Source organism: Cupriavidus pauculus, assembly GCF_008801835.1.
In the GTDB taxonomy this organism is placed as follows: Bacteria; Pseudomonadota; Gammaproteobacteria; order Burkholderiales; family Burkholderiaceae; genus Cupriavidus; species Cupriavidus pauculus.
The window spans coordinates 1-88349 of the sequence record NZ_VZOW01000022.1; the positions used below are offsets into that span (position 1 = coordinate 1).

At 65.9% G+C, this 88349-nt stretch carries 71 protein-coding genes and 1 pseudogene; 31 read left to right on the top strand and 41 right to left on the bottom strand.

Annotated elements, in window-relative coordinates:
* Positions 1-861 (bottom strand): annotated as a pseudogene (locus F7R19_RS20125) (hypothetical protein); the annotation flags it as partial.
* Positions 862-1553: 692 nt separating this feature from the next.
* Here F7R19_RS20125 and F7R19_RS20130 point away from each other — a divergent pair.
* The 4 genes from F7R19_RS20130 (at position 1554) to F7R19_RS20145 (ending at position 5404) form a co-directional block, all read left to right on the top strand.
* Complete coding sequence (locus F7R19_RS20130; RefSeq protein WP_061955562.1) at positions 1554-2336, top strand: GntR family transcriptional regulator; 783 nt, start codon at positions 1554-1556, stop codon at positions 2334-2336.
* A gap of 199 nt (positions 2337-2535) precedes the next feature.
* A complete protein-coding gene (locus F7R19_RS20135; RefSeq protein ID WP_150981771.1) occupies positions 2536-3567 on the top strand; it encodes a tripartite tricarboxylate transporter substrate binding protein in 1032 nt (343 codons plus the stop codon).
* A complete protein-coding gene (locus tag F7R19_RS20140; protein ID WP_150981772.1) occupies positions 3564-4883 on the top strand; it encodes a 3-isopropylmalate dehydratase large subunit in 1320 nt (439 codons plus the stop codon). The genes F7R19_RS20135 and F7R19_RS20140 overlap by 4 nt, the downstream gene beginning before the upstream one ends.
* The gene (locus tag F7R19_RS20145) at positions 4880-5404 is read left to right on the top strand and encodes a LeuD/DmdB family oxidoreductase small subunit (RefSeq protein ID WP_061955568.1); all 525 of its coding nucleotides are present in this window, start codon (positions 4880-4882) and stop codon (positions 5402-5404) included. Before F7R19_RS20140 ends, F7R19_RS20145 begins: the two co-directional genes overlap by 4 nt.
* A gap of 19 nt (positions 5405-5423) precedes the next feature.
* Here F7R19_RS20145 and F7R19_RS20150 read toward each other — a convergent pair whose 3' ends face one another.
* Complete coding sequence (locus F7R19_RS20150; protein WP_150981773.1) at positions 5424-6179, bottom strand: phosphoribosyltransferase; 756 nt, start codon at positions 6177-6179, stop codon at positions 5424-5426.
* 380 nt (positions 6180-6559) lie between these two features.
* Between F7R19_RS20150 and F7R19_RS29825 the strand changes: the two genes are divergently transcribed.
* A complete protein-coding gene (locus F7R19_RS29825) occupies positions 6560-6724 on the top strand; it encodes a hypothetical protein (RefSeq protein ID WP_167585438.1) in 165 nt (54 codons plus the stop codon).
* 176 nt (positions 6725-6900) lie between these two features.
* Here F7R19_RS29825 and cynS read toward each other — a convergent pair whose 3' ends face one another.
* Positions 6901-7344: a cyanase gene (gene cynS, locus F7R19_RS20155; RefSeq protein WP_061955573.1), complete on the bottom strand. Its 444-nt coding sequence runs from the start codon at positions 7342-7344 to the stop codon at positions 6901-6903.
* Between the two features lie 69 nt (positions 7345-7413).
* Positions 7414-7557 (bottom strand): hypothetical protein, encoded by a 144-nt coding sequence (locus F7R19_RS29830; protein WP_157779484.1) that lies wholly within the window; start codon positions 7555-7557, stop codon positions 7414-7416.
* Positions 7558-8265: 708 nt separating this feature from the next.
* Here F7R19_RS29830 and F7R19_RS20160 point away from each other — a divergent pair.
* The 5 genes from F7R19_RS20160 (at position 8266) to F7R19_RS20180 (ending at position 14261) form a co-directional block, all read left to right on the top strand.
* Positions 8266-8568 carry a YXWGXW repeat-containing protein gene (locus tag F7R19_RS20160; RefSeq protein WP_061955575.1) on the top strand — a complete coding sequence of 101 codons (303 nt, stop codon included), beginning with the start codon at positions 8266-8268 and terminating at the stop codon, positions 8566-8568.
* An 882-nt stretch (positions 8569-9450) separates the two neighbouring features.
* Positions 9451-10386, top strand: coding sequence for a helix-turn-helix transcriptional regulator (locus F7R19_RS20165; protein WP_150981774.1), 936 nt, complete (start codon positions 9451-9453; stop codon positions 10384-10386).
* 403 nt (positions 10387-10789) lie between these two features.
* Positions 10790-11980, top strand: coding sequence for a GDP-mannose 4,6-dehydratase (gene gmd / locus F7R19_RS20170; protein WP_150981775.1), 1191 nt, complete (start codon positions 10790-10792; stop codon positions 11978-11980).
* Positions 11973-12956 (top strand): GDP-L-fucose synthase family protein, encoded by a 984-nt coding sequence (locus tag F7R19_RS20175; RefSeq protein ID WP_150981776.1) that lies wholly within the window; start codon positions 11973-11975, stop codon positions 12954-12956. Before gmd ends, F7R19_RS20175 begins: the two co-directional genes overlap by 8 nt.
* A 30-nt stretch (positions 12957-12986) precedes the next feature.
* Complete coding sequence (locus F7R19_RS20180; RefSeq protein WP_150981777.1) at positions 12987-14261, top strand: WcaI family glycosyltransferase; 1275 nt, start codon at positions 12987-12989, stop codon at positions 14259-14261.
* Between the two features lie 27 nt (positions 14262-14288).
* Here the strand turns inward: F7R19_RS20180 and F7R19_RS20185 are convergent, their stop codons facing one another.
* Both F7R19_RS20185 and F7R19_RS20190 read right to left on the bottom strand, forming a co-directional pair.
* A complete protein-coding gene (locus F7R19_RS20185) occupies positions 14289-15116 on the bottom strand; it encodes a class I SAM-dependent methyltransferase (RefSeq protein ID WP_150981778.1) in 828 nt (275 codons plus the stop codon).
* Positions 15117-15322: 206 nt separating this feature from the next.
* Positions 15323-16507, bottom strand: a complete 1185-nt coding sequence (locus tag F7R19_RS20190) for a glycosyltransferase (protein WP_150981779.1) — start codon at positions 16505-16507, stop codon at positions 15323-15325.
* A 253-nt stretch (positions 16508-16760) separates the two neighbouring features.
* Between F7R19_RS20190 and F7R19_RS20195 the strand changes: the two genes are divergently transcribed.
* Complete coding sequence (locus F7R19_RS20195) at positions 16761-18410, top strand: hypothetical protein (RefSeq protein ID WP_150981780.1); 1650 nt, start codon at positions 16761-16763, stop codon at positions 18408-18410.
* A gap of 3 nt (positions 18411-18413) precedes the next feature.
* A complete protein-coding gene (locus F7R19_RS20200) occupies positions 18414-19541 on the top strand; it encodes a CgeB family protein (protein WP_150981781.1) in 1128 nt (375 codons plus the stop codon).
* 110 nt (positions 19542-19651) lie between these two features.
* Here F7R19_RS20200 and F7R19_RS20205 read toward each other — a convergent pair whose 3' ends face one another.
* The gene (locus tag F7R19_RS20205; protein ID WP_150981782.1) at positions 19652-20812 is read right to left on the bottom strand and encodes a glycosyltransferase; all 1161 of its coding nucleotides are present in this window, start codon (positions 20810-20812) and stop codon (positions 19652-19654) included.
* Positions 20813-21063: 251 nt separating this feature from the next.
* Between F7R19_RS20205 and F7R19_RS20210 the strand changes: the two genes are divergently transcribed.
* Genes F7R19_RS20210 through F7R19_RS20225 form a run of 4 tightly spaced genes read left to right on the top strand, consistent with a single transcriptional unit; the run spans position 21064 to position 25849 of the window.
* Entirely contained in the window at positions 21064-22212 is a 1149-nt protein-coding gene (locus F7R19_RS20210) for a polysaccharide biosynthesis/export family protein (RefSeq protein ID WP_084003921.1), read from the top strand.
* Between the two features lie 8 nt (positions 22213-22220).
* Positions 22221-22691 carry a low molecular weight protein-tyrosine-phosphatase gene (locus F7R19_RS20215; protein ID WP_282959939.1) on the top strand — a complete coding sequence of 157 codons (471 nt, stop codon included), beginning with the start codon at positions 22221-22223 and terminating at the stop codon, positions 22689-22691.
* Positions 22688-24931 (top strand): polysaccharide biosynthesis tyrosine autokinase, encoded by a 2244-nt coding sequence (locus tag F7R19_RS20220; protein WP_061955590.1) that lies wholly within the window; start codon positions 22688-22690, stop codon positions 24929-24931. The genes F7R19_RS20215 and F7R19_RS20220 overlap by 4 nt, the downstream gene beginning before the upstream one ends.
* 54 nt (positions 24932-24985) lie before the next feature.
* Entirely contained in the window at positions 24986-25849 is an 864-nt protein-coding gene (locus tag F7R19_RS20225) for a glycosyltransferase family 2 protein (RefSeq protein ID WP_061955592.1), read from the top strand.
* A 113-nt stretch (positions 25850-25962) separates the two neighbouring features.
* On the opposite strand, the gene F7R19_RS20230 is transcribed toward F7R19_RS20225, so the two are convergent.
* From F7R19_RS20230 to F7R19_RS20240, 3 genes are read right to left on the bottom strand one after another with little or no spacing between them, the layout of a single operon-like run.
* Positions 25963-26535: an LbetaH domain-containing protein gene (locus tag F7R19_RS20230; protein ID WP_061955594.1), complete on the bottom strand. Its 573-nt coding sequence runs from the start codon at positions 26533-26535 to the stop codon at positions 25963-25965.
* 3 nt (positions 26536-26538) lie between these two features.
* Positions 26539-27747: a glycosyltransferase family 4 protein gene (locus tag F7R19_RS20235; protein ID WP_150981784.1), complete on the bottom strand. Its 1209-nt coding sequence runs from the start codon at positions 27745-27747 to the stop codon at positions 26539-26541.
* Positions 27719-29041, bottom strand: a complete 1323-nt coding sequence (locus F7R19_RS20240) for a lipopolysaccharide biosynthesis protein (RefSeq protein ID WP_150981785.1) — start codon at positions 29039-29041, stop codon at positions 27719-27721. Before F7R19_RS20240 ends, F7R19_RS20235 begins: the two co-directional genes overlap by 29 nt.
* 155 nt (positions 29042-29196) lie before the next feature.
* Here F7R19_RS20240 and F7R19_RS20245 point away from each other — a divergent pair, with 155 nt between their 5' ends.
* Positions 29197-30357, top strand: coding sequence for an FkbM family methyltransferase (locus F7R19_RS20245; protein ID WP_211922767.1), 1161 nt, complete (start codon positions 29197-29199; stop codon positions 30355-30357).
* Positions 30358-30372: 15 nt separating this feature from the next.
* Here the strand turns inward: F7R19_RS20245 and F7R19_RS20250 are convergent, their stop codons facing one another.
* The 3 genes from F7R19_RS20250 to F7R19_RS20260 all read right to left on the bottom strand — a co-directional run bounded on the left by F7R19_RS20250 (position 30373) and on the right by F7R19_RS20260 (position 36451).
* Positions 30373-32229 carry a serine aminopeptidase domain-containing protein gene (locus F7R19_RS20250; protein WP_223505994.1) on the bottom strand — a complete coding sequence of 619 codons (1857 nt, stop codon included), beginning with the start codon at positions 32227-32229 and terminating at the stop codon, positions 30373-30375.
* Positions 32230-32439: 210 nt separating this feature from the next.
* Positions 32440-34851, bottom strand: a complete 2412-nt coding sequence (locus F7R19_RS20255) for a polysaccharide biosynthesis tyrosine autokinase (protein ID WP_150981807.1) — start codon at positions 34849-34851, stop codon at positions 32440-32442.
* 127 nt (positions 34852-34978) lie between these two features.
* A complete protein-coding gene (locus F7R19_RS20260; protein WP_170292623.1) occupies positions 34979-36451 on the bottom strand; it encodes a mannose-1-phosphate guanylyltransferase/mannose-6-phosphate isomerase in 1473 nt (490 codons plus the stop codon).
* Positions 36452-36840: 389 nt separating this feature from the next.
* On the opposite strand from F7R19_RS20260, the gene F7R19_RS20265 reads away from it, so the two are divergent.
* Positions 36841-37893, top strand: a complete 1053-nt coding sequence (locus F7R19_RS20265; RefSeq protein WP_150981788.1) for a DUF1839 family protein — start codon at positions 36841-36843, stop codon at positions 37891-37893.
* A 141-nt stretch (positions 37894-38034) separates the two neighbouring features.
* Here F7R19_RS20265 and F7R19_RS20270 read toward each other — a convergent pair whose 3' ends face one another.
* From F7R19_RS20270 to F7R19_RS20360, 19 genes are all read right to left on the bottom strand, one after another.
* Positions 38035-38763 carry a Crp/Fnr family transcriptional regulator gene (locus F7R19_RS20270; protein ID WP_061955603.1) on the bottom strand — a complete coding sequence of 243 codons (729 nt, stop codon included), beginning with the start codon at positions 38761-38763 and terminating at the stop codon, positions 38035-38037.
* 410 nt (positions 38764-39173) lie between these two features.
* Positions 39174-41756, bottom strand: a complete 2583-nt coding sequence (locus F7R19_RS20275; protein ID WP_150981789.1) for a glycosyl hydrolase 2 galactose-binding domain-containing protein — start codon at positions 41754-41756, stop codon at positions 39174-39176.
* On the bottom strand, positions 41753-42739 hold the full coding sequence (locus tag F7R19_RS20280; protein ID WP_061955607.1) for a DUF1839 family protein: 987 nt from the start codon (positions 42737-42739) through the stop codon (positions 41753-41755). Before F7R19_RS20280 ends, F7R19_RS20275 begins: the two co-directional genes overlap by 4 nt.
* Entirely contained in the window at positions 42740-43708 is a 969-nt protein-coding gene (locus tag F7R19_RS20285; protein WP_150981790.1) for an amino acid--[acyl-carrier-protein] ligase, read from the bottom strand.
* 10 nt (positions 43709-43718) lie between these two features.
* Positions 43719-44909: an acyl-CoA dehydrogenase family protein gene (locus tag F7R19_RS20290; RefSeq protein ID WP_150981791.1), complete on the bottom strand. Its 1191-nt coding sequence runs from the start codon at positions 44907-44909 to the stop codon at positions 43719-43721.
* Complete coding sequence (locus F7R19_RS20295; RefSeq protein ID WP_061955613.1) at positions 44906-45157, bottom strand: acyl carrier protein; 252 nt, start codon at positions 45155-45157, stop codon at positions 44906-44908. Before F7R19_RS20295 ends, F7R19_RS20290 begins: the two co-directional genes overlap by 4 nt.
* Before the next feature lie 108 nt (positions 45158-45265).
* Positions 45266-46669, bottom strand: coding sequence for an undecaprenyl-phosphate glucose phosphotransferase (locus tag F7R19_RS20300; RefSeq protein ID WP_150981792.1), 1404 nt, complete (start codon positions 46667-46669; stop codon positions 45266-45268).
* A 103-nt stretch (positions 46670-46772) separates the two neighbouring features.
* Complete coding sequence (locus F7R19_RS20305) at positions 46773-47489, bottom strand: phosphatase PAP2 family protein (RefSeq protein WP_150981793.1); 717 nt, start codon at positions 47487-47489, stop codon at positions 46773-46775.
* Positions 47490-47958: 469 nt separating this feature from the next.
* The gene (locus tag F7R19_RS20310) at positions 47959-48219 is read right to left on the bottom strand and encodes a hypothetical protein (RefSeq protein ID WP_061955617.1); all 261 of its coding nucleotides are present in this window, start codon (positions 48217-48219) and stop codon (positions 47959-47961) included.
* Between the two features lie 95 nt (positions 48220-48314).
* Positions 48315-48842 carry a response regulator transcription factor gene (locus F7R19_RS20315; RefSeq protein ID WP_150981794.1) on the bottom strand — a complete coding sequence of 176 codons (528 nt, stop codon included), beginning with the start codon at positions 48840-48842 and terminating at the stop codon, positions 48315-48317.
* A 262-nt stretch (positions 48843-49104) separates the two neighbouring features.
* Positions 49105-49920, bottom strand: a complete 816-nt coding sequence (locus F7R19_RS20320) for a response regulator transcription factor (RefSeq protein WP_150981795.1) — start codon at positions 49918-49920, stop codon at positions 49105-49107.
* A 538-nt stretch (positions 49921-50458) separates the two neighbouring features.
* Entirely contained in the window at positions 50459-51547 is a 1089-nt protein-coding gene (locus tag F7R19_RS20325; RefSeq protein ID WP_061955623.1) for a porin, read from the bottom strand.
* A 19-nt stretch (positions 51548-51566) separates the two neighbouring features.
* The gene (locus F7R19_RS20330) at positions 51567-51842 is read right to left on the bottom strand and encodes a XapX domain-containing protein (protein ID WP_061955625.1); all 276 of its coding nucleotides are present in this window, start codon (positions 51840-51842) and stop codon (positions 51567-51569) included.
* A gap of 73 nt (positions 51843-51915) precedes the next feature.
* Entirely contained in the window at positions 51916-53532 is a 1617-nt protein-coding gene (locus tag F7R19_RS20335) for an MFS transporter (protein WP_150981796.1), read from the bottom strand.
* Positions 53529-53957: a DoxX family protein gene (locus tag F7R19_RS20340; RefSeq protein ID WP_061955629.1), complete on the bottom strand. Its 429-nt coding sequence runs from the start codon at positions 53955-53957 to the stop codon at positions 53529-53531. The genes F7R19_RS20335 and F7R19_RS20340 overlap by 4 nt, the downstream gene beginning before the upstream one ends.
* 79 nt (positions 53958-54036) lie before the next feature.
* Positions 54037-55908 (bottom strand): amidohydrolase, encoded by a 1872-nt coding sequence (locus F7R19_RS20345; RefSeq protein WP_150981797.1) that lies wholly within the window; start codon positions 55906-55908, stop codon positions 54037-54039.
* Between the two features lie 89 nt (positions 55909-55997).
* Complete coding sequence (locus F7R19_RS20350; protein WP_150981798.1) at positions 55998-57002, bottom strand: alpha/beta fold hydrolase; 1005 nt, start codon at positions 57000-57002, stop codon at positions 55998-56000.
* Positions 57003-57333: 331 nt separating this feature from the next.
* Positions 57334-58020: a hydrolase gene (locus tag F7R19_RS20355; RefSeq protein ID WP_061955634.1), complete on the bottom strand. Its 687-nt coding sequence runs from the start codon at positions 58018-58020 to the stop codon at positions 57334-57336.
* A gap of 549 nt (positions 58021-58569) precedes the next feature.
* Positions 58570-59247 carry a response regulator transcription factor gene (locus F7R19_RS20360; RefSeq protein WP_407648941.1) on the bottom strand — a complete coding sequence of 226 codons (678 nt, stop codon included), beginning with the start codon at positions 59245-59247 and terminating at the stop codon, positions 58570-58572.
* Positions 59248-60813: 1566 nt separating this feature from the next.
* Between F7R19_RS20360 and F7R19_RS20365 the strand changes: the two genes are divergently transcribed.
* Complete coding sequence (locus F7R19_RS20365; protein ID WP_150981799.1) at positions 60814-62481, top strand: phage integrase family protein; 1668 nt, start codon at positions 60814-60816, stop codon at positions 62479-62481.
* Between the two features lie 17 nt (positions 62482-62498).
* On the opposite strand, the gene F7R19_RS20370 is transcribed toward F7R19_RS20365, so the two are convergent.
* Both F7R19_RS20370 and F7R19_RS20375 read right to left on the bottom strand, forming a co-directional pair.
* Positions 62499-63515, bottom strand: coding sequence for a ParB/RepB/Spo0J family partition protein (locus F7R19_RS20370; RefSeq protein ID WP_150981800.1), 1017 nt, complete (start codon positions 63513-63515; stop codon positions 62499-62501).
* A gap of 5 nt (positions 63516-63520) precedes the next feature.
* Positions 63521-64177, bottom strand: coding sequence for an AAA family ATPase (locus tag F7R19_RS20375; RefSeq protein ID WP_061955640.1), 657 nt, complete (start codon positions 64175-64177; stop codon positions 63521-63523).
* A gap of 398 nt (positions 64178-64575) precedes the next feature.
* On the opposite strand from F7R19_RS20375, the gene F7R19_RS20380 reads away from it, so the two are divergent.
* A complete protein-coding gene (locus tag F7R19_RS20380; protein ID WP_006159056.1) occupies positions 64576-64779 on the top strand; it encodes a cold-shock protein in 204 nt (67 codons plus the stop codon).
* A gap of 115 nt (positions 64780-64894) precedes the next feature.
* Here the strand turns inward: F7R19_RS20380 and F7R19_RS20385 are convergent, their stop codons facing one another.
* Both F7R19_RS20385 and F7R19_RS20390 read right to left on the bottom strand, forming a co-directional pair.
* Entirely contained in the window at positions 64895-65989 is a 1095-nt protein-coding gene (locus tag F7R19_RS20385; protein ID WP_061955642.1) for a replication protein RepA, read from the bottom strand.
* A 1723-nt stretch (positions 65990-67712) separates the two neighbouring features.
* Positions 67713-67916: a cold-shock protein gene (locus F7R19_RS20390; protein WP_061955744.1), complete on the bottom strand. Its 204-nt coding sequence runs from the start codon at positions 67914-67916 to the stop codon at positions 67713-67715.
* Between the two features lie 322 nt (positions 67917-68238).
* Between F7R19_RS20390 and F7R19_RS20395 the strand changes: the two genes are divergently transcribed.
* The gene (locus tag F7R19_RS20395) at positions 68239-69612 is read left to right on the top strand and encodes an NCS2 family permease (protein WP_150981801.1); all 1374 of its coding nucleotides are present in this window, start codon (positions 68239-68241) and stop codon (positions 69610-69612) included.
* Positions 69613-69950: 338 nt separating this feature from the next.
* On the opposite strand, the gene F7R19_RS20400 is transcribed toward F7R19_RS20395, so the two are convergent.
* Positions 69951-70244 carry a hypothetical protein gene (locus F7R19_RS20400; protein WP_150981802.1) on the bottom strand — a complete coding sequence of 98 codons (294 nt, stop codon included), beginning with the start codon at positions 70242-70244 and terminating at the stop codon, positions 69951-69953.
* Positions 70245-70257: 13 nt separating this feature from the next.
* Here F7R19_RS20400 and F7R19_RS20405 point away from each other — a divergent pair, with 13 nt between their 5' ends.
* Complete coding sequence (locus tag F7R19_RS20405; protein ID WP_061955649.1) at positions 70258-70719, top strand: hypothetical protein; 462 nt, start codon at positions 70258-70260, stop codon at positions 70717-70719.
* 128 nt (positions 70720-70847) lie between these two features.
* On the top strand, positions 70848-72224 hold the full coding sequence (locus F7R19_RS20410) for a sigma-54 dependent transcriptional regulator (RefSeq protein WP_150981803.1): 1377 nt from the start codon (positions 70848-70850) through the stop codon (positions 72222-72224).
* Positions 72225-72568: 344 nt separating this feature from the next.
* On the opposite strand, the gene F7R19_RS20415 is transcribed toward F7R19_RS20410, so the two are convergent.
* Complete coding sequence (locus F7R19_RS20415; protein ID WP_061955653.1) at positions 72569-72910, bottom strand: hypothetical protein; 342 nt, start codon at positions 72908-72910, stop codon at positions 72569-72571.
* 995 nt (positions 72911-73905) lie between these two features.
* Positions 73906-74103: a hypothetical protein gene (locus tag F7R19_RS20420; RefSeq protein ID WP_061955655.1), complete on the bottom strand. Its 198-nt coding sequence runs from the start codon at positions 74101-74103 to the stop codon at positions 73906-73908.
* Between the two features lie 242 nt (positions 74104-74345).
* On the opposite strand from F7R19_RS20420, the gene F7R19_RS20425 reads away from it, so the two are divergent.
* Complete coding sequence (locus F7R19_RS20425) at positions 74346-75341, top strand: YihY/virulence factor BrkB family protein (protein WP_150981804.1); 996 nt, start codon at positions 74346-74348, stop codon at positions 75339-75341.
* A 128-nt stretch (positions 75342-75469) separates the two neighbouring features.
* Entirely contained in the window at positions 75470-77062 is a 1593-nt protein-coding gene (locus F7R19_RS20430) for a peptide chain release factor 3 (protein ID WP_061955659.1), read from the top strand.
* Positions 77063-77158: 96 nt separating this feature from the next.
* On the opposite strand, the gene F7R19_RS20435 is transcribed toward F7R19_RS20430, so the two are convergent.
* Positions 77159-79321 carry a TonB-dependent receptor family protein gene (locus F7R19_RS20435; RefSeq protein WP_200899009.1) on the bottom strand — a complete coding sequence of 721 codons (2163 nt, stop codon included), beginning with the start codon at positions 79319-79321 and terminating at the stop codon, positions 77159-77161.
* Positions 79322-79647: 326 nt separating this feature from the next.
* Here F7R19_RS20435 and F7R19_RS20440 point away from each other — a divergent pair, with 326 nt between their 5' ends.
* The 3 genes from F7R19_RS20440 (at position 79648) to F7R19_RS20450 (ending at position 83196) form a co-directional block, all read left to right on the top strand.
* Positions 79648-80931, top strand: coding sequence for an MFS transporter (locus tag F7R19_RS20440; RefSeq protein ID WP_150981805.1), 1284 nt, complete (start codon positions 79648-79650; stop codon positions 80929-80931).
* A 130-nt stretch (positions 80932-81061) separates the two neighbouring features.
* A complete protein-coding gene (locus tag F7R19_RS20445) occupies positions 81062-82075 on the top strand; it encodes an AraC family transcriptional regulator (protein WP_150981806.1) in 1014 nt (337 codons plus the stop codon).
* A 185-nt stretch (positions 82076-82260) separates the two neighbouring features.
* Positions 82261-83196 carry a mechanosensitive ion channel family protein gene (locus tag F7R19_RS20450; protein ID WP_084003929.1) on the top strand — a complete coding sequence of 312 codons (936 nt, stop codon included), beginning with the start codon at positions 82261-82263 and terminating at the stop codon, positions 83194-83196.
* A gap of 196 nt (positions 83197-83392) precedes the next feature.
* Here the strand turns inward: F7R19_RS20450 and edd are convergent, their stop codons facing one another.
* A complete protein-coding gene (gene edd, locus F7R19_RS20455; protein ID WP_061955664.1) occupies positions 83393-85219 on the bottom strand; it encodes a phosphogluconate dehydratase in 1827 nt (608 codons plus the stop codon).
* Between the two features lie 398 nt (positions 85220-85617).
* Here edd and zwf point away from each other — a divergent pair, with 398 nt between their 5' ends.
* The 3 genes from zwf to F7R19_RS20470 all read left to right on the top strand — a co-directional run.
* A complete protein-coding gene (gene zwf / locus F7R19_RS20460) occupies positions 85618-87066 on the top strand; it encodes a glucose-6-phosphate dehydrogenase (protein WP_150981809.1) in 1449 nt (482 codons plus the stop codon).
* A gap of 136 nt (positions 87067-87202) precedes the next feature.
* Complete coding sequence (pgl, locus tag F7R19_RS20465; RefSeq protein ID WP_061955668.1) at positions 87203-87883, top strand: 6-phosphogluconolactonase; 681 nt, start codon at positions 87203-87205, stop codon at positions 87881-87883.
* Between the two features lie 6 nt (positions 87884-87889).
* The coding region (locus F7R19_RS20470) for a glucokinase (RefSeq protein WP_211922768.1) at positions 87890-88349 on the top strand (460 nt) is incomplete at its 3' end.

An 88349-nucleotide genomic window follows, 5' to 3' on the forward strand; every position in this document is an offset into this window, starting at 1 on the left:
GCCCAGGCCAGCGCCCAGGCCCGAACCGCCGCTGCCGCGTGCCCAGCCGCCGTCGCCGCCCGAACCGCCGCGTCCCGACGAGCCAGCGCTGCCACCTGCGCCAAGCGACGAGCCGCCGCGACCGCCAGCGCCCAGGCTTGCCGACAGCGCGCTGCCGCCGGAGCCGCGAGCATCGCCGCCATCGCCGCTGTAGCCGGAAGCGTTGCCGCCGCGGCCACCATTGCCGGCTTGGGCGCCATCGTTATAGGCCGAGCCGGAGGTAGCGCTGCCATTGGTCGCCGAGCCACCCGAGCCGCCCGATCCGCCATTGCCGCTGTTGCCGCCATTGCCGCCATTGCCGCCCGATCCGCCCTGGCCGGTGCCGCCATAACCCGTGCCGCCACGGCCGCCGGCCGCGCCATTGGCGTTGCCGTTGTTGGTGGCGTAGTTGCCGATGTTATGGATCGCGTTGCCCGATACCGTGCCGCTCAGCTTGCTGATCGCCAGCGCCTTGCTGCTGTTGAACGAGTTACTGAACGCCGCGGTGGCCGTGCTGCCATTGGCCGCCGAAGCATTGCCATAGCCGCTCATGTCCTGGTCGGTGGTATTGCGCGAGTTGGTGTCCGTGGTGGTCCTCGTGGACGTCCGGGTCGACGTCCGGTTGGATGTGAAGGTGCTGGTCCGCGTGGAAGTCGCGGTGCTGTTGTCCTGGTAGGCCTTCGAATTTTCATTGGCCGAAGCGCCAGACCCTTGTGTCGACGTTGCAGTCGCTGTGTTGGTATTGTTGCCGTTACCCTCATTCGTGTTGGTCGGATTCGCCATTGCCTGACCGGCGAAGCCGAGGGCAATGCCTACCGCCGACGCGAGTAAAGTCTTTTTCATACGAAGCTCCCAGGAAGTTTGTGCTACGGCTCAGCCTCCGGCAGGTGCTCTCGAGAACATCCGCTGGAGGATCAGGTCCAGCGAGGTGCCAGACCGGACCACCCTGGCGCATATTCAGTGCCAGCGCACGACGCCGGTGCACGTAATCCGTTGAAATACAACGGCTGCAGGGGTGTTACGCGGGAACTTTCCGGCCGATTTTGCTGCCGCTCTGCAGCATCGAGCTGTGCTTGGCAGTAGACATGTCACAGCGCTGTGACAGCGATTTGGGACGCTTGTCGAACATGCGTCTCATGGCGCCAAAAATCCGGTATGCATTCAAGGAGTTAGCACACACCCCCAGTGCAGCCCGCAAGGCGGCGCGGCGTAACGGGCATGAAACAAGGACAGGCCGGGGTGCGTCGCGGCCCGCGCCGCGCACTGAGGGGGCAAGCACCAAACCCGGTCAGATGTCGCAGCGTGCGCGTCGACGATCGGCCGGCGTGCGACCGGCGATTCCCTAGCGCGCACGGGCAATCCAGACGATTCGGACCCGATTCCTGCTCAACTTCGGCACAGTCGACGCCTGACCGCAACAAATTCATGCCCCAACCGCGTAGCCGGCCCCGCTTGCGTGTTTCACGCTAGGCGCTATGTCTGATTTAAAGTACATTAGTAGCATTCAAGACTTGTCAGCATCCGCAAGGGAAACCATGAGTGAAGCCGTCGTTCCCCTGTATCACCAGATTTACGTGGTCCTGCGCCAGCAGATCGTCGAAGGCCGCTTCGGCCAGGGACCGCTGCCCGGCGAAATCGACCTTGCCAAGCAGTTCCACGCCTCGCGCGTGACGATGCGGCGCGTGTTCGATCGTCTGGTGCAGGAAGGCCTCGTGCGCCGGCATCGCGGCCTGGGCACCTTCGTGAATCCGCATCCGGTCAAGCCGCAGGGCAGCGAGGAACGCGCCACCAGCCTGCTCGGCACCATCATCGACATGGGCGAGAAGACCGCGGTCAAGGTCATTTCCATCGACGAAGTCCACGCCACGCCCGAAGTCGCCGAAGCGCTGAAGATCCAGGTGGGCGATCCGGTGATCAAGATCGTGCGGGTGCGCCACTACAAGAATCGCCCGCTGTCGCACATCACCGCGTACTTGCCCGCCGATCTCGGCCGCCCGCTGGCGCGCAAGGATCTGGAAGCCACGCCGATGCTGCGGCTGCTGGAATCGTCCGGCGTGGAGCTGGGCCGCGCCTCGCAGACACTGACGGCGCGCCTTGCCGACGTCGTAGTCGCGCCGCTGCTCGATGTGCCGGTGGGAGGCGCGCTGCTTGCCGTCCGCCGCGTGGTGCTCGACAAGGCCGGACGCCCGGTGCAGTTGCTGATGGGCCAGTATCGTCCGGATCGCTACGAATACCGTATGGAACTGTCGCCGATGGGCGGTGGTGACAGCGCCAATGTCTGGGTGGAAAACGAAACCCGCACCGGCCTGCGCGACTGAGAACGCGGCTCACGGCGCAACTGGCACGCGCACCGTCGGCATCGTCCGCATCGTTCCTGGTGCGGGTCACCGCGGGCGCGCGCAAGCATCCTGCAAAGACATCCATGCCGCCGCACCGGGCATTCGCCCGGACATTTCCGGACCGGCCCTTCCGGGCGCATACTGCGCACTCCTGATCACACGTCGAGGAGCCTCAGACATGCCAGTCGTTTGCCCGGGCACCCATGCATCCGCCCGAAAATCCATTCGCTCGCGCACCGCACTCGGCCGCCGCCTGTTTGGCGCGACGCTGCTGACGGCGGCGTCGCTGCTGATCGTGCCGGCCGCGCAGGCCGCCATTGCAGGCGGCAAGCCGATCCGCATCCTGGTTGGCGCACCCGCGGGCGGTACCACCGACACGCTGGCGCGCACCATCGCGCAGGAAATCTCGCAGACGCTCGATCAACCGGTGGTGGTCGAGAACCGGCCCGGCGCGGGCGGCAATATTGCCGCCGACATGGTGGCCAAGAGCGCGCCGGACGGCACCACGCTGCTGATGAGCTTCACCAGCCATACCATCAACGCCTCGCTGTACAAGAAGCTGCCGTTCGATCCGATCCAGGACTTCACGCCGATCACGCTGGTGGCTACGGTGCCGAGCGTGCTGGTGGCCACGCCAAAGCTGCCGGCCAACAATATTCCCGAACTGATCCGCCTGGCCAAGTCGGAGCCGGGCAAGCTCAATTTCGGCATCGGGTCGGTCGGCTCGTCGGTGCATCTGGCGGGCGACATGTTCAAGATGATGACGGGCACCTACATCGTCAACATTCCGTACAAGGGCACCACGCCGGCCATCACCGACCTGCTGGCCGGCCAGGTCGACCTGATGTTCGCCAGCACGCTGAACGTGGCGCAGCACGTCAAGGCCGGCAAGCTCAAGGTGCTGGGCGTGACCAGTCCCACCCCGCTGCCGCAGTTTCCCGGCGCGCAGCCGATTGGCGCGACGGTGAAGGGCTTCGAATCTAACGCGTGGTTCGGCCTGTTCGGACCCGCCAACCTGCCCGCCGACATCACCCAGACGCTGTATCAGGCCGCGCGGCACGGGCTGGAGACGCCCAGCGTGCGCAAGCGCCTGGAAAACGATGGTGCGCAACCGAGCGCCATGCCGCCGGAAGCGTTCGCCACCTTCGTCAAGCAGGACGTCAAGCGCTGGGCCACGGTGGTGAAGTATTCGGGAGCCCAGCCGGAATGACGCGCGCCAGCGGCCTTGCCGTCGACCCACTCCCGTTGCCCGCCACGCTCGCGCAGAAGCTCGTCGCGCGCGCCGCCGGCGTGCCGCACGTCGCGCCGGGCAGCATCGTGATGTGCAAGGTCGATCTGGCGATGTCGCACGATTCCAGCGGGCCGCGCCGCGTCGCGCCGTTGTTGCGCGATCTGGGCGCCAGCGTGTGGGATCCCGCGCGTTTCGTGGTGGTGACCGACCACTTTGTCCCGGCATCCGATCCAGACGCCGAGGCGATCGTCCGTTTCACACGGGATTGGGTGCGCGAGACGCGCTTGCCGAACGTGATCGACAACGAAGGCATCTGCCATGTCGTGCTGCCCGAACGCGGGCATGTGCTGCCGGGCCGCTTCATCGTCGGCGGCGACAGCCACAGCCCCACGGGCGGCGCGTTTGGCGCGTACATGTTCGGCATCGGCGCCACCGAGATGGCCGGCGTGCTGGCAACCGGCGAGATCTGGCTGCGCGTGCCGCAGACCATCCGGATCGACTGGCAAGGCGCGCTCGGCGACGGGGTCTGCGCCAAAGACATCATGCTGTTCCTGTGCGCGACGCTGGGACTGGCCGGCGGACGCTACGAAGCGATCGAATTCACCGGCCCGGCCATTACGGCGCTGCCGATGCAGGAGCGTATGACGCTCACCAACATGTGTACCGAACTTGGCGCGCAAACCGGACTGATCGCACCCGATGCGACGACGATGTCGTGGCTGGCCGGCGCCGGTGTCGATGCGGACACGCTGGCGGCCATCGACCCGCGTCAATGGCGCACCGACGCCGACGCGCCGCTGCTGGCCATGCATCGCTTCGACGCCGACACGCTGGCGCCGCACGTGGCCGCGCCGCACTCGCCGGCAAACAGCGCGCCGGTGGACCAGGCGGCGGGACAGGACATCGACATCGCCTATCTGGGCGCGTGCACGGGCGCCAAGCTGGAAGACCTGCGCATGGCCGCGCGCGTGCTGCGCGGACGCAAGGTGGCGCCGGGCGTTGCGCTGCGCGTGGCGCCGGCATCGCTGCGGGACCAGCAGCAAGCCGCGCGCGAAGGCACGCTGGCCGCACTGACCGACGCGGGCGCAACCTTGCTGCCCAACGCCTGCAATGCCTGCGCCGGTTACGGCGCGAGCCGCTTTGCGGCCGGCAGCCGCGCGATTGCATCGACTGCGCGCAATTTTGAGGGCCGCATGGGAGACGCCGGCAGCGCGGTCTGGCTGGCATCGCCGATGACCGTCGCCGCCACGGCCGTGACGGGCCGCATTACCGATCCGCGCACGCTGCTCGCATGACGCCGGCGCCCGATTTCTCCCACCTGCCCTGCGGCCGCATCTGGCGTTTTGGCGACGACGTCGATACCGACGCGATGGCGCCTGGCAGGTACATGAAGGGCGGCCTCGATGCGCTGGCCCGGCATTGTCTGGAAAATCTGCGGCCCGAATTTCCGGGCGCGGTGCGCGCCGGCGATATCGTGGTCGCCGGCAGCAACTTCGGCATGGGATCGTCGCGCGAACAGGCGGCGCAAGCGCTGCGGCATCTCGGCATCGTGGCGGTGCTGGCGCCGTCGTTCGCGGGCCTGTTCTATCGCAACGCGATCAATATCGGCCTGCCTGTCCTGGTATGTCGACAGACTGACGCGCTCTCCGACGGTGCACGCGCCAAGGTCGATCTCGATGCCGCGCGCGTGCGGCTTGCCGACGGCGTGCAGATCGCCTGCGAGCCGATACCCGATTTTCTGCGCGTGCTGCTGCGTGCAGGCGGCCTCGTGCCGCACCTGAAGGCGCGCTTCAAGGCGCAACAGGACAGCCGCTGAGGACTTTGAGGCGTGTCGCTCAGCGCACGGCCGGACCGTTCCTGAACGGCGCGTCGTCGCGCTGCCATGCGGCAAAACGCGGCCGTGTCGACGCGCAGCCCGCCTCGCGCAGCAGCGCCATCGCCTCGTCATCGGACGTCTGCGTGAAATCGAGATAGAACGACCCTACCGCGCCAAAGTTGGCCGGCGTATTCAGGCACACCACCTGGTCGGCTGCATCGCGCAACGTCGCCAGCCCGTCGGGCGATCCCACCGGCACGGCCGCCACCACCTGTGCGGCTCCGGCCATGCGCACCGCGTCGAGCGCTACGCGCATGGTGGCGCCGGTGGCCACGCCATCGTCCACCACGATCACGCGGCGGCCAGCCATCGCCGCCACGGGACGCCCCTGACGGTAGTGCTGCTGGCGACGGCAGATCTCGCCGAGCTGGCGCCCGCGCTCGGCATCGAACGCACCCGATTCCATCGCGCGGCGCGCCCACGGATCGTCGTTGACCACGGTGTGCGGATCGCGCCCGCTGGCATCGCCTTCCACCACGGCGCCTAGCGCGAGCTCCGGATATCCCGGCGCGCCGATCTTGCGGACCAGCAGGATATCGAGCGTGCCGCCAATGACTCGCGCCACTTCGCTGGCCACGGGCACGCCGCCGCGCGGCAGGGCCAGCACCAATGCAGGCTCGCCGCCCGCGGCACGTGCGAAGCCCAGTTCGGCCAGCCGGCGACCAAGGTATTGACCCGCCTCGCGGCGGTCGGCAAAGCAGGGCGGCAGGCTCATGGCAAGCTCCCGCGTGAGGTGACTGGGATTGGCGCGGCAGAAGAAGTGAAGAACCGCTTCGGCGCAGTTCCACAGCAACTATAGACGCGAGGGACCACGCCGGCGGCGAGAGTTTTCCCGCCCGTTGCGCGCGCCAAACGCAGCGCAGCGCACTTCACATGTCAGATGCAGGTCCGCGCACCCGCGGCTACGCCCGCGCCGCTATGGATCCGATAGGCACGGACGATTGATCCGGGTTCTGAAACAGTCTTTTCGACATTGGCCCGCTGATCCCGGGGGCGCGCTTGCGTAGGATTGCTGCATGGCGGCAAACCCGTCAGATATCGATCCCCATGCCACGCGGCGCCAACCGGCCCGCCTTCGATTGAGTGAGCGTTACCGTGAATCCGCAACATATCTCCCGCACCGACGACGTGATCGAACAACCCGAAGCCGATCTCGACATCCCCTTTGGCTCGCTGGACGCGGCCGCCATGGCCGAACTGCCCTACACGTTCCGGCAGACCGGCACATGCACGCGCTATTACCAGGAATTTTTCGGCTGAATTGCTTCGGCTGAATCGCTTCCGCTGAATTGCCGGTCCGCGCCGGCAGCGGCCGGATGTCCAGCGGAGCCCGCCGGTCTGGCTGGCTCCGCTGGCGCCCCAGTGCATCGGGACGCACCACCGCACGGCCTGCGGCGCGGCGCCGACGCGGGGTCGGTCCGGCCGCGGCCGCGCGCTCAGTACGTCTTGTAGGGCAAGAACTTGCCGGACATCTCGATACGCACGCGATCGCCGTTCGGATCGGCCTCGCGTTGCAGGTCCATGCGGAAGTCGATGGCGCTCATGATGCCGTCGCCAAACTCCTCGTGGATCAGTGCCTTGAATGTGGTGCCATACACGCTGACCAGTTCGTAGAAGCGGTAGATCAGCGGGTCAGTGGGTACTTGCGTCGGCAGGGAGCCTTTGTAGGGCACGGTGCGCAGCCAGGGCTCGGCCTCCGCCGGCAGATCGAAGATCTCCATGACGGCGCGCGCGCCGGCCGCATCGAAAGTCATCTGCCCCAGGCACGCGGCGGTCGTCCATTCCTTGCTCTTGCCGACGCGCTCGGCCACCTGCGCCCAAGATATTCCGCGCTTTACCTTGGCCTCGATGATGAGGTCCGTCACGTCACTGCGATTCATTGTCAGTCTCTCCGTTTATCGTCAAGGAATACCGGAGAGGACGGCCATGCAGGCAATGACGCGATGGCGCTAGGGCGACTGCGTGCGCTCCAGGACCGCCGCGACGGCGTCGGCGCCGCCATCGTCGAATCGCACGCGTGCGAAATGCGGCACGCTTAGCGGGCTCAGCCCTTCGATCGCCTGCAGAACCAGCACGATGAGCATGACCGGCATGACGTCCTCCCTCGGGAATACGGCAAACAGACAGGCGCAAGCTTCGTGCCACGAAACCGGCCGCAAAAGCGTTGCAAGTTGACGCATCGTGGGGCGCGCCGGCGCCTCCGTGGCCCAGCCGACCCCTGGTTGCGCACTGTATCGGGGAAGGCGACGGCGGCCCGACAAGGCTGAAGCGTACCCGTTTCTGCGTTCCCGCGTACGGCCCGCGCGGCGCGCCGACAACACGCAGGAAACCCCACGAAGCATCCGGAAGCCGGTTCCGCCATCGCAGAATCTTTGCATGACTCATTTCCGATGTAACGCCAGATTACCTGCGACTGACCTGTCAGCGATCTCCCAGACGTTCACGTCACATTGCCGCTAACCCTTGTCACACAACGCCTGGCGGGCAAGCGCGGGCGACGTCGGACAGCCCTGCGCGCGCGGCGGCCATGTGAAACAGCCTTACAAGTGCAACCGTTCCAGCACAGGGTGCGCCGCTAGAGTGAAGCCGTGTTCAACGCGAACCGGAAATGGAGTCCCTCATGAAACGCGCAATCACCCTGGCCATCCTGCTTGCCACCACCAGCGCCCTGCTCTCGGCGTGCATCGTGGTGCCGCCGCGGGGGCCGCACTACCACTACTACCACGACCGTTATTGAGTACCGCCGCGCGCCTGACGATCGACTGAAATTTCCGGCCGCCCCGGACTGAAGGAGAAAAAACATGAAACGCCAACTCTTGCTTGCCGCTGCCGTGCTGGCCACGGGCGGAGTATTCGGACTGCTGTCGCCTGCGCAGGCCCACGGTTACTACGACAACCCGCCGCCCCCGCCGCGCCACGAGGCACGCCCCGCGCCACGGCCGGGGCAGGTCTGGGTGCCGGGGCACTATGACCGCGCCCATGACAAGTACGCCTGGCGCAGCGGCTACTACCAGTCCGCGCGCCCCGGTCACCACTACGTGCCGGGCCGCTGGGTGCATGGGCCGCATGGCTGGTATCAGCGTCCCGGCTACTGGGGCCGCTGACCGCGGCAACATAGAAAGTCAGCGCACGCTCCGCATGACGGCCCCGCTATTAGCACGCCATGCGGCAAGCTGACCTGACGTCACGAGCAATGGCGCGAGCGGGCCGCAACCACGGGCATGGGAAGCGGCCCGCAGCCATGTATGACCATCGATGACCGCCGCGCGCAAGCGACCGGATCGGGATGGCAAGCACAGGCGCAAGGCAAGGCGGATGGTGGTGGCAAACCATGCGGCCGGCGCGTTACAAGGCGTTTGTCCGTCCTGCCGATGCACGAATCGGCTCTCATTCTTTTGCACTAGTCCAAGCGGTGCCTCGCAAAACACCCACTCGTGAATATTGACTTTGGAAATACTTCCGAGCCGTTTCAATATTGCGCCACCACGCACGATTTTCGTTAATGCCACACCCCCCAAGCGGGTGAGCTTTTGATATTCAAGCAGTCATTTTCTTTCCAAATGGTTGCATGCGTGAAACAGTTTTGGAGCTCCCTGTTTCACGCGTGAAACTGCCCCGCCGCCTCATGCCGCATGGCCTTGTGCATACTTATCCCGCCAAATGCACGAGCCCGGGGGCGGATTATGCGATGAATGGTATTAGACCGGGCAATCCCCCCCGACCCGACGGCTTGCATTCGAACGGACCAGCCCATAAGATGGTTTTAAGTTCGATTTTGGAGCGAGATTTTCTTTCGGGTACGGGTACGGGTCATCCTTCCGGTCGCGCGGAGAAATCCAGACTAACAACTGGAATCGATCGACACGGGAGCATGGGTTTCCAGCTGCTTTCGCGGCATCGGCGCACCGATGCCCGCATTGCCGCCGCGCATTCCCACACGCAAAGCGTCCCGCTCTCTCACCCACCGAAACGGGGAGTCAAGAAGAATGAACGCCTTGCTGATCGAGGAGCACCCGCTGCTCCGGCTCGGGCTTTTGCAGATGCTCGAAACCATCCAGGAATTTGGACACGCGCTGGCAATTTCGTCGGCCGATATTCACCGCCTGGAGTCACCACACCGCAACGCCGAACTGCTGGTATTCGGCATGCCGGCCGACCAGGCCTCCGGCTGGGAACAACTGGAACAGGCGCGGGACCGCCTGGCTCCGCATCGCATCCTGGTATTGGCCGATACGCTGCCCCTGCATGTGCCGACCCCCGATGCCGCGCGCGGCATTTGCGGCTGCCTGCCCAAGTCCGCGTCCTTGGCCGTGATCGAGGCGGCCATTCGTCTGGCCATTTCCAGCGTGCAGGGATTGATGTTTGCCGGCGACGCCGTGCCGACGCCGGTTGCCTCGCGTTCGGCCATGCCGGCGGCGACGTCGCTTGCCTCGGCGGCGCCGCTGCCGCTGTCGTCGAGCCTGCCCCAGGACGGCGTGTCCCCCGTGGCCTGCGCCAGCGCGCTGCGTGCGGCGGTGGCCGTGCGCGATCTGACCAGCCTGCGCCCGGGCCAACCGATCGCATCGTCTTCGACCACCGCCACATCGCGGGCGCTGACCGAAGAAGAACCGAGCTACGACGAAGCGGAAATGCTCAAGATCACGCCGCGCCAGTACGAAGTGCTGGTGCTGCTGGCGCGCGGCTATCCGATCAAGACTGTCAGCCGCATGCTCAATATCTCGGTGGCCACGGTCAAGAGCCACGCCTGCACGCTGTATCAGCGACTCAAGGTCCGCAACAAGGGCGAGGCCGTCTACGCGGCGCTGCAACGTGGCGCCACGCTGGAATGGGTCAGCGGCGACGAGCACGCCGCACGGATCCAGCCCCCACGACGCGACGATTCGCGCTTTCCTGCCGCGCCCGGCCCGTCGGTCACGCTCTGACCGATCGACGATCGGCGCAACACACCTGCGCCGTTCTGGCGGGTACATCCTCGTACCCGCCGGTTCTCCGGCATCTCTTCCCTGTCGATGGTTCTGCACCGCGCGGCCGCTTGTCTCGCCGCACCGCTTCCCCCGCCCGATGCCTGCGCACCCGACGCGGCATAAACCATCCTGAACCAGCCTGAACCCGTCTGAAGACACGCGAGCGTGCCGGAGCGTGATGGAGTCGTGCCGACTTCCACCGGCAGCGTACCCATTTCTGCGTCCGCACTTTGACTGACCGTGTGCATCTCTGTGGGCTAGCCAACAGTGCCGTCGAATGCGCGCCGCTACAGTCGCCTCACGGGCATGCCGCGGCCCGGCGGACACCGTTTGCGGTCATCAGCCAGGAGCACAGGAAGATATGGGAGCCAACGACCTCCAGCCTCTTGCAGGAATCGGCGAACCGGCGCTCGCGCCGGCGCAGCGCCCGAAGCGCGCCCTGATCACCGGCATCACCGGACAAGACGGCGCCTATCTGTGCGAGTTGCTGCTTGCCAAGGGCTACGAAGTGCACGGCATCAAGCGCCGCAGTTCGCAGTTCAACACCGAGCGTATCGATCATCTCTATCAGGACCCGCAGGCGCCGGATCGCCGGCTCTTCCTGCACCATGGCGACATGACCGATACGGCCAGCCTGATGCGCGTGGTCCAGCAGTCGCAGCCCGACGAGGTTTACAACCTGGCCGCGCAAAGCCACGTGCAGGTGTCGTTCGAAGAGCCCGAGTACACCGCCAACACCGATGCGCTCGGTACGCTGCGCCTGCTCGAAGCGCTGCGCATCCTCGGTCTGGAACGCACCGCGCGCTTCTACCAGGCCTCCACGTCAGAGCTGTACGGCCTGGTGCAGGAAATCCCGCAGAAGGAAACCACACCGTTCTATCCGCGCAGCCCGTATGCGGCCGCCAAGCTCTATGCGTACTGGATCACGGTGAACTATCGCGAAGCCTATGACATGTACGCTTGCAACGGCATCCTGTTCAATCACGAGAGCCCGGTGCGCGGCGAGACCTTTGTCACGCGCAAGATCACGCGGGCCATCGCGCGCATCGCGCTGGGCCTGCAGGACACGCTGTACCTGGGCAATCTTTCGGCGCTGCGCGATTGGGGCCACGCGCGCGACTACGTGCAGATGCAGTGGCTGATGCTGCAGCAGGCGCAGCCCGAGGATTTCGTGATCGCCAGCGGCCAGCAGCACAGCGTGCGCGAATTTGTCGAACTGGCCGCGCAGCATCTGGGCATCACGGTCACGTTCGAAGGCCACGGCACCGAAGAGGTTGGCGTGGTCAGTGCGATCGATGCCAACGCGCAGCGGCAGCGTCCCGCATGCCAGGTCGGCGATGTGATCGTGCGCGTCGATCCACGCTATTTCCGGCCGACCGAGGTGGAAACGCTGCTCGGCGATGCCAGCCGCGCACGCGACAAGCTGGGCTGGTCGCCGCAAACCGGGTTCGAAGCACTGGTGCGCGAGATGATCGAATCCGACTACGCCGCCGCGCGGCGCGACGCGCTGGTGCGCCTGGCCGGTTTTCGCGCCTACGATCACCATGACTGAGTCCCGGCCCCGCATCTTCGTCGCCGGCCACCGCGGCATGGTCGGCTCCGCCATCACGCGCGCGCTGCACGCGCAAGGCCGCGCCGATATCGTGACGCGAACCCACGCCGAACTCGACCTGACCAACCAGCAGCAGGTGCAGGCGTTCTTTGCCGGCGAGCGCATCGATCAGGTGTATCTGGCCGCCGCGCGCGTGGGCGGCATCCACGCCAACGACACCTATCCCGCCGAATTCATCTACCAGAACCTGGCGATTGCCACCAACGTGATTCACGCGGCGTGGCAGCACGGCGTGCGCAAACTACTGTTTCTGGGATCGAGCTGCATCTATCCTCGTCTGGCCACGCAGCCGATCCGCGAGGACGCGCTGATGACCGGCGCGCTGGAGCCGACCAACGCGCCCTACGCGCTGGCCAAGATCGCGGGCATCCTGCTGTGCGACAGCTACAATCGGCAATTCGGCACCGACTACCGTTGCGCCATGCCGACCAATCTCTACGGGCCCGGCGACAACTATCATCCCGAAAACAGCCATGTGATACCGGGCCTGTTGCGCAGGTTCCACGACGCCGCATCGCGCGGCGCATCGCATGTCGCGGTATGGGGCACCGGGCGGCCGCTGCGCGAATTCCTGCATGTCGACGATCTGGCCAACGCATGCCTGCACATGATGTCGCTGCCCGAGGCCGAGTATCGCCAGGCGGCGCGCCATGGTTTTCTGAACGTCGGCAGCGACGACGAAGTCAGCATCGCCGCGCTGGCCGCGCTGGTAGCGCAGGCCACCGGCTTCAATGGCACGATCGGCTTCGATCCGTCGCGTCCCGACGGCACGCCGCGCAAGCGCCTGGACAGCGGCGCCATCGGCGCCACCGGCTGGCACGCGCGCATTGCACTGCGCGACGGCTTGCGCGACACCTATCACCGCGCCGTGGCCGATGGCCTGCTGCGTGCGCACGATCCCCTGGTCACGACATAAGCGCCCCGTGCGCAACGCTGGCGAGCAACGATGAAGATCCTGATGGTCAGCCTCAACTACGCGCCGGAGCTGACCGGCATCGGCAAGTACACCACCGAGCAGGCCGAATGGCTGGCCGCGCGCGGCCACGCGGTGCGCGTGATCGCCGCGCCGCCGTACTATCCAGCGTGGCGCATCGGCGACGGCTATCGCGCATGGCAATACCGGCGCGAAACCCTGCGCGGTGTCGACATCTGGCGCGCGCCGGTCTGGATTCCCGCACGGCAGTCGGGCCTGCGTCGGCTGCTGCATCTGGCCAGCTTTGCCGTGTCGACGCTGCCGCTGCTGGCGCGCCAGTGGTTCTGGCGTCCCGACGTCGTGTTCACGGTGGAGCCGCCGCTGATGTGCGCGCCGGCCGCCACGCTGATGGGCCGGCTGGCCGGCAGCAAGACGTGGCTGCACGTGCAGGATTACGAAGTCGACGCGGCCTTCGCGCTCGGCCTGCTCAAGCGCCCATGGTTGCGGCGCGTGGCCATGCGATGCGAGCGCTGGCTGCTGCAGCGCCAGGACTGCGTGTCGTCGATTTCGAACAACATGGTGGCGCTAGCCATCGCCAAAGGGGTGCCGCCCGCACGCGCGGCGTTGCTGCCAAACTGGACCGTGCTGCATCGGACCGATCCCGCAGCGGTGCGCGCCATGCGCAAAGAGCTTGGTGTGCCCGATGATGCGGTGCTGGCGCTGTACTCGGGCAACATGGGCGCCAAGCAGGGGCTGGAACACCTGTCGGCAGCGGCCGCGCGCCTGCGTGATCGCGCCGACATCCATTTCGTGTTCTGCGGCGACGGCGGCGGTCGCGCCGCGCTGCAGGCGGCCTGCGCCGGGATGGAGCGCGTGCGCTTTCTGCCGTTGCAGAGCAACGAGCGTTTTCCAGCCCTGATGGCGGCGGCGGACATCCATCTGCTGCCGCAACGTGCCGATGTCACCGATCTGGTCATGCCGTCGAAGCTGACCGGCATGCTGGCCAGCGCGCGCGCGGTGGTCGCCACCGCGGCTGCTGGATCGGCGCTGGCCGAGGCAGTCGGACGTTGCGGCCTGGTGGTGCCGCCCGGCGACGAGGACGCCTTCGCATGCGCCATCGCCGCGCTGGCGGACGCACCCGAGCGGCGCGCCGTGCTGGGCGCAGCGGGTCTGGCCTGGGCGCGTCAGCATCTGGAGCGCGATGCCGTGCTGGCAAGATTCGAGCAGACGCTGCTGGAAATGTGCCCCGCCGCGCAACGCGCGCCCAAGCCGAAGGACGACGTTCGCGCAGTGGAGGCGCGCCGCTAGGGCGCGTCGCGAGAGATCACACGTGGCTCACGTCGTGCGCGGCTTGCGCGCCACGAAGTGGAACCAGAACACGCGGCGAAGATCGTCGCCGGCATTCAGTTCGTGCTCGCTGAGATTGCCGAAGACATGCTCGGTGTGAAGCCCGTAGTCGGCCAGCGCGCGCTTCTGCGCTTCCAGTTCCGTGTAGTAGATCACGATGCCAAAGCGGTGCGCCGCGCAGACGCGCAGGCCAAAACCATCGTACTGGCGATTGAGCCGCGAATGGCGCACGAAGTTGAACGCGCCGCTCGGCAGCCGCGCAATCACGCGCGCCGTCTTCAGGCCGAAGTCCAGCGCATTGCGCGCATCGTTGGGCCAGTTCAGCATATTGAGCAGGTTCTCGCGATAGCCCGGGCCAAGCATGTTGTGCGTGGAAAACAGCAGCAGCCCGCCCGGGCGCAGCACGCGCGTGAATTCGTGCAGGATCGCCTGGCGGCCCACCGGATCCACCGCGTCGATACCGTTCCAGCTGAACATCACGAGCGAGAAGCTCTCATCGTCAAACATCGACAGGTCGCGCGCATCGGCATGCAGCACCCTCACATCGGGATAGTTGCGCTTGCAGACGTCGACCAGTTCGGCGGTGTAATCGACCGCCGTGTAGTTGTCGCTGAGCTGCCGCAGCAGCGGGACCGTACGTCCACCGCCCACGCCGACATCGAGCAACGCCTCGCCGCGCACCTCGTCGGCCACACTGGCCAGCGCGCCCGCTTCGCCAGGGTCTGTGAAGCCGGTCAGCGCGCCGAACAGGCGCCGCGCTCCGCCGCTTCGCCACGCCTTGCGATTGATCTGATCCTGCGCCGTGTACGTCATCATGATGAACTCCGTTGGGCATCGGAAAAACAGCGTCGCGGCCATGCTGTCTGGCTGGATCGACCGTTTGAAAAAACTACCGGTCTGCTGGGACTTGCAGATGGTAGGGAGTTTCAATCGCGTGTTTTGTGCGGCAGCGCACATAGCGCGGAACGACGACCGTGTCGCGCGCGTCGATCCAGGACCAAGCCCGTAGCGCGTGAGAGCGGCTAAGCGCGCGCGTGTGCCTGAAGCACGTCCCGATAGATCTTTTCATAGGCATTCAGTGCGCTGTCGGCGGAAAAGCCGGCCGCATGCGCGATCGCCCGCTGCGCGTGGCGCGCACGTATCGATGGCGACCACGCCGCTATGTCGCCCAGCACCGGCGCATGGCGCGCGGCCCAGTTCTGACGATCGTGCTCTCCGCTTTCGGGCATGCGTTCGATCAGCGTGGCCACATCGCCGCCGATCTCGTTCATCGGCGCGCGGTCGGTGGTCAGCACCGGCGTGCCGCACGCCATCGCCTCGATGATCGGCCAGCCGAACCCTTCCTCGAGACTCGGGAACAGGAACACCGCCGCCAGCGCGTAGGCCGCGTGCACCGCTTCGGTAGGCAAGCCGACAAGCCAGCGCACCTCGCCGCCCGCCAGCGCCGCTTGCGCGGCCAGTTGCTGCATGGCCGGTTCCGGCTGCACCGGCCCGAGCATCCACAGCACACGCGGCTGCGCGGTGATGCGGCAGTACGCCAGGTAGAGCGCCAACACGCCAAGGCGGTTCTTGTACCACTGGTTGCCGCCGATATGCAGCAGCATGCCCGGCGCGACGGGTTCGGAGACATACCTGCGCAGCGTCGCCAGCGCCTGCTGCGCGGCCATCGGGGCGAACGGATAGTTCAGACCGTTGTAGACCACATCGCAGCGCGGCGGCGGGCCCGGATGAAAGCGCGCAAGATCGCGCGCGGTCGCTTGCGACACGGCGATGAACGCATTGCCGCGCCCAAAGCCGCGCCGGATCAGCGACTGATACAGGCGGCCGGTCCACTTGAGTCGACGGCTCGGGAAATCGCCGGCCAGTTCGCGCTGCGGGTTGAAATCGTGGCTATGGATGACATGCGGCCAGCGCCACAGGAACGACATCCACATGCCCAGCGCGTGATCGCCCAGCACCACCAGCGGCGGCCCCTGCATATGGCGCAGCCGCATCGTCGCGGACAGCGGGAACAGCACGAACTGATCGATATAGCCGAGCCACTTGCGCGAGCGCGGGCCGATGCCCAGGCGTCGCACCAACCCTTCGGGCCGCCACAGCTCCACATCGTGCCCCCGCGCGCGCATGCCGTCGGCCACCATCGTGACAAAGCCGTTCATGCTGGGACTGCCAAAATAGGCCGGATGGCCGAACACCACGATCTTCACGGTCTTGCTCTCCGTCGACGGCCGACGCCGCGGCCAAACCTTGCCGCCATGGATGGCCGAATTGCAGCGCCGATGGCCGCGCCAATTGTCACGCCGCGTGCCACGCCGTACGTCACGGATCATGCGCGGCACACCGTCGCGCGACTGTTCGGCACCCAACGCTGGCGGCCGCTGGCGCGCAAAGTGTGCTAGCCCACATCCGCATGCGGTGATCCCCGGTAGGCTGCGTTTCATCCGCCTTCAGGAGGCCGTCATGTCCACCATCACGTTGCAGAGCATCGCCGCACCGCGGCCGCTGCGCTTCCAGCGCTGGCGGACCGTGCTGCTGCTTGGCTGGATCGCAGTGGTGGTGGTGCAGGCGCTGATCTGGCTGAATGCCGCCAACGTGGCCGCCGCGCTGATGGCCATCGCCGGCGGCAGCCTTGCCGTGCATCTGATGGCACGGCCCGCGCGCTTGCGCGCCTATCCGATTTCGTCGTCGATGCTGCTTGGCTACGCCACGTCGTATTTTCTGTTGCCGCCCGTGGCAACGCTGATGGAATGGAAGCCGCTGACCTATAACCTGCTGCATCCGGTACTGGACTTCGCCCATGCGCTGATCTGCATGCTGGCGCTGCTGGGCGCGCACAAGCTGTACCGCAAGAGCAGCGCCGCCATGCAGGCGCGGCTGGTGATCGTCAATCACGTGTACCGTCCGCTTGGCTTCTTTCGCTCGCCGGGCAACGTGCAGTTGATCATGATGGGCAGCATGGGCCTGGGCGCGATGGTGTACCAGGTGTTCGTGGTTGGCGCGATCACGGAAGGCAGCGGCGGCGCACTGAACCGGCTGATGCAGGCGATGTATCCGCTGGCGTACCTGCCGTTCTGCATGATCGTGCGCCCGCTGATCGGTGTGCATACCTACATGCCGCTGTCCGCGCGCTGGAAGTTCATCCTGACCATGTACACGGTGGTGCTTGCCGTGGTGTCGATCGGCAGCAACAGCCGCGCGCTGGTGTTGATCGGCACGATTTCGGTATGCCTGATCATGGCTTATGGCTTTATCACCCGCACGCTGCCGATGCGATTGTTCCGGCCGCGTCGGCTGGTGCTGATCGGGCTGGCGCTGGCGCTGCTGCAGGGGCCGGTCTCGGATCTGGCCACCAGCATGGTAATCGCCCGCGCGCAGCGCAATGACGTACCGGCCAGCCAGTTGATCAGCGCCACGATCGAGACCATGCAGGACCAGAACGCGATCCGCGAGCGCCGTCTGGCCGACGTCAACGACGATCACGCCACATGGGACGAGCGCTATCTCGATAACGTTTTCCTCGCGCGCCTTGCCAACTGGAAATTTGCCGACGCTACGCTCGACCTGGCCTTGCGGCAAGACGCCTCGGCGCGTGCCGAACTGCGCAGCCTCGAATGGCAGCGCGTGCTGAGCGCGATTCCCGCACCGCTGCTGGAAACGCTGGGCTTGGCGGTGGACAAGAACATGGTCACCACGTCGTCGATGGGCGACCTGATGCTGTTCACCGTGACGGGCGACACCGATGCGCTGGGCGGCTTCCGCACCGGATCGATCTTCGGCAGCGGCTACTCGTTGTTCGACTGGCTCTACCCCGGCGTGCTGGCGATGCTGGCGATCGTCACCTTTGCCCTCGCCGATGCGCAGACCACGCGCCACACGCTGCCGTCGCGCCATGGCGGCGCGCCGCAGTGGCTGCCGGTGTTCAGTCCGCTGGCGGTCACACGCTATTTCACCTGGGTGTTCTACCTGACCAGCGCCGCCACCGGCGTGGAATCGCTGTCGGGCCTGACGCAGTTCATCGTGCGTGGATGGATCGAGGGGGCGTTTGTGTACGCCATTGTCTATTGGGTCTCGCGCGCGATGCTGCGCGCAATCGGCAAGGGAGCTGCTTGAACCATGGCCAGAATCCTGTATCTCGGCTGGACGCTGCAAGGAGGCACCGCACTGTGCCGCGCGCAGGCGCTGCGCCGTCTTGGACACACGGTCACCATCGCCGACCCCGTTCTGGCGGTGGATCGGCAACTGAGCAACCGCTGGCTTGGTGCTGCGCATTTCCGCACCGGCTACCGCGCCCTGCAGTGGACCATGCACGACTGGGTGGCGCGCATTTGCGCGTCGCTGGGCGACCCGCCCGACATCGTGTGGGTCGATAGCGGCGAACTGCTGGGCATCGACTGCATTCGCCTGCTCAAGAGCACCGGCGCATCGACGGTGCTCTACAACCACGACGATCCCACCGGCCCGCGCGACGGCCAGCGCTTTGCCTCGTTGCGCAACGCGATTTCCGCCTATGACGTATGCGTGGTGGTGCGCGACGAGAATATCGACGAATTCCGCGCGCTGGGCGCCTCGCAGATCCTGCGCGTGGACCGCAGCTACGACGAGGTCATGCACGCGCCGTTTGCCGATCCTGCCGACATTGCGCCGGAATTCCGCTCCGAAGTGGCCTTCATCGGCACCTGGATGCGCAACGAGCAACGCGACCGCTTTATCGTCGACCTGATCAACCGCGGCATTCCGGTATCGGTGTGGGGCGCGCGCTGGGGACTGTCGCCGTTCTGGCCCATGCTGCGGCCATACTATCGCGGCGGCAATTTGAGCGGACGCGAATACGTGGCGGCGATCCAGGGCAGCAAGATCTGCATCGGCCTGTTGTCGTCGGGCAATCGCGACCTGCACACCACGCGCACCATGGAGATTCCCTACGCCGGCGGCCTGCTCTGCGCGCAACGCACGCATGAACACATGGCGATGTTCGAGGACGGCCGCGAGGCGGTGTTCTGGGGTAACGCCGACGAATGCGCGCACTGGTGCCGCACGTTGCTGGCCGACGGCGCCCAGCGCGAGTCGATCCGCCTGGCCGGTATGCGGCGCGTGCGCGCCAACGGCGTCGGCAACGAAACCATCTGCGGGCAGGTGCTGGAAACCGCGCTGCAACTGCGCGGCCAGGGACTATCGGCGCCCCGCCCTGTCGTCGCCGCAACACCGCCATCGCTTCTGGCAGATGTGGTAACCGAATCCTGAAGCAGCTTGCGGCCCGGCACGGCCGTGCCGCAAGCTGCCTTGCACCAGCGGCGGCGCGGCTTGTCTCGAATCGCCCCGGCCAACTGCGCGCGGGGCGAACCTGCCTCTGCTTATCCCACCGCCACCGGGGCGTTCACGATATCGAGCAACTGATCGGCGAAGCGACTGCTCTGAAAGCGCGATTCAAAGCAGTCCAGTGCGCGCTGGCGCATGCGGCTGCGTTCGGCGGGCGTCGTGGCGATCCACTGGCGCAGCACGCGCTCGGTGTCCGCGGCGGTGTCGTCGCAGATCATCCCCGCGCCGTCGGCTTCGATTTCGCGCCAGATATTGACCTTGTTCGAAATCAGCACCGGCACGCCACAGCCGAGCGATTCGGCCACCGCAACCCCAAAGTTTTCCTGGTGCGAGGGCAGGCAGAAGGCTTCGGCGGTTTCGAACGCACCCCATTTCAGATCGCCCTGCAGCATGCCGGTCCAAGTGATCCGATCGGCGACGCCGGCGCGATGCGCAATCGCCTCCAGCTGGTGCCGCATCGGCATGTCGCAGGGACCGGCCATGATCAGGTGCAGCGAGCGATCCGTGGCCGCCACGCTGGCGAATGCTTGCACCAGCAGATCGCAGCCCTTCTTTTCGTGGATCCGGCCGAGGAACAGCAGGTTGCGGCGCCCCGCTGTCTCCGGAAATGCGTGCGTGAAAGCCGCGCGCATCGCAAAGCGGTCCGCCGGTGGCGGCGACGTGCCAAACGTCGTGACCTGTTCGCGGCACTGGTACAGGCCGAACGACTCGCGCGCGCGCAGGCGTTCTTCCTCGGCGGTGAACAGGACCGCGCGTGCATCGCGCAATACCCAGTAGTCGCCAACCGCCCAGTAGAGCGATTTCTTCAGGTGTTTGAGCGGGTAGCGGTGCTTGAACCACGGATCGAGCATGCCGTGTGTGAACACGAAATATGGAATGCGCCGGCGCCGCAATGCCAGCCAGGTGGCCAGGCTGTGGAACTGCCAGATGCCATGCACGATGATCACTTCGTACTCTTGCGCGTGATCGCTGAGCCAGTGCAGCAGGCGCATGTTGAAACCGTAGCGCAGCCGCGCGGGCCCCAGCGCAATGACATCGAGCCCGCTGTTTGTCACGTAGGGCGCATCGGGCGCATCGCTGCAGCAGATCTGCGCCTGCACGCCGCGCTCTGATAAATAGACGCCCAACTGCCGCAGACCTTCGATCGGGCCGCCACCCACGGGATCGATCGAATTGATGACATGTAAAAGCCGCATGGAACCTCCGCGCACGCCGGTTGATGACGGCAGGCTAGCCCGCTGGTCCCGCGAAATCCGTACGCTGCGCCACAAACCACGCTGGCAAGACATCGCCATCGATAGCAGCGTGCATCGCGCACATGCGCTCTGCGCCAATGTGGTGAAGCGTACCGAAGACACGTTGCGGCACTTCTACTCTCGCTACATCGGTAGGCACCGCCGCGCTTTGCTTGACGCGTGCCTTTCGCATCAGCGTAGGGAGAAATGCGATGTCATCAGGTCGTTTCGCCATCCTCGTCGACGGGCAACGTCGATCCACCCTGGTTTCACTGTGCGCCGCACTGCTGCTGTCGGCGTGCGCCGCCGCGCCGGGCATGCGTATTTCCGACGCCGCCATGCAGGCGTCGGGCGGCGATACCGAAAAACCACCGGAAATACTGCCGATCACGCTGAAGCTCAACGAGGAATTGCGCAAGAACGCCAAACCTACCAATGTCGGCGTCGAACAATTGTTTGGAACGCCGCAGCCGTACCGCGTCGGCCCCGGCGACATCATCTCGGTGGTGGTGTGGGATCACCCCGAGCTGGTGTTTCCTACGCAGACCTACAGCGTGGCCACCGCGATGGAAATCCCCGTCACCAGCGGCGGATCGAACATGCCCGGCTACGTGGTGAGCCCCAGCGGCGATATTCAGTTTCCATATGCGGGCGTGATGCATGTCGCCGGCAAGACCACCAATGAACTGCGCACCGAGATGTCGCGCGTGATCTCGCGCGTGGTGCGCGATCCGCAGATGACCGTGCGGGTGCTGGGCTTCCGCAGCCAGCGCGTGTATGTGGATGGCGAAGTGAAGACGCCGGGCGCGCTGCCGATCGACGATGCGGCGATGACGCTGGTGGAAGCGTTGAACCGCGCGGGCGGCGTGCTGAACCTGACCGGCGATAACAGCCGCATCCGCGTGACACGCGGCGAACAGACCTGGTACGTCGATATGCCGGCGCTGCTGCGCAAGGGCATCGATCCATCGCGCATCCTGCTGCGCAATGGCGACATCGTGCGCGTGGAGCAGCGCGAAGGCAGCAAGGTCTTCGTCACCGGCGAAGTGGTCAAGCCGGTGTCGCTGATCATGCGCGATGGCCGTATGTCGCTGAACGAAGCGCTCGGCGATGCCGGTGGCGTGAATCCCGGCACCGCCAATGCCGGGCAGATCTACGTGATCCGCAAGCGCGAGGACGGCTCGCCGCTGGTGTATCACCTCGACGGCACATCGCCGGTGGCGCTGGCCGTGGCCGAAGGGTTCGAGATGCAGCCCAAGGACGTGGTCTATGTCGACGCCAACGGTGTGGTGCGCTGGAGCCGCGTGATGAGCATGCTGATCCAGCCGATCACCGGCACCGCCGGCTTCATGCGCTATTGAGGATGGCTGTGACGAAAATCCAGACGATCCTGGTGGTGTGCCTGGGCAACCGCTGCCGCAGCCCGATGGCCGCGCTGCTATTGCAACGCGCGCTGCCGGAATGCCACGTCGTATCCGCCGGACTTGAGCCACCGGTGGGCGTGGGCGCGGACCCGCGCGCGGTGCGGCTGTTGTGGCAGGAGGGGCTGGACCTGCGCGGGCATCGTGCGCGCGCCATCGATCATGCACTGGTGCGCCAGGCGGATCTGGTGCTGGTGATGGAAACGGACCAGCGCCTGGCGCTCGAAGCGATGCACGGCTGCGCGCACGGCAAGACGTTTCGGTTGTGCGAATCCATCGACGCAGATGTGCCAGACCCGTACGGCGGATCGCACGGCATGTTTGCGGTGGTGCTTGGCATGATCCGGCACGGGGTCGAAGCATGGACAACACGCGTTCAACAAATCGAGAACGCACGCGGATGCAAGGAGTCATCATGAGCAATATCAGGCAATTCCGGGATCCTTCGGCGGAAATCGAGGAAGGCGGCGAAAAGCCCATCGACCTGACCGCTGTCCTGGACACGCTCGTGCGATATCGCTGGACCTTCATCCTGGTGGCCGGTCTCGTCACGATCCTCGGCATGGTCTATGCCACGCTGAGCAAGCCTGTCTACCGCGCGGACATCGTGGTGCAGGTGGAAGACACCTCCGGCAACGCGGCGGGCACCAAGCTGGCCGCCAGCCTGTCGCCGGTGTTCGACGTCAAGCCCGCGGCTTCGGCCGAAATGGAACTGCTGCGCTCGCGCATGGTGGTCGGCAAGGCGGTGGACCTGCTTCATCTCGATGTCGTGGCCACGCCGCGTTATTTCCCGGTGATCGGCTCGGCGATCGCGGCGCGCGCCAGCAAGTTGTCCACGCCGGGACTGTTCGGCTACGGCGGGTATGCGTGGGGTATCGAATCGATCAAGATGGCCAGCCTGACCGTGCCGCCGGAGCTCGAAGGCGCCGAGATCCGCGTGACCAAGCAGCAGGGCGACACCTTCGAGGTAGCCTTTCCGAAGGAAGACACCGTCGCGCAAGGCAAGGTGGGCGAGCCGCTGGTCATCAACACGCGCGGCGGCGTGGTCAACATGCAGGTGAGCCAGCTGGTGGGCAATCCGGGCGCGATCTACATCGTGCGGCACATCCCGCGCGGCGCCGCCATCGCATCGCTGCAAGGGCGGCTGATGATTGCCGAACGCGGCAAGCAGAGCGGCGTGATCGGCGTGGCGCTGGAAGACAACTCGCCCGTGGCGGCGGCCGGCATCCTCAACGCCATCGCGCAGGAATATGTCGAGCAGAACGTGCATCGCAAGGCGGAGGAAGCGGAGAAATCGCTGCGCTTCCTGGAAAGCCAGATGCCGCAGCTCAAGCAGCAGGTGGAAACGGCGGAATCGCGCTACAACGCGATGCGCAACCAGCGCGGCACCATCGACCTCAGCGAGGAATCGAAGCTGATCCTCTCGCAGTCGGTGGCAATCCAGACCAAGCTGCAGGAACTGCGCCAGAAGCGCGAGGAACTGGCCACGCGCTTTACCCCCAGCCATCCCAGCGTAGGCATCATCGACAGCCAGATCGCCAGCCTGTCCGGCCAGTTGGGCGGCGTGACCAACAAGATCCAGAAGCTGCCCGAAGTCGAACAGAACGTGCTGCGCCTGATGCGCGACGTCAAGGTCAGCACCGAGCTGTACCAGCAACTGCTCAACGACACGCAGGCGCTGAAGCTGACCAAGGCCAGCAAGGTCGGCACTGCGCGCCTGATCGATCCGGCCGACATTCCGCTTGAGCCGGTACGCCCGAACCGGCCGATGATCTCGGCGGTGGCCGCTGTGCTGGGCCTGATCGCCGCGCTGATGACGGTGATGCTGCGCCATGTGCTGGACGGAGGCCTGACCGACGCCGACGAGATCGAGCAGCAGACCGGCCTGACGGTGTACGCCACGGTGCCGTTCAGCTCCGCGCAGGCCCACCTGGCGGCGACGGCCGAGCATCCCACCGCCCTGCTGGCCGTGGAGGAACCCGACGATCCCGCCATCGAAAGCCTGCGCACGTTCCGCACGGCGCTGCAGTTTGCGCTGCTGAACAGCCCCAACCACGTAGTGGTGATCACCGGCCCCGCGCCGGGCGTGGGCAAGTCTTTCGTCAGCCTGAACTTTGCGGCGATCGCGGCCAAGGCTGGCCGCAAGGTGGTTTTGATCGATGCCGACCTGCGGCGCGGCAACCTGAACCACAGCGTCGGCAAGCCGCGCACGCCAGGACTCACGGAGATCCTCACGGGCACGGCGTGGGAACAGGTGGTGCAGCGCGATGTGCAGCCGGGCCTCGACTTCATCGCCACGGGCACCCAGCCGCCGCTGGCCGCCGATCTTCTCGAACATTCGGCGATGGGCGTCCTGCTGGAGGCGCTCAAGCAGCAATACGACCTGATCCTGCTCGATACGCCGCCAGTACTGGCGGCCACCGATGCGACGATCCTTGCCAAGCATGCCGGCGCGGTATTCGCGGTGGCGCGTGCCGACAGCACCACGGCGCGCGAGCTGATCGCCTCGCAGCGCGCGCTCAAGCAGGCCGGCAGCGACATCAAGGGCGTGTTGTTCAACGGCCTGCATGTCGAGGGCCGCTGGTATCGCCCGCACTATCTGTACGGCAAGTATCGGTACATGAGCCAGTACGGTCGTCAGCACGGCAAGCGCGCGTAGTTTCCACTTCCACCAATCTGACACGGGCGCCTGCGTGCGCCCGGGGGAATCATCATGAGCGGCATTTCCGTGCTGGTGCTGACCAAGAACGAACAACAGGACTTGCCCGGTTGCCTGCGCAATGTGGCGTGGTCCGACGATGTGCACGTGTACGACTCGATGAGCACCGACCGCACGCTGGAGATTGCGCAGCAGTTCGGCGCGCACGTGACGCAGCGGCCGTTCGACAACTGGTCCGCGCACCAGAACTGGGGCCTCAGGAACATTCCGTTCAAGCATCGCTGGGTCTACTACACCGATGCCGACGAACGCGCGTCGCCGGAACTGATCGCCGCCATGCAGCAAGCCGTGGCCAATCCGGGCGACCATGTGGCCTTCCGGCTCGCGCGGCGCGATCACTTCATGGGGGGGTGGCTGCGCCACGTCACGCCGTCGCCGTTCAACATCCGCCTGTTCCGGCCCGAACGCATCCGCTATGAACGCCTGTGCAACCCGGTCACGCTGGTCGATGGGCAAACCGGCGACATCGGCGGCATGCTCAATCACTACCCGTTCAGCAAGGGCATTGCGCACTGGTATGACAAGCACAACCGCTACAGCAGCTTCGAAGCCGAGCAGATCCTGCTGAACCGGGCCGAGGGCGCGCAGTTCAGCCTGTGGCGCGCCTTCTTCGAAGGCGATCGCAACGAACGGCGCTTTCACCAGAAAGAGCTGTTCTATCGGCTGCCATGCCGCCCGCTGGTGATGTTCCTGCTGCTGTACGTGCTGCGCGGCGGCTTTCTCGATGGCCGTGCCGGCTTCACGTATTCGATGTTGCGCGCCTTCTACGAATACATGATCGTGCTGAAGGTGCGCGAGCTGGAACGCCCTGCCGTGCGGGAAACCGATGCGCCCGAAGCGCAGGTCGAGATTCCCTGAGCCGCGCTGGGGCCGGATGGCCCGCCGTCCATAACAACCACGAACGCCTGCGCGACGATCATGCCGCGCAGGCGTTTTACGTTGTGTGTGGTGCCTGGTGCCTGGTGCCGCGCCTAGTCGTCGCGCCCTTGCTGGATATTGCGCGCTCGCTTGCCGATGGCGCGCGCCGGCATGCCGCCGTAGACGGTCCATGACGTGGGCAGCGATTTCGTCACCACCGCGCGCGGCGCGATGACCACGCCCTCGGGCAACGCCACGCCCGGCGAGATAAACGCTTCCGCGCACACCCACGCATACGCGCCGACGGTGATCGGGGCGGCGATCAATTGGAAATTGCTGCTGTTGTAGTCGTGCGAGCCCGCGCAGAGATGGGATCCCTGCGACACCACGCAGCGCGCACCCAGATGGATATGCGCCATGTTGTACAGCGTCACGCCATCGGCCACGCCGGCGTAGTCGTCGATCGACAGTTGCCACGGCGCCCAGACCTTCACTGCGGGATAGACATGCACATGGGCACCGATGCGAGCGCCAAACGCGCGCAGCAGGAAGCTGCGCCATGCGTGCAGCGGGCGCGGGCTGGGGCGGAACAACAGCAGCCAGGTCCAGTTCCACACCTGGCGCATGACGCGGTTCTGCAATGTGAACGTGGGACCGACCGATGGGTCGTCTTTGGCAACCAGCATGATTTACGTCTCGCTTGCCGCAAGCGCGCCATCGAGCGCCACTGCGCGCGATCTGCGCCCCGTCAGTTCCTCCATCAACGCCGCCACGCGCCCACCATAGAGCGACCAGCCGCCCAGGCTGCGTACGCGGCGCAACGCCGCGGCGCTCATCATTTCACGACGGTCGGGATCGTCGGCCAGCGCCTGCATGCGGGCCGTCAAGGCATCGACATCGCGGATCGGCACGATGAAGCCCTCTTCGCCATCGACAAACAGATCCTCGCCGCCGGAGTGATGGGTGCCGATCACCGGGCAGCCGCACGCCAGCGCCTGCGCCTGCACCAGTGCCAGGCCCTCTTCCACGCTGGGCAGCACCATCACGTGCGAACGGCTCATGATGTCCTTGAGCCGCGGCTGCGGCACCGCGCCGGTCAGCGTCACGCGGTCCATCGGCAAGCCGCTGCTGCGCAACCAGGCCAGCATCTGCGGCTCGCAGGCGCCGACGATCGTCAGCCGCTTTGCGCGATGCGTCAGCTTCGCGAACGCATGCAGCAGATACGGCACGCCCTTGCGGATATTCACGCCGCCCACGAACAGCACGTCGAACGTTGCCGGATCGGGCTCGGCCACCTTCTGGAAGCGGCTCAGGTTGACGCCGTAGGGAATCAGCCGCAGCTTGCGCTCCGGCACGCCCGCATCGACAAACGAGCGGTAGCTGAAGCTCGACGGCACGGTGATCACGTCGGCAAGCGCGTATTCGTGTTCCTCGCGGGCGATGACGCGCGCATCGGTGCGCTCGCGCGGAATGCCCCACAGGTCGTGTTCCTCGGAGAGGATATCGTCCTGGACGCGGATATGCGAAGAACCGCGGTCGCAGATGTAGGCCGCGCCGCGCGCGTGCGCAATGCGCCCCGCGTCGCCGCCCGACGACGACAAGCCGGCATAGACGTCGCATTCGGGCAGATTGCGCGCCACGTAACGGCAGAACGATTCCAGGTTCCAGTGGCCCAGTTGGCGCATGAACGCCGAATCGTAGCCCCAGCGCGTGCCAAGCTGCACGTATGGCGCGTGCAGCCAGGGAAAGGTGTGGATCGACGCCTGCGGCAGGCCCTCGCCACGCAGCTTGAAGCGCGGGTAGCCGGTGAAGACCGTCAGGTCATGCCCGCGGGCATGCAGTTCTCGCGCCAGGTCGAAGGTATGAAACCTACCGATAGTGGACAGCGCTACTTTCATCAATCTCCTCCGCTTGGTTGTCCCGAGACAGGAATGTGCGGGCCGTGAGCCAGAAGCAAACGCTCATGGCAACCACTTCGCCGGCGATCATCGCCGCGACCAGGCCCATGATCTGGTAATGCGTGCCCAGCACGAACGCCAGCAGCAACGACGATGCGCTGACGAGCAGCGCCGCCACGCCAAGCCGGGCGTGCTGGTTGGTCGCCAGCAGGATCACGCGCGGGATATGCCACAGCCCCGCCAGCGCCGCGTAGCACAGGAACGCCGCCATGATCGATGCGTGAAACGGGATCTGGCCCTTGGTCCAGATCTTCAGCAGCAGCGGCGCGCAGACATAGAGCAGCGCACTGAGCGCGATGGCGCCCGCGCCGCCCAGCAGCGCCGATTGCAGCAGCAGGCGACGCAGGTTGCGATGCTCGCCGCCGCCGAACATGCGGGCAAACTCGGGCCACAGCGCATGGCTCAGCGTCGAAGTGACCTGCACGGCCACGCGCGCCACAGTGCGATAGGTGTTGAACACGGCCACCGCTGCGGGCCCCAGCAGATGCGCGGTGAGCAATGTGAAGCCCTGAAAACTCAGCGCATTGGAGATCGGAAAACTCATGAATGCGATCGACGGCCGGAGCATCGCGCGCACCTCGCGCCAGTCCGCGTCGCGCATGCCCCACGACAAGCCTGCGCCGGTGCGCGTACTGGTGCGGCTGACCCACAGCAGGGTCAGCACGCGCACTGCCAGCATGCCGAGCGCCACTGCCGAGAACGTGCCGGCCAGCAGCAGCCCGGCAATGCCGCCGAGCCATTCGGCCAGGCGCGACGTGACGTTGAGAGACATGCCCAGCGCGTAGCGGCTGGTCGACAGGAACGCCGCACCGGACAGCCCCGCTCCCAGCGACAGCAGCACGCCCGCGAGCAGCGCCGCCAGGGCCACGCGCATGTCGAGGCTGCCGAGCATCGACACCGGCAGCAGCAACGCGGCAGGGATCGCCAGCAGCGCGATCGTGGCGCACGTCAGCAGGATAAACATCTGCGCGCTCTGGAACACACGGTTGGCCCCGTGCATGTCGCCCGCGCCCGCCAGCATGCTCATGCGATTGCCGGCGACGGTCACCATGCCCACATCGGCCATCGACAGATACGACGGAATTGCCGAGATCACCAGCCACGTGCCATACGTCCTGACGTCCCAATGGCTCAGGTAGATCGGCAGCGACACCAGCTGCATGACGATATTGGCCAGCTGGTCGTACGTATTGGCACCGACGCCGGCAATCACGCGCTTGACGATAGGAGTCATCGATCAGTGGTTTCCTGTGCGGTCGGGCGCTGGCATCGGCCCATCCATCGATATGCGAACGCGCGCATGCGGCAAAAATGCGCCGCAGCGCCAATACGTGGCCGCATTCGCGCGTGCGTACCTCAGAGTGTGGATGCGCGCGACGCATCCGTGGCTTGTCCTTATCTGTCCCGTGGACCGTGACCGAAGCTTGCCCCGTGCAGGACACCCAAATCTGTTCGCTCCCCCACACGCTGGTGGCGCGTGCGCCGCTGCGTGCGTTGCTGCACAGAGCCCGCGCCGCGCGCCGTGCCACGCTGCGGTTCTGCGTCGTCGTCCACGCGGCCGACACCAATCACATCCCACTTGCGGAACACCCGAAGGAGCCCGTTGCCATGCGCAAAGACACCATCCCGGCCGGCCCGCCAGCGTCGTACCACTATCGGCAGTCGCCCATCAGCCTGCTGATGGAGGAATGCCGCTTCGCGCTGTTCCGCAAGCTGACGCGGCACAGCCAGAACCTGTTCCTGCGCGGCTCCGACTTGATCTCGGTGGCGCCGCAGGTCACCGGCGTGCATGAGCCGCATATCCGCCGCTTTATCGACCATTGCGCCGACACCGGCTATGGCGATTTCCTGATCGATATCGGTGCCAATATCGGTCTCACGTCATGCCAGTCGGGGCGCAAGTTCCGGCAGGTGCACATGTTCGAGCCAAACCCCGACTGCTTCTCGATCCTGCAGGTCAACACGCGCATTTCGCTGGCTGGTTGCGATTACCACCTGCATCCGTACGGACTCGGCGACGCGGACGAACGCCGCACACTGTTCGTGCCGCGTCACAACTGGGGCGGCGCGTTCGTGCGCGACGCGCACAACAGCTATCCCGACGACGTGCTGGCCGGCAAGGACGGCTTCACGGAAATCGACCCGCGCCGCTATCTGCAGATCGATATCCAGATTGCCGATGCGCGCAAGGCGCTCGGCGCGCTGTTCGACGACCTGCGCCAGGCCGGACTGGTTTCCGGCGTGATCAAGATCGATGTGGAAGGCTACGAACCGGTGGTGATCGACGCGATCGCCCGCAGCCTGCCGGCCGACATCCGCGCGATGATCGTGTTCGAGTGCTGGGACGAGCAGCTAGACCTGGAGCGGCTGCTGGCGCCGCTGGCCAGCCGCGCCTCGCTGTGGAAGATCGGCATGCGCAAGCGCTATGACGACCACTGGCCGCGCCTGCTCAAGCTGGCCGCATTCGCATTGTCGGACGGCCATACCTATGCGCTGTCCGATGTGCAGCCCGGCCACGCCAAGGGCGATCTGGTGCTGGAAATCCACTGAGCCAGCGCCGCGCCGCTAGCCCGCTGCTGCCGCCGCGGCACCGGGCGTGCCGGCCGGCTCGGCAGTCATCGACGTGGCGGCCGCCAGCGTGCCCTGGCGGCGCAGATTCTGCATCACGAAAGCCAGAAAGGTTTCGCGGCTGGGCGCCAGGATCATCGCGTGATCGAGTTGCGCGCAACGATGCGCGCCCACGCACGGCAAATCGTGCAGATGCTGGAATCCCGCGCCAAAGCAGCGGACCGCCAGTTCCAGTCCGTGGTCATCCACGCCATACAGCAGATCGAGATGCACGCCGCGCAGGCTCAGACGCGCCATCGCGTCGCGCGCGAATTCCGCCTCGGCGTCGATCGGCGACGCGGCCGGCTGCGTTGGTGTCAGGCCCGGCGCCGACCGCATGACCAGCCGCCGGGCGCCTCTTGCCAGCACGGCGGCCATTTGCCGCACGGGAATATCGCCGCGCATCAGACGCTTCCAGTTGCGTGCGCTGCGCGCCGCGAACAGATAATCGCGCAGTGTGTCCGCACCGCTGTGCTCGGCTGTGTCGTCCTCGTCGCGCCACAGGAATTTCAGCGCGTTGGCCATCACCACGCCGGTCACATGCGGATTGGCCAGCGCCGCCTGCAGGCTCAGATACGCGCCGGAACACACCCCGGCCATCACGATGTGCGAATGGCCGCGTGCATGGGCCCAGTCGACGGCCGCGCTGACGTCGGCGCGCGGACGCGGCGCATAGGCGCGCGGCACACTCATGTCGCGCGCCGCGCCGGGGCTGTCGCCCAGCGTGGAGACATCGATGCGCAGCGCCGCAAACCCGCGCCGCGCCAACGCGCGCGATAGCAGTACGAACGCGCGTCCATCGCCAACATGATGACTGCCGCCGGTGTTGGGAAAGATCACCAGCGCCGGCGCCGCGCCAGGCGCACTGTCGGCCGGTTCGCACAGCACGCCGAACTGCCGCCCGCCGTCAAACCATAGCGAGTGTTCGACCACGCCATCGACATCATGGCTGGCAATGATTTCAGTCGGCGTCGCGTGCGGCGTGGGCAACGGGGGCGATGCGGGCGATGCGGGCGCCGCGTTCGCGGCGTGCGGCGCGAGCCACCGCACCACCCGCCGCCACGACGCTTCCGGCACGGCGGAGACCTCGGGCGATTTCATCATCAGGCGACTGTCCAGGAAGTCGCATATCTGGACCTGCGCGCCCGCCTGCTCGTAATGCCGGCCCAGCGCGGCCGCCTGCGACATGCTGCCCGGCGTATCGTCGAGCAGCAGCACATGTGGGGCCGGCGTGCCGGGCCGGCGTTCGAGCCGCAATGCGCCAATCTCGCGCATCGTCTCGGGCGCCAGCCGGTATGACAACACTTCAAGACCTTCGTCGTCGGCGGCAGGCTGCGGTGCGCTGCCGCCGTGCTCGGGCACGAAGAACGCGGTAAGCGCGCGCAGTTCGCGCAGGTAGCCGCGGCCGTTGACCACCGGCGCCATCAGCACCAGCGCGTCGGGCGCGTTGTTCTGGCGCGCAGCCATCGCGTCGGCCGCCAGCACGGCCAGCGTGGCGCCGAAGCGCCAGCCGCACAGCACCAGCCGGTCGACATCGACCATGGCGCGCAGGGTCGCGCTGGCGGACACCACGTTCTGCACTGCGCGCGCCACGAAATCCTGCTCGCCACCCGCGCCCGCGGAATCGCCGGTGCCGTAGTAATCGAAGCGCAGCACGGACACGCCGGCCGCGGCGAGATCGTCGGCCAGATGGCGCAGGCCCCGGTGCGCCCACATCGCTTCGTGCAGTTGCGGCGCACACAGCACCACGCCCGTGGTGCTGCCTGGTGCCTCGCCCACGGCTTCATGCAGCCAGCCGGCGCATCCGTCGAACATGACCCGTTTCATCTGTGTGCCCTCTTCTGTCGTGCGACCGCTTGCGGCGGGTTGCGGCGGGAATCTCCCCGGCTTCGTCGTTACGTTCGTCTGCGGCCGAATCCGCATCGCTGCGCGCTGGCCACGTCGATCATCGGTGCCGCGCCCCGGCCGCACGTCGCTCCGGGCACGCAGAAACGGGTACGCTCCGCGGTTAGCGCGGCACGATCCTCAAGCCTTGCCGTGATCGATCGCCGCCGGCCGACGTTCAAGGCGCGGCATGGAAGAAGCGCTCAGCGGCATGCCCAGGTACGGATTCATGTTGACGAAATCGGCCTGGTTGCTGCGTTTTTGCCGCACGCCGTTGAGCACGCCGCCCAGCAGCCGCGCATCGGCGCGCGCCAGCCGCTTGAGCGTTTCGTCCACCTGATCGGGCAGCGTGGTGTCGGCGCGCAGCACCAGCAACGTCGATCCGGCCAGATTGGCGACGAACGTGGCGTCCGCCACGGCCAGCACCGGCGACGTATCGACCAGCACCAGATCGAAGCGCTCGCGGCACATCTGCAGGCAGGCTGTCATGGCCGGGTGCATCAGCAGTTCCGACGGATTGGCCGGAGGAATGCCGGCCGGCAGCACCGACAGGCCATTTACCACGGTGCGTTGCACGGCTTCCGACAACGGCACATGACCGGCCAGCACTTCGGCCAGGCCCACATCGACGGGCAGGTCGAACCAGCTGCCCACCTTGCCGCGCCGCAGGTCGGCATCGATCAGCAGCACGCGCTGCCCGGCCTCGGCAAACAGCACGGCCAGATTGACCGACGCGAACGTCTTGCCCGCGCCTGAGGTGGGACTGGTCACGGCGACGACCTTGTCCGGCGCGGCGCGCAGCGAGAAATGCAAGGCCGCGCGCACGCTGCGCAGCCCTTCCACGGCCATCGAGTGCGGGGCGTTGCGCGCCAGCAGGAACTGGTCGTGCAGCCCCAGCCGCAGCAGACGCTCGGCGCCGTCCAGATCGTCTTCCTTGTGCTCCGCCAGTTCGTCCTGCGTGACCAGCGCATGGCCGGGCTGTTGCGTCAGCAGCCCGGTGACCTGCACCTGCGATAGCGCGGCCTGCGCGCGCGCGTCGACCAGGCGCTCCAGCGCCGCCTGTTCCTGGCTGTAGACCACATCGCCCAGCATCGGCAGCCCCAGCCGCAGTTCGGCATCGCTGACCGTTTCCAGCGCGGGCTTGAAACGCTGACGCGCGCTCACGCAGACCATCGCCAGGCACAGGCCCATCAGCCCGCCCATCGCGGTGGCTGGCCATGGGCCCATGCCCACCGGGCGGATCGGCACCAGCGCGCTGTCGAGCACGCGCACCTGCCCGGTGCGGTCGAGCTGCGCCAGCGACAACTGCTCCACTTTGTTGCGCAGGGTCATGTACATGTCTTCGGCCACCTTGACGTCGCGCGTCAGGCCGACCGACTCGCGCTCGGTGGAGGACAGGTTCTGAAAGCGAGAATCCATGTCGCGCCGTTCGCGGATCAACTGCTGGATCTGGTTGTCGACCGTCTTGACCTCGTTCGCCTCTTCGGTGAAGCGCTGCAGCAGCTTGGTGCGCTCCAGCCGCAGCAGCGCGATCTGGCGCTGGTAATCCATGCTGCCCGACAGGTACGACTGCGCGTCCTGGCTGGGCGCCATGGTGCCGGCCTTCGAGCGATAGCGCGTCAGCGCCGCTTCGGCGCGTTCCAGTTCGGTCTTCACGCGCGGGATTTCTCCGCTCAGGAAGGCGAGCGTGGCGGCGGTATCGTCGCGGCGCTGCGAGGCCTGGCTGCCGATGAACGATTCGGTAATGCCGTTGACCAGCGCCGCCGCAGCGGTGCGATCGGCGGTGCGCCAGGCAATGCTGACGGTGCCCGCATCGCCGGGCTGCATGTCGATGCGCAATGCTGCGGCGACGTTGTCGACAGTCTGCAGCATGTCGTGCCGCGTCAGCACGAAGCGCGTGCCCGGGCGGCCGTCGATGCGCGACACCAGCAGCGATACGCCGTTGGACTGCGCGGTCTGGCCGACTGTGCCCGCCAGCAGCTCGCTGTCGCGGTCGTACAGCCGATAGGCGTTGTCGGCAAGCACTTCCAGCGTCAGCGGCACGTTGATCAGGCGATCGGGCACGGTCATCCTGTCCACCGCAATCTGCTCGCCGCCCCACGCATAGCCAAGCTCCGCGGGCCACGGACCGGCGAGGCGTCCCGGCGTGGCGAAATGCGCGGCCAGCCCGCCCACCAGCGGCGCGCGCAGCGGCTGCGCGGTGATATCGAGACGCAGGCGCTCCACCACCGGCGCCACCACGGTACGGCTGCGCAACATGCCAACGTCGAGCGGCACCGACTGCGCCGCCATCGCGTTCATTGCGTTCGACGCGTTCATCGCCGACGTAGCGCCGCGCGCCGCCGCGCCGCCTTCGCGCGGCTGCAGCACCTGCACCAGCGCGCTGGCTTGATAGACGGCCGGCTGCGACACCGCAATCGCCCATGCCAACGCCGCACCGGCCGCGCCGGTTGCCAGGACCCACCCGGCGTGATCGACGATGGCGCGTCGCGCGCCTCCACTGCTCGCGGCCGGCATCGAAGCCGCCGCGCCTGCTCCACCCGCAAATGCCATCTTGCTCACGACATTCCCCCTGTTGCTCCACCTGCTGCCTGACCCGTTGCTGCCAAAACCATCGGCGATGCGATGGTTCGCGCCGGTGCACCGCCCGTACGCGTTGCCATGGTCTGCGCCATGGCCGCTATTTGCGCCCGTAGTTGTCGTCGAAGCGGACGATATCGTCTTCGCCCAGATACGCGCCCGATTGCACCTCGATGATTTCCAGCGGCGTCTTGCCCGGGTTTTCCAGCCGGTGCAGCGTGCCGATGGGGATGTAGGTGGACTGGTTTTCCGAAAGGATGCTGACGGTGTCGCCGCACGTCACGCGCGCGGTGCCGCGCACCACTACCCAGTGTTCCGCGCGGTGATAGTGCATCTGCAAGGACAGGCTCGCGCCCGGTTCCACCACGATGCGTTTCACCTGGAAACGCTCGCCGTGGTCGATCGAGTCATAGCAGCCCCAGGGCCGCCGCACCTTGCGATGGTTGACCACCTCGGCGCCGTGTTCCATGCGCAGCCGCTGCACCACGTTCTTGACGTCCTGCACGTGCGCCTTGTCGACCACCAGTACGGCGTCGGCGGTTTCCACCACCACCACGTCGTGCACGCCCACGCACGCAATCAGCCGCCCTTCCGAATGGGCCAGGCACGACGACGCGCCATCGAACAGCACGCGACCGCGCGCGGCGTTGCCAAAGGCGTCCTTCGGCGCGATATCCCAGATCGCCGCCCACGACCCCACATCCGACCAGCCGGCGTCGACCGGCACCAGCATGCCGTGCACGTCGGGCAGCGCGTCGAGCTGTTCCATCACCGCGTAGTCGATCGAATCGGACGGGCACGCCTCGAAGGCGGCCTTGTCCAGGCTCAGCACCCCGCCCTTGCCGGCGGGCTCGGCATTTTCGTAGGCGGCGCGGCACTGGCGATACATGTCCGGTTGCAACTGGCTCAGCGCCTGCAGCCAGACCGAGGCGCGCACCACGTAGACGCCGCTGTTCCACCAGTAGTCGCCCGATGCCACGTAATGGCGGGCCAGTTCCAGATGCGGCTTCTCGACGAAGCGTTCGAGCGGCAGCGCGCCGTCGGCGCCGGCCTTGCCGCTGCGGATATAGCCAAACCCGGTTTCGGGCGCGCACGGCCGCACGCCCAGCGTGACGATGGCGCCGCGGTCGGCATGCTGCACGGCCACTGCCAGCGCGGCGCGGAACGCGTCCGGATCCATCACGGCGTGATCCGCCGGGGTCGCCACCAGTACGGCGTCGCCATGATCGCCCGCATGGGCCAGCGCGTGCAGTGCGGCCACGGTCAGCGCCGGGGCGGTATTGCGTCCGCATGGCTCGGTCACGATGCGCGCGGGCTTGCCGCAGCGATTCATCATGTCGGCGATCATGAAACGGTGTTCGTCGCCGCACACCACGATCTGCGGCGCCTCCACGCCTGCGCTGCGTCCTGCCAGCACCGCCATGCCGTCGAGCCGGCGCGCGGTGGCTTCGAGCAACGTGTCCTCGGCCACCAGATTGAGCAGCTGCTTGGGAAACTGTTCGCGCGACAACGGCCACAGCCGCGTGCCGGCGCCGCCCGCCAGGATCACGGGCTGGATCAACGCCTGGGGCATGGCGGCAGCGCCCGCGCCTGCATCCGCCACGTCGATCACGGTGTGGATGGCGGCGGGCGAACGCGGTGTCCCGGTTGGATTTCTCATCATGCCTCCTGCTCGTTCCTGCGTACGGGATTGCGGCCGTTCGTACCTTGCGCGGCGCGCGGCGCGAACGCCCGCGCGCGCTCCTCGGCCAGAGAGAGTGGGCCCAGTGTAGGAATGCGCAGTGCCAGACCTCTGTTCGATTCCGCACACGCTTGGGCGGGCGCGGCGCCCTGGCGCACGCGCCGGCTTTGTTGGACACCGTACCGATTGGCGCGCGCGCCTGGGCTCCAATGCAGATGGCCGCGCACGCGCCTGGCCGACCGGCGCAGGGCCGGTTGCGATCCGAACCCGGAGGACAAGAGATGGAGCACAGCACAGCGCATGCCGTGGCGGACACGCCATTCGATCCGTCTGCTTCGCCTGATCCGCAGGCGGCCCGCCCCGTCGTCGCGCCGCCCCGGCTGCTGCACGGCGATACGGCGATCTGGCAGGAAACCAACTGCTACATGGATCTGTGGATCGAACTGCTCTATGGCTGGCATCTCGATCCGCGCGCTGCGCTGCCCTTCACCGTCGCGCAGGATTACGAAGGCGATCACTTCACGTTCTTCAAGTATCCGCAGGCCGATCTGGAACTGCTGTACGGCACCGTGGTGCAGGAAACGGCGGTCTACGACACACTCGAAGCCCATATCGCCGAACAGGTGCAGCGCGGCCACGCCATGCTGGTTGAGGTGGACAGCTACTACCTGCCCGACACGCGCGCCACGGCCTATCGCACCGGCCACGTCAAGACCACCATCGCCATCGACGCGATCGAACCCGCCGCGCAGCGGCTGTCCTACTTTCATAGCCTGGGCCACTACACGGTGGACGGTGACGATTACCGCGGCCTGATGCGGATCACGCCGGAGCTGAGCGGCAACGGCAATATCCTGTTTCCGTACGCCGAGTGTGCCAAGCGCGTGCGGCCCGCGCTGCAGGGGCGCGCACTGGCCAATGCCGTGGCGCAACTGATGCGCCGCCATCTCGGGCGGCGTCCGGCACGCAATCCGGTGTCGCGCTGGCGCACCGAATTCCCGGCGCAGGTCGACACCATCCTCGCGCGCGGCGATGCGTACTTCCACCACTACGGCTTTAACCTGCCGCGCCAGCTGGGCGCCAATTTCGAGATGCTTCAGCACTGCCTGAACTGGCTGGGCGAACACGGCTATCCGGTGCCGACCGCCGTGAGCGGCGCGGCCGAGGCCATCGCAGCCGAATGCAAGGTGCTGCAGTTCCGCCTGGCGCGCGCCGTGGCGCGGCGCCGTGCCGATGCATGCAGCGAATGCCTCGACAATCTGGAGTCCGCCTACGACACCGCCATCAGCGGCCTGGTGTCCTCTTTCGGCACGATCGATCCTGCCCATGCCTGAGCGCCGTGCCCGCTGCTGAAGCGCGCAGCGCGCGGCGCGCGGCGGCCGGCGCGCACGCATCAACGAAAACGCCTCTCGCGTCGCGCCACCGTCAGGCGGCGCGATGCGAGAGGCGTCTGCCATCGTGCGCGCGATGGCCGCTCAGGCGTGCGCCAGCGCCAGCGCCGGCAACAGGCGATCGTACTCGCGCTTGACCAGCTTGTAGCACTCGCACGAATGCTTCTCGAGCCCGCAGCGGTCCAGTACAGTGATATGGCCGCGGCTGTGGTGGATCAGTCCCAGGTCCTCCAGCTTGCCGGCCGCTTCGGTCACGCCTTCGCGCCGCACGCCCAGCATGTTGGCGATTACCTGCTGCGTGATCACGAGTTCGTTGCTGCTCATGCGGTCGATCGCCAGCAGCAGCCAGCGGCACAGTTGCTTGTTAAGCGAATGATGGCGATTGCAGGCGGCGGTCTGCGCGATCTGCGTGAGCACGGCCTGCACATAGAGCAGTGTCACGCGCTGCAGTGCCGGCAGCTGGGCCAGTTCGCCACGCAGCACACGCGCCGGAATGCGGTACGCAAAGCCGGGGCTGCGCACTTCCACACGGCTGGGCATGGTGTCGCCGCCCGTCACCACGGGAATGCCAACCAGGCCTTCGTTGCCGACGGCCGCAAATTCCACCGTGGCGCCGTCCTCCAACAGCGACAGCAGCGACACCACCGAGGTGGTGGGGAAATACACATGGACGATGCGCTGGCCGGAATCGGTCAGCAGCTCCCCTGCACGCAGGCGGACCAGTTCGAAGTGGCGCGACAGGGCGTCCCATTCATGACGCGGCAGTGCGCTGAGCAGATGATTGACATGCAAGTCCGACCGATGCGTGATCATGTTTTTCTCTCCTTACGACCCAGGAGCGACCATCGGTGTGCGCGCCAGCAGACAACGCCCGCATGGCGTGTGACCCGACTTCGCCGCCCCACCCATTGCAGATGTTGGCGAATGCCTGACAGCCTTGCGGCCGTCACCCGTGAAACTCACCGACGCCAGGCTTGCTTCGGCCCGCTGCGGTTTTGTCTTTCGTTGTTGACTGTATTAAGTGCCATGCAGAACAGAATCGACACTAGGCAGACGGATAGGTCGGGCCGTCATGCTTTGGTAGGTTGGATGGAGGGCAAACGGACGAGAAGCGCGCGCCGCGGCGGAGGTGGGGATACTGGCCGGGTGGCGGAGGGAAATGTGCGGCGCCGCGCCAGGGGCGGCCTGGCGGGCGGTGCGACAAAGGTTGGAGAAGGATGAGATCAGGCGTCGTAAGCGAGCGGGCGATCCGCGTTCAACGCGGCGATCTCGCCCGAAGGGATGGCGCCGGCGCCGGCCATGCCGGCCGTATCGTGCATCAGGCGGATGCGCCGCGATTCGCCCGGGCCGAGGTGGAACCAGTCGGTCTCCGGCAGATAGGCGTGGTCGTCGATATGCACCCAGCGCGCAAAGCGCTGCGCCCTGACGGTCAGCCACCAGACGCCGTCTTCGCACGCCACGCTGGCGCGCAGGCCCGGGTCGCGCAGCGCGCTGGCGCGCCGGTCGGGCAGGAAGACGGACTGGCTGAGCAACCGGTTGCCTGGCGCTGGCGGCTCGCCTGGCGCCGCGTCATCGGGCGCATCGTCGTGCAGCGTGGCTATCACCACGTCGTGCGCGGGGGGCCCGAAGCGGTACGCGTAGGTGAAATCGAAAAAATGGTCGAGCAGGGCCGCTGCCTCCAGCCGGCGCGATTCGCGCGACGCGAGCGTCAGCGTCCGCGTGGCCTGCGCCGCCGTGAATTCGCCATCGCGCAGGCAACGCAGCGTCAAGCGCACGGTGCGCGGCGCGGCGGTCTCGTTGATCAGATGGATGTGCAGCCCGTTCAGGCCCTCATCCGTCAGGATGACCTGCAACGGCTGCCAGATCTGCCGCAACGCATGCCACGCCGATTTCGGCCGCGCGCGCGCATCGACGATGCCCCAACCCGGGCCCGGCAACAGGTCCTGCAACTGCCACACCAGGCCGCCCTGGCAGGTGGAGCCGGTGCGACGCCACTCGCCGAACACCTCGGTCATGATTTCTGCCACCACTGCGCGCGACAGCGCCAGATAGCGCGCGGGGCGCTCGTAGCGCAGGCGCGGCGGATCGACGTCATAGAGCGCGCGCAGATAGAAGTCGCGGATGTCCTCGAAATCCCACGACGACCCGGCGTCGCGCGGCACGCGCGCCTTCCAGCGCGGATCGTGCAGCGGCTGCGAAAGCCCGGCCTCGGCGAGCGTGCGCGTGCACGGCACGTTGGCAAACGCCAGGCATTCCGACGTGAAACGCACGTTGGCCAGCCGCGCGTCGGCAAGGGGGCGCTGATAGGCGCCCACGCCGTAGTAGTGCGACACGCCAGTATTGGGCTGGAACGGCCATGCGCCTTCGCTTGGCGAGTTGCGCACGTAGACCACGTCGGGGCGATGCGTGCTGACGAGTGCGGGAATCAGGGTATCGAACAGCGGTTGGCGCCACGCGTCGCGCGGCGCGCCCATCATTGCCGCCTGCTGCTCGGCTTCGCTGCCGCCGCACAGTACGGCCAGGCTCGGATGCGCGCGCGTCGATGTCAGCCATTGCGATACTTCGCGTCGCGCATCGTCCGCAAACGCGCTGCCCAGGCTCGATTCGCCGCCATAGTCGAAGTTGGCGAACATGAAGTCCTGCCACACCATCAGGCCCAGTTCGTCGCACTGGCGATAGAACGCCTCGCCCGGATAGCAGGTGACACCGCTCACGCGGACCATATTGGCGCCGGCATCGCGCGCGAGCCGCAGCCAGCGCGCCACGGCTTCATCAGTATCGGCCAGACCGGGCAGATCGTGGCTCGACACGCAGGCGCCGCGGCAGAACACGCGCTCGCCGTTCACGCGCAACGCGAACGCGCCCGCGTCCCCGTCGCGGTCCTCGACAATCGTGCGAAATCCCACGCGTCCGCAGGCCATCACATGTCCGCCCACGCTGGCGTCGATGCGATACAGCGCCGCGTCGCCATGGGTGTGCGGCCACCAGCGCTGCGCGTCACTTACGCGCAGGGTGCCGGAAAGCGTATGCGCATCGATGCGCCGCAGGTCGCCATGCCACACGGCGTGGTCCGGACCGATCGCCGAAAACGCGCCATGCGCAGGCGCCTCGCCGGGAAAATGCAGCTGCAGCGCCACCACGCCGTCCGCGCCCTCGATCTGGCTGGACAACTCGGCGCGCACGCCGTGCGTGGGATCGCTGCCGGCCGGATCGAGCAATTCGATGTCGCGCCACGGCCCCACCGCGTGTACGGGCGGACACCAGCCCGGCATATGCCCGAGCAGCGTGGTGCGCACCGCGCGCAAGGTGGGCGGCTGGATCATGCGCGGCTTCCATCGCACCGGGCCGCGCTGCGTGCGCAGCCACGGATGCATGGCGCGGAAGCACAGGTGCAGCACGTTGTCGGCGCCGGCCAGTTCCACCTCTACCTGGTGCGCGGCGAACATGTGGTGCGTGGTCAGCACGTTCACGCCGTTGAGCCAGACCTCGGCGATGGTGGCCAGGCCATTGAACCGCAGCAGCCGTCGCCCGCTGCCGGAAAAATGCAGCCGATACCAGTAGTCATGCTGGTGCAGCGGCGGCGGCGCGGCGTCGTCCCAGCGCTTGGCCGCGCGCAGCGCCGCGGCCACGGTGCCGGGCACGATGGCGGGCAGCCAATGGCCGGTATCGGACAGCTCACCCGGATGCGCCGCCGCGTTGGCAAACGTTTCCAGCAGGGTCCAGTCGCCTTCGAGCCGCGACGGACCGACGGCCACGCCGGGCCGCAGGATTGGCAGCAAGGCTGGTGCGGGGTCGCGCGCGGTCATGTCACGGTCTCTCCGAAGTGGGCGGCCAGCGCGGGCACCGTGCCCACGTAGGCCATTTCCAACTGCTCCAGGCAGTCTTCGCAGGTGTCGGTCTTGCGGCTGATCACCGCGCGCATCAGGCGGAACTGCATCACCATGGCTTCGGACGCCATCGTGTAGCACGCCTCGGCGACCGAATCGGGCAGCGTCTGGCCGTTCATGACCAGCCAGCGCACGTAGCGGCCCAGCAGTTCGAAATTGGCGCCCAGCTGGCGCAGCAAGCTGGCCGCGTAGATCTGGAAGTTCGGCTCGCCGCGCGCCATCAGTTGTTCGAGGTGCGCGGGAAACGCCGCGCGGAACGCCGTGATCGGGTTCTCGCGCGGGCGCCGCGCCAGATGGCCGCGCAGCAGCTCCAACGAGGTGCGCAACAGGCCGTCGCCGCTCTGCGCGGCAAAGCGCCGGCGCACTACTTCGGCCTGCGGAAAAGTCGCCACGCCCCACATGGTTTCGTGGCCCGGCGTGCGGAAGATCGCCAGGTAGTCGTCGCCGCTGGCGGTGTGATAGCCGTCGTGGTGGTAATAGCCCACCGCCGTGGCTTCCGGCACCAGCACGTCGATGGCGATGCAGGCGCGCGCATGCTGGCGGCGATAGGTGCCGGCCGGCTGCGGCAACTGGTAGTTGTCCACCTCGAGCAGCACCGCGTTGCCGCGGTTGGTCTGCGCGGCAACGTGGGCTTCGAGCCTGCCGTAGGTCGACAGTTCGTCGCGCACGATGCCATACAGCCGCTCCAGGTCCGCGGGCGGGATGTTCGACGACGTGAACTGGTCGCCCTCGAAATCGAGCGTGACGGTGAAAGGCAGTGCCGCGATAGGTTCGAAATCCCATCCATGTAACAACTCGACCCACAGGTCGATATGGCGATTGGCATGCGACCACACCGGGTTGCCCCCGTGCAGCGCGTGCGCACCGCCGCGCGTGCGTACCGCCTTGCCGTCACCGTACATTTACACGACTCCCAGCGTCTCGCGCACCGGTTGCGGCCACTTGGCCGGGTCCAGTCCGTGGTGCTTGAGCAGCGCCAGGACCAGCCGTTCGATGCCGAATCCCACGCAACCGGTGTGCGCCGTGCCGCCGTCGGCCAGGCCGATGTGCCACAGCGCGCCAAAATGATCCATGTGGTAGTTGAAGCTCATGCACGCGGTGGGCGGCGCGCCGTCGTTCACGGGGATCAGCAGTTCGAACTTGAGCTTCAGCTCGCGCTGGCTGTCCGCCACGATCTTGCCGCCGCGCCCGAAGAACGGGTCGTTGGCGACATCCACCTGCACCGGCAATTGCAGCGACTCGGCCAGCGCCTGCCCGCGTTCCATCCACAGCTGGCGGAACGCGACGATGCGCTCGGGCGATCCCAGGCACACGTATTCACGCTGGCGGAACAGCTGCATGCGCGTGGGCTCCAGCGAGGGCTCGTGCCGGTAGCAATACGACAGCACGTCGACCACCTTGCCGTGCGGCGGCAGCGGGCCGCGCCGTGCCACCACGGGATAGATCGGATAGCACGCGGCGGGCGTCAGCACCACGCCGGTGGGTTCCTGCTGGTCGGTCCAGTCCTGCTTGTCCTCGAGCCGCGCCAGCAGGCGCCGATGGCCGCGGTCGTCGCCGCAGAAGCTGTGGATCGTGCCGGCCAGGTTTGGAAAGCTCTTCAGGTATTCGCTGGTCTCGAAATCGTGCTGGCCCATGGCGGGCGGAAAGCGCAGGACTTCGGCCTGCTGGTCGGCGCCGATCCGCGTGATCGCGGCATTCAGCCCGTCGGCGAGGCCTTCGAACACGGCGCTGCGGCCGTACAGGCCCTGCACACCGGTGTCGATCAGCAGGCCCGCGGCCAGCAGTTTCTCCAGATACGTCGGCGACGCCGCGGCGGCCGATTCAGCCGCGCCGCCTCCCTGGGCCGCATCGGTCAATGCATGGGCGTCCATCGATGGCTCCTCAGGAACGGTCGGCCAGCAGCAGGTTGGCCGTATTGGTCTGGATGCGATCGTTGTTGATCATCAGCGGCGCGGACCACAGGTCGCGCAGATGCCGGCCCAGGCTGAACGGCGTGCCGTGCTTGTAGCCGGCCATGCCGCATACCAGCAGCGCCTGCTGCACCACCTCCAGCGCCATGGTCGACATCGCCGTCTTCAGGCCATTCATCTCGGCGGCCAGCGCGAAGGCGGCCGACACCGATGCGCCCGCGTGACGCGCGCGCTGATGCGCAAGCGCCAGATCGAGCCGGCCTTCCATCATCTGCAGCATGCTGACCGCCTCGGCCACGCGCGTTGCCGAGGGCGGCAACTGACCGGGACGCGCGCGCGCCTGGCCCTGGAAGAAGGTCTTGGCGCGCGACACCGCATCGCCAGCGATGCCAAGCCACAGCGCGCTCCACAGGATGTGCGACACCGGCGTCATGGTGGCGTCGGCAATCTCGCCGAACGGCACCGGCAGCACTTGCTCCACGGCGCCCGTCGCTTCGAGCCGGAAGCCGTTGCTGCAGGTGCCGCGCATGCCGAGCGTGTCCCACGTGTTCAGGCTCTGCAGCGTGTAATCGGGCTTCAGTGCGCACACCAACACCTGATCCGACGGCGATGCATCGGCGTGGCGGCGTGCGGTAATCAGGATGCCGTCGGCATGCGCGCCGTACGAAATCGTCGGCGCCATCTTCAGCAGGTGAAAGCGCTCGCCCTCCACGTTGACCGCGCAACCGCTGCTGCGCAGCGCGCCGCCGATCGCTTCCTCCGAGGTGGCCGAAGCCAGCAGCAACTGCTCGCCCGCCACGCGCGACAGCAGTTGCTGGTGCCAGGCGCTGCCGCCGCCATGTTCGAGCAGGCACGCCACCTGGATCTGGTGCATCGCGTAGATCATGCCGGTGGATGCGCACATTTCGCCCAGCACCTTGCCGATGGCCGCCACCGTGGCCAGCGACGCGCCGCTGCCGCCCAGCGCGACGGGCACCATCGCGCCCAGCAGGCGCTGCTCGCGCAGCACTTCGAACGCCTCGTGCGGGAAGCGCGCTTCGCGATCGACCGCATCGGCAAAACGCTGCGCCACCGCACCGGCCTCGCGTGCGGCGTCGATCAGCGCATCGCCGCCAACGGGCTCGGGATTGGCGTGCGCCAGGGCAACCTTGGCGGTGTTCATGCTGCCTCCTGCTGCTGCCGGATGACCTCGACGGCCGCCGCCAGCGAATCGACGCTGCGGAATAACTGCCGGGTCAGCATCTGATCTGGGATCTCGATATCGAAGGCGTTTTCGAGGGCCAGCATCACGTGCACGGTGGCCAGCGACGACAGGCCTGCGGCATAGAGATCATCGTTGTCGGCCAGCGAGGCCAGCGGCACGTCGAGCCGCGCCACTTCGGCGAGAATATTGCGGATGATTGCTTTCATTCGACCTCTCCGTTTGCGTTGACGGGCTCCATTCCAGGGCTTTTGCGCGCCGCGCTCGGTGCGATGTCGCACCAAGGCGGGCGGTGTTGCGTGGCGCCGACCGCGGCCTCAGAAAGCCGACGCGCCGGTCCAGCCGTGCAAGGCGGTGCGCACGATGATGCGAAGGTCGAGCAGGAACGACCAGTGCTGGATGTAATAGATATCGAACTCGATACGCTTGCGCATCTTCTCGATCGTGTCGGTCTGGCCGCGCAGGCCGTTGATCTGCGCCCAGCCCGTGATGCCTGGCTTGACGCGATGACGCAGCATGTAGCGGTCGATCAGTTCCTTGTAGATCTCGTTGTGTTCCATCGCATGCGGGCGCGGCCCGACCACCGACATTTCGCCGCGCAGCACGTTCAGAAACTGCGGCAGCTCGTCCAGGCTGGTGCGGCGCAGGAAGGCGCCGATGCGCGTCACGCGGGGATCGCCGCGCGTGGCCTGCGTGACGCCCGTATCGGCATGCAGCCGCATGGTGCGGAACTTGTACACGTGGAACGGGTGCCCATCGATGCCCAGGCGCTGCTGGCGAAACAGCACCGGTCCGCGCGACGAACACTTGACCATCACGGCGATCGTCAGCAGCGCCGGGCTCAGGCCGATCAGCACCGCCGCGGCAAACACGCGGTCGAAGCTGGCCTTGAGCAAGCCGGTGATGCCCGAGACCGGCGGCGCGTTCAGGTCGATCACGGGCAGCCCCATGAAATCGCTGAAGCGATGACCGAGCAGCTCCACTGACGACACGTCCGGCACCCAACGGATATCGATCAACTGATTGCCGAACTGCCGCACCACATCGGACAGATCGCGACACGCCGCCATCGGCAGCGTCAGCCAGATTTCGCTCACGCCCTGGCTGCGCACCAGCGCGTTGACCTCGGCCATCGTGCGCAAGGTGGTGACGCTGCCGGGAATCGACTGGCAATGCTCGTCGTAGACGCCCACCACGCGATAGCCGGCGGTGCGGATGCGCTGCACGCGCATGTACATTTCGCGCCCCAGCGGACCGAAGCCGAAGATCACCACGCGCTTGGCGTTGATGCCCTGTTCGCGCACGTTGCCAAGCATGCGGTACATGACGGCGCGCCACGTCAGCAGCGCAAGCGTGGTGCTGATGAACCAGCCCATCGACCAGACCCGCGACACCGCGGCAATCTGATGAATCAGAAACGCGCCGAGCAGGCCCGCCACGAATACCGTCGCCCATGCCGAGCAGATGCGCAACGCCAGCACGGCCTGGCTGCGGCCGCGCCACGATTCGTAGACGCCAAACGCGGGAAACACCACCAGCGCGCCGATCGCGCACAGCATCGTGAGGAAGCCGTTGACCGGCGCGGCCTCGCGGATGCCGCCCGGAAAATAGAGCGCGCCCATGGCGATGCCGGCCGCGGCGATCAGCAATGCGTCGGAGAGTCTGTAGAGGAAGTGAAGCGCGCTATGCCGCTCGACGGCGACGTTCCAGTTCGATGCCATGACCGCCCCAATGCCCTTGCGGGCGACGTGTTTGAGGCATGGTTGCGCAGGGGTCCGGGAGCGTCTGTGGGCGGGCGCACACAGCCGCGGGCAGGGCTTTGCGCTATGTGGGGCGGCGCGCGCTGGTGGGCCGTAACTGGACTTCGGCGCGGCCGCCGTGCCGGCCGTGGTCGCGCGCGGTATCGTCGACGACACACGCGCGGCATGTGGGCAAGGCGGTCCATTCGCCGCGCTGGTAAGGACGCTCGCGCCCCGAGAGGAACAGCGCCATCTCGGTCACCAGGTTGTGCGTGACGCCAGTCAGGCCGCCTACCGGCAGCACCGGCATGCTGGCCAGCGCCGCCGTTGCCAGCAGCATCGTCAGCGGTCCGCGCGGCACGCCATGGCGCATGATGAACGGCAGGCTGACGCAGAAGCCGAGCAACAGGCCGCTGAGCACTTCGGACACCGAATGCGCATGCAGCGCAAGACGCGAGGCGCCCACCGCCAGCGCCATCAGCACGCCGGCCAGCGCGCCCAGCAGGCTCAGCCCCGGCCGGCTGGCCGGCATCGCCAGGTAGAGCAGCACCGGCAGGATCGATGCGGCCATCATCGAATGGCCCGAGAACCCGGTGAAGTCGATCGCCTCGCTGCCGATGCCCCAGCCGATGTACGCAACCTTGGAGGCCAGCACCACTGCCGCCGTGACCGAGAACGCCACGAGCCAGTGGCGCGCCACGCGCGCCGCGCCATGCCAGCGCAGCCACACGTAGAGAAACACCGCGCACGGCAACAGGAACGCGGATTCGCCGAAGAAGGTGATCAACTGCCAACGGTGCATGTTGCGACGGCCATCAAGGGTGGGCAGCGGACAGCGTCGGCCGAGGGCAATGCGCCGACGTGGGAGCGGTCAGCGTAGCATGCGGCCCGCGCGATTGTGTCCCCCCGCGCACGGCATCCATCCCGAAGCATGAGGCCAATGCGGCCTGCCGCACGATGCGCGGCGCCCGCGCAATGACCGCGCATGCGCCTCAATGCTCGCCGCGCGGTTTTTTGGCATCGGCAAATGCAGGGATGAGATGCCGACATGGCATGCGTCTTCTGGTTGATACAGTCGCGCGTCGCGATTCGATATGGTCGAAGGGATGGTCGTTCATGCATGTGAGCGGCCATTTCAAAGCCCGCATGGTCCCCCGGTCGGCGGGCTTCTTTTTTTTCACGCCGATATGGCAAACCCGGCAAACCCGCTCTCGCAACGCCGATGCGCGATGCCGCTCATGCGCGGCGTTCGGGTTCAATGCCTCTACGCATCAAGGCAGGGATGGGTGCCTCAGCGCGACGACCATCCGCTGCGCTGCAGCCAGATGGCGCGCGGCCTCCTGCTGGCCGATCTCCTGCGCCGCCACCACGGCGGCGGCCTCGCTCACGAAGCGTCGCCCGTGCAGTTCGCCCCGATACAACAACGGCCCGCCGATGATGGCGAGCCGTATCTCATAACAACATGCCCATTTGTCCCGGCCCTCGCGCACGGCAAATCCGTGGACGACCAGAATATCGAGACTGCGTTCCATACGACCCCCTGCTCCCCGCGACGGCCGGCCTCGGCAAGGCGCCGGCTTCTGATCGCGAGCACAATCAGCATAGTCGTATCGGCGCCTGCGCGCCCTCATCCGATGGCAGTAGATCCATCCGGAGATATTCGCGGGGCGCGGGCAAACGGCGGCGGCGCGGTGTCCTGAGGATGCAGCTTGCGCAGCAGCGTCAGCGCGCTGCGCGGAAAGCATTGCCCGCCGGCCCACACCAGCGCGGCCGCGGCGCACACCAGTTCCACCGGCGCGGGCACGGCCAGGCAGCCGTTGGCGCCGAGCCGCGCAGCATGCGTCATCAGCTCGGCGTCCAGCGCATCGGACAACACCAGCCAGCGACGCGGCGCGAGCCGCGCGTGCACGCGGTCGAGCAGCGCGTGCGGATCCTGCACGCCGCTGGTGTCGACCAGCGCCAGCGCGACGGGCTGCGCGGGCAACGGCTCGGCCTGATCGGGATTGTCGACGGAATGGATCTGCACTGGCGCGGCGTCGTCACGCAGCCATTCGGGCCCGTGCCAGCGCACGGGTGTGGGGATGTCCTGTCCAGCCATGCGTCGCGCAAGGATGCGGCACATCATTTCATTGCTGGCGATCAGATAGGTCGTCATCGAAAAGCCATCCGCGCTTAAAACGCGTGTGTCCGCTTGAGGTGTGGTGCACCGGCGGTATTAGCCCTGGGTCGGGGGCATCGGATTCGAACTGGGACGATGGCGATGAGGGATTCTTTTTTTGAAAGATGGCTGTCCCCGGCGCCGGACCTGCATAGAAAGTTAGCAAGCGCGGCCGGCCGCCGCCTCATGCTTTTGGCTGAGGGGCGGACCGGCGGAAGGAGGAGGCGAGCGGGCGGCTGCCAGCTGGGAGGTGGGCGATTCAGGCGGCCTCACATGCCTCCCGCGCCGACAGGTCCGACATCGACACGTGCGTGGATCGCACGGGAGCGGGGCCCGCCCAGTTCAGCGTGGCGCCGCGTTGCAGTGCGACGTACACGGCTTCGCCCTTGTTGCGCACATGCTGGCGCTGGTACAGCGTGCAGGCGTGGGTCTTGGCGGTGGCCACCGAGATATTGAGCAGGCGGCTGACCGTCTTGATCGGATAGCCGCGCGCCAGCAGTGCGAGCACTTCGTACTGGCGCTCGGTGATATTGAGCAGATGTGCGCCGGCGGCCGGCGTTTCCACGGCGGCCGGGCCGCTCGTCCTGGGCAGATCGACCGGCACCGTATGCAGCGGCACCACGATCGGCGCGGCAAGGTGGCGCGCCTCGGCCAACGCGGCACCCGCATCGTGCTGGCGCGAGGCCGGCACTTGCGACGGGAAGCATTCGCCGCCAGCCAGCACCAGTCGGATCGCCGCTTCGAGCGCATCCGAGGAACAGTTCTTGGCCAGCAGGCCGCGCACGCTCTCCGGCAGGCCGCTCGCGGGCAATGGCGCGGGCACCTGATCGGCCAGCACCAGCACGCGCTGCGGCTGCAGGCGGCGGCAGATATCGGCCAGCGCCGTCCAGCCGCGCTCGGCGTCCGCGGGCAGGCCGAAGATCAGCAGATCGGCATGATGCGTCCATGGATCGGGCTCGTGCGCACTGGCTGCGTCAAGTTCGACAAGATCGCCGGGGACATGCGCCTGAGACAACAGATGGCGCAACCCAAGACGCAATAAAGGATGTGGCTCGAGCAGCAGAATGGTGGCCATGGCGCTCACTTCTTATTGGCGCAACGGCTGAACTCGCTTCAGGCGTTGCGCTGTTGGAGGCGCTCCGCTTATGGCGCGGCTGCTCCCCCAATACGGTCCACAGAGCCTCCCGAGCCTCCCAGCGCTTTTTTGCGCGCCGTGCGTGCCCTCCCTCGGAGGATGTTCGACCGCCCCGTTTGCGTATGTAACGCGTTAGATACGTTTGAAGTCAGATCAAAATTAAATCTAATTCTGGTTTTGAGGATAGGAAGATCACCGTGTGAATGCAAGGGTATGGTGCAGTGCGGCGGGTTTTCCCTTGGTTGTATGGCAATGTCGGGGCAGATGTATGGCAAATGCCCGCCAGTACGCGAACGGGCGTTCGATTCACCACAAAGTGACCCCGAAATCGCTATGTTGCATAGCAACAAAAATGGGGTCGATCCGCTTTGCAAGCGGTCTGGGCAATGCTTCGGCACGGACCCGGATCGATCTGAAAAACTTCAATCGGGCTGGGCGCGCGCATCAGGCGGACGATGCGCGCGCTTGCCGTACCGGTTTAGAAGTTGTGCCGCATGCCCAGTGCAAAGGTCTGCGGATCCGCGCCGGCTTTGATGCCCAGTTCGTTGATCGCGAAATCGTAGACCGCGTTGCGCTGGTTGTTGATGCGGCTGTAGAACGCAAACAGCGCGGTCCGCTTCGATAGCGGATAGTCGTACCCGACGGTGAATTGCGTGGCGCCAGTTTGCGCGCCGCTGCGGAAGAAGCCGATGGTGTCGGTGGAAGAGCCGGTGCCGTTGGCCGCGAACGCAAAACCCACGCGCACGCTGCCCGGCCCCAGCTGCTGCACCAGCGATGCGTAATAGCCGTTGCGCTGCAGGTCGCCCGTATCGGTGCGGTAATGCAGATGCTCGTAGAGCGCCGAGATGCGCGTGCCGGCAAACAGCTGGTAGGCCACGCCGAATTTCAGCGCGTCGTCGTTGCGCCCGGCCGCCTGGTAATGCTGATGGATTTCATAGGCGACGGTCGCATTGAGCGGCCCGCGGTCATAGACCAACGCCGCCGAATACAACGCGGGGTTGCGCGCCACCGTGGTCTTTTCCTCGGGCAGGCCCCAGCCCAGCCAGACGCTCACGCCGGCCAGCTGCGGCGAGCGGTATTGCACGATGTTCTTCTGGCGGCGATCGAACGAACTGGTGTCCTGCACGTTGTCCGAGCTGGACGTCGACCCATTGCCGATCAGCGCCATGTAGCCGGCGGTGGTCGGATAGTAGGGGTCGTAGGCCATCGTCGCTTCCGTGTACGGCGTGTGCCAGTGCCCCATGAACAGCAGCCCATAATCGCCTTGCAGCCCGATGCGCGAATTGCGCGTGGCGATGCCGCCCTGGCCGTTGTCGATCGACAGATTGCTTTCGATCTGCCACAGCGCCTTGAGGCTGCCGCCCAGTCCTTCCTCGCCGCGCAGGCCCCACACCGATCGATAGTTGGTCATGCGCGCCACGCCACCCAGGCGCGTGCCGTCGGTGGCGGTATTGGCCGACGCATACTCGATGGCGGTGTTCAGGCGGCCATAGATCGTGACGGAACTTTGCGCGAAGGCGGCGGGCGCCGCGCAGCACGCGGGCAGTATCGCCAGCGGCATGGCCATGCGCAGGCGCGCGAGCACGTCACTGCGCCGCATCGTGCTTCTCGTCCTTTTTGGCGACCAGCGTCGGGCCCGGCGTACCGGTGATCTTCGGCACGCATTCCGAATGGAACCATGCCACCGTGACCGGCTCGCCAGCGATCATGCGCTTGATCGGCGGTACCACCTGTTCGCCGATCAGCATGCCCAGCAGACCGATCAGCGCCACCGCCGGCGGCGCGGGCGAACGAACCTGCATCAGCGCGTAGATGATGCCGACGAACACGCCGGCGCCGAGAGAAACAAGATAGATCTTCATGTTCGATACTCCTGAGACGTAAAACACTTTTTTCGCCGCGCGGCAGGCGCGACACACTTGCGGCGGCGCAGCTTCAGCTACGCCCGGCGGGAAATCCCACGCCAAGCAGATGACGCACGCGCGGGGGCTCGGTGGCGACGTGATAGCGCGCCACGTCGCGCTGCAGGTCGGCGTCGGCGTTGGGCACGCGCCGGTGCTGGCGCAAGTGCTCGGCCCACGATTCCACCAGGAACCATTCGGTCAGCAATTCCGGATTGGCCGGATCCTCCATCACACCCCAGTTAAAGGCGCCGTCGCGCAGGCGCTCTTCGGAAAGCTTGTGCACCGCGCGCAGGAACGCATCGCGATTGGCCGGCGGGATGCAGTACTCGATCAGGATCATCACGGGCCCGCGATCGTGCGCGATCTCGGCGGCCATTTCGGGCTCGGGCCAGTGACCGGCCGGACCCAGGTCTTCCTCGCCGCGCGGCAGGCGCAGGCGATTTAGCAGCAGCGCAGCGATCACCAGTCCAGCGGCGGCGATCAGCAGCGCATGCGGCGTGCCCATGGCCTGCGCGACAAAGCCCCACAACAGGCTGCCGCCGGCCAGCGCGCCGTTGAACACCATCTGGTACACCGCCAGCGCGCGGCCTCGCACCCAGTTGGGCAGGATGGCCTGCGCCGCACCGCCCAGCGTGGTCAGCGCCGTGATCCACGCCGCGCCCAACAGCAACAGCAGTGGCAATGCCAGCCACACCGGCGGCGCGATCGACAGCGCTGCCATCACGATCGCCGTGACGATGGCAGACAGCAACACCAGTCCATCGGCATCGAGCCTTTTCTGCAGCCGCGGCATGGTCAGCGCGCCGACGATCGCGCCCGCTCCCACTGCGCCCAGCAGCACGCCGTAGAGGCCGGCGCCGCCGTGCAGCAGTTGGCGCGCCACCAGCGGCAGCAGCGCCCATACGCTGCTGCCGAAGGCAAAATGCACGGCGGCGCGCGCCAGCACGACATGCAGCTTGCTATGAGCGCGTGTGAAGCGCAGCCCCGCGCGAAACGCGCTGAAGAAATGCTCGCGCAGCGGATCGGCCGCCTGCGCCGGGCGCTTCCACCACAACAGCGCGGCGATCACGAACAGATAGCTCACCAGATCGACGCCGTAGGTGACCGATGCACCGAACGCGGCAAGCAGCAGGCCGCCCGTGGCGGGACCGATGGCCCGCGCGATATTGACGCCGAGCGCGTTGAGCGCCACGGCCTGACGCAGGGTGTTGGCCGGCACCAGCTCGGGCACGATCGACTGCCACGTGGGGCCCATCATCGCCGCGCCGATCCCGCCCAGGAAAGCCAGGCCGATCAGGATCTCGATGGTCAGCCCCTGTTGCCACGCCAGCACCGCCAGCGTGCCGCTCACGCCGGCCAGCGCGATCTGGATCACGATCAGGAAGCGGCGGCGGTCCAGGATGTCCGACAGCACGCCGGCCGGGATCGCCAGCAGGAACACCGGCAGCGTGGCCGCGGCCTGGATCGTGGCGACTGCGGCGGGCGACGAGGACAGGTCCGTGGCGAGCCACGCGCTGGCCACATCGCGCATGAAGCTGCCGACGTTGCCGAGAATCGTCGCCACCCACAGCACCGCGAAGGTGGGCTGCGCAAGCGGCGCGAACGTGCCGACGGCGGGCTTGGCGCCAAGCGACGCGGGCTGCGTCATGGCCGGTTCCGCAGGTCATGCCAGGCCACCAGCAGGAAACCGCCGACCAGACCCAGGTGTTCGAAAAACGAGTTGGCCATCATGAATGCAGCTTCCGGCGGCGCACTCCAGAAACGATTGGCCAGGAACGTGGCGCCCAACGTGAACACGGCCAGCGCCAGCGCGCCCAGCCAGCGATACACGCCGAACAGGATCATTGCCGAGGCCAGCAGTTCCAGCGCGATGGTCGCGGCGGCCAGCGGCATGGCAGGCGACAGGCCGAAGTGCTGCATCTCGGCCACCGCACCGGAAAAGTCGAACAGCTTGACGAGTCCGCCCTGCAGATAGGCCGCGCAGAGCAGCAGCAGCGCGATCCAGTGCAGCCAGCCCGGCAGGCGGTGCGAGGGCGTGCCGGCCGTGGCCAGCGGGGAAGAGGAAGAATGCATGGCGGATCTCCGGTATCGATGCACGGCGAGAATGGCTGGCGTGCGGCGCGAGGCGAGCCGCACGCCAGCCGTCACACGCTCAGAATGCCCAGCACGAACAGCCGAGCGCGCCCCAGAAGGTGCTTTCGTCCGAAGTCGGCGCGTTGGACGTCCACGCCTTGGCATGCGCGTGGCCATGGACGCCGCACGAGCTGGCGCAGCCGCACGCGGTGTTCAGCGCCAGCGCACGGGCCTGTGCGTTCGGGCGCGGCTGATAGCGGCTGCCGTGGCGCGCGGGCGACCAGTCCGGCATCGCGGGCGGAATCTCGGGCGAGTGCTTGCCGAACTCGCTGTCGCCGTAGACCACCTTGCCGCCGAGCACGGTCATCACCGACGTGATGTCCTGGATGTCGTCGCCGGGCACGCTGAAGTAATCGGCCGACAGCACCGCCAGATCGGCCAGTTGTCCGGCCTTGATCTGGCCCTTCTTGCCCTCTTCGGACGAGAACCACGTATTGGCCTCGGTCCACAGGCGCAGCGCCGTTTCGCGATCGATCAGGTTGGCCTGCGGATACATCGACAAGCCACCCACGGTCTTGCCGGTGGTGAGCCAGTACAGCGACACCCACGGGTTGTACGAGGCGACGCGCGTGGCGTCGGTGCCCGCGCCCACCTTGACGCCCTTTTCCAGCATCTTCTTGATCGGCGGCGTGGCCTCGGCGGCCTTGGCGCCGTAGCGCTCGACGAAGTATTCGCCCTGGTACGCCATGCGGTGCTGCACCGCGATGCCGCCGCCCAGCGCGGCGATGCGGTCGATATTGCGATCGGAAATGGTTTCGGCGTGGTCGAAGAACCAGTTCAGGCCGTTGAACGGCACATCCTTGGCCACCTTCTCGTAGACATCGAGTGCGCGCGAAATCGTCTCGTCATAGGTGGCATGCAGGCGCCAGGGCCAGCGCTTTTCGGCCAGCAGGCGAATCACCGGTTCGAGATCGGACTCCATCGACGGCGGCATGTCGGGACGCTCGACGCGGAAGTCCTCGAAGTCGGCCGCGGTGTAGACCAGCATTTCGCCCGCGCCGTTGTGGCGATACAGGTCGTCGCCCTGGCCCGGCTTGACGGTGGAAGTCCAGGTCTTGAAGTCGGCCAGTTCTTCCTTGGGCTTCTGCGTGAACAGGTTGTAGGCCAGGCGCACCGTGAGCTGGCCGTCCTTGTGCAGCTCCTCGATGATGTTGTAGTCCTCGGGATAGTTCTGATAACCGCCGCCGGCATCGATCACGCCGGTCACGCCAAGGCGGTTCACCTCGCGCATGAAATGGCGCGTCGAATTCTTCTGATACTCGGGCGGCAGCTTCGGTCCCTTGGCCAGCGTCGCGTACAGGATCGTCGCGTTGGGCTTGGCCAGCAGCAGGCCGGTGGGATTACCCGTCTTGTCGCGGATGATCTCGCCGCCCGGCGGGTTCGGCGTGTCCTTGGTGTAGCCCACCGCGCGCAGCGCGGCGCCGTTCAGGATCGCGCGGTCGTACAGGTGCAGGATGAAGACGGGCGTATCGGGCGCCACGGCGTTCAGTTCCTCGATGGTCGGCAGGCGCTTCTCGGCGAACTGGTGCTCCGTGAAGCCGCCCACCACGCGCACCCATTGCGGCGCGGGCGTGCGCGCCACCTGATCCTTCAACATGCGCATCGCGTCGGCCAGCGAGCGCACGCCGTCCCAGCGCAGCTCCATGTTGTAGTTCAGGCCGCCGCGGATGATGTGCATGTGGCTGTCGATCAGCCCGGGAATGGCGCGCCGGCCATTCAGGTCGATCACGCGCGTCGTGGGCGTCGCAAGCTTCATGACCTCGTCGCGCGTGCCCACGGTGATGAAGCGGCCATCCTGGATCGCCACGGCCTCGGCCTGAGGATTGGCGCGGTCCAGCGTGGCGAACTTGCCGTTGACGAGGATGAGGTCTGGAGTCGGGTTCGATGACATGGCGAAAAGCTCCGAAGAGGCGGCCGCGCCCAACGCGGCAGCCGAGGCGATAAATTGCCGGCGGGAAACTGACATGGGCGTGGCGCGGCTTAGGCGTTCAGGAAAGCCAGCAGGTCGGCGTTGACCTGATCGGCATTGATGACACACATCCCGTGCGATGCGCCGGGATATACCTTGAGCGTGGCGTTCTTCACGATTTTGGCGGACAGCCGGGCCGAGTTGTCGATCGGCACGATCTGGTCGTCGTCGCCATGCAGGATCAGCGTGGGCACCGTGATCTTCTTCAGGTCTTCGGTGTAGTCCACTTCCGAGAATTCCTTGATGCACAGATACTGGCCCAGCACGCCACCGGCCATGCCCTGCAGCCAGAACGCGTCGATGGTGCCTTGGGAAGGCTTGGCGTTGGGGCGGTTAAAGCCGAAGAACGGCACGGCCAGATCCTTGTAAAACTGCGAGCGGTTCTCGGCAACGCCGCGGCGGATGTTGTCGAACACTTCGAGCGGCAGGCCATTCGGATAGGCGGCGCTCTTGGCCATGGTCGGCGGCACGGCGCCGATCAGCACGGCCTTGGCGACGCGCGCGGTGCCGTGGCGACCGATATAGCGCGCCACTTCGCCGCCGCCGGTGGAGTGGCCAACCAGCGTGGCGCCCCGGATGTCGAGCGCATCGAGCACGGCCGCCAGATCGTCGGCGTAGGTGTCCATGTTGTTGCCCGTGGCCGGCTGGTCCGAGCGGCCATGCCCGCGGCGATCGTGCGCGATTACGCGGAAGCCCTTCTGCACCAGGAACAGCATTTGCGCGTCCCAGGCGTCGGCGTCGAGCGGCCAGCCATGCGAGAACACCACCGGACGGCCCGAGCCCCAGTCCTTGTAGAAGATGCGCGTGCCGTCGCGGGTGGTCACGTAATGGCCTTGGCTGCCGTGGCGGCCCGCCGCAGCGCGATTTGCAGCAGTGGCGGCATCGGCCGCGGCCGGCGTAAGCGCGGCCATCGATGCCACCGATGCGGCAGCAGCGCCCAGCGTGCTGCCGACCAGCAGCTTGCGGCGCGAGGCGTCGAGTTGTTCGGATTGGGCTTGAGGGGCGGTATTCGACATGAGGCTCTCCGGCAAGAATTTATTCAGTTTGTTTGATATATCGATCCAGGCGGCGCTGGCTGGGCTGCTGCGGCTGCGAACGCTGTCGATGGACCGAACTTTAATGATCGGCATGAGGTTCTTGCCGCACCCATGCTGTACATTTCAATCAAAATTTTTCAACATTGCTGCATGCCCGGTCGCCGCTGTCGGGCAGTTGGCGTTTGATGGTGTCGTTCCAGCGTCGGCGCGGCCGTTCGGCGGCGAGCAGGGAAGCGGCAATCGCCCGCTGCCGGACCCCGGCGCGGGCGATGCGAGCGACACCGCCCGCGCTGGATTCGACCAGGCCGGATCAGCGCGCTGCGACCGGGGCGATCGATTCGTGCGGGGTAGCCGTGCGCTGCGCGGCCTTGTGCACCATCGTGTAGGCATAGTCGACACCCATGCCGTAGGCGCCCGAGTGTTCCTTGACCAGCTTCATCACGGCGTCATACGTATCGCGATGGGCCCAGTCGCGCTGCCATTCCAGCAGCACCTGCTGCCACGTCACCGGCACCACGCCCGCCTGCACCATGCGTTGCATCGCGTAGTCGTGGGCTTCCTTGGACGTACCGCCCGACGCATCGGCCACCATGTAGATCTCGTAGTCGCCTTCGAGCATCGCGCACAGCGCAAACGTGGTGTTACACACCTCGGTCCACAGGCCGGCCACCACGACCTTCTTGCGACCGTTGGCGGCCAGTGCATCGCGCACCTTCTGGTCGTCCCACGAATTCATCGACGTGCGCTCGAGCGTCTTGGCATTCGGGAAGACGTCGAGGATTTCGGGATAGGTGTAGCCAGAGAACGACTCGCTTTCGACCGTCGTGATGGTGGTCGGCACATTGAAGATCTTGGCGGCCTTGGCGAGGCCGACGACGTTGTTCTTCAACGCCTGACGATCCATCGACTGCACGCCGAAGGCCATCTGCGGCTGATGGTCGATGATGATCAGCTGGCTGTTTTGCGGGGTCAGCACTTCGAGCTTGGGATTGGACATGGTGAGGCTCCTGGGAACAGCGGTTGGGCGGGGGGCGGATCGCGCCTGAGCGCACCGGATCGCGGCGCGGCCCGCAGATGGGCGACGGCGACGGATGTCGTCGCCGGGACGCTTGCTGACGGCACCACGCCGCGCAAGACGAGACCGGTCCGCGCTTGCAGTGCGAAGGACAGGCATCGGTGTCGCAAACGGCGTGAGTCGACAGCGCTGTAGCGTAGTGGCGCGCCACGCGCTGCGCCATACGCTCAAGGTCTAAGTGCGCTACGCCAAGTGCCGCATATTGACCGCCGCACACGGTCCTGCGGCTTGCGGCGAACATCGGCGGCCCGGCGTTTTACAAGAATTCACACGGGCGCGGCCATGCGGCGGCGGGTGCGCGGAGCGATGTGTGGCAGGGGATGTGTGGCGGGGGATGCGGGAGGGGTGCAGCGGAGGATTGCGCGGAGGATTGCGCGGGGCTGACGTTGGGGATCGAGCGATCCTTGCGTGAAGACCGGCGCGTTGCTGGCGCCGGGATTTGTAGGCGAAGGGGGCGGGTTGGGCCGGCGGTCAGCTTTCGAATTTGCAGAGGCCGAGTTCGACTGCCATCAGCACCATGTCGGCAAAGGTGCGCGCCTGCATCTTGCGCATGGCCTGGCCGCGATAGATCTTGACCGTGGCCATGCTGATGCCGAGCACATCGGCCACCTGCTTGTTCATCAGACCGCGCACCAGCAACTGCATGACTTCCTGCTCGCGCACGGTAAGCGCGGCAAAGCGGTCATGCAGCGCCTGCTCTTTCGACACAGTGCGGCGCCGCGCACGGTCGCGCTGCAAGGCTTCGTTCACTGCATCAAGCAGATCCTGGTCGCGGAACGGCTTGGCGATGAAATTGAGTGCGCCGGCTTTCATCGCGGCGGCCGTCATGCGCACATCGCCGTAGCCCGACAGGAAGATGATCGGCACATGGACGCCGGCACGCCCGAGGCGCGTCTGAAGGGCGAGCCCGTTGTCGCCGCGCAGTCGCACGTCGAGCACGATGCAGCTGGGCAGATCGGGCAGCCCGCGCGCCAGCAGGTCTTCGCCGGACTCGAACAACTCTACGGCAAGGCCGACCGAGCGAAACAGATTGGACAACGCGTTTTGCATGCCGGTGTCGTCGTCGACAACCAGCACCATTCCGTCCGACACGTCGTCCTGAAAACATGCACTGCCACCCCCAGCTTCCACATCGCTCACTTTCTTGATCTGCATGTTCGCTCCTACGGCCCAGCCGCTGATCGTGTCCCCTGCGCGGCGGCGACCGGCAAGGTCGACCGCCTGGCAATCATCCAACTGCTCCCAGCGGCGATGGGCGCACGTTGCCTGCGCCAAGACGATGGTATCGGCTCGGTCAATACAGCGCTGTGAAAAGATATAAACGCGCGTCTGCGTGGCGGGGACGTCGGACGCAGAGACTATCGCAAAGGTAGTCGAGGTTGTCGCTACGGTCGTCGCACCGCGCGCGGCAAATTCGTGGCGAAAATTGGGAAGCCATTTTCGGTGTTGATGATGCAGGTGGAGATCGTTTCGACTTATTCAGTAGATGAGTAATGATTTCGAACAGAATGCATCAAAAAGTCTTCCGACGAATGATCCGGAAAATGCGGTGTCCACGCGGCAGTGCCGCGGGTCCGAGCGTCCCATGGGCAAGGGGCGATATGGCGTATACGCCGTATACGTATACGCGTTGCGCGTCGGCGACCATTCGCCACCAGCCCGGAGAACAGGTGCCGAGTGCGCCGGAAAATTTGCGGAGCGTACTCAATGCTGCGTATAAATTTCCTTTTAAATCAATGCGCCAGAAAGACCGATACACATCGATGCATTTGCCCGGATTGGCGTGCCAATTTAGCCCTGATTGCGGATCGGAGCGACATCTGAGCGCACAGTGATGACGACGGCGGGGCCTGGCACTTCGACCCTCTCGAAAGTGGCGCGAATAATGTGGGCGCAGTCGGGACACTTGAAGGGATGAATGACGGGCAGGCTCAAAACGGCTTCAACATTCGTTTGCTTGATTGCCTGCGATGCGGCGTGCCGTCGATCATTTTGGTTGGTCGGCATTAGGTGGAGAGCAGTTGGGACGTGCTCTGGGCTGCGATGCAGGGACGGCTCCGGGGTTGCCTCGGAGGCGACTAATTGGGGGCGGTGACGGGCCTGTGTGTCGCGCATGGATCGGTGAAAGGCCGTCAGCGGCGGCGACGGCGTGCCGGCTGAACGTCGGCGCGAATACGGCAGGGTTATTCGGCGGCGTGATATCCGTTGGTTTTGGAGGGAAAGCGCATACGAGGGATTTGCGCGGTTTGAGATTTGCTCGGTCGACCAGCCCGGGTGAGGTCGGCTTTAAGTCTGGTCACAGGGATAGGAACAGCGCGGCAGGCACCCCGAGGGTTGCGACGCAACTGGCCGGTGGAGGTCATTGCATCGCGATCGGCCGCCGAACGGTGCCCTTCGGCTCCGACCCAGTTCGCCCTTCTGTGGCCAATTTGCCCCAAACTCGCCCGGATAGGCATTTGCGGGCGCGTGCGTCGGTGGTATGCTCCGCGTGCGGCACGATTACAAAATAATTTACATTGCATTTGGATATGCAGAACCGGCCGGTTGAGATCGAGCGACATTTTTTTCGGTTGTAATTCAGTCACTTACGTACAGGCGGCATGTGGCGCGGACGTTGCGCCAAACGGGCCTGCCGGGCGCCGCTTTTGATCGGGGTAGTCGCGTTGCGCGAGGCGCACGTCCTGGACGAAGTAATTTTCTAAGCACTTTATATCGATGGCCGACGAGCGCGATACCCTTGCCGCGACCAAGCTGACCCGGACGGAATTTGCCGTCGTGCGTGCCTATGCGCAGGGCATGCGCCCCGTCGATATCGCCAATCGCTACCTTGTCGATCCCGACGACGACGACGTGCTGACCGAGCATCAGGCGGTGCAGCGGATCCTGGCACTGCGCGACCGGCTGGTGCAGTTTGCGCTCCAGCACGATCGGCCCGACATCGCCGAGATGTTCGAGGCGCTTCGCGGGCGGTCCGACAGCGGCATCACCCGTCGGGTCGACGCGTTGTCGTCGATCGAACAACTCGGGCAGGGGCGCCCGCTGCCAACACATCAGGTGTCGCTGTGGTTCGGGCCGAATCTGGCGCGGCGTCTGGTCGCCGCCAACATTCGCACCATTGCCGACCTGGTGGCGCTGGCGAACCGACGGGGCACCAGTTGGTGGCGGCATGTGCCCCGCGTCGGGATGCAGTCGGCGGAGACGATTTTGCGTTGGCTGCGACAGCAACAGCCGCAGCTCGGCACGGAAGTGCGCCCGTATGTAGTTTCCCCGTCACGAATAGTGGATATTAAGCCACTTTATGCCGCCCCTTTATCGCCTTCCATGCGGCAGCCGCTGCCATTCGAGCTGATGCAGCCGCCGTCGGGCACGGCGGTATGGGAAGTAGAGTTGGCGGCGGATCTGGCGCTTGTGCAGGGGTGGCTGGGGTGCAGGCAATCCAGCCTGAATACCTGGAAAAGCTACCGCCGAGAGGCGGAGCGGCTGGTGCTGTGGGCCACGCGGCAGCGACGATCGCTACGAAGTCTGACGGCCGACGATTTGCTCGCGTACCAGTCTTTCCTTGCCAATCCGCAACCAGCGGCGTTCTGGTGCGGGCCGTCGAGCGCGCGAGATCGCGAGCACTGGCGGCCTTTCGAAGGTCCGCTTCGATCCAGTTCCTGCGACGCAGCGTTGAGGGTCGTTCGCAGCCTGCTGCGGACGATTCGCGCCGAAGGTCCGGTCAGGCGAGGCCGGGCTGCACGGCGTTTTGGCGAGCCGGATGTCGGAGAATCGATCGCGGCGCTCGGCGCGGCAGGGGGCGCGTCGATGGGCGGAGAATCATCGGATTTGGCGCAAAGCGTACCCAATGCTGCGAGCGAATCGCAGGCTATCGAACGTTTTCTGATGTGGCTGGCCGACGATGGAAACGACGGCTCTCCTCGCCAGCGCGCCGCATTGGCGGCGGCGCTATTGGTAGCGCGTCATGGTGTTTGCATCGCCACGCTGCCGTTGCTGACGCTTGCGCATGTGGAAGCGACGGATGATGGATGGCGGTTAAGTCCAGCTGGCGAGCGTGCGTCGTCCGAAGAGGAGATCGCGCTGTCGGGCGATGTCTGGACCGCGCTTTGCGCGCATTGGAATGATCGCGGTGTCGCCTGGGATCGCCATGTCGCGCATTGGCGCGGCGATACCGCGTTGCTGGCGCCGGCGGGATTTCCCGACACGCGGCGGGGACGGGCCAAGCGCTTGCGCGCAACAGCCGGCTATGCGGCCAGCGGTCTGGATCAGTTGTTGCGCGCAAGCTGGCGGCGTTTCGCATCGCTGCACGCGGATGTGCCCAGCGCGTTCACCCCCGGCATGCTCAAGCGCGCTGGTGCTCCGTCGACCGGGTCGGCGCCGGGATAGGGCGCCGGTGGTCACGGCTAGATCAGGGTCTTGTCGAGCCCAAAGCGCGACTTGAGAACTTCCACAAGATCTTCGCGTGCGTTGCGATCGGACAATTGCACGTCCAGCATCACGCGCCCCGAGTCCCACTCCTTGATCGTGCCAAGCAGCTGGCCCGATTCCGTTCGGATCTTGTATTGCCGGCTGATTTCCTTGACCTTGCGTGATTTGCCGTCCTGGGCCTGTTTGCGGATCGCTTCGACTTCGCGGCTGGAGAGCCCATCGTTCATGATCCGCGTGGCCAGATCACGGGTGCGGTCTTCGCCGGCGATCTTGCAGTACAACGTCAGTTCGTAGCCGGCCGCGATGCCGATGGCGCTCGGCCGTTCTCGCATCACCGCGATCACCGATTCCGGCAGTTTGAGCAGCGCGAGCGTCTTGTTGACCGTGCCCGCCGACATGCCCGTGAGTTCGCAAATGTCCTCTTCCTTGAGCACCTTGCCTTCGTCCAGCAGCTGCCGCCAGGCGATGGCGTTGTCGAGCGCCGACTGATCGGAGCGCTGTTCGTTCAGCAGGAACGACAGTCGGTAGAAATCGAGGTCGCTGAGATCGTCCTCGATAAAGCATTCCATATCGAGCTTGCCGGCCGAAGCCAAAGCGCGCTTGCGATAGTGCCCGTCGATCAGGATGTAGTGCCCCGGCCGCGTGGGATCCGGTGCCGCCAGACCCGGCGTCTTTTGGCCATGCGTGGCGATCGAAGCGGCTCGTTCCTGTACCACGGCGGGGTCGTAGATCCGGCGCGCATTGAACGGGTTGTCGTGCAGTTGCGTGAGCGGGATGCGGATCAACTGGCGGCCCTGCTCCGCCGCAGCGCCACTTTCAGCGCTGAAAGTGCCGACTGCCTGGCCGTTCCGCTGGTTCTGCAGCAGCCCGTTTGGATGTTCCGACAGCGCAGCTTCGGCGCGCGCAAAGCGGTCCAGGGCGTCGTTGCGGGTCTTTTCCGCGGCCATGCCGGCCAACATGCCAGCCTTCAGGCTTTTCAATTTCGTTGCCATTCGTATTACTCAATCAAGGACAGCACTTCATCCACCATCATGTCCACCTCCTGGATGGCCTCGCGCGCGCCCGGCACGCCGTGCACGGTGCAGCCGATGGCCTGGCATTCGCGGAACGCCGAGCGAGACCCAATCATCGAGTTCAGCAAGGGCACGTCGCCGTCGTCGCCCAGAATCTCGATCGCCTGACGCGCGATGGACACCCGTCGTTGGACCATATTGGCCATGACGCGGATCTGTAGCGTTTCGTTTTGCACCTGGGCGTGCTGCGCCAGCGTCTTGGCCGCGACAGCCGCCCAAAGGTCTGGCGGCGAGGGCACGACGGGAATAATCGCCAGATCGGAGATGAGCAGCGCACTGGACGGCGCGGCGGAGTGCACCGCGGGCGGGCAGTCGACCAGGATGTAATCGTAGTCGTTCACAAACTTGCGGACTTCGCGGTGCATGGCGCCTCCGGACGGCGCCAGCCCGATGACCGAAGCAGGAAATGGGCGGTCGTCGGTGGCCTGCGCAGCCCAGCGCGTAGCCGTGCCCTGTTCGTCCATATCCACCAGCATCGAGCGCGCGCCCCGCAGGCCAAGCGTGCCAGCCAGATGCATGCTGACGGTAGTCTTCCCGCAGCCGCCCTTCTGGTTGAAAACGGTGATGATTTTTGCTGCCACTACGGCCTCACTTTCAGCGCTGAAAGCGCGAATGATGATGTTCAGTTAAGGCGAAACTTTAGCCAAATCGACCGTGCGCTACAACTCATTTTTTAAAATTCAAATTGATGTAAAACATCGCCCTACGGAGGGCTGCCCAGTGCAGGAGCGGCCAGATTCCAACGCGTGGGCTATTGCGGGATTCTTCTTCTTGAAAAGCGGTAGAGAAAGCGCCTAAAGTAAGAGCAGTGCGCATTACGCCGCACATGACACCGCAACACAATGTGGTTATGATGCCCGCTACAGTCGAGTCAAGTCGTGTCAACCTCGTTGGCTTCCGTTCGGTATCTACGAGACTTCAGCGTGCTTGAACGGTTGTTTGCGTTGTGTAAACGAACTTGCTTCGAAAGGAAATTCTTATGGCAACCGGTACGGTCAAGTGGTTCAACGAGACCAAGGGTTTCGGCTTCATTACTCCGGATGATGGCGGTGCGGATCTGTTCGCCCACTTCTCCGAGATTCAGGGTTCGGGCTTCAAGACCCTGAAGGATGGTCAGCGCGTGACGTTCGAAGTGAAGCAGGGCCCGAAGGGTCTGCAAGCTTCGGCCATCAAGCCGGCCTGAAGCGAACCACCGATATCTCCGGGCTGTCTGCAGGCTGACTGACCGGTAGAGCGAAAAAGGCAAGCATCGTGCTTGCCTTTTTTGTTATCCGCCCACACTCGGCGCCGCCGCGGCGTCAGCCCAGCTTGCGCACGCTGGTACGGGACGGCTGCAGGATCAGCGCCTTCGAGGAATCGGCATCGACCTTGGCGCCCGGATAAACGACCAGCACGTCTTTGAGCGCCTTGCGGAACAGCGCGCGGAACTTGCGTTCACTCTCGGTTTCGGTGCCGAACTGCATCTGCAGCGCTTCCCAGGGGATCTCGGTGCGGCGCTGGATCGTGAAGAAGCGGTAGGTCAGCCACGAATACACGTCCAGGGCGAAAGGCGACTGCTTGAGTGCCTTCAGCGCGCGCATATCCACAGGCACCGGCCGATTCACAAGCTCGTTGAAGAACGGCTCGGACAACACCACAAAGCTCTCGAACATCGAACCCTGGCCCGGTTGCATAGGGTCCCACCACGTCGAGAGCTGATCGGCCAGCAGATAGCCCACACGATCAATCGAAAGCGGCTCGTGATTGGGCGCCTGGTTGGGCACTGGCGTCGATTTGTTCTGCACGATGGCAATCGTGGCCGAGAACAGACGGATCATCTGCTGGCGAACGAGCGTCATCGTCCCCCGCTTGCCGCCAGTGGCCATCGGAATGCCAAGGTTGTACATGAACTCGGACAAGGAATTGCCCAGCGAGATACGACGGTCCTCGACCGTTCCAGTGAACTCGCCGCGCTTTTTCTTGGCCATGATCTCCTTGCCGATCCAGGCCAGCATCAGACGCGGATAGGAGCCGTAGGGATAACCCAGCGATACCGTTTCGGATACCAGCTTCTGGCGCCCGTTCGACGCGCGTTCGGAACGCTGCTGCGTGAAGTAGCCAGGCTGAATCATCAACGAAATGTTTCCGCTGGTGCGCGTCCAGACCGGCGGCGCACCCTTGGGCGCGCGATAGGGCAGCGTCACCTGTACGCTTGCGCGGCTAAGGAAGCCGACTTCCCCGCTTTGCCAGGCGTCTTCCCGTTCCATCGCCTGGGCTTCGTCGAAGAGGCGCTGGAATTTCTCGGATGGGACGAGGACGTTCTCGTTGCCGGGAACGATGATGCGAGACGGCTCCGTGTCCCCTTCCGGGGCAGAGCGATCCTCCTCGATGGCCATAGAGCGTTTGATCGGCATATGCATGGGTTTCGGATTACCCGCCTTTTTACGCGATCACGTATACGTTGTCACGCAGAAACGGGTACGTATACGTGCTTTCGGCTATTTCTGCGCGGTTGTCAGCGCGTGCTTGCTGCCGACTTGCGTTCTGGCCCGCGCCGTGGCTGGCCGCCCGATGTCTTTTTCTTGCAAGCCGATTGTGTTGATGGCCGGTATTTCCGGCGATTGGCGAGATGGCTGCCATACGGTGGGCAACCCTGTGGGGTTGTCCACGGTTGGCGGCACATCCACTACAAGTAAACGATACCGATACGGGTTAACTACTCGTAAACCGTATACGGAGCGATCGCGCCATTGATTTGAAAGGACTTCTTACCCCTCGCCGTACCCGATTCTGCGCGCAAACGTACCCGTTTCTGCGACCGGCCGAACCTGAATCTGCGACAGACCGAACCCGTTTCAGCGACGGCGGCGAACCCTGATCTGCGGGGATAACTCACGGATTCCACAGGCTTTTCCACAGCCGGACGGGCTCCAGGCGTACCCGATTCTGCGCAAGGTAGCTCAAAGCGGCATCGATCACATGCCGTAAAGCGTTCACGGGCTTGCCGCAGGCCCCTTATCCACGCAGAAACAGGTACGGAGAAACCATTGGCAGCGGCTGCGCCGCGCCGATGCGTACCTATTTCTGCGTCACAAAGCCCCCAAACCGTACCCGATTCTGCGGAAAATGGCTTGAACGCCCGAATCCCCCGTAAACGTACCCATTTCTGCGGCGTACCTGTTTCTGCGAAGTGTCCGGTACACCGCAGCGAACCTCGCGGCGTACCCAATTCTGCGCGCCCACAGGACAGCGGGCTTCAGCCAGCCGTACCCGTTTCTGCGCCGCGTGTGCGGTCGTGGATGTCACGTCGAGATCGGCGCCCACGTATACGCGTGCGCCTGCCCTAAGCAAGCACCAACTTTCGACCCGCGCCTGGAAATCGGTTTCCAAATTCAGGCGTACCCAGTTCTGCGTGCGCTGGATGTATACCGAGAGGTGAAAATTCCCGGGCCACTATCGGTCCGCTGCATAGCGTACCTATTTCTGCGCGCCAACCCGGTTAACTACCGTACCCGTTTCTGCGCCGTGGTCGCGTGGCTCGCTACGTATACGTGCGCCGCGCGGCTTGCGTACTCGTTTCTGCGGGGATAACCGGTATGCCTAAATATCGCGCGGGATAAGTCGACTCGAGGGCGCTGGCCCATCTGCATTGGGAGGCAAAAACGGCTCGGGGCGTACCCATTTCTGCGGCCGCCTGAGTCACAGCAGATTGCTGCGCCGCCGCGGACGCGCCCCCAAGCGTACCTATTTCTGCGTGCCAAATCGGCTCCAGAGGCGTTGTCGCAGCGCCGCACGAAGGCGATGCGTACCCGTTTCTGCGTCGATTTGCGAGGCGCGGTTGGGGGGAGCCCGCAAACCGCATGGACATGAGCGGACGGCGGGAATGGCTGCGCGGGGAAATCCAGAAGAACGGGAACCGAAAAACGACAGGAAAGCGAAGGAAAAAAGCGTAGGAAAAAGCGAAGGAAAACCCCGGGCGAAAGCGCTGGGATAAGCGGGGGGAAACGGAGCGGGAAAAGCGTAGGGAACGCCCCTCGGCGCGCCCCCACCTCCAACCAGACGAAAAAAAACCCGCCGGTGAGGGCGGGTTTTTGTAGCGTCGCGGCACGTCATGCAGACGTGCCGGGAGCCAGGTCTTTACACCGGCGAAATGTTCGCGGCTTGCAGACCCTTCGGGCCGTTCTTGACTTCGAACTGCACGCGCTGATTTTCTTGCAGCGACTTGAAGCCCTCAACGCGAACTTCCGAGAAGTGCGCGAACAGGTCATCACCGCCGGCGTCCGGCTTGATAAAGCCAAAGCCCTTGGCGTCGTTGAACCACTTTACGATACCGGTTTGCATGGTATTGCTTTCCAAATAAAAGAAAAAAGAAACCGATGGTGCATTCACCACCGTACTGCCAACTCAAGGAAAGGACACCATGGACAACCGAAGTACCAAGACGGTGGCTAACGAATGAACTGTTGCCTCGTCGCTTGAATCTGGCGGAGATTTATACGGGGGAATGCGATCCGAGTCAAGGCAGGGAATTCCCCCAACGTGGACTGGTCTGCGCATATCGCCTGTGGGATGATCCCGCCTTCTTACGAAATGTCGGTGGGAGCGCAGCGGCATCCACTTGTCAGAAGACCGCCCGCACCGCCAACCACTGGAGACTCCAGCCATGACTTTGCCCGATCCGGCTCAACGCCCTGACGGCCCATCCGCGTCCGCCCGCGTGCACCCGGGCGCCAACCAAAACTTCGTCGAGCGGGTGTTCCGCTTGCGCGAGCACGACACCAATGTGCGCACGGAAATTCTTGCCGGCGTCACGACTTTCCTGACGATGGCCTACATCATCTTCGTCAATCCCAGCATCCTCGGCGATGCGGGTGTGCCGAAGGATGCCGTGTTCGTGGCCACCTGCCTGGCTGCCGCAATCGGCACGCTGATCATGGGCTTCTACGCGAACTATCCGATCGCCATGGCGCCCGGCATGGGGCTGAACGCCTACTTTGCCTATACCGTGGTCAAGGGAATGGGCCTGCCGTGGCAAGCCGCGCTGGGCGCGGTCTTCATCTCCGGCTGCCTGTTCCTGCTGGTCACGCTGTTCCGCGTGCGTGAAGCGATCGTCAAGGGCATTCCACAGGCGATTCGCGGCGCCATCACTGCGGGCATTGGACTGTTTCTGGCGATCATCGCATTGCACAGCGCCGGCATCATCGCGGGCAATCCGGTCACGCTGGTCACCATCGGAGACCTGCACCAGCCGCCCGCGGTGCTCGCCATCATCGGATTTTTCGCGATTGTCGCGCTGGACCGCCTCAAGGTGAAAGGCGCAATCCTGATCGGCATCCTGCTTACGACGATCCTGAGTTTCGTCTTCGCGGGCAATCAGTTCCACGGCGTCGTGTCGATGCCGCCCTCGATCTCCCCCACATTATTTAAGCTCGATATCTCGGCGGCGCTATCCATCGGCATCGTCAACGTGGTGCTGGTGTTCTTTCTTGTCGAACTGTTCGATGCCACGGGCACGCTGATGGGCGTGGCCAACCGCGCCGGGCTGCTCAAGGCCGGCAAGATGGATCGCCTGAACAAGGCGCTGATGGCCGACAGCACGGCCATCATGGCCGGGTCGCTGCTGGGCACATCGTCCACCACCGCCTATATCGAAAGCGCATCGGGTGTGCAGGCCGGCGGCCGCACCGGCCTGACCGCCGTGACGGTCGCCGTGCTGTTCCTGGCCTGCCTGTTCATTGCGCCGCTGGCGGGAACGGTGCCGGCCTACGCCACGGCGCCGGCCTTGCTGTACGTGTCCTGCCTGATGCTGCGCGAACTGGTGGATATCGACTGGAATGACGTGACCGAAGTGGTGCCCGCGGTGCTGACCGCGCTGGGCATGCCGTTCACGTATTCGGTGGCCAACGGCGTGGCCTTCGGTTTCATTTCCTACGCGCTGCTGAAATTGCTGACGGGACGCGCGCGCGAAGTGCCGCTCATGGCGTGGATCATCGCGGTGGTGTTCCTGTTCAAGTTCTATTACCTGCCCGGTCACTGAGTGGTCGGCGGGGCGCGGCGCCGGTCGCTGACGAATCCGCTTCATGAAACAACCAGGGACGGCGTGGCATACCGTCCCTTTTTTCATGGGCCGGGCCGCTTCAAACATTCAAAATGAAAACGATGCCATTCGTCGCCGGCGCCGATCTCGTGCGTACCCGTTTCTGCGTATGAAACGCGACGACGAGAATCCAAGGCGTACCCGTTTCTGCGCAAAATGTAAGTACTCATTAACCTAGCGCTCCGGTCCCTGGGCGCTTTCCAAGTCTCATACAAAAGTATGAGACTTGGCTGAAAGCGAACATTCCGGGCTGGACAAAAGGGGTGAAATGCACTGAACTACAGGCGTGGCAAAATTTTGAGGGCGCGCACTAGCGCCCTTTGTTGACTCCGGGATAGCAGGGCGTTGCGCCGCTTCGACAACGCGCCGATCGACGGCCAGACCAGCCCGCGGAACGCAAAGGCGACGACAGAAGGCGACCCGCCAAAGAACAGACCGTCCTGCGCAAGGGCGGCTTCGCCACCACAAAACACAGAGCGCACGGAACGCACGTGCGCCGGACAATACAGCTCGAATCCAAAAGCAGAGACAGTGGTAATAGCGAACGTGTAGTGCCGGGGGATGTTGTTCAACGGGGAACAGATCATGACCGCAGGAGAAATCCGGCGTCCCGCCATCGGGCCCATCACAGAATCCGCCAATCAGTCGGGACATCGCGTCTTGGCCGCTTTGGGAGAAGCTGCCGCAGCCGTCGCGATGCACGACGCGCAAGACGATTACGCCGTGACCGACGTAGTCAACGTGCTGGCCGAAGACACGGAAGTGTCGCCCCGCACGCGCGCCGCGGTGGAACGGCTGCTGCAACGCCATCGGCTGCAGGCCGAAGAACTGACGCGTCAGCGTGCGCTGTTGCAGGAATGGATCATCAGCCAGCTTACCTACAAGGCGCTCTACTACCAGTATTCCGGACAGAAGCCCGAGGCACCGAGCGTCGAGCTGATGCGCGAAAAAGACATGGTGCGTCGGCGCATCCGCGACGAGCTCTACGGCAGCCGCGAAGCACTTGCGGTGGTTGAACAACCGTCTCGCAGTCTGTCCAGATCGTGATCCACCAGACGTTGCGCGCGGGTCGGACCGCGCAGACAGCGGAACCCGAGCGGGCCCGGTGGCCCGCATCCGCATGTGCGGAGCCGGGCGCCGTTACCAACAAGAAGCCCAACGTCAGGGAGAACGTCATGGACCGATTGTGCAAGGCGCCCGCACGCTCCGCACAAATCGTGCTCGTGTCGCGCTATGAGGATTTTGGATTCAACGCCAGCCAGTTTGGATCGGGATGGGAGATCCGCCGCGTGCAACAGGTGCGAGACCTGGAACGCGTGGTGCGCGGCAGCGCCCCGATGGCCGGCATTCTCGACCTGCAGACGCCATACGGCGAGGCCGAACTGAATCAGCTAGAGCAGGGCCTGCAGCATCTGCATGTGATGTGGGTGGCGATCACGTCGACGGCGATGCTCGAGGACGACCGCGTGCGCCGCCTGATCCGCGACTACTGCGTCGACTACGTGCGCACGCCGTTCTCGTTCGACGAACTGCTCTATACGCTCAAGCACGCGCATGGCATGGCAAGTCTGCACGGCGCGCGCCTGCCCGAGGCGCCCACCGCGCGCGGACCGATGATCGGCGAATGTGCGCTGATGCGCGCCATGTTCCGCTCGCTGGCCAAGGTCGCGCACAACGAGGCGCCCGTCTTTATCTCGGGCGAATCGGGCACCGGCAAGGAACTCGCGGCGCAGGCCATCCACGAGGCGTCGAGCCGCCGCAAGGGTCCGTTCGTGGCGATCAACTGCGGCGCCATTCCATCGCACCTGGTGCAGTCGGAACTGTTCGGTTACGAGAAAGGCGCGTTCACCGGCGCCAACCAGCGCAAGATCGGCTGGATCGAACAGGCGCAGGGCGGCACGCTGTTTCTCGATGAAATCGGCGACCTGCCGCTCGAAAGCCAGGTGGCGCTGTTGCGCTTCCTGCAGCAGGGCACCATCACGCGGCTGGGCGGTCATCAATCCATTCCGCTGGACCTGCGCATCATCTCGGCGACGCACGTGGACCTGATCGCGGCGCAGGGCGATGGGCGTTTTCGTCCCGACCTGTTTCACCGGCTCTGTGTGCTCACGCTGGCGATCCCGCCGCTGCGCGAGCGCGGCGAGGACATCCTGCTGCTGGCCAACGCCGTGCTGACCGAGCACGGCCACGAGGCGCACCGGCGCATCCGCGGATTCTCGGCGTGCGCGACGCAGGCGATGATGCAATACACGTGGCCGGGCAACGTGCGCAAGTTGATCAATCGCGTGCGGCGCGCCATCGTGATGACTGACAACCGCAAGATCACGGCCGAAGATCTCCAGTTGCATGGTGGCGTGGAAGTCCCGCGCAAGACGCTCGATGCAATCCGTGAAGAAGCGGAGCGCGAGGCGATTCGCACGGTGATGGCCAGTCATGGCTTCCATGTGGTGCCGGCCGCGCGCGAATTGAACGTGTCGCGCGTGACGCTGTACCGGTTGATGCACAAGCACAATATCCGCGTCGATCTGCAACCGGGCGCGCCCGCCGAATAGGTTGCGGCGGCGTTGCGGTCGCGTGCGGGAAGGGTTTGTTTTGTAGCGGCCACGCCACGCATGCGCCCGGCGCAAGCCTGGCGGAAATCATGGGCCTCGATCAATGCGGCGCGGGGCCGGAATCAATGCGGCTCTCCGGGCGCAGTGTTGTGACGTCGATGGTGGCGACGCGCGCACCTCTCGCCCATGATCGGCTGGCATAAGGGCTGGCATGGAGCGCCAAGGGAGACCCGGCGACGTCCGCTCGCCGGATCCCCTTTGTCCCGTCGCCCGGACAGCGGCGGCAGGCTAGCGCGGCTTGGCCCGCGCAAGAAACCAGGAAACCAGAAAACCCTGGCCGGGCTTCAGGTCATGCCCACCTTGCCGCGCCTGCCGCGTGGCGTCGCGTTGTCCTCCTGCGGGAAATGTCCGGGCGTCAGATCGCGCGGATCGGACACACCGTCGCGTGCCTGCCGCCGTTCGGCCGGCGTCGGCGCAATCGGCGACTCGCTCTTGTCCGGACTGAACTGCAGATCGCCCCAGGCCCAGCCGAAGGCGCGCACATAGCTATCGTTGCTGACCGCGGCGTGGCTGTTGGGATTGGCCGCGTCGGGGCGGTCGAAATATGCGTAGTTGCCGGCCAGTGCCGGCGCGGCCGCGGTGGAGAGCACGGCCAGTGCGATGGCGGTGACGACTCTGGCGTACATGGGTGGCTCCCTCCCTTGCTGGAAAAAGGTGCCCGCCGGGGGACGGAGCACGTAAACCGGTTTAGGTGCGCGCCCGCGAAAAAGCAACGTGCGCGTGCCCGAAACCCTTGCCAACCCGCAAATAAAGTGCGCCCGGGATGCCTCGGCCGCTCAGCAGCCGGGATGACCGTTGCGCTGCCGGCTGGCCGACGCCATGAAGCCGCAGTTGGCCGTTGCGTAATACGTTGCGACAGGGCGTACGGGCTGCCGCGGAAACGGCAACAGCGGCGGCGAGAGCAAGTCCCTCACGGTGGAGGCGCGGCCCGCAAGTCGATGGGCGCGTCGGCGTGCCGTCATTCGCGCTGGTGGATGGCGCATGGCGTGTCTACTCCTGCGTGCAGTGCTTCTTGTTTTGTGGACTCGTGTTTCTCCCGCACGGATATAGAGCGACAAGCGTGCCAATCGACCGCAAACGGTTGTTTTACAAGGGATGCGGGCAAGTGTCGCGAGCCGGTTTGCGCGCAATGGGCCGACGGCGGCCGCAATCGGTTACGCCGCTGTAACGGCAAGCGGACGGCAGGGCGCGCGATGTGGCAAGCCGTGCCACCCCGGTCGCGCGATCTGTCTGACTGATACCGCAGCATCGCGGGCCCAGGGTGGGAGCGGGGCCGACTATTCGCGCCCTAATGCAAACAGAGGTGTCTGTTTTGCGAAGCTTGCGGCGTGTCGGGGTGCCAAAACGATGTCGGCGTCCCAGGCCTGTCCCGATGCCGGCTCACTGGTGCATCTGGTTGCACGCCTGAAACCCGCTGACGTTCGCAGAAACGGGTACGCATACCTATGTCGGACTTCCTGCCGACAAGACAGATGGGCGAGGCGCTGGGCATCACGCGGATCGCCGTGGCGGCGCGGTCCCGTTCCGAACGAATGGCGCGCGCCTCGCGCATTACGCTCGTTACGACAGCTACGATCGCCGCGTGACCGGCGCGCCGACGTGTCTTCTGTCCCGCCCGAGGCTAGGGCCGTGCGGCGCCCTGGCTGGCCGAAGCGCCCGACGTCGGCGGTGCGGTCATCTGGCTCGAAATCGGCTTGGGGCCTGGGCCGGGCTGCTGGTTGCGCTCGCAACCGGCGATGGCCAGCAGGCATGTCATCGCGCTCAGCGTGAAGAGCGCGGACCATGCGGCGTTGCGCCGCGCGGGCAAGGTGACGATCACGGTAGCCTCCTGTTTCCGGCCGTGCGCCGCGCCAGGGCGTCCGACCCGGCATGTGCGTGTCCGGCATGGGTGTGTGAATTCACTGTAGCAGGTTGCGTGTGCGGCGCTGGGCGCGGCGACCTATGATGGACAACACACATCAGACTCTGCCTGACAGACGCTGCGAAACACGGCAGCCACGCTTTTATCGTGACAGATGCGACACTTGCGTTCCACGCGAGCCACCATCCAGGACGAACGGCATGCCCTCCGACCACGTGCACGAACCTTCCGATTCCACACCGCCGCGCCCGCAGCGCGGCCGCCTGCTGCCCGACCGGCATACCGGCACCCGCACCGTGCGCGTGGTGTCCGCCGCCGTGATGTCGTGGTTCGAGCATCGCGCCGCCAGCAAGGGCGCGGCCCTGTCGTTCTACATGCTGTTTTCGATGGCGCCGATCCTGGTGCTGGTGATCTCCATCGCCGGCCTGTTCTTCGGCGCCGAAGCGGCGCGCGGCGAGATCTTTGCCCAGCTCGAAGGGCTGGTCGGGACGCAGGGCGCGGCGGCGATCCAGGAAATCCTTGCCGCCACGCACCGCGCGGGCGGCAGCGGTATCGCGGCGATCATTGCCACCGGCATCCTGTTTGTCGGCGCCACGAGCGCCTTTGCCGAACTCAAGGGCAGCCTCGACGACATCTGGCAGGCGCCGCCGCCGGCGGGCGCGGGCTGGAAAAAACTACTGCGCGCGCGGCTGCTGTCGTTCAGCATCGTGCTGGCGCTGGCCTTCATGCTGCTGGTGTCGCTGATCGTCAACGCCGCGCTGGCGGTGATCAACCGCTTCTGGGGCCAGCTTTGGGCCGCCTCGTGGTTCGCGCCGATCGCGGACGTCATCTCCACGCTGTTCTCGTTCGCGGTCGTGACCGCGCTCTTCGCGGTGATTTTCAAGATGCTGCCGAACGCACGCATCGCCTGGCGCGACGTCACGATGGGCGCGGTCATCACCGCGTTGCTGTTCGCCGTCGGCAAGCGCCTGATCGGCCTGTATCTGGGCAACAGCGCCGTGGCGTCGTCGTACGGCGCGGCCGGTTCGGTCGTGGCGCTGATGCTGTGGGTGTATTACTCGGCGCAGATATTCTTCTTCGGCGCTGAGCTGACGCGCCAGTACGCGCTGCAATTCGGCAGCCTGCGCGGGCACGATCCCGCGCGCCAGAAAGCCGGCGATCTGGCGCATCCCCCGGCCGGGCCCGCGAACCGGTAAAATAGCGCCCCATTCGATCCCGGGACGTTTCCCGGGCCGCTTCCGCTTCCCGGCCCTTTCGTTGCGCCGCCTCATCTGGCTGGCGCCGCCGCACTGCCCGGGCTTGCCATTACCTGACTCCACAAGCCGTGAGTTCGCTCGTTTCCGAAATTGCGCGTCGGCGCACGTTTGCCATCATCTCCCACCCGGACGCGGGTAAGACCACGCTCACCGAAAAGCTGCTCTGGTTTGGCGGCGCCATCCAGGTGGCCGGCGAAGTGCGCGCCCGCAAGGCCGACCGTCACGCCACGTCCGACTGGATGGAACTGGAAAAGCAGCGCGGCATTTCCGTCACGTCGTCGGTGATGCAGTTCCCGTATCAGCCGCGCGCCGAGGCGCAGGAAAACATCGTCAACCTGCTCGACACGCCGGGGCACGAGGACTTTTCCGAAGACACGTACCGTACGCTCACGGCGGTCGATTCGGCCGTGATGGTGATCGACTCGGTCAATGGCGTGGAAGCGCAGACCATCAAGCTGCTCAATGTCTGCCGTCTGCGCGACACGCCGATTCTCACGTTCATCAACAAGCTCGACCGCGAAGGCCGTTCGCCCATCGAGCTGCTCGATGAAATCGAGGACGTGCTGAAGATCCAGTGCGCGCCGATGACCTGGCCGATCGGCATGGGCAAGGCGTTCCGCGGCGTGTATCACATGATCGACGATAAGGTGCAGTTGTTCGATCCGAAGGGCGAAAAGGGAACGTCCGCAATCCTGGACGGCCTGGACAACCCGGAGCTGGACCGCATTCTCGGCTCGCAGGCCGACGAACTGCGCATGGAAATCGAACTGGTGCGTGGCGCGTCGCACACGTTCGACAAGCAAGCATTCCTGTCGGGCAAGCAGACGCCCGTGTACTTCGGCTCAGCCATCAACAACTTCGGCGTGCAGTCGCTGCTCGATGCGCTGTGCGAGCTGTCGCCGCCGCCGCTGGCGCGCCGCACCGAATCGCGCACCGTGGAGCCGCAGGAGGCCAAGTTCACCGGATTCGTGTTCAAGATCCAGGCCAACATGGACCCGCGCCACCGCGACCGCATCGCGTTCGTGCGCGTCTGCTCGGGCCGTTTCGACCGTGGCATGAAACTGCTGCACGTGGCGCAGGGCAAGACCGTGGCGATCAACAACGCCATCACCTTCATGGCGCAGGATCGCAACACGACCGAAGAGGCCTACGCGGGCGACATCATCGGCGTGCCCAACCACGGCACGATCCGGCTGGGCGATGTGTTCACCGAAGGCGAGCCGTTGCGCTTCACGGGCATTCCGTCGTTCGCGCCCGAGTTTTTCCGTCGCGCGCGCCTGAACAACCCGCTCAAGGTCAAGCAGTTGCAGAAGGGTTTGCAGCAGCTGGCCGAGGAAGGCGCCACGCAGATGTTCCGCCCGTTGATGTCCAACGACCTCGTGCTCGGTGCGGTGGGCATGCTGCAGTTCGATGTGGTGGCGCACCGGCTCGAACACGAGTACGGCGTCGACGCGATCTTCGAATCGCATGAATGCGCGACCGCGCGCTGGCTCAAGGGCGATCCGGCCGAGATCGACAAGCTGATCGACAAGAACGGCCACAACGTCGCGCTCGACGGCGCGGGCGATCATGTCTACCTGGCGCCCAGCATGGTGAATCTGCGCCTGACGCAGGAGCGTTTTCCGAATATCCGCTTCCTGGAAACGCGCGAGATCGTCTGATCCGGTCCCGGCCGCAGCCGGAAACCGCATCGCCAAACGAAGCGGCCCGCAACAAGCGGGCCGTTTTTCATGGTGCCGATGGCGCGTCGGGGGCGCTCAATATGCCAGCGACGCCTGGATGTAGAAAGTGCGCGGCATGCCCACATACTTGCCGGAGTTGTTGTCGGTGGAGCGCGTGAAGTAGCGGCGGTCGAACACGTTCTTGATGCCCACCGCCAGCTTCAGATTCTGCGCCGTCTTGCCGAAGTCGTAGCCCAGCCGCAGGTTCATCAGCGCATAGCCGGGAATGTCGCCCAGCGCGCCGTTGGCGGATTCCTGCGTTTGATACACGGTCGACGTGGCGGGATCGCCGGGCGAATGCTGCTTCGACTGCGCAAAACCATCGACGTTGAGCGTCCAGCGGTTGCGCGCGTATCGCATGCCCAACGTGGCCGTGTGGCGCGAATAGAACGGCAGGTCGCGGCCGGCAAAATTGCCCTGCTGATAGTAGGCGTCGGTGAACGTGTAAGTGGCGTAGGCGCTCAGGCCGGCCAGCGTCTTCGACAGCTTGCCGAAGTCGTAGCGCAGCGCCGATTCGATGCCGCGGTGCGTGGTGGCGCCCAGGTTGGTCCACGCATCGGGCGCGCCGCCCGTGCCGCCGCGCAACTGCAGTTCGTCGTCGAAGTCGATGTTGAACAGCGTCAGCTCGCCGCCAAACCCGTTGATGTCGTTGAAGTGCGTGCCAACCTCGTAGGTCTTGGCTTTTTCAGGCGTCAGTCCGTTGGTGGTGGACGCGATCTGGAAGTACTGCAGCGGGCCGAACGACACGCCGGCATTGGCAAAGGCCGTCCAGTTGTCGTTGATGTGATACAGCACCGACAGCGACGGCAGCGGCTCGTTGGACGACACGTCGGTGCGCACGTTCGTAAAGCGGTCGGTCAGGTTCGAGCGGATGAACTCGTAGCGCAGGCCCGGCGTGATGGTCCAGTTGCCCCAGTTGATGGTGTCGTCGATATACACCGCGTTGGCCGTGGTGCCGCCCGTGCGCCATTGGTACACCGGCGCCGACAGATCGGGCGCGAACACCGTTCCCGGCGTGTAGTACGCGGTGCGCGTGGCCTTTTCATCGCTGGCTTCGCGCAGGTAGCGATAACCGATGCTGACTTCGTTGCTGACGCTGCCGGTGCGGAACAGCTGCGAATAGCGCGGCTCGAATGCGAACACATGGTAGTTGCGCGGCGCGGTGGTCAGTCGGCGCTGCGCGGCCGTAGCGCCCGTGCCCTGCTGTTCCAGCGTGCTGCCGCGGAAACTGTCGGTGTAGTACGTCAGCACTTCGAACTTGCGATTGGCGTCGTTGTGCGCGTACTTGACCGAGAAATCGCTGCGGCGGCCCGAGAAATCGTCATAGGGACGATCCGACTGGAACGGATTGGCCGCGTACTTCGCGCTGGTCAGTCCGCCCGGCATGCCGGCGTGCGCCTCGTAGTAATGAAACTGGGCCGAGATCGTATCGTTCGGCGTGATCTGGTACGCGCCCTTGAGCATCAGGTCGTCGATGTCGACGTAGTCATTGCTTTCGCGGAAGCCGTTACCGTGCACGCCCGAATACAGGAAGGCCCCGCCCAGACCCTTGTCGTTGGTGCCGCCGATGAACGCGGTCGGATTGGCCTTGGCGTTGCCACCATGGCTGTAGATGTCGGTTTCGATCGACGCATCGGCCGCAAACGTCTTCGGAATCGCGCGCGAGACGAAGTTGATGATGCCGCCGACGTTCTGCGGGCCATAACGGACCGAACCGGCGCCGCGCACCACATCCACGGCATCGAGATTGCCCAGCGACAGCGGTGCCATCGACAACTGCGGCTGGCCGTACGGCGCCACGGCCAGCGGCACGCCGTCCATCAGGATCGTCGAGCGCGGCGAGAGGCGCGAGGTCAGCCCGCGCACGCCAACGTTCAGCGAAATATCGCTGCCGCCCGTGCCATTGCTTTCCTGTACCTGCACGCCCGGCACGCGGCGCAACACATCGCGCACGTTGTTCGCGCCGCTTTCGGTGAAGGTTTCGCGCTCGACGATGGTCCGTGCGCCCGGATGCTCGAGCACCTTTTCCTCGCTGGGCGCTTCCAGCCAGTTGCCAACCACGGTGACCGCGCTCAGCGAATTGCCGGCGGCAGCGGGGGCCGGCGCAGCGGGCTGGACGGTCTGGGCTTGCGAGACAGGGGACAGGCAGAGCAGCGCGACGCCGGTCGCGCAGAAGGAAAGTCGAAATGCGGGCAGCACGGTGTAAATCCGGAAAGGCGGAAGGCAAAAAGAAGCGGCGAAGGCGACACCGATATCGGTGATGTCTGACGCACGTTTGCAGCGTTGTGCGCCGACGCGGTGCCTTGTAATGCGCCTGTCGTCCAGCCCGGAGTATAAATAAGAATGATTCGCAACCACATTCTTGGGCACGAATTTGTGTCGAGGCTGTGGTATTCATGCATCAATGTAGATACATGGCGCTGTCGGCGTATTGCCGGGGAGTCGGCTAGAATTCCTGACTTTGCCGTTGTACGCGGTTGCGTACATTGCCCGCCTTTGCGCGTCGCCAGACGCTTTCCAGTCTCATGTCATCTGCCCCCGCGCACCCGGCCAATGAGCCGGACACCGTTTTCCGCGATCCCGCTTTCCGGCATTTCTGGTTTGCCCGGCTCTGCACCACCATCGGCTACCAGATCTTCACAGTGGCCGTCGGCTGGCAGATGTACGACCTGACGCGCGATCCATTCATGCTCGGCATGGTCGGTCTGGTGCAGTTCCTGCCGTCGATCGTCTTGATGCTGATGTCGGGCCATGTGGCCGACCGTTTCGATCGTCGCATCATCGTGCGCACCTGCCAGATCGCGGAAGCGGCGATCGCGCTGTCGATGGCCGTGGCCAGCCTGTCGGGCTGGGTGACCAGCGAGCACATCTTTTTCTTCGTCGCCGCGATTGGCGGTTGCCGCGCCTTTGAAACGCCGACGCTGCAGGCGCTGCTGCCCAGCGTGGTCACGCCGCGCATGCTGCCGCGCGCGGTGGCGCTGTCGAGTTCGGCGGCGCAGACCGCCATCATCATCGGCCCCGCGCTGGGCGGCTTCGCGTATGTGGCCGGCCCGGGCGTGGTGTATGCGATCAGCGCCACGCTGTTCGCCATCGCGGCGGCGCTGGTGTTCACGCTCAAGCTGCGCCAGGCCGCGCAACGGCTGACCGCGCCGGTCAGCGTCAAGACGCTGTTTGCCGGCTTTGCCTATATCCGCAGCCATCAGGTGTTGCTGGGCGCGGTGTCGCTCGATCTGTTCGCGGTGCTGCTCGGCGGCGCCACGGCGCTGTTGCCGATCTACGCGCGCGACATTCTGCATACCGGTCCGTGGGGCCTGGGGCTGCTGCGCTCGTCGCCGGCCATCGGCGCGCTGGTCACTGCGCTGTGGCTGGCGCGGCATCCGCTCAATCGCCGTGTCGGGCGCGTGATGTTCGGCGCGGTGGCGATCTTCGGCGTGGCCACGATGGTGTTCGGCGTGTCGACATGGCTGCCGCTGTCGATGGGCGCGCTGGTGATTCTGGGCGCCTCGGACATGATCAGCGTGGTCGTGCGTCAGACCCTGGTCCAGCTCGACACCCCCGACGACATGCGCGGCCGCGTGGGCGCGGTGAATTCGGTGTTTATCGGCGCCTCGAACCAGCTTGGCGAATTTGAATCGGGCGTCACGGCGGCGCTGCTGGGGCCCGTAGGCGCCGTGCTGCTGGGCGGAGCGGGCACGCTGCTGGTGGTGGCCGCATGGATGAAGCTGTTCCCGCAGCTGACCAATCGCGATCGGCTGCACGATCATCCGGCCGCGCCGCAGCCGTCAGAAAAGGCCGCCGCGGCGCATTGATGCTGCAGGGTGCGTAATCGGCCAGGGCGGTGCTGCCGCCCTTTTTTGCGGCCCAAGCGTACCCGTTTCTGCGTTGCCGCAAGCGGCCCGACGCGCGCCGGCAGCGGCCGAATTGCGCTAGAGTCGCAGCATGCCCATCGCCAGCCGGGCGCCTGCCCCCAGCGCCCCCAATGCTCCCAACGCCGCCGTAAACGTCTCGGCCGCCCCGCACGGCCGTGATGCGGTGGCGTCGGCCGATGGTCCGGCCAGCTCGCCGGCCGCGCAGCCGTTGCACGACAACGCAGTGTTTTCCGCGCTCACCCAGTCGCGTGCGTCGCTCGAACGCGCGTGTGTGCTCGGCGATGGCCTGGGACTCGCGCTCTGGCGCAATCGGCACGACGATACCGCCTACGCGCGTCCCGGCCACCACACGATGTCGATGTATCTCGAAGGCGGCCATGCCACCTATCGGCGCGACGCACCGGATCGCAAGGGCGCGCCGGACCGGCTCTGCGTGCTGCCTGCCGAGCACGAATCGTCATGGCATGTCGGTGGCGACCAGCGCTTTCTGCATCTGTATTTCCAGCCCGAGCATCTGGCCTGGCATTGCGTGCGCGTGCTCGATGCCGAACCGCGCGCACTGCAGTTGCAGGATCGGCTGTTTGCCGAGGATCCGATGTTGGCCGGCCTGTCGCGCCGGCTGGTGATGCTGGACTGGCAGGACATCGACAGCCGCATGATCGGCAACGCCATTGCGCACGAGGCGGTCACGCATCTGCTGCTGTCGCATGGCACGCGCAGGCCGTTGGCTCAATGGCGCGGCGGCTTGTCCGGCGCGGTGCGGCGCCGCGTGGCAGACTGGATCGACGCGCATCCGGCGGCCAATCCCACGCTGGGCGAGCTGGCCGCGCTGGCTGATTTGTCCGAATTTCACTTCGCGCGGATGTTCCGCGTGTCCTTCGGCATGCCGCCGCACGCGTGGATCATGCGTGCGCGGCTGGAGCGGGCTCGCGCGCTGCTCGGCAATGCCCGTCTGTCTCTGCACGAAGTGGCGAGCCAGGCCGGGTTTGCTTCCACCAGCCACCTTGGCAACCGGTTTCGCGCCGCATTCGGCATCACGCCGGGGCAGTGGCGCGCGGCGGCAAATTCTTCTGCCGGGTTGTAAGGACTTCACACCGCCCACCGCAGGCCGCCGCATTGTGATGCGCGCAGCGCGCGCCGATCAGATTGGGCCGAGCCGTTATCGGGCAATGCGCCGCGCAGAAACGGGTACGCTTTGGGATTTCCCGGGCCGCTGGCTGGCACGCCCTTCGCAAGTCACGCCCGGTTTGCATCCCGTGGAGTCAACGCATGGACCTGAATTTCATCGATCACGCAAAGCTGGAGGCCACCTGGGCGTATCTGACCCAGTTCGCCATCAGCCAGGGGCTTAACTGCCTGGCCGCGCTGGCGATCCTGATCATCGGCTGGTGGTTGTCGGCGCGCGCCGCGCGCGGGCTGCGTCAGGCGCTGCAGCGCACCCATGTCGACGACACGCTGCGCCCGATGCTGGCCAGCATCGTGCAGTGGATCATCCGCGTGCTGACCGTTGTGCTGGTCCTGTCGCAGTTCGGCGTGCAGACCGCAAGCATCATCGCGATGCTGGGCGCGGCGGGCCTGGCTATCGGCCTCGCGCTGCAGGGCACGCTGCAGAACATCGCCGCCGGGATCATGCTGGTGCTGTTGCGGCCGTTTCGCGTAGGTCAGTACATCGACGCGCAAGGCGTGGCGGGCACCGTGCGCGAGACGGGGCTGTTCATGACGGAGCTGCAGACGTTCGACGGTGTCTGCCTGCGCGTGCCCAACGGCAAGATCTGGGGCAGCGCGATCATGAACTACAGCGAGAACCCGACGCGCCGCATGGACATGGAAGTCACGGTGACCTTCGACAGTCCGATCCAGGCCGGGCTCGACGCACTGGCGGCGATGCTCGACAGCGAGAAGCGCCTGCTTGCCGAGCCGCGGCGTGAAGTCATGGTGGTGCGCTACACGGATCGCGGGGTGACGCTGAACGCGCGCTACTGGACGTCCAACGACGACTTCTGGGCCGTGCAGTTCGCGCTGTTCGCGCGCCTGAAATCGACCGTCGAGAACGCCGGCTGCCGCATCGCCGTGCCGGTGCGGGACGTGCATATGCCTGCCATCGACGATGCCGATGCCGACCCCCGCGACGATGGTGATGGCGATGCCCGCGGCCGCGCCGACGGCTATCGCATCCGTTCGTCGGGGCCGGGCAGACCAAACTGAGCGATATTTCGCAGGCGCCCTCGCGCATGAGGCGGCGCGTGGGCGCGAAGCGGAAAAAACGTGGGAGAAGGCCCTCGGAGGGGCTCCGGCCAGCCGCCAAATGGGCGCAAACCGCGTCGCGCCACGCACGCAGAAACGGGTACGCTTTCGGGCGCCGCGTAGCGCCCGCCAGGCTCTTGCCGCAAATACTGTCGCGTCAGCCTTCGTCGGCAAACAGTGAACACGCGCCCATTTCCGCCGTGCTCACGTGCGCCCGGAAGCCGCCGAACAGATCGCGTCCCACACCGTGGCGATTGGCCGAAAGATCGGGAATATCGACCTGGCGCGCGGCCCACTGCGCCTCGTCGACCTTCACCGTCAGCACACCCGCCGGGGCGTCGACACGCACGATGTCACCCGTGCGGACACGGCCGATCGCGCCGCCGGACAACGCTTCGGGACACACGTGGATCGCCGCCGGTACCTTGCCCGACGCGCCCGACATGCGCCCGTCCGTGACCAGCGCCACATGGAAGCCGCGATCCTGCAGCAACGTCAGCGTCGGCGTCAGCTTGTGCAGCTCCGGCATGCCGCACGCCGCCGGCCCCTGCCACGGCAGCACCGCGACGAAATCGCGCTCGAGTTCGCCGCGCTTGAACGCCGCCAGCACGTCGTCCTGATGCAGGAACACGATGGCCGGCGCTTCGACGATCTGGTTTTCCGGCTTCACGGCCGATGTCTTGATGACGCAGCGGCCGAGCTTGCCATCGAGCACCTTGATGCCGCCATCGGGCGCGAACGGGTTGTCGGCGGGTCGTACGATGGTGTCGTCGAGCGTTTGCGCGGGGCCGTCGGTCCATGTCAGCCTGCCTTCGCGCAGCGTCGGCTCGCGCGTGTAATCGCCCAGGCCGCGGCCCACGATCGTGTTCACGTCGTCATGCAGCAGGCCGAGCGACAGCAGGCCGCGGATCACCAGCGACAAGCCGCCCGCCGCCTGGAACTGGTTCACGTCGGCCTTGCCGTTCGGATACACGCGCGCCAGCAGCGGCACCACGGCGGACAGTTCGTCGAAATCGTCCCACGTCAGCTGGATGCCGGCCACGCGCGCCATTGCGATCAGGTGCAGCGTGTGATTGGTCGACCCGCCTGTCGCCACCAGCCCGACGATGCCGTTGACGAACGCGCGCTCGTCCAGTACCTCGGCAATCGGCATGTAGCGCTCGCCGCCGTGCACCAGGCGCAGCGCCTGACGGGCCGATTCGCGCGTCAGCGCCTCGCGCAGCGGCGTATTCGGGTTGATAAAGGCGGTGCCCGGCAGATGCAGGCCCATGATCTCCATGAGCATCTGATTCGAGTTGGCGGTGCCGTAGAAGGTGCAGGTGCCCGGGCCGTGATAGGACTTCGATTCGGCTTCGAGCAGCCCCTGGCGATCGATCTTGCCTTCGGCGAACAGCTGGCGGATGTGGGCCTTTTCCTCGTTGCCCATGCCGGTAGTCATCGGGCCGCCCGGCACGAACACGGCGGGCAGATGGCCGAACGACAGCGCGCCCATCACCAGCCCGGGCACGATCTTGTCGCACACGCCCAGACACAGCACGCCGTCGAACATCTGGTGCGACAGCGCCACCGCCGTGGACATGGCGATCACATCGCGCGAAAACAGCGACAGGTCCATGCCGTCCTGGCCCTGCGTCACGCCATCGCACATCGCCGGCGTGCCGCCCGCAAACTGCGCGGTGCCGCCGGCTTCCAGCGCCGCTTCCTTGAGCCATTTCGGAAAGGCTTCCAGCGGCTGGTGCGCGGACAGCATGTCGTTGTAGGCGGACACGATCGCCAGGTTGGGCCGCTCCTGCGCCTTGAGCCTAATCTTGGCGTTGTCGGGCATGGCGGCCACCGCGTGGGCCAGGTTCGTGCAGGACAGGTTGCTGCGCTCCACCTTCTGCCCGGCCATGGCGCGGGTGCGATTGAGATAAGCCTGGCGGGTCGGGGCGCTGCGGGTCACGATGCGGGCCGTGACCCGTTCCAGAACGGGATGCGGGGGCATGGGGCTCTCCTGGAGTCGGGTGAGATGTTTTTGCGGGGCGTTGTCTTGCGAGGTGTCGTGTTCAGGGCGCTTGTGCAGCGTAGCCGAAAATCGCGCGCCGCACCGGCGCTGCGCTTGCCTGACGTTGGGATCACCCAATGCGGCGGATGTTCCGCGCAGCCTTCGTGCGGCGCGACGATCTCGCGACGTGTCACGCCGCTGTCACCCGCCGTAGCAACCCGTCTTGCATCCACGCAGAAACGGGTACGCTATTCCGCATGGCGGGATGGGCGCGTGCACAAGGCAAGGCGAGTGACGTAACATGGCCGGACACTTGGCTGGAACTTATACGCCGCCCGCCGGCACTCAGTAGTTGCCGGGGGGCGCCCCCCCATCCCCGCAAGGAGTCCAGGGTGAGCATGCCCGATTTCGACATGGTGCTGTTTGGCGGCACCGGTGACCTGGCGCGGCGCAAGCTGCTGCCGGCCCTTTTTGATGCGCACCGCTGCGGCGTACTGCATCCGTCGGCGCGGATCCTGGCCACCGGGAGCCACGCGCAGACCACCGAGCAATACAAGGCCTCGCTGGAAGATTCCGTGCGGCCCGGTCTGGAGCACGCGCCGCCCGACGCATGGGCATCGTTTCTCGAACGCATCTGCTACGTGCAGGCCGACGCGCGCCAGCCCGCGCACTTCGACGCGCTGGCCGAGAAAGTGCTGTCGCGCAAGCCCGAAGTCGTGGTCTGCTATCTGGCCACGGCGCCGCACATCTTCGTGCCGATTTGCGAACAACTGGGCCGCACCGGTCTGAACACGCCCAATGTGCGCGTGGTGCTGGAAAAACCGCTGGGCCACGATCTCGATTCCTCGGAGGCCATCAACGCCGCCGTCGCGCAGTTCTTCGCGGAAGACCAGATCTACCGGATCGATCACTATCTGGGCAAGGAGTCGGTGCAGAACCTGATGGCGATCCGCTTCGGCAACGCGCTGTTCGAGCCGCTGTGGCGGCGCGAATGGGTGCAGGACGTGCAGATCACCATCGCCGAGGAACTGGGCGTGGAAACGCGCGGCGATTTCTATGACCGCACCGGCGCGCTGCGCGACATGGTGCAGAACCACTTGCTGCAGCTGCTGTGCATGGTGGCGATGGAGCCGCCGGCCAGCCTCAGCGAAGACGCGATCCGCGACGAGAAGATCAAGATCCTCAAGGCGCTCAAACCGATCCAGCCGCAGGACGTCGCCGAGAAAACCGTGCGCGGCCAATACCGCGCCGGGGCGATCGGCGGCAAGCCGGTGGTTGGCTATCTGGAAGAGCAGGGCATCGCGCCGGACAGCCGCACCGAAACCTTCGTGGCCGTCAAGGCGGAGATCGCCAACTGGCGCTGGGAAGGCGTGCCGTTCTACCTGCGCACCGGCAAGCGCATGCAGTCGCGCGTGGCCGAGATAGTGGTGCATTTCCGCGACGTGCCGCACGCAATTTTTCCCAAGCCGCTGGGTTTGTCGCCGCAGAACCGGCTGGTCATTCGCCTGCAGCCCGAGGAAAGCATCCGCCTGTATTTCCTGGTCAAGCAGCCGGGCGACACGCTGGAGCTGACGCCCACCTCGCTCGATCTGGACTTTGCCAACTCGTTCAAGAAGCGCCGCGCCGGCGCGTACGAACGCCTGCTGCTTGACGTGATTCGCGGCCGGCTTGGCCTGTTCGTGCGGCGCGATGAACAGGTGCAGGCGTGGCGCTGGGTCGAGCCGATCATCGACACCTGGGACCAGAGCACCGTACCGCCCAAGCCTTACACGGCCGGCACCTGGGGGCCCGCCGCGTCGTCCGCGCTGATGTCGCGCGACAACGCGCTGTGGCACGAGGAAGTCTGAGACGCGGGCACGGGGCCGGCCAATCGGCTATGCCGTCGCGCCCCGGCCCCTTCGCCACCGCCCGCTGCCTTCAGCACATCCCCCGCGCATCGAACACGTAACCCTTCAACCGCTTGTCCACCGCCAGGAGATCGCCATGCGCCAGTTCGAACATGCCACGCCGATGGATCAGGCCGAATCGCTGGCCATCTCGGTGGGCCACGCACTCGATCTCGTCATCAAGGCAAAGGGCTGGGCCGTGCTGGCCGTTTCCGGCGGGAAGTCGCCGCTGCCGATGTTCGAGCGGCTGCGCTATCGGCCGATTCGCTGGGACGCCGTGACCGTGACGCTGGTCGACGAACGCGCCGTGCCGCCCGACCATGCCGACAGCAATGGCGCGCTGGTACGCAACCATTTGCTGCGCGAAGGCGCGGGCGTGGCGGCATGGGTGCCGCTGATCCGTGACGAAGCGGAAGCCGCCGAGCCGCAACGCGCCGTCGCGCGGCTGAACGGCGCATTCCAGCAGCCCGATGTGGTGGTGCTGGGCATGGGCGAGGACGGGCACACCGCGTCGCTGTTTCCCGATGCCCCCGAATTGCAGGACGCGCTGTCCGACCCGACGCCCGCCTATGTCGTGACTCATCCCAGCGTGGCGCCGCATGCGCGCGTGACGCTCAACCTTGCGGCGCTGCTGGCCGCCGAGCGCATGTTCCTGGCCATTTCCGGCGAGAAGAAGGCCGAAGTCCTGGCGCGCGCGCTGCAGGCGCCCACGCCGTCGCTGCCCGTGAGCGTGGTGCTGGCGCGCCATCGCCGCGGCGTAGACATCTTTCGCACCTGAAGACCGATGACCCGCAACGCCTCTGCTTATCCCCGCCTGCTGGCCGATGTCGGCGGCACCAACGTCCGCTTTGCCCTGGAATCCGCGCCGATGCGCATCGGCGAAGTCACCGGCTACAAGGTGGCAGATTTTCCGTCGCTCGAAGCGGCGATGCGCCAGTACCTGCAGGCGCAGCGTGCCGACGCGGTGCGCCATGCGGCCATCGGGCTGGCCAATCCGGTGACCGGCGATCACGTCAAGCTGACCAATCACAACTGGGCCTTTTCGATCGAACAGATGCGTGAGTCGCTGGGACTGACCACGCTGGTGGCGATTAACGATTTCACCTCGCTGGCGCTGGCGTTGCCCTGGCTGCCGGCCGATGCGCTGGCGCAGGTGCGCGCGGGCACGGCCGTACCCACCGCGCCGCGCGCGCTGATCGGCCCGGGCACCGGGCTGGGCGTCTCGGGCCTGGTGCCGGCGCCCG

Coding starts and splice junctions, on each gene's coding strand:
- F7R19_RS20130 (WP_061955562.1), top strand. CDS start 1,554: ATGAGTGAAGCCGTCGTTCCCCTGTATCACCAGATTTACGTGGTCCTG.
- F7R19_RS20135 (WP_150981771.1), top strand. CDS start 2,536: ATGCCAGTCGTTTGCCCGGGCACCCATGCATCCGCCCGAAAATCCATT.
- F7R19_RS20140 (WP_150981772.1), top strand. CDS start 3,564: ATGACGCGCGCCAGCGGCCTTGCCGTCGACCCACTCCCGTTGCCCGCC.
- F7R19_RS20145 (WP_061955568.1), top strand. CDS start 4,880: ATGACGCCGGCGCCCGATTTCTCCCACCTGCCCTGCGGCCGCATCTGG.
- F7R19_RS20150 (WP_150981773.1), bottom strand. CDS start 6,179: ATGAGCCTGCCGCCCTGCTTTGCCGACCGCCGCGAGGCGGGTCAATAC.
- cynS (WP_061955573.1), bottom strand. CDS start 7,344: ATGAATCGCAGTGACGTGACGGACCTCATCATCGAGGCCAAGGTAAAG.
- F7R19_RS29830 (WP_157779484.1), bottom strand. CDS start 7,557: ATGCCGGTCATGCTCATCGTGCTGGTTCTGCAGGCGATCGAAGGGCTG.
- F7R19_RS20160 (WP_061955575.1), top strand. CDS start 8,266: ATGAAACGCCAACTCTTGCTTGCCGCTGCCGTGCTGGCCACGGGCGGA.
- F7R19_RS20165 (WP_150981774.1), top strand. CDS start 9,451: ATGAACGCCTTGCTGATCGAGGAGCACCCGCTGCTCCGGCTCGGGCTT.
- gmd (WP_150981775.1), top strand. CDS start 10,790: ATGGGAGCCAACGACCTCCAGCCTCTTGCAGGAATCGGCGAACCGGCG.
- F7R19_RS20175 (WP_150981776.1), top strand. CDS start 11,973: ATGACTGAGTCCCGGCCCCGCATCTTCGTCGCCGGCCACCGCGGCATG.
- F7R19_RS20180 (WP_150981777.1), top strand. CDS start 12,987: ATGAAGATCCTGATGGTCAGCCTCAACTACGCGCCGGAGCTGACCGGC.
- F7R19_RS20185 (WP_150981778.1), bottom strand. CDS start 15,116: ATGATGACGTACACGGCGCAGGATCAGATCAATCGCAAGGCGTGGCGA.
- F7R19_RS20195 (WP_150981780.1), top strand. CDS start 16,761: ATGTCCACCATCACGTTGCAGAGCATCGCCGCACCGCGGCCGCTGCGC.
- F7R19_RS20200 (WP_150981781.1), top strand. CDS start 18,414: ATGGCCAGAATCCTGTATCTCGGCTGGACGCTGCAAGGAGGCACCGCA.
- F7R19_RS20205 (WP_150981782.1), bottom strand. CDS start 20,812: ATGCGGCTTTTACATGTCATCAATTCGATCGATCCCGTGGGTGGCGGC.
- F7R19_RS20210 (WP_084003921.1), top strand. CDS start 21,064: ATGTCATCAGGTCGTTTCGCCATCCTCGTCGACGGGCAACGTCGATCC.
- F7R19_RS20220 (WP_061955590.1), top strand. CDS start 22,688: ATGAGCAATATCAGGCAATTCCGGGATCCTTCGGCGGAAATCGAGGAA.
- F7R19_RS20225 (WP_061955592.1), top strand. CDS start 24,986: ATGAGCGGCATTTCCGTGCTGGTGCTGACCAAGAACGAACAACAGGAC.
- F7R19_RS20230 (WP_061955594.1), bottom strand. CDS start 26,535: ATGCTGGTTGCCAAAGACGACCCATCGGTCGGTCCCACGTTCACATTG.
- F7R19_RS20235 (WP_150981784.1), bottom strand. CDS start 27,747: ATGAAAGTAGCGCTGTCCACTATCGGTAGGTTTCATACCTTCGACCTG.
- F7R19_RS20240 (WP_150981785.1), bottom strand. CDS start 29,041: ATGACTCCTATCGTCAAGCGCGTGATTGCCGGCGTCGGTGCCAATACG.
- F7R19_RS20250 (WP_223505994.1), bottom strand. CDS start 32,229: ATGTTCGACGGATGCGCCGGCTGGCTGCATGAAGCCGTGGGCGAGGCA.
- F7R19_RS20255 (WP_150981807.1), bottom strand. CDS start 34,851: ATGGCATTTGCGGGTGGAGCAGGCGCGGCGGCTTCGATGCCGGCCGCG.
- F7R19_RS20260 (WP_170292623.1), bottom strand. CDS start 36,451: ATGCCCCAGGCGTTGATCCAGCCCGTGATCCTGGCGGGCGGCGCCGGC.
- F7R19_RS20265 (WP_150981788.1), top strand. CDS start 36,841: ATGGAGCACAGCACAGCGCATGCCGTGGCGGACACGCCATTCGATCCG.
- F7R19_RS20270 (WP_061955603.1), bottom strand. CDS start 38,763: ATGATCACGCATCGGTCGGACTTGCATGTCAATCATCTGCTCAGCGCA.
- F7R19_RS20275 (WP_150981789.1), bottom strand. CDS start 41,756: ATGACCGCGCGCGACCCCGCACCAGCCTTGCTGCCAATCCTGCGGCCC.
- F7R19_RS20280 (WP_061955607.1), bottom strand. CDS start 42,739: ATGTACGGTGACGGCAAGGCGGTACGCACGCGCGGCGGTGCGCACGCG.
- F7R19_RS20285 (WP_150981790.1), bottom strand. CDS start 43,708: ATGGACGCCCATGCATTGACCGATGCGGCCCAGGGAGGCGGCGCGGCT.
- F7R19_RS20290 (WP_150981791.1), bottom strand. CDS start 44,909: ATGAACACCGCCAAGGTTGCCCTGGCGCACGCCAATCCCGAGCCCGTT.
- F7R19_RS20295 (WP_061955613.1), bottom strand. CDS start 45,157: ATGAAAGCAATCATCCGCAATATTCTCGCCGAAGTGGCGCGGCTCGAC.
- F7R19_RS20300 (WP_150981792.1), bottom strand. CDS start 46,669: ATGGCATCGAACTGGAACGTCGCCGTCGAGCGGCATAGCGCGCTTCAC.
- F7R19_RS20305 (WP_150981793.1), bottom strand. CDS start 47,489: ATGCACCGTTGGCAGTTGATCACCTTCTTCGGCGAATCCGCGTTCCTG.
- F7R19_RS20310 (WP_061955617.1), bottom strand. CDS start 48,219: ATGGAACGCAGTCTCGATATTCTGGTCGTCCACGGATTTGCCGTGCGC.
- F7R19_RS20315 (WP_150981794.1), bottom strand. CDS start 48,842: ATGACGACCTATCTGATCGCCAGCAATGAAATGATGTGCCGCATCCTT.
- F7R19_RS20320 (WP_150981795.1), bottom strand. CDS start 49,920: ATGGCCACCATTCTGCTGCTCGAGCCACATCCTTTATTGCGTCTTGGG.
- F7R19_RS20325 (WP_061955623.1), bottom strand. CDS start 51,547: ATGGCCATGCCGCTGGCGATACTGCCCGCGTGCTGCGCGGCGCCCGCC.
- F7R19_RS20330 (WP_061955625.1), bottom strand. CDS start 51,842: ATGAAGATCTATCTTGTTTCTCTCGGCGCCGGCGTGTTCGTCGGCATC.
- F7R19_RS20335 (WP_150981796.1), bottom strand. CDS start 53,532: ATGACGCAGCCCGCGTCGCTTGGCGCCAAGCCCGCCGTCGGCACGTTC.
- F7R19_RS20340 (WP_061955629.1), bottom strand. CDS start 53,957: ATGCATTCTTCCTCTTCCCCGCTGGCCACGGCCGGCACGCCCTCGCAC.
- F7R19_RS20345 (WP_150981797.1), bottom strand. CDS start 55,908: ATGTCATCGAACCCGACTCCAGACCTCATCCTCGTCAACGGCAAGTTC.
- F7R19_RS20350 (WP_150981798.1), bottom strand. CDS start 57,002: ATGTCGAATACCGCCCCTCAAGCCCAATCCGAACAACTCGACGCCTCG.
- F7R19_RS20355 (WP_061955634.1), bottom strand. CDS start 58,020: ATGTCCAATCCCAAGCTCGAAGTGCTGACCCCGCAAAACAGCCAGCTG.
- F7R19_RS20365 (WP_150981799.1), top strand. CDS start 60,814: ATGGCCGACGAGCGCGATACCCTTGCCGCGACCAAGCTGACCCGGACG.
- F7R19_RS20370 (WP_150981800.1), bottom strand. CDS start 63,515: ATGGCAACGAAATTGAAAAGCCTGAAGGCTGGCATGTTGGCCGGCATG.
- F7R19_RS20380 (WP_006159056.1), top strand. CDS start 64,576: ATGGCAACCGGTACGGTCAAGTGGTTCAACGAGACCAAGGGTTTCGGC.
- F7R19_RS20385 (WP_061955642.1), bottom strand. CDS start 65,989: ATGCCGATCAAACGCTCTATGGCCATCGAGGAGGATCGCTCTGCCCCG.
- F7R19_RS20390 (WP_061955744.1), bottom strand. CDS start 67,916: ATGCAAACCGGTATCGTAAAGTGGTTCAACGACGCCAAGGGCTTTGGC.
- F7R19_RS20395 (WP_150981801.1), top strand. CDS start 68,239: ATGACTTTGCCCGATCCGGCTCAACGCCCTGACGGCCCATCCGCGTCC.
- F7R19_RS20405 (WP_061955649.1), top strand. CDS start 70,258: ATGACCGCAGGAGAAATCCGGCGTCCCGCCATCGGGCCCATCACAGAA.
- F7R19_RS20410 (WP_150981803.1), top strand. CDS start 70,848: ATGGACCGATTGTGCAAGGCGCCCGCACGCTCCGCACAAATCGTGCTC.
- F7R19_RS20415 (WP_061955653.1), bottom strand. CDS start 72,910: ATGTACGCCAGAGTCGTCACCGCCATCGCACTGGCCGTGCTCTCCACC.
- F7R19_RS20425 (WP_150981804.1), top strand. CDS start 74,346: ATGCCCTCCGACCACGTGCACGAACCTTCCGATTCCACACCGCCGCGC.
- F7R19_RS20440 (WP_150981805.1), top strand. CDS start 79,648: ATGTCATCTGCCCCCGCGCACCCGGCCAATGAGCCGGACACCGTTTTC.
- F7R19_RS20445 (WP_150981806.1), top strand. CDS start 81,062: ATGCCCATCGCCAGCCGGGCGCCTGCCCCCAGCGCCCCCAATGCTCCC.
- F7R19_RS20450 (WP_084003929.1), top strand. CDS start 82,261: ATGGACCTGAATTTCATCGATCACGCAAAGCTGGAGGCCACCTGGGCG.
- edd (WP_061955664.1), bottom strand. CDS start 85,219: ATGCCCCCGCATCCCGTTCTGGAACGGGTCACGGCCCGCATCGTGACC.
- zwf (WP_150981809.1), top strand. CDS start 85,618: ATGCCCGATTTCGACATGGTGCTGTTTGGCGGCACCGGTGACCTGGCG.
- pgl (WP_061955668.1), top strand. CDS start 87,203: ATGCGCCAGTTCGAACATGCCACGCCGATGGATCAGGCCGAATCGCTG.